96 protein-coding genes, 1 tRNA gene and 1 pseudogene (2 of these 98 cut by a window edge) are annotated in these 115,343 nt (G+C 35.6%); 55 read left to right on the top strand and 43 right to left on the bottom strand.

What is annotated here, in order from left to right; all coding sequences use genetic code 11:
• Both ACB104_RS00700 and ACB104_RS00695 read left to right on the top strand, forming a co-directional pair.
• Positions 1–2,302, top strand: partial view of a hypothetical protein gene (locus ACB104_RS00700; protein ID WP_370476307.1) — the 3' portion only. It extends 242 nt beyond the left edge of the window; the window shows 2,302 of its 2,544 coding nt (coding positions 243–2,544); its start codon lies off the left edge, out of view; its stop codon occupies positions 2,300–2,302.
• 104 nt (positions 2,303–2,406) lie between these two features.
• Complete coding sequence (locus ACB104_RS00695; RefSeq protein WP_370476306.1) at positions 2,407–5,259, top strand: polysaccharide lyase family protein; 2,853 nt, start codon at positions 2,407–2,409, stop codon at positions 5,257–5,259.
• A 97-nt stretch (positions 5,260–5,356) separates the two neighbouring features.
• Here the strand turns inward: ACB104_RS00695 and ACB104_RS00690 are convergent, their stop codons facing one another.
• The 6 genes from ACB104_RS00690 to ACB104_RS00665 form a co-directional block, all read right to left on the bottom strand.
• Positions 5,357–6,772 (bottom strand): purine-cytosine permease family protein, encoded by a 1,416-nt coding sequence (locus ACB104_RS00690; RefSeq protein ID WP_370476304.1) that lies wholly within the window; start codon positions 6,770–6,772, stop codon positions 5,357–5,359.
• A 41-nt stretch (positions 6,773–6,813) separates the two neighbouring features.
• Entirely contained in the window at positions 6,814–8,103 is a 1,290-nt protein-coding gene (locus tag ACB104_RS00685) for a class II aldolase/adducin family protein (protein WP_370476303.1), read from the bottom strand.
• A gap of 103 nt (positions 8,104–8,206) precedes the next feature.
• Entirely contained in the window at positions 8,207–9,577 is a 1,371-nt protein-coding gene (locus ACB104_RS00680; RefSeq protein WP_370476301.1) for an FGGY-family carbohydrate kinase, read from the bottom strand.
• Between the two features lie 7 nt (positions 9,578–9,584).
• Complete coding sequence (locus tag ACB104_RS00675; protein WP_370476299.1) at positions 9,585–10,865, bottom strand: sugar isomerase; 1,281 nt, start codon at positions 10,863–10,865, stop codon at positions 9,585–9,587.
• Positions 10,866–10,946: 81 nt separating this feature from the next.
• Positions 10,947–13,052: a bifunctional aldolase/short-chain dehydrogenase gene (locus ACB104_RS00670; RefSeq protein WP_370476297.1), complete on the bottom strand. Its 2,106-nt coding sequence runs from the start codon at positions 13,050–13,052 to the stop codon at positions 10,947–10,949.
• Positions 13,053–13,293: 241 nt separating this feature from the next.
• Positions 13,294–13,378: transfer RNA gene (locus tag ACB104_RS00665), tRNA-Ser, on the bottom strand.
• Positions 13,379–13,564: 186 nt separating this feature from the next.
• Here ACB104_RS00665 and ACB104_RS00660 point away from each other — a divergent pair.
• The 4 genes from ACB104_RS00660 (at position 13,565) to ACB104_RS00645 (ending at position 20,809) form a co-directional block, all read left to right on the top strand.
• Complete coding sequence (locus tag ACB104_RS00660; protein ID WP_370476296.1) at positions 13,565–14,194, top strand: NAD(P)H-dependent oxidoreductase; 630 nt, start codon at positions 13,565–13,567, stop codon at positions 14,192–14,194.
• Positions 14,195–14,321: 127 nt separating this feature from the next.
• Entirely contained in the window at positions 14,322–15,518 is a 1,197-nt protein-coding gene (locus tag ACB104_RS00655) for a DegT/DnrJ/EryC1/StrS family aminotransferase (protein WP_370476294.1), read from the top strand.
• 44 nt (positions 15,519–15,562) lie between these two features.
• A complete protein-coding gene (locus ACB104_RS00650; protein ID WP_370476292.1) occupies positions 15,563–19,441 on the top strand; it encodes a hybrid sensor histidine kinase/response regulator transcription factor in 3,879 nt (1,292 codons plus the stop codon).
• A gap of 408 nt (positions 19,442–19,849) precedes the next feature.
• Complete coding sequence (locus ACB104_RS00645) at positions 19,850–20,809, top strand: hypothetical protein (RefSeq protein WP_370476291.1); 960 nt, start codon at positions 19,850–19,852, stop codon at positions 20,807–20,809.
• Here the strand turns inward: ACB104_RS00645 and ribB are convergent.
• From ribB to tpx, 6 genes are all read right to left on the bottom strand, one after another.
• Positions 20,803–21,963 carry a 3,4-dihydroxy-2-butanone-4-phosphate synthase gene (gene ribB, locus ACB104_RS00640; protein WP_370476289.1) on the bottom strand — a complete coding sequence of 387 codons (1,161 nt, stop codon included), beginning with the start codon at positions 21,961–21,963 and terminating at the stop codon, positions 20,803–20,805. The genes ACB104_RS00645 and ribB overlap by 7 nt on opposite strands.
• 16 nt (positions 21,964–21,979) lie before the next feature.
• A complete protein-coding gene (locus tag ACB104_RS00635; protein ID WP_370476287.1) occupies positions 21,980–23,953 on the bottom strand; it encodes an LptF/LptG family permease in 1,974 nt (657 codons plus the stop codon).
• Positions 23,954–24,054: 101 nt separating this feature from the next.
• Positions 24,055–24,690, bottom strand: coding sequence for an outer membrane lipoprotein periplasmic chaperone LolA1 (lolA1, locus tag ACB104_RS00630; RefSeq protein ID WP_370476285.1), 636 nt, complete (start codon positions 24,688–24,690; stop codon positions 24,055–24,057).
• Positions 24,691–24,700: 10 nt separating this feature from the next.
• Positions 24,701–27,091, bottom strand: a complete 2,391-nt coding sequence (locus tag ACB104_RS00625; protein WP_370476283.1) for a DNA translocase FtsK — start codon at positions 27,089–27,091, stop codon at positions 24,701–24,703.
• Between the two features lie 107 nt (positions 27,092–27,198).
• Complete coding sequence (locus tag ACB104_RS00620) at positions 27,199–27,567, bottom strand: diacylglycerol kinase family protein (protein WP_370476282.1); 369 nt, start codon at positions 27,565–27,567, stop codon at positions 27,199–27,201.
• Positions 27,568–27,574: 7 nt separating this feature from the next.
• Positions 27,575–28,078 (bottom strand): thiol peroxidase, encoded by a 504-nt coding sequence (gene tpx, locus ACB104_RS00615; protein ID WP_370476280.1) that lies wholly within the window; start codon positions 28,076–28,078, stop codon positions 27,575–27,577.
• A gap of 248 nt (positions 28,079–28,326) precedes the next feature.
• Here tpx and katG point away from each other — a divergent pair, with 248 nt between their 5' ends.
• Positions 28,327–30,492 carry a catalase/peroxidase HPI gene (katG, locus tag ACB104_RS00610; RefSeq protein WP_370476278.1) on the top strand — a complete coding sequence of 722 codons (2,166 nt, stop codon included), beginning with the start codon at positions 28,327–28,329 and terminating at the stop codon, positions 30,490–30,492.
• Between the two features lie 75 nt (positions 30,493–30,567).
• Here katG and fumC read toward each other — a convergent pair whose 3' ends face one another.
• Entirely contained in the window at positions 30,568–31,965 is a 1,398-nt protein-coding gene (gene fumC, locus ACB104_RS00605) for a class II fumarate hydratase (protein WP_370476277.1), read from the bottom strand.
• A 161-nt stretch (positions 31,966–32,126) separates the two neighbouring features.
• Here fumC and ACB104_RS00600 point away from each other — a divergent pair, with 161 nt between their 5' ends.
• The gene (locus ACB104_RS00600; protein WP_370476275.1) at positions 32,127–32,762 is read left to right on the top strand and encodes a peroxiredoxin; all 636 of its coding nucleotides are present in this window, start codon (positions 32,127–32,129) and stop codon (positions 32,760–32,762) included.
• A gap of 97 nt (positions 32,763–32,859) precedes the next feature.
• Entirely contained in the window at positions 32,860–33,036 is a 177-nt protein-coding gene (locus ACB104_RS00595; protein ID WP_370476273.1) for a hypothetical protein, read from the top strand.
• A gap of 74 nt (positions 33,037–33,110) precedes the next feature.
• On the opposite strand, the gene ACB104_RS00590 is transcribed toward ACB104_RS00595, so the two are convergent.
• The 5 genes from ACB104_RS00590 to prfB form a co-directional block, all read right to left on the bottom strand.
• Positions 33,111–35,591: a TonB-dependent receptor gene (locus ACB104_RS00590; RefSeq protein WP_370476272.1), complete on the bottom strand. Its 2,481-nt coding sequence runs from the start codon at positions 35,589–35,591 to the stop codon at positions 33,111–33,113.
• A 109-nt stretch (positions 35,592–35,700) separates the two neighbouring features.
• Positions 35,701–36,042: an ArsC/Spx/MgsR family protein gene (locus tag ACB104_RS00585; protein WP_370476270.1), complete on the bottom strand. Its 342-nt coding sequence runs from the start codon at positions 36,040–36,042 to the stop codon at positions 35,701–35,703.
• Positions 36,043–36,106: 64 nt separating this feature from the next.
• Positions 36,107–36,448 carry an arsenate reductase (glutaredoxin) gene (arsC, locus tag ACB104_RS00580; RefSeq protein WP_370476268.1) on the bottom strand — a complete coding sequence of 114 codons (342 nt, stop codon included), beginning with the start codon at positions 36,446–36,448 and terminating at the stop codon, positions 36,107–36,109.
• The gene (locus ACB104_RS00575; RefSeq protein ID WP_370476267.1) at positions 36,448–37,065 is read right to left on the bottom strand and encodes an HAD family hydrolase; all 618 of its coding nucleotides are present in this window, start codon (positions 37,063–37,065) and stop codon (positions 36,448–36,450) included. Before ACB104_RS00575 ends, arsC begins: the two co-directional genes overlap by 1 nt.
• A protein-coding gene (prfB, locus tag ACB104_RS00570) for a peptide chain release factor 2 (protein WP_370476265.1) occupies positions 37,062–38,172 on the bottom strand; the annotation gives its coding sequence in 2 pieces (ribosomal slippage) (positions 37,062–38,108 and positions 38,110–38,172; 1,110 coding nt in all). The genes ACB104_RS00575 and prfB overlap by 4 nt, the downstream gene beginning before the upstream one ends.
• 93 nt (positions 38,173–38,265) lie before the next feature.
• On the opposite strand from prfB, the gene ACB104_RS00565 reads away from it, so the two are divergent.
• Positions 38,266–39,288, top strand: a complete 1,023-nt coding sequence (locus ACB104_RS00565) for a threonine aldolase family protein (protein WP_370476264.1) — start codon at positions 38,266–38,268, stop codon at positions 39,286–39,288.
• Between the two features lie 20 nt (positions 39,289–39,308).
• On the opposite strand, the gene ACB104_RS00560 is transcribed toward ACB104_RS00565, so the two are convergent.
• Positions 39,309–39,632 (bottom strand): YbaB/EbfC family nucleoid-associated protein, encoded by a 324-nt coding sequence (locus ACB104_RS00560; RefSeq protein WP_370476262.1) that lies wholly within the window; start codon positions 39,630–39,632, stop codon positions 39,309–39,311.
• A gap of 86 nt (positions 39,633–39,718) precedes the next feature.
• Here ACB104_RS00560 and ACB104_RS00555 point away from each other — a divergent pair, with 86 nt between their 5' ends.
• The 3 genes from ACB104_RS00555 to capB all read left to right on the top strand — a co-directional run bounded on the left by ACB104_RS00555 (position 39,719) and on the right by capB (position 44,406).
• Positions 39,719–41,779, top strand: a complete 2,061-nt coding sequence (locus ACB104_RS00555; protein ID WP_370476260.1) for a S9 family peptidase — start codon at positions 39,719–39,721, stop codon at positions 41,777–41,779.
• A 77-nt stretch (positions 41,780–41,856) separates the two neighbouring features.
• The gene (gene capA, locus ACB104_RS00550) at positions 41,857–42,897 is read left to right on the top strand and encodes a cysteate synthase (protein WP_370476259.1); all 1,041 of its coding nucleotides are present in this window, start codon (positions 41,857–41,859) and stop codon (positions 42,895–42,897) included.
• 249 nt (positions 42,898–43,146) lie between these two features.
• Positions 43,147–44,406 carry a cysteate-C-fatty acyltransferase gene (gene capB, locus ACB104_RS00545; RefSeq protein WP_370476257.1) on the top strand — a complete coding sequence of 420 codons (1,260 nt, stop codon included), beginning with the start codon at positions 43,147–43,149 and terminating at the stop codon, positions 44,404–44,406.
• A 59-nt stretch (positions 44,407–44,465) separates the two neighbouring features.
• Here capB and ACB104_RS00540 read toward each other — a convergent pair whose 3' ends face one another.
• Positions 44,466–45,587: a GTP cyclohydrolase gene (locus ACB104_RS00540; protein WP_370476256.1), complete on the bottom strand. Its 1,122-nt coding sequence runs from the start codon at positions 45,585–45,587 to the stop codon at positions 44,466–44,468.
• A 33-nt stretch (positions 45,588–45,620) separates the two neighbouring features.
• On the bottom strand, positions 45,621–46,631 hold the full coding sequence (locus ACB104_RS00535; RefSeq protein WP_370476255.1) for a transporter: 1,011 nt from the start codon (positions 46,629–46,631) through the stop codon (positions 45,621–45,623).
• Between the two features lie 142 nt (positions 46,632–46,773).
• Between ACB104_RS00535 and ACB104_RS00530 the strand changes: the two genes are divergently transcribed.
• From ACB104_RS00530 to ACB104_RS00515, 4 genes are read left to right on the top strand one after another with little or no spacing between them, the layout of a single operon-like run.
• Positions 46,774–47,037 (top strand): DUF4834 family protein, encoded by a 264-nt coding sequence (locus tag ACB104_RS00530; RefSeq protein WP_370476253.1) that lies wholly within the window; start codon positions 46,774–46,776, stop codon positions 47,035–47,037.
• Positions 47,038–47,068: 31 nt separating this feature from the next.
• Entirely contained in the window at positions 47,069–49,504 is a 2,436-nt protein-coding gene (locus ACB104_RS00525) for a YfhO family protein (protein ID WP_370476251.1), read from the top strand.
• Positions 49,494–50,771, top strand: coding sequence for a glycosyltransferase family 4 protein (locus ACB104_RS00520; RefSeq protein ID WP_370476249.1), 1,278 nt, complete (start codon positions 49,494–49,496; stop codon positions 50,769–50,771). Before ACB104_RS00525 ends, ACB104_RS00520 begins: the two co-directional genes overlap by 11 nt.
• The gene (locus tag ACB104_RS00515; RefSeq protein WP_370476248.1) at positions 50,771–52,228 is read left to right on the top strand and encodes a polysaccharide biosynthesis C-terminal domain-containing protein; all 1,458 of its coding nucleotides are present in this window, start codon (positions 50,771–50,773) and stop codon (positions 52,226–52,228) included. Before ACB104_RS00520 ends, ACB104_RS00515 begins: the two co-directional genes overlap by 1 nt.
• Positions 52,229–52,325: 97 nt before the next feature.
• On the opposite strand, the gene ACB104_RS00510 is transcribed toward ACB104_RS00515, so the two are convergent.
• Entirely contained in the window at positions 52,326–53,567 is a 1,242-nt protein-coding gene (locus ACB104_RS00510; protein WP_370476246.1) for a hypothetical protein, read from the bottom strand.
• A gap of 220 nt (positions 53,568–53,787) precedes the next feature.
• Positions 53,788–54,483: a hypothetical protein gene (locus ACB104_RS00505; RefSeq protein WP_370476245.1), complete on the bottom strand. Its 696-nt coding sequence runs from the start codon at positions 54,481–54,483 to the stop codon at positions 53,788–53,790.
• Positions 54,484–54,646: 163 nt separating this feature from the next.
• On the opposite strand from ACB104_RS00505, the gene ACB104_RS00500 reads away from it, so the two are divergent.
• Positions 54,647–55,747 carry a DUF3667 domain-containing protein gene (locus ACB104_RS00500; protein ID WP_370476243.1) on the top strand — a complete coding sequence of 367 codons (1,101 nt, stop codon included), beginning with the start codon at positions 54,647–54,649 and terminating at the stop codon, positions 55,745–55,747.
• Positions 55,748–56,040: 293 nt separating this feature from the next.
• Here ACB104_RS00500 and ACB104_RS00495 read toward each other — a convergent pair whose 3' ends face one another.
• Positions 56,041–59,283, bottom strand: coding sequence for a T9SS type A sorting domain-containing protein (locus ACB104_RS00495; protein WP_370476242.1), 3,243 nt, complete (start codon positions 59,281–59,283; stop codon positions 56,041–56,043).
• Between the two features lie 294 nt (positions 59,284–59,577).
• Positions 59,578–62,361 (bottom strand): excinuclease ABC subunit UvrA, encoded by a 2,784-nt coding sequence (gene uvrA / locus ACB104_RS00490; RefSeq protein ID WP_370476240.1) that lies wholly within the window; start codon positions 62,359–62,361, stop codon positions 59,578–59,580.
• A 238-nt stretch (positions 62,362–62,599) separates the two neighbouring features.
• Between uvrA and ACB104_RS00485 the strand changes: the two genes are divergently transcribed.
• Positions 62,600–63,184 carry an RNA polymerase sigma factor gene (locus tag ACB104_RS00485; protein ID WP_370476238.1) on the top strand — a complete coding sequence of 195 codons (585 nt, stop codon included), beginning with the start codon at positions 62,600–62,602 and terminating at the stop codon, positions 63,182–63,184.
• Positions 63,185–63,410: 226 nt separating this feature from the next.
• Here ACB104_RS00485 and ACB104_RS00480 read toward each other — a convergent pair whose 3' ends face one another.
• On the bottom strand, positions 63,411–64,070 hold the full coding sequence (locus ACB104_RS00480) for an endonuclease III domain-containing protein (protein ID WP_370476236.1): 660 nt from the start codon (positions 64,068–64,070) through the stop codon (positions 63,411–63,413).
• A 35-nt stretch (positions 64,071–64,105) separates the two neighbouring features.
• Here ACB104_RS00480 and bcp point away from each other — a divergent pair, with 35 nt between their 5' ends.
• Positions 64,106–64,561: a thioredoxin-dependent thiol peroxidase gene (gene bcp, locus ACB104_RS00475; protein WP_370476235.1), complete on the top strand. Its 456-nt coding sequence runs from the start codon at positions 64,106–64,108 to the stop codon at positions 64,559–64,561.
• A gap of 66 nt (positions 64,562–64,627) precedes the next feature.
• Here bcp and ACB104_RS00470 read toward each other — a convergent pair whose 3' ends face one another.
• Positions 64,628–66,097, bottom strand: coding sequence for a TonB-dependent receptor (locus ACB104_RS00470; RefSeq protein WP_370476233.1), 1,470 nt, complete (start codon positions 66,095–66,097; stop codon positions 64,628–64,630).
• Positions 66,098–66,191: 94 nt separating this feature from the next.
• Here ACB104_RS00470 and ACB104_RS00465 point away from each other — a divergent pair, with 94 nt between their 5' ends.
• A complete protein-coding gene (locus ACB104_RS00465) occupies positions 66,192–66,968 on the top strand; it encodes an MBL fold metallo-hydrolase (protein WP_370476231.1) in 777 nt (258 codons plus the stop codon).
• Positions 66,965–67,465, top strand: a complete 501-nt coding sequence (locus ACB104_RS00460; protein WP_370476230.1) for a hydrolase — start codon at positions 66,965–66,967, stop codon at positions 67,463–67,465. Before ACB104_RS00465 ends, ACB104_RS00460 begins: the two co-directional genes overlap by 4 nt.
• Positions 67,466–67,468: 3 nt before the next feature.
• On the opposite strand, the gene ACB104_RS00455 is transcribed toward ACB104_RS00460, so the two are convergent.
• Both ACB104_RS00455 and ACB104_RS00450 read right to left on the bottom strand, forming a co-directional pair.
• Entirely contained in the window at positions 67,469–67,837 is a 369-nt protein-coding gene (locus ACB104_RS00455) for a DNA topoisomerase IV (RefSeq protein WP_370476228.1), read from the bottom strand.
• 35 nt (positions 67,838–67,872) lie between these two features.
• Entirely contained in the window at positions 67,873–68,250 is a 378-nt protein-coding gene (locus ACB104_RS00450) for a helix-turn-helix domain-containing protein (RefSeq protein WP_370476226.1), read from the bottom strand.
• Between the two features lie 292 nt (positions 68,251–68,542).
• Between ACB104_RS00450 and ACB104_RS00445 the strand changes: the two genes are divergently transcribed.
• From ACB104_RS00445 to ACB104_RS00435, 3 genes are all read left to right on the top strand, one after another.
• Entirely contained in the window at positions 68,543–69,688 is a 1,146-nt protein-coding gene (locus ACB104_RS00445) for a M14 family zinc carboxypeptidase (RefSeq protein ID WP_370476225.1), read from the top strand.
• A gap of 70 nt (positions 69,689–69,758) precedes the next feature.
• Positions 69,759–70,238 carry an Lrp/AsnC family transcriptional regulator gene (locus ACB104_RS00440; protein ID WP_370476223.1) on the top strand — a complete coding sequence of 160 codons (480 nt, stop codon included), beginning with the start codon at positions 69,759–69,761 and terminating at the stop codon, positions 70,236–70,238.
• 182 nt (positions 70,239–70,420) lie between these two features.
• Positions 70,421–70,594, top strand: coding sequence for a hypothetical protein (locus ACB104_RS00435; protein WP_370476221.1), 174 nt, complete (start codon positions 70,421–70,423; stop codon positions 70,592–70,594).
• Between the two features lie 166 nt (positions 70,595–70,760).
• Here the strand turns inward: ACB104_RS00435 and ACB104_RS00430 are convergent, their stop codons facing one another.
• Both ACB104_RS00430 and ACB104_RS00425 read right to left on the bottom strand, forming a co-directional pair.
• Entirely contained in the window at positions 70,761–72,044 is a 1,284-nt protein-coding gene (locus ACB104_RS00430; protein WP_370476220.1) for a nucleotide sugar dehydrogenase, read from the bottom strand.
• 414 nt (positions 72,045–72,458) lie between these two features.
• A complete protein-coding gene (locus tag ACB104_RS00425) occupies positions 72,459–73,442 on the bottom strand; it encodes an SDR family oxidoreductase (RefSeq protein WP_370476218.1) in 984 nt (327 codons plus the stop codon).
• Between the two features lie 476 nt (positions 73,443–73,918).
• Between ACB104_RS00425 and ACB104_RS00420 the strand changes: the two genes are divergently transcribed.
• Positions 73,919–75,049 (top strand): DegT/DnrJ/EryC1/StrS family aminotransferase, encoded by a 1,131-nt coding sequence (locus ACB104_RS00420; protein ID WP_370476217.1) that lies wholly within the window; start codon positions 73,919–73,921, stop codon positions 75,047–75,049.
• A gap of 103 nt (positions 75,050–75,152) precedes the next feature.
• On the opposite strand, the gene aroB is transcribed toward ACB104_RS00420, so the two are convergent.
• Positions 75,153–76,220 carry a 3-dehydroquinate synthase gene (gene aroB / locus ACB104_RS00415; protein WP_370476215.1) on the bottom strand — a complete coding sequence of 356 codons (1,068 nt, stop codon included), beginning with the start codon at positions 76,218–76,220 and terminating at the stop codon, positions 75,153–75,155.
• Between the two features lie 92 nt (positions 76,221–76,312).
• On the opposite strand from aroB, the gene ACB104_RS00410 reads away from it, so the two are divergent.
• A complete protein-coding gene (locus ACB104_RS00410; RefSeq protein WP_370476213.1) occupies positions 76,313–77,488 on the top strand; it encodes a proline dehydrogenase family protein in 1,176 nt (391 codons plus the stop codon).
• A gap of 2 nt (positions 77,489–77,490) precedes the next feature.
• Here ACB104_RS00410 and ACB104_RS00405 read toward each other — a convergent pair whose 3' ends face one another.
• The 4 genes from ACB104_RS00405 to ACB104_RS00390 all read right to left on the bottom strand — a co-directional run bounded on the left by ACB104_RS00405 (position 77,491) and on the right by ACB104_RS00390 (position 80,861).
• Entirely contained in the window at positions 77,491–78,561 is a 1,071-nt protein-coding gene (locus tag ACB104_RS00405; protein WP_370476212.1) for a polysaccharide biosynthesis protein, read from the bottom strand.
• A gap of 91 nt (positions 78,562–78,652) precedes the next feature.
• Positions 78,653–79,249, bottom strand: a complete 597-nt coding sequence (locus ACB104_RS00400; RefSeq protein WP_370476210.1) for a sugar transferase — start codon at positions 79,247–79,249, stop codon at positions 78,653–78,655.
• The gene (locus ACB104_RS00395) at positions 79,239–79,622 is read right to left on the bottom strand and encodes a hypothetical protein (RefSeq protein WP_370476208.1); all 384 of its coding nucleotides are present in this window, start codon (positions 79,620–79,622) and stop codon (positions 79,239–79,241) included. Before ACB104_RS00395 ends, ACB104_RS00400 begins: the two co-directional genes overlap by 11 nt.
• Positions 79,623–79,661: 39 nt before the next feature.
• Entirely contained in the window at positions 79,662–80,861 is a 1,200-nt protein-coding gene (locus ACB104_RS00390) for an alanine dehydrogenase (protein ID WP_370476207.1), read from the bottom strand.
• Between the two features lie 188 nt (positions 80,862–81,049).
• Between ACB104_RS00390 and ACB104_RS00385 the strand changes: the two genes are divergently transcribed.
• On the top strand, positions 81,050–83,464 hold the full coding sequence (locus ACB104_RS00385) for an outer membrane beta-barrel family protein (protein WP_370476205.1): 2,415 nt from the start codon (positions 81,050–81,052) through the stop codon (positions 83,462–83,464).
• A 17-nt stretch (positions 83,465–83,481) separates the two neighbouring features.
• Here the strand turns inward: ACB104_RS00385 and ACB104_RS00380 are convergent, their stop codons facing one another.
• The 4 genes from ACB104_RS00380 to porX form a co-directional block, all read right to left on the bottom strand.
• Positions 83,482–84,033 carry a hypothetical protein gene (locus ACB104_RS00380; RefSeq protein WP_370476204.1) on the bottom strand — a complete coding sequence of 184 codons (552 nt, stop codon included), beginning with the start codon at positions 84,031–84,033 and terminating at the stop codon, positions 83,482–83,484.
• Complete coding sequence (locus tag ACB104_RS00375) at positions 83,981–84,118, bottom strand: hypothetical protein (RefSeq protein ID WP_370476202.1); 138 nt, start codon at positions 84,116–84,118, stop codon at positions 83,981–83,983. The genes ACB104_RS00380 and ACB104_RS00375 overlap by 53 nt, the downstream gene beginning before the upstream one ends.
• A 197-nt stretch (positions 84,119–84,315) precedes the next feature.
• Positions 84,316–84,720, bottom strand: coding sequence for a tRNA (adenosine(37)-N6)-threonylcarbamoyltransferase complex ATPase subunit type 1 TsaE (gene tsaE, locus ACB104_RS00370; RefSeq protein ID WP_370476200.1), 405 nt, complete (start codon positions 84,718–84,720; stop codon positions 84,316–84,318).
• Positions 84,721–84,810: 90 nt separating this feature from the next.
• A complete protein-coding gene (gene porX, locus ACB104_RS00365) occupies positions 84,811–86,361 on the bottom strand; it encodes a T9SS response regulator signal transducer PorX (protein ID WP_370477089.1) in 1,551 nt (516 codons plus the stop codon).
• A gap of 91 nt (positions 86,362–86,452) precedes the next feature.
• On the opposite strand from porX, the gene ACB104_RS00360 reads away from it, so the two are divergent.
• The 20 genes from ACB104_RS00360 (at position 86,453) to ACB104_RS00265 (ending at position 106,284) form a co-directional block, all read left to right on the top strand.
• Positions 86,453–87,673 (top strand): HD domain-containing protein, encoded by a 1,221-nt coding sequence (locus tag ACB104_RS00360; RefSeq protein ID WP_370476199.1) that lies wholly within the window; start codon positions 86,453–86,455, stop codon positions 87,671–87,673.
• Between the two features lie 53 nt (positions 87,674–87,726).
• Positions 87,727–88,749 (top strand): UDP-3-O-(3-hydroxymyristoyl)glucosamine N-acyltransferase, encoded by a 1,023-nt coding sequence (lpxD, locus tag ACB104_RS00355; RefSeq protein WP_370476197.1) that lies wholly within the window; start codon positions 87,727–87,729, stop codon positions 88,747–88,749.
• A complete protein-coding gene (locus ACB104_RS00350) occupies positions 88,740–90,146 on the top strand; it encodes a bifunctional UDP-3-O-[3-hydroxymyristoyl] N-acetylglucosamine deacetylase/3-hydroxyacyl-ACP dehydratase (RefSeq protein ID WP_370476196.1) in 1,407 nt (468 codons plus the stop codon). Before lpxD ends, ACB104_RS00350 begins: the two co-directional genes overlap by 10 nt.
• A 2-nt stretch (positions 90,147–90,148) precedes the next feature.
• On the top strand, positions 90,149–90,934 hold the full coding sequence (gene lpxA, locus ACB104_RS00345) for an acyl-ACP--UDP-N-acetylglucosamine O-acyltransferase (protein WP_370476194.1): 786 nt from the start codon (positions 90,149–90,151) through the stop codon (positions 90,932–90,934).
• Positions 90,935–90,938: 4 nt separating this feature from the next.
• Positions 90,939–91,505 carry an elongation factor P gene (gene efp / locus ACB104_RS00340; RefSeq protein WP_370476193.1) on the top strand — a complete coding sequence of 189 codons (567 nt, stop codon included), beginning with the start codon at positions 90,939–90,941 and terminating at the stop codon, positions 91,503–91,505.
• Positions 91,506–91,508: 3 nt separating this feature from the next.
• Positions 91,509–92,456, top strand: a complete 948-nt coding sequence (locus ACB104_RS00335) for a UDP-3-O-(3-hydroxymyristoyl)glucosamine N-acyltransferase (RefSeq protein WP_370476191.1) — start codon at positions 91,509–91,511, stop codon at positions 92,454–92,456.
• An 84-nt stretch (positions 92,457–92,540) separates the two neighbouring features.
• Complete coding sequence (gene sucD / locus ACB104_RS00330) at positions 92,541–93,413, top strand: succinate--CoA ligase subunit alpha (RefSeq protein WP_370476190.1); 873 nt, start codon at positions 92,541–92,543, stop codon at positions 93,411–93,413.
• Positions 93,414–93,540: 127 nt separating this feature from the next.
• On the top strand, positions 93,541–94,287 hold the full coding sequence (gene fabG, locus ACB104_RS00325; RefSeq protein WP_370476188.1) for a 3-oxoacyl-[acyl-carrier-protein] reductase: 747 nt from the start codon (positions 93,541–93,543) through the stop codon (positions 94,285–94,287).
• A gap of 81 nt (positions 94,288–94,368) precedes the next feature.
• Positions 94,369–96,402 (top strand): VWA domain-containing protein, encoded by a 2,034-nt coding sequence (locus tag ACB104_RS00320; protein ID WP_370476187.1) that lies wholly within the window; start codon positions 94,369–94,371, stop codon positions 96,400–96,402.
• Positions 96,403–96,414: 12 nt separating this feature from the next.
• Positions 96,415–97,230, top strand: coding sequence for a prohibitin family protein (locus ACB104_RS00315; protein WP_370476185.1), 816 nt, complete (start codon positions 96,415–96,417; stop codon positions 97,228–97,230).
• A gap of 311 nt (positions 97,231–97,541) precedes the next feature.
• A complete protein-coding gene (gene hisG / locus ACB104_RS00310) occupies positions 97,542–98,399 on the top strand; it encodes an ATP phosphoribosyltransferase (protein WP_370476183.1) in 858 nt (285 codons plus the stop codon).
• A 48-nt stretch (positions 98,400–98,447) separates the two neighbouring features.
• Positions 98,448–99,734: a histidinol dehydrogenase gene (gene hisD / locus ACB104_RS00305; RefSeq protein ID WP_370476181.1), complete on the top strand. Its 1,287-nt coding sequence runs from the start codon at positions 98,448–98,450 to the stop codon at positions 99,732–99,734.
• Positions 99,731–100,768 carry a histidinol-phosphate transaminase gene (gene hisC / locus ACB104_RS00300; RefSeq protein ID WP_370476179.1) on the top strand — a complete coding sequence of 346 codons (1,038 nt, stop codon included), beginning with the start codon at positions 99,731–99,733 and terminating at the stop codon, positions 100,766–100,768. The genes hisD and hisC overlap by 4 nt, the downstream gene beginning before the upstream one ends.
• Positions 100,768–101,901, top strand: coding sequence for a bifunctional histidinol-phosphatase/imidazoleglycerol-phosphate dehydratase HisB (gene hisB, locus ACB104_RS00295; protein ID WP_370476178.1), 1,134 nt, complete (start codon positions 100,768–100,770; stop codon positions 101,899–101,901). Before hisC ends, hisB begins: the two co-directional genes overlap by 1 nt.
• 73 nt (positions 101,902–101,974) lie before the next feature.
• A complete protein-coding gene (gene hisH / locus ACB104_RS00290; protein ID WP_370476176.1) occupies positions 101,975–102,556 on the top strand; it encodes an imidazole glycerol phosphate synthase subunit HisH in 582 nt (193 codons plus the stop codon).
• Between the two features lie 54 nt (positions 102,557–102,610).
• Positions 102,611–103,342, top strand: a complete 732-nt coding sequence (gene hisA / locus ACB104_RS00285) for a 1-(5-phosphoribosyl)-5-[(5-phosphoribosylamino)methylideneamino]imidazole-4-carboxamide isomerase (RefSeq protein ID WP_370476174.1) — start codon at positions 102,611–102,613, stop codon at positions 103,340–103,342.
• Complete coding sequence (gene hisF / locus ACB104_RS00280) at positions 103,342–104,097, top strand: imidazole glycerol phosphate synthase subunit HisF (RefSeq protein ID WP_370476173.1); 756 nt, start codon at positions 103,342–103,344, stop codon at positions 104,095–104,097. Before hisA ends, hisF begins: the two co-directional genes overlap by 1 nt.
• Before the next feature lie 66 nt (positions 104,098–104,163).
• Complete coding sequence (gene hisIE, locus ACB104_RS00275; RefSeq protein ID WP_370476171.1) at positions 104,164–104,757, top strand: bifunctional phosphoribosyl-AMP cyclohydrolase/phosphoribosyl-ATP diphosphatase HisIE; 594 nt, start codon at positions 104,164–104,166, stop codon at positions 104,755–104,757.
• A 7-nt stretch (positions 104,758–104,764) separates the two neighbouring features.
• Positions 104,765–105,541 carry a tRNA pseudouridine synthase A gene (locus ACB104_RS00270; RefSeq protein WP_370476169.1) on the top strand — a complete coding sequence of 259 codons (777 nt, stop codon included), beginning with the start codon at positions 104,765–104,767 and terminating at the stop codon, positions 105,539–105,541.
• A 62-nt stretch (positions 105,542–105,603) separates the two neighbouring features.
• A complete protein-coding gene (locus tag ACB104_RS00265) occupies positions 105,604–106,284 on the top strand; it encodes a DUF2461 domain-containing protein (RefSeq protein WP_370476168.1) in 681 nt (226 codons plus the stop codon).
• Here the strand turns inward: ACB104_RS00265 and ACB104_RS00260 are convergent.
• The gene (locus ACB104_RS00260) at positions 106,277–106,726 is read right to left on the bottom strand and encodes a hypothetical protein (RefSeq protein ID WP_370476166.1); all 450 of its coding nucleotides are present in this window, start codon (positions 106,724–106,726) and stop codon (positions 106,277–106,279) included. The genes ACB104_RS00265 and ACB104_RS00260 overlap by 8 nt on opposite strands.
• A 7-nt stretch (positions 106,727–106,733) precedes the next feature.
• Complete coding sequence (locus ACB104_RS00255) at positions 106,734–107,150, bottom strand: glyoxalase (RefSeq protein ID WP_370476165.1); 417 nt, start codon at positions 107,148–107,150, stop codon at positions 106,734–106,736.
• A 168-nt stretch (positions 107,151–107,318) separates the two neighbouring features.
• Between ACB104_RS00255 and ACB104_RS00250 the strand changes: the two genes are divergently transcribed.
• From ACB104_RS00250 to ACB104_RS00220, 7 genes and pseudogenes are all read left to right on the top strand, one after another.
• Positions 107,319–108,218: a DUF72 domain-containing protein gene (locus ACB104_RS00250; RefSeq protein WP_370476163.1), complete on the top strand. Its 900-nt coding sequence runs from the start codon at positions 107,319–107,321 to the stop codon at positions 108,216–108,218.
• A 17-nt stretch (positions 108,219–108,235) separates the two neighbouring features.
• A pseudogene (locus tag ACB104_RS00245) lies at positions 108,236–108,604 on the top strand (acyl-CoA thioesterase).
• A 231-nt stretch (positions 108,605–108,835) separates the two neighbouring features.
• A complete protein-coding gene (gene leuC, locus ACB104_RS00240; protein WP_370476161.1) occupies positions 108,836–110,230 on the top strand; it encodes a 3-isopropylmalate dehydratase large subunit in 1,395 nt (464 codons plus the stop codon).
• Positions 110,231–110,300: 70 nt separating this feature from the next.
• A complete protein-coding gene (gene leuD, locus ACB104_RS00235) occupies positions 110,301–110,897 on the top strand; it encodes a 3-isopropylmalate dehydratase small subunit (protein ID WP_370476160.1) in 597 nt (198 codons plus the stop codon).
• A 5-nt stretch (positions 110,898–110,902) separates the two neighbouring features.
• A complete protein-coding gene (locus tag ACB104_RS00230) occupies positions 110,903–112,426 on the top strand; it encodes a hydroxymethylglutaryl-CoA lyase-like TIM-barrel protein (RefSeq protein ID WP_370476158.1) in 1,524 nt (507 codons plus the stop codon).
• Between the two features lie 48 nt (positions 112,427–112,474).
• Entirely contained in the window at positions 112,475–113,533 is a 1,059-nt protein-coding gene (leuB, locus tag ACB104_RS00225; RefSeq protein WP_370476157.1) for a 3-isopropylmalate dehydrogenase, read from the top strand.
• 194 nt (positions 113,534–113,727) lie between these two features.
• Positions 113,728–115,251: an alkaline phosphatase PhoX gene (locus ACB104_RS00220; RefSeq protein WP_370476155.1), complete on the top strand. Its 1,524-nt coding sequence runs from the start codon at positions 113,728–113,730 to the stop codon at positions 115,249–115,251.
• Here ACB104_RS00220 and ACB104_RS00215 read toward each other — a convergent pair whose 3' ends face one another.
• Positions 115,252–115,343 carry the end of a mechanosensitive ion channel family protein gene (locus ACB104_RS00215; protein WP_370476154.1) on the bottom strand. The gene runs 1,150 nt beyond the window's last position, so only the last 92 of its 1,242 coding nucleotides appear in the window; its start codon lies off the right edge, out of view — the gene reads right to left on this strand; its stop codon occupies positions 115,252–115,254. It lies immediately after the preceding gene.

Here is a 115,343-nt window from a genome sequence, read left to right as displayed (position 1 = left end):
CCATTTAAACGGATCGGGTGGAACATTAACACTAGAAGGGCCTATGCTGGTTTATGCTGGTGGAGGTAACTATTTTGGTGGTAACTTAACACTTAATGATGGTGCCGATTTGAACATTAGAAATCAAGGACGTTTTGGTCTAGCCGGAAATCCTTCTGTTATTACCGTCAATGGGGGGCTTTTAAACACCAAAAACCAATTGATTATTGGAGAGAGTGGTGATTGTACGTTTAATATCAATGGAGGTGAAGTGACCTCTACAACAAATGGTGTTATTCTGGGAGGCTATGCCGGAAATGGTAAACTTAATCTTAATGGGGGAACATTAACAGTTGCTGGTGGTTTTGCCATTAATGAGGCAGGTGCAGGAACCGGCGAATTGTTTATCAATGGTGGTACCTTGATGATTGCTGGCAATCAAGAAACTTGGGCCAGCGATTATGTGGCCGCCGGAAAAATTACATGTAGACCTGGTAGGTTAATTGGTGCTGCCTATGATAGCGGAACAGACATGACCTTGGTGGTTTCTTACGACCCGGGTAATGACGTAACTTGGACAGGTGCTGTTGATTCAGATTATTTTAATCCTGCAAACTGGGATTTAGGTATTGTTCCTGATGATTCAGATAATGTTATTGTTGGTGAAGGAGCTCCTAATGCGCCAGTTCTAGCAGGTATGTCATTAAAAGAATTTGATCCCTACAATAACTTCTTAGAGGGTGCAATTAGCCATTTATATGGTTATTCTGGAATCCCGATTACCATCTCTGTGCCTTTAGCTATTTACGGTGGTGGAGGAAACTACATGGGTGGTGATTTAACGCTTGAGGCCGGTGCTGATGTTAACCTAAGAAACCAAGCACGTTTCGGACAAACAGATAATAACTCTGTAGTAAATATTAACGGAGGACTTTTCAATTCTAAAAACTACTTGATATTATCAGATAACGGAGATGCAGAGTTCAATGTTAATGGAGGTGATTTTACTTCAACAGCTCAAGGAGCTATAATAGGAGGTTATAATCGTTATGGTGCATTGAATATAAATTCAGGAACTGTTACTCTTAATGGAATGGCTTTAGATGAACGTGCTGATCGTTCAGGAGCGGGTCATGTTACAATAGGTGATGGTAGCCTTTTGCTTGTTGGAGACTCGAGAGGATTGGTAGATGCCTGGGTGGCAGACGGTAAACTTAAGGCTGCACCAGGGTACTCTATAAATGCACCTAGTTTTGACTTTACAAATACTACAATTACTGCTTCTGCACTTGCAGCTCCAAAAGAGGTTGCCTATTTAACAAAAGGTAAAACCATGGCTGCTGGAGCTTCAGCGGTTGATAATGATGCTATCATTAGAATGCTTCAAGCTGATGCTAACTTCAATGTAACTGTTATTGTGGACCCAGCAAGTGATATTGATCTTTCTGGATATGATTTAGCTATTTTCCAAGAAACGTTTGGTTCTGGTGATGCTATTTGGACTGGTTCTGGTGGTATCCAAAATATTGCGATACCAACCATTATCAACAAAACTTATGCTTGGGCTGCAGGAAAAGCTGGTATCACAGAAACAGATGCTGCTGTAACGGAGTCTACATCATTATCTATTCAAGTGCCTGATGCAACTAGAAAAGCAGATCCACTATTTAGCGGTATTGATTTCTCTGGTGGAGACGATATCCAGATATTTGCAGATTTAAGTACTGATGATATAGGTACTGCTGGTGGCGGTGCTAAAGGTTTCCAAATACTTAACAACATTGATATTGTAAATAATACTATCGGTGGTAGCAGAGCTTCAATGCATGCTGAAATTACTGCTGACGTAGTAACACCGTCTGCTGCTATTGTATTTAATGAATTGCGTGCAGGAGTTCAATTAGGTGAAAATGCTGCTGATGTGCTTCAAGCACCAGTAATTGCGTTTTCAATGAATTATGGAGCTATTGCATTGGGTGATGGTGAAAATATTTCATCTGCGGCATTGACTATTTGGAGAAATGCTGCTTACCACTTAACAGGTATGATGTCACCAAATACGCTTTATGTTAATCCTGATTACTTAAGCGTTGGAGACGAATTGTCTTCTTCAATCTCTACAGATGTTAAAGCTGTAGGTAACAGAATTTATGTTTCTAACGTCACTTCTGCTACTCAGGTTAATATTTACAGCCTAACAGGGTCTTTAGTTAAGTCTATTAAAACTAATGAAGATATAGACTTTTCATTTAGATCTGGACTTTGGATTGCTACTGTTAAAACAGCAGAGGGTTCAAAATCTGTTAAATTTATTACGAAATAAGTAGTAGTAAACTAAACGGAATAATTAACGGAGTAGGGGTGTGTATTTTTAATACACACCCCTACTTATATATAACGAAATGAACTTGCTATAAGATTTTTTACATGGAAACTTGGATTAAACAATTTTTCAGTTTGCTCTTTAGCGTTTCTTTTGGATTAATCATAAATGCTCAAACAATTGTTTGGGAAGGTAATGTTGATTCGGATTTTTACAACCCTGACAATTGGAACGATTCAACTATTGATTTTTCTAATGTACAAAGCGTTTCTTTAATAATTGTTCCTGGTAGTCCTTATGACCCTATTCAGATTGGAGGCAATGCAGGCAATGTTGATTATCGACCAGGCACATTAAACACCTATACAGATTCGAACTCAACTTTCAATGGTGTTTTAATACCATGGAGCAATAGTTACCTAAATGGAACTATAACGATTAACTCGCCGGGTGATTTAAATATTAGAAGTGCTGTTTATCTTGGTAATGGTTACGATGCAACGTTAAACGTAAATGGCGGAACCATACATAGTAAAAATAGATTTTATCTAGGATATAATAACGGAGGTCATGCCGTGGCCAACATTTTAGGAGGTACGCTCTCTATAGGGACTTCCTTGGAATTGGGTACAAGTCCATTAGGAACTAGCCCAACAGGTGTTTTGAATATTACTGGAGGTATAGTTAATGTATCTACTGACGTTAACATAGGTGTAAGCGGTATTATCAAAATTTCAGGTATTGGTGCCTTGATGGTGGCTGGAGACCATTCGCATAAATTAAGCGATTATATTTCAACTAATAAAATAATAAGCCCAGAAGGTAAAGTTTTAGAGGTTGTTTTTGATGGGGCAAAAACCATTGTTTCAACCGCGAAGAATCCTGACAGTTTAATAAAAGAATATGGCAATTATGTTGTTTTGGATAATGGTGTTTTGGTTGCTACCATTGATAAGGCAACGGCCAATATTACATCGTTAAAGGTTAATGGCATAGAAACTTTGGCTCAAACCAATTATAGCCATAACGACAGAGTAGGAGCTTATTTTAGTTTTAATGGTTCTTACGGATACACCAGGCTTACAAATTACCATTTTTCGGTTAAGGAAGAAACAGATGATTTTATTGATGTTTCCTTTAAGAGAAGTTATTCGGAAGATAACCTTCTGCCTGCAATTGATGTTGATGTTCATTATGTTCTAAAAAAAGGAGATACTGGACTATACTCTTATAATATTTTAAATCATCCAGCAGAATATCCTGATTTTGATTTAGGAATATGGCGTCAAGTGCTATGGATAGCCCATGACGAAGCAGAATATCTGGCAGAACGGATTTATGTTAATGAACAAAAAAGTTGGGAAATGCCATCAGTTTATGATTACCAAAATGCGTCGCCAACCAGCATTCAAGAAATTGTAAAATTAAACACAGGAGTAAGAGCTGGAAAATATGATGGCAAATATCAGTATTCAGAAAATATTTTGGATCTACCAGTATGGGGGCACGCTAGCAACTATAATAACATAGGGTCATGGGTGGTTTTTGGAAGCCATGAATATTTCCCCCAAGGACCAACAAGTCACGAATTAAATGCCGCTTCAGGTATTATACATGTTTTGTTCAACCAAGTACATTATAATTCTAAGGGCTTTACAATTCCTCAGGGTGAGGAATGGTCTAAAATCTATGGGCCTTATTTAATTTATACCTCCTTCGAGGATACAGGAAGTAAAAACTGGGAAAATGCAAAAGAAATAGCTGCTATCGAGCGTGCAAAATGGCCATATACATGGCTTACAGATATAGCAGAATACCCTCAAGCGAATAATCGAGGAAATATAGTTGGAAACTTTTCGATTACTGATTCTGAAAAACCAGATTTAGACGGAAGTAATGTTTGGATTGGGGTAACGCAATTAAATCCGGATTCTGGTGGAGATTGGCAGTTTGAAAGTAAGAGCTATCAGTATTGGGTTAAAACAAATGCTAATGGCGATTTTAATATAGAACATGTTCGACCTGGAAGTTACTCGCTATTTGCATTGAAAACAGGTGAGGTTGGTGAGTTCAAAATGGAAGATGTTGTTGTTTTATCAGATCAAACCACAGATTTAGGAGCATTGAACTGGAATGTTCCCAGAAATCATGGCGATTTGGTTTGGGAAATTGGCGTACCCAACAGAACAGCAGCCGAATATAAATTTGGAGATTTTGCTTACTGTGAAGGTTTTGTGGAAGACAAATTTGAAAGCACTTTTCCAAATCCTGTAGAATATGATGTATCGAGTAGTAATTGGGCTAATGTTTTACCATACGTTCACACAAAATATATAGCCTCTGATGGAGCGAGAGACCGATGGTACTGGAATTTCAATTTTACGTTAACAGACAATATTCCAGCCACAGGTAACGCCAAACTTACTGTGGCCTTCGCGAGTGTAGATCATGCACAATTTTGGTTTTCATTAAATGGACAAGACATATATCAATCCTACCCTGATGTTCCTTCAGGAGGAAATGCATGGTTAAGACAGTCCAACCGTGCTAAATATGGAGTTCAGGTTTTTGATATCCCATATGATAAGTTTAAGGCTGGTAATAACATTCTTTCCTTTCTCATGCCATCTAATCAATCCAACAGTCATATAATGTACGATTATATTAGTTTAGAAGGTAACTTAACAACAACATTGTCAACCCAAAAGGATGAGTTAACTAGAGCCATTAAAGTTTATCCAACTCCAATAAATGGAAAGTTTAACGTTATTTTGCCATCCAAAATGAATGAGGTTACCACAGAATTATTAAATATAAATGGCATATTGATTTCATCTCAAAAACACAGCAACATTCAAGAACTTGTACTCGATATTTCAAATAAACCAAGTGGCATTTACTTTTTAAAGGTGATTGGGAAAGAAGTGATTACTACGTTGAAGTTGGTTAAAAATTAAAGTATTCTTAGCTTACTGTAAATTATTTAATAAAGTAAAAATCGGAACATTCAAATAAGAACGTTCCGATTTTTTTATATCTTCTTTAAACAGTTTACTACTGATTTTGCTTTTGAAATTTCTTGCTGAATATTAAAAATAATATACCACATAATAACCAAGCAGGCAGTGTTACAAATGATAAAAAGATATTAAACTGAACTGATATTAAATAAAACAAACCAAAGCTAATTGCCCATGCCCAAAGAACGGACTTATTAAATTTGATATTTGCTTCATCAGCATAGTTTTTTATAATTCCGGCTTTTTCATGAAAGAAGTGTTCAAAAACGATTATGGCACCCACTGGGGCTAAAATAAAGCCATATAAGGCAACAAAATCTAAAAGTTTCATAGCAAAAGCCGGAAACAAGCCAGCTAATGTAGCAATAGTACCAGCTAGAATTGTAACCTTGGCCGTTGAAAGTTTTGGTAAAATAGCTTGAAAAGCCAATCCCGCTCTATAAATGGTCGGGTTTGCCGTAGTCCATCCAGCCAAAACCACAGCAATAATTCCAAAAATACCAATGGCATTATTTGCCAAGGGTCCCGGAGCAACTGGAGGAGCTTCACCGTTTGATAAAAAGACTTGCGCTTCGGGTGTTTTTAAGTAAACCGCATATAACAAGCAGGCTGCAATCCATGCCATATAATGCCCAACGTACATCCCCGCTGCTGTAGTCCAGCCTGAACTTGCTTTTTTAGCAAATCGAAAAACTGATAGGTCGGACATACCAATATGCATGGCACTGTTAGCAAACCAAGACCAAATCAATACATGCCAAAACGTGTATTTTAGTTGCCCAGGAAAAGGATCTCCGCCTTCACCCCAAATATCCCAAAACTCTGAAAAGCTGGTGACTCCAAGTTGGCCCAATGCTACGATTCCACAAGCAACAAAAGCCAACACAATAACAGGAGACATCCAGTTGGCGGCTTTTGAAACTGTGTCATAACCCTTTGCTGCGATAATGGATATAACGGCACCTAGCAAAAGCACAATGATTATCCAAGTTAAGCCATTTGGCAAAGTATCTGTTAATTTTGGCATAGGCATATCGAATGGAATTCCTACTGCAGTGGCAGAAACGGTAATCATAGACCCCGCAAGAAAACAAAACAGTATGCCGTTAGCCAAATTATAAGCCGTGACAAGGTTCTTTCCACTTATTTTTTCTAGTTGAAAATACAAGGTAAGTCTGTTTTTAACTGCAATTTCTGCCGTTAAAAAACGCCAAGAAAGAACAGCCAATAAGTTTCCAAGAAACAATCCTACAAGTAAATCGAACGCACTTACACCAGCAGTTAAGAAAAGTGGACCAATCATAAATTCAGTTCCGGCCGCGTGTTCCCCGGCATACATGCCCAAGAAACTTTTCCAACCTTTTAGATTTGATTTTGGTACAGGGGTTCTTTCAAATTCGCCTCCTGCAATGTCTTCAATAATTTCTTCTTCAATGTGGGATAGTGCCATATAATTTGTGTTTAGTTAGTATTAATTTTTTGTGGTGTTTTTTATGATAAAAATTTCTCTCTTAATTCTTCTACTTGGTCATCATTTATAGGAACCATTTCGCCTAATGATGCTCCTAAAACAATCGATTTAGCGCTAAATTCCGCAACTTCAAGGTAATCGAAGGTTTGAAGTAACTTATCGCCAGTTACAATCACTGAGTCGTTTTCGATAATCAATGCGGTCGTGCAATTTTCAACAATATCGGAATTGTTATTGAATTTAAAGTGTGTACCATATTTCACCATTGGGATATCCTGCAGAAATATCCAGCTTTCAGGAATGGTTCGAACATTCAAATAAGAATTAGTAACCCCAAATGCCATTAAATAGGGAGATTGCGTCATGATAATAGAATTTACATCAGGGTTGTTATTGTAAATTTCCTGATGAATCCAGGTGGCTCTACTCGGAGTTTTTCCTTTTTCCCTTTTTCCGTCTTTTATTTGAACTATATCTTCAAGGCTCATGTCCCAACGACTTACATTGGTTGGGGTAATTAGAAAGTCGTTATCCTTCCAACGCATTGATACCGTTCCATAAGAACTAGTCATTAAACCTTGCTCACAGGAACGCTGAACAATTTTACAAATTTGCAAACGTCTTTCAACTTCTTCAGGATAATGCTCCGTGAGTTCCATTTCTGGTAAAATATGGGCAGCCTGCTTGTGGAAATTGTCTATTTGTTCATCAGTTAAATAATTAGGTGTTCCTATTTGGGAACCATAGAGGATTGTTCGTGCGCAAAACTCCAACATTTCAAAGCGCTCAAAGGCATCGGTTAAATCACTGCCACCCAAAACCGTACCATGATTCTCCATGATTACAGCTTTAAAGCCTTTTTTGAATTCTTCTGCAATAACGTCTCCCAACTTGTTACTTCCGGGAAGCTCATATTTTGCATAACCTATTGGGCCACAGACATGTTTGGCCTGAGAGATAATATTTGTGTTCGGTATTTTACGAACAATACTAAAAGAAACTAGGGCAGGAGGGTGAGCATGTATCACCGATTTTATATCGGGTCTTGCTTCATAAATGGCCTTGTGGAATGGAAATTCTGAAGAAGGCTTGTGCTTTCCAACCACGGTTCCATCCTTCTTAACACAAATAATATCTGATGCTCGTAATGAGCCTTTATCAATAGCTGACGGTGTTACCCAAATATCTCCGTGTTCATCAATTATTGAAATGTTACCACCAGAGGTTGTAGTCATTCCGCGTTTATAAATTCGGCTAATAATCCTTGTAATCTGGTCTCTGGGATGCTCTAATTTAATATTCTTTGACATCTTTTTAACTTTTTAATTGAAAGCTTGTTGACTTTAACACCAGTTATTACGGTTGAATTTTTTAGCTTAAATTCAAGGGATTAATCATGTTTTATTAATTAATTTAGCTGATGATAAAAGGGACATGCTTTTTTAATGAATAATTTTTTTTCAGAAATTTTGAATTTAATTTTTTATCGGAAATTGAAATTGCGGCACCCAATGCCGAGCCTAACGACGAGTCGGTGGTTCTTAATTTCATATTTCTGAAATGATGTGATAATAGTTTAACGAAAAGGTCATTATCGCTAAAACCTCCATCTATATACAGTCTTTTTATTTCGTCTTCACCAACAACATCTTTTATGCTTTTAACCTGCAATAAAACAAGCTCTGTCATTAACTGGTGATAGGCGTGTTCAAATTTATCAAAGGTAATTTCGCTTATTGTGGGCATATTTTCACTTGCAATGCTTTCCCATTTAAACATGTGTATGAAATCTTTCATGATTTCAAAATATACATCTTGGTCAAACTTCACATGCCGATGGTAATCTTCGCTTACGCCAAAATGTTTTGCTAGTTTGGCGACTTGGATTTTATATTCATTACCTAAAAATAAACGGGTGGCTTTTACCGGTTTTCCGTTTATTCTCATGTAGTTTATAGAATCTTTGGCATCGGTATCGCTAACAATTGGGTTATCGGTAAACGGATTTAGGGTAATGCTCCAAGTACCTGTTGAAACCAGAACAAATTTTTTCTTGACGCTTCTCACGTAGGGAAGTAGTGCTGATGAACTATCGTGTATTCCAACACCTATTTTAATGCGTTTGCCGTTGTAGTTCATATTTATACTGGTTTCAGTAGAAACTATTGTGGGCAAAATTTTGTGTAATTCTTCTTTGTAAACCCACTCATGGTAATCTTTTTTGGCATAATCCCAAAGTGCGGTATGGCATCCTATGCTGGTATATTCACTTAAAGGGATGCCTGTAAAGATATAACTAAGATATTGTGGTAAATGTAACGAATATTTAATTTTTTTGAATACTTCTGGCTTGGTGTGTTTTATCCAATACAATTGCAAACCTGAGTTCAAAAGACTTAAATCAAAACAGCCTGTAGTTTTTAAAAATTCTTCTTTTGGGCCATATTTTTCTAAAAACGAATCAACAACACTTTTGTCAATCTGTTTGGTGTAGTTATAGAGGGGCGTTAAAACCTCTCCATTTTCGTCAATATGAACGAAGCTGGCACCGTAGGTTGAAAAATTGATGGCTTCAATATTGAATTTTGATTCTTTTAGTATATTTTCAAAAACCTTTTTTAGCCATTCTTGAAGAGCAGGCAAGTTTTCTGTAGGGTGACCATCTTCATCTTCAATTTCATCAAACTTAATGTATTCTTTATGAACCTCTTTGAAATCTTTATCGAAAAGGAAGAATTTTTTATTGGTTTTACCAATATCAAATACGGCTGTTACATTAACCATAAAATTATTATAAGCCTGTTGCTACAGTATGTTTACCTCTTTCTTTAATCAATCTGTTTCTAACATTTAAAGAGCGATATGCCTTTATTGGGCTCAATGCTCCGCCACTTTCCAGTCTTGCTTTTTCCAAAAGTGGTCTAACGTCCGTTCTAAAAGCATCTTGTAAAATTTCTTGGCATTTAACCACATCGTTGGCCAATTGTGCAGATTTTAATTCGTTTTGGTCAATCAAAAGGGCTTTTGCATAAGCTTCTTGAATAGCTTCCAAAGATTGGATTAAATCTTCCAAAGGATCTTTCACATTATGGCTGGCATCTATCATCCAAGCTAAATCTGGGTTTTGCGGATTGTTTTGCATACCATAAACCAATTCGTTGAAAATTAAGAATAGTGCGTAAGGTTTAATGCTTCCAACAGTTAAGTCGTCATCTCCATATTTACTATCGTTAAAATGGAAGCCTCCTAATTTTCCTTTAGACATTAAGATTGAAACAATCTGCTCGATATTGCTGTTTGGTAAATGATGCCCTAAATCTACAAGCGAATATGCCTTGTCTCCGCATGCATTTGCCAACATAAAGGACGTTCCCCAATCTTGAATTACGGTACTGTAAAAATTGGGTTCGTAAGGTTTGTATTCAATAAGCATACTCCAATCATTTGGTAAGCCTTTGTAGATATCTTTTAAACTATTCTCGGTATTTTGAAGCGCCGTTTGAAAATTGTTCTGCCCTGGGAAACAAGAGCCATCTGCCAACCAAACAGTTAAACTTTTAGAACCTAGTTTGTCTCCAATTTTAATAACATCCAAATTATGCTGAATAGCCTGTTGTCTCACAGCTTCACTTGTATTGCTCAATGAGCCGTATTTGTATGATTCTTTTGCACCTTTTTGGTCTTGAAACGTATTGGAGTTAACCGCATCAAACTTAATGTTTAAGCCACTAGCCAAATCTTTAATGGCATTATAATCTTCAGGAACATCCCAAGGAATGTGAAGGGAAACAGCACCGGCCGTTTGGGTTAGCGCATGCAAAATACCAATATCCTGAATTTTCTGCTCTAAATTTGATGGTTCTCCATAAAAAGAGAAGCGTCCAAACCTGGTGCCACCAGCACCCAACGCCCAACTAGGAATTGCTACTTGAAAATCTTTAAGTTTATTAACCACGTTTTTTACATCTGTTCCTTTCTTGGAAAGACTATTTACCAAAAAATCAAAATGGTCGTGGTGGGATTGGAGGTCTTTTTTATTGGTTTCTTGAATGTGATTTTGCTCTATTTTCATGGTGCTTACTTTTTAAAAAAAAACTCCCATATATATTTTAATATGCTATGGAAGTTTTTAAACTAAAACTAACTCTAATAACTATCTTACAAATGCGTTTGCCATACCACCATCAACATTTACAATGTTTCCAGTTGTTTTATCTAATATGGCAACTAATGAAAACACACCATTGGCAATGTCTTCAGGATATATAATCTCGTTTAATAAATTTCTTTTAGCATAATGTGCAGGAAGTTCCTCAACAGTAATGCCATATGCTTTGGCACGTCCTTCGGCCCAAGCACCTTCCCAAATTTTGCTACCGACTATTACCCCGTCCGGGTTAACAACATTAACACGTATTTTATCTTTGGCCAATTCGGCAGCCAATAAACGCGACATGTGTTGCTGCGCAGCTTTTGCCGTACCATAACCTACGTTGTTTGGCCCTGAAACCAATCCATTTTTACTGGCAATGCTAATAAAGTTACCGCCTAAGTTTTGCTTGCGCATCACTTCAACACCAGCTTTAGCCAATTCAAATTGACCTTTCACCAATACATTTTGTAAAATATCCCAGTCTTTTTCGGTGGTTTCCTCAATTGGTTTGGATATAGCCAATCCAGCGCTATGTACAATAATGTCAACACCACCAAACTCTAAACATGCTTTTTTATAAGAGTCAACAATGGAATTATAATTTGTAACATCGCATACCGCATAGCTTGAAACATCGCGTTTATAAGTTGCATTTGCTTCTTTTAAGCTATCTTCATTAATATCGGTTAAAACAATGTTGGCACCTTCAGCGGCCAACTTATCTGCAATGGCTTTACCAATTCCTCCGCCGGCACCAGTAACCAAGGCTATTTTTCTTGATAATGGCTTTTCTTTTGGCATACGTTGCAATTTCGCTTCTTCCAGCAACCAATATTCAATATCAAAAGCTTCTTGTCTTGGCAGAGAAGTATATTCTGTTATAGCTTCAGCACCACGCATTACATTAATTGCGTTGATGTAGAATTCACTCGCAACACGGGTAGTTTGTTTGTCTTTAGAGAAACTGAACATTCCAACACCTGGATAGATAATAATAACAGGGTTAGGGTCGCGCATTGCTGGACTATTATCTCTTTTGCAAGTATTGTAATAGTCTGCATATTCTTTTCTATATTGCTCAAAAGCAGGCTCTAATTTTTTAAGAACAGCATCAGCATCCGATAAATCTTCATTAGTTCCAAGGGTTAATACCAATGGTTGAATTTTCGTTCTTAAAAAGTGGTCTGGACAAGATGTTCCCATAGGAGCTAATCTTTCCAAATCGTTACTGTTAATGTATTCCATGACCACATCTCTATCATCAAAATGCCCAATCATTCCTTTTTCAGAAGAGCATAAGCCCCTCAACAAAGGCATTAACTGTGCTGCCTTTTCTAAACGTTCCTCTTTTGGTAAGCTTTTAACTTTTTGCCCGCCAAAAACAGAACCCTTTTCTTTAATTTTATTTTCAATGTATTCAGAAGCCGTTTCAATAACTTCTAAACTGTTCATATAACATTCATATGATGTATCTCCCCAAGTGAATAAACCGTGGCTTCCTAGTACGATACCTCTAATGCCTGGATTGTCATTTAGGCACTTTTCAAGCTGAAGACCTAAATCAAACCCAGGACGTTGCCAAGGCACCCATCCCATAGTGTCTCCCCAAATTTCTTTGGTTACTTTTTCACTGTCTTTAGCCGCTGCAACGGCAATAAGTGCATCTGGATGCAAGTGGTCTATATGTTTGAAAGGTAATAAACCATGTAAAGGCGTATCAATTGATGGTGCTTTACTATCTAAATCGTAAATACAGTGATTGAATAGTCCAACCATTCTATCTTCATCAGCTAAACCACCGTATACATTTTTTAAATCACGTAATCTGTTGGTATATAAACCGGCAATCCCCGAACGTGTTAAAGTGCCAATGTCTCCACCAGAACCTTTTACCCACATTACTTCAACTTCCTCATTGGTTAAAGGGTCTTTCTCAATGGTTTTACAGCTTGTGTTGCCTCCACCATAGTTGGTGATTCTTAGGTCTGCGCCCAATATGTTCGAACGGTATAAAAACAAAGCTACTTGGTCATCTCCAAGTGATGATGCTTTGTTTTCATCCCACAAATAATCTACGTGTTTAAAATTTTTGGTTAATGTGCTCATAAGATATATTAAAATATTTCATAGCGAAATTATGTTAATTGGATAAAGTTTCTATCCTGTACTGTACTGTATTAAAAAATTAATTTCAGTTGTATTTGAAGTGGGGAAGTCAAAATGGTTTTTAACCTATTGAAAGTTACGAAATTAAATAGGGAACTGCAAAAAATTTTGTCGGATGGGAGATTGATCTTCAGGAAATAAAAAAACCTACGGATAATTTCCATAGGTTTTTAAAATTTTGCGGAGAAAGAGGGATTCGAACCCCCGGAGGTGTGACCCTCAACAGTTTTCAAGACTGCCGCATTCGACCACTCTGCCATTTCTCCTAGAGTGCCTCATCAAGCTATTTGCTTGAATGCGGGTGCAAATATAGAACCCTTTTTTAATTCTTTCAAATAAAAAACAAACTTTTTAAATAAATTTTAGTAGTCCCATAAATCACATATTTTGTAAAAGATTATGTAAAAAACAAAATCACAAACCTTATTTTTGCACAAATAGATTATTTCAAAATGGATATTATAAAGCAGCTTGAATGGCGCTATGCGACTAAAAAGTTTGATGCAACCAAAATTCTTCCTGAAGAAAAATTAAATATTGTAAAGCAAGCATTTAACCTTACTGCAACTTCGTTTGGACTTCAAACCATTAAACTCATTGTTATTGAAGACAAAGAGTTAAGGGCACCTTTAGTAAAGCATGCATATAACCAGAAGCAAGTTTTGGATGCATCCCATTTACTGGTTATTTGCATACAAAAAGACATTTTGCATGACGATGTCACCAATTATTACAATAACATTAAAGGTATTCGCAACACTCCGGAAAGCATTTTACGCCCGTATAAGGAAGACCTAATAAAAATGATGGAAAAGATGACTGTGCAACAGCGCCAACGTTGGTCAACCAACCAAGCCTATATTGCCCTAGGTAATTTAATGACGGTTTGCGCTATGGAAGGGATTGATTCCTGTCCAATGGAAGGGTTTACCCCTTCAAAGTACGACGAAATCCTTAAATTGGAAGAAAAAGGATTAATGACCGTACTACTTCTGCCCATTGGGTACCGCGCAGCAGACGATATGTTCTCAGGATTCAAAAAAGTCAGAAAGCCTTTAGAAGAAGCGGTAATAGAAATGTGATAAATTAGGACGTTCCCAAGGGTCAGGCTTTCGGCAGTCGCTTCACGCCTTGGGCGTGAGAGCTTTAACAACTGCCTCAATCCCTAACGCAAGTACCACGATAAAAAATTAGAAACATCAACTCATTATGCCAGGATTCGAATTATTTGGAGATTTAGAAAGAAAAGAAGTCAATGACGTTTTAGACAATGGTGTGATCATGCGCTACGGATTTGAAGGCATGCGAAAAGGCCATTGGAAAGCAAAGGAACTAGAAGCAGAGCTTCAAAATACATTTCATTCCAAGCACGTACAGCTCGTTTCCAGTGGAACTGCTGCTGTATCAATAGCCTTAGCATCAGCCGGAGTTGGTGCAGGTGATGAAGTAATTATGCCAACATTCACATTTGTGGCCAGTTTTGAGGCTATTATGATGTTGGGCGCCGTCCCCATTTTGGTTGATATTGATGATACACTAGGGCTAGACCCCGAAGCTGTCAAGGCGGCAATTACTTCGAAAACCAAAGCCGTTATGGTAGTGCAAATGTGTGGTAGTATGGCCAACATGGATGAATTAAAGGCTGTTTGTGATGCCCATAACTTGCTTTTAATAGAAGATGCCTGCCAAGCTATCGGCGGTTCATATAAAGGAAAACCTCTTGGAAGTATTGGCGACCTCGGATGTTTTTCATTCGATTTTGTAAAAACAATCACTTGTGGTGAGGGAGGTGCTGTAGTATCAAACAATGAAACGTACTACCTAAATGCAGACCATTACAGCGACCATGGCCATGACCATATTGGTCATGATAGAGGAGCCGAAACCCATCCATTTTTGGGCTATAATTTTAGGATTTCAGAGTTGCATGCCGCAGTGGGTCTGGCCCAGGTTAAGCGCCTACCAGAATTTCTAGAAATTCAAAAAAGGAATTTTGATATTATCAAAGGAATATTAGCTCAAATTCCGCAAGTTACGTTTAGAACCGTTCCTGATGGCGGTATAGAAAGTTGTGCGTTTTTAAATTTCTTTCTACCTGACTTGGAAACAACTACCAAAGTTTCTGAGGCTTTTAAAAATAATGGTATAGATGCATGTTTTCATTATTACAACAATAATTGGCACTATATCCGAAAATGGGAGCATTTGAAAAACTTGAAATCTCTATATCCAATTTCTCAAGAAGTTAAAGAAGGTTTAAGATATCTTAATGAAAAATCATTCGAAAAATCAGACCATTATATTGCCCGCAATATCTCTTGTTTGATAAAATTATCATGGACAAAAGATGAAGTTGAAAAAAGAGCAAATAAAATGGTTGAGCTTATTACTTCAGTATTAAATTAAAGGTTAAGAACAATTTTGTAACTTTATTTGATAAATCCCTATGAATGAATTTTACAAAGTCAGTTCTAATAACTTTTCTATTATCATTTGCTGGGTTTGCACAAAATCATAATAAGCAAATAGCTTTCAGTCAGTTAACTGTAGAGCACGGACTTTCCCAAAACAGTGTCATAAGTATGGCCCAAGATTCCATTGGGTATATGTGGTTTGCAACACAAGACGGATTAAATAGATATAACGGCAGGGAGTTTAAGTACTACAATAAGCAATTTGAAGATATTACCCGAGCCACTTTCAGCAACCTTGGTAAAATATACATCGATAAGCAAAATAGACTTTGGATAATTACCCATTCCGGGAAATTGGAATTGTACAATACGGAAGAAGATTATTTTGAACACATTGAATTGCCTTTTAGGGCTGGCACATTGTTTCAAGACAAAAGCTTGAATTTCTTTATTGGAGCCTATGGCAATGGACTTTTCAAAATCGATTCAAAAACAAAAGATACCATTCAACTTTTCAAAAATGACGACAAAAATGTAACCGTTTATAATATTGATGAAATTGATTCAGATTTGTTGGTTGCGGCATCTGGTGGCGTTTATAATGTAAGCCCAAATGGTTCTTACGAAAAAACATCAGTCTTAAGTGGAAATGACGTAAACTTTAGTGTTCTTGAAAAGGACAGTCTTGGCGGTTTTTGGCTTGGTTCGTATGGAAGTGGGCTATTTTATAGGGCTAATAATGATAAAAAGTTCATTAAGTTCAAGCATTCCGAACTTCCAGAGGATTTGAATATTGAAGATTTACTCATAGATAGCAAAAATAGGCTTTGGATTGCAACTTATGGGAGTGGAGTTTTCTTATTGGATTTAGCTAATAATGCTGCTAAAAATTTCAAAGCTAACAAAAACAACCCTTTTGCCATTCACTATAACGACATGCTTTGCCTATACGAAGACATGACTGGAGTTATTTGGTTTGGCACCGACGGAACAGGGGCAAGTTATTATGACGAACACCTAATTAAGTTCAATATACTCACAAACAATCAAGTGCCAAAAAGCGTTAATGTCGATATGATCAGAAGTTTTACAATCGACGAAAAGCATAATTTTTGGATCGGCACTTCTGGAAAAGGCTTGGCTTATTTTGATGCAAAAGCAGGAACCTATAAAACACTAACCACTGAGAATTCTAAATTAAATAGCGATAGGATAATCAGTTTAAACTTTTACGAAAACGAACTTTGGGTGGGGCACCAAGGTTATGGGCTAAACATAATTGAGTCCAATGGAAACTATAAGACATATCCCGAGATAGGTAATTATACTATTTGGAGAATATTAGATGAATCAAGTCAAAGGAGATGGTTGGCTACAGAACGACACGGCATTATTCTATTCGACAAGTACAAAGGAATTGTAAAGGAATACAATGAAGAAAATTCAGGACTTGCGGCCAATAATATAAGAGCTTTGGTTAAAGCTAGTGACAGTATTTTGTGGGTTGGCACTGATAATAGTGGTGTTTTTAAGTTGAATATCGAAACAGATAAAGTTGACAAAATACAACCCTTGAATGATAAAATAAAATCATTGCTGCTAATGGAGAATATCCTTTGGGTAGGTACGTACGGAGCGGGACTAAAAAAATATGACATCGATAATGGTACCGTTAAAACTTACACGGAAGAAGACGGTTTGCCCAATGAAGTGGTTTATGGCGTTTTACCAGATAGCAATAATAACCTGTGGTTAAGTACAAATAATGGACTTTGCCGATTTAATACCATTAATGAAGATTTTGAGGGTTTTAGTGTATACGATGGTTTGCAAAATTTGGAGTTTAATACAGGGGCTTATTATAAAGATTCACAGGGTATTATATATTTTGGGGGGTTGGATGGCCTGAATTGGTTTAATCCTGAAAAACTCACTTACAATACTGTAAAGCCAAAAACTATCATTTCAAAATTTGAAGTGTTTTCAAAAGAGCGTCCATTGATTAAAAATACAGAGCTAAATTACAATCAGAACACCGTAACCTTCACGTTTTCCAGTTTGCATTTTTCACAACCTGAGCGAAACCAATATAAATACAAGCTCGTAAATTATGATGACAATTGGGTTACACCCAAAAGGGTAAACTTTGCGCATTACACGAATTTGCCACCAAATACTTATACATTTCTAGTAATATCCTCAAACTATGATGGGGTATGGAACGAAACACCTGCAACTTATACATTCACCATCTTAAAGCCATGGTATTTAACCACAACCATGAAAATAGGTTATTTACTTTTGGCGGTACTTATATCTTTGGGTATTTATAAGTATTTGAAGTTTAGATGGAATGTTAAGGCCCAGTTGCAAATGGAGCATGCCGAAACTGAGCGATTAAAAAAATTGGATGAATTTAAAACCAAACTTTATACCAATATTTCCCATGAATTTAGAACACCATTAACGCTTATTTCAGGTCCTATTGAACACCAATTGTCTAAAAAAGACCTAAACCCAGAAGATAGAAAAGAACTGAGTTTGGTAAAGCAAAATGCCAATAGGTTGCTGAATTTGGTAAATCAAATGGTGGATTTGTCTTTGATAGATTCAGGGCAAGCACAACTAAAAGTAGGCCATGGTAATTTAAAAGTACTTTTGATTCAAATTGTTACCGCATTTCAGTACAAAGCAGATGAAAAGAATATTTCTATTAATAGTTCTGTCGAAAATTTGGATGAGGCATGGTTTGATATTGACGTTATCGAAAAAATAACTTCAAACCTATTATCAAATGCTATTAAGTATGCACCAAAGGGAAGTGATATAATCTTCAATGCTAACCAGCAGAGCGGATTATTGATTTTGTCAATTATTAACACCAATAAGGATATTTCAAAAAAGGACTTAGGTAAATTGTTTCAACGTTTTTATCAAGATGATGAAGCTTCAGATGGTTTTGGCGTTGGTTTGGCTTTAGTTAAAGAACTGGTTTCCCTGTCAAAAGGAAGCATCATTGCAAATAGTGTCGATTCTGATAAAATACAGTTTACGGTCACTCTTCCAATTCAAAAGGAAGCCTACAAGCCGACGGAAATAATAACGAAACAAACAAAAGATGAGTGGCATGTTGAAGAAGGTTTGTCCTTGAATGGAAATGAAGACAAGGATAGTCTGTTGATTGTTGAAGATGATCCTGATATCAGGACGTTTATAGTTTCTATTTTTAAAACTAAATATAGACTGCTGGAGGCTAGCAATGGAAAAATAGGTATTGAAAAAGCTTTAAAACATATTCCTGATTTAATTATAAGCGATGTAATGATGCCTGTTGAAGATGGAATATCAATGTGCAACGCTCTAAAATATAACGAACTTACAAGTCATATACCGATAATTCTTTTAACGGCAAAGGTGGGTGACAATAATGAAATTGAAGGTTTAAGAACGGGCGCTGATGCCTACGTTACTAAGCCGTTCAACAGTGAAAAATTAAAATTGCGGGTAGAAAAACTTATTGAAAACAGGCAAAAACTACAGCAACGTTTTAGCAAGGATTTAAATTTTAGTCCTGATGTTACAGTTTCTTCTGCCGAATCCGACTTTTTAAAACGGTTAAAAAAAGTGCTGGATAAAAACCTTGTGGATACAGATTTTACAAGCGAAGCTTTTGCTGATGCCATGGCTATGAGTAGGACCCAATTGCATAGAAAACTGAAAGCTATTGCTGGGCTGAGCACTTCAGAATTTATTCGTTCTCAACGTTTAAGGTTGGCCATTGAGCTGCTCAAAAATTCTGATGTTACGGTTTCAGAAATTGCTTATCAAGTAGGGTTCAACACACCTTCATATTTTATAAAGTGCTTTAAAGAGGCTTATGATTGTACGCCAAACGAATACTTACAGCACAAATAGTGCATTCACCTGAGGTTTGAAAATGTTGAGGTGGACATTATTTCAATGTTTGTAACATATCTTGCATCATCTGAAACATCTCTTGTATCTCACAAAGTTCTATTTGCATAATTTAGCAGTGCAGGTAATTATTTAGAGTGTTTTTAAAATGGTCAATTCTACCAAGGATAATATAAACGAGAAAATATACATGAGTATTGACCACCTAAAAAAAGGCACATATACCCTGCACATTTTACTGAATAACGAGATTGTTAAATCAATCGAGATTATAAAAGAATAAAAGAGGCTATTAATCAATCCTGAATAGGGAAATAACCGAATCGTAGTTGTTTCCCTATTTCTCTTAAATGAAATTATATTAAATAAGTTAAAAATAAAATTAGTCAATAACCAAACCAATAAATTATGAAGTCAAATTATCTTATGTTTTTTTTCTTGTTTGCTTTTGTATTAGTATATAACTGCAAAAACGAAAAGAAGGAACAAATCAATATTGAACAATCTCAGGAGCAAGTCAAAGAGAAAAAAGATAACTATATTGAAATCGTTACAAACGTTATGGATTTTCAATCGATGGATACTATTCCTTCTGGATGGAATACTTTTAAGTATATAAACAAATCAACACAAGCCCATTTTTTTCTTTTGGATAAGTATCCTGAGGGCAAAAACATTCAAAATACTATTGCAGAAGTTGGTCCTCCATTTGATAATGGAATGGAATTTATAATGAAAGGAGATATGGACAAGGCTATGGCGGAATTTGGAAAATTACCAGAATGGTTTGGACAAATAGTATTTACCGGTGGCTCAGGATTAGTTTCTCCGGGACAAACCAGCATAACAACCGTAAAATTACTTCCGGGTCTTTACATTATGGAATGCTATGTAAAAATGGCTGACGGTAAATTCCATACGTCAATGGGCATGGCGAAGGAAATACATGTACTGGAAGAGGATAGTGGCAACGAACCGCCAAAAGCCGATATTGATATAACAATTTCAAGTACTGATGGAATTACCTATAGCAGCAGCATCAAAAAAGGAAATCAAGTTTTTGCTGTTCATTATAAGGATCAGATTGTTCATGAAAACTTTGTAGGCCATGATGTGAACTTAGTTAAATTAGATGCCAATGCCGATTTAGAGATGCTTGAGGCATGGATGAATTGGGCAACACCTACAGGGTTAATGGACCCATTGCCAGAAGGAATTACTTTTTTGGGAGGCACCAACGATGCGCCCGCTGGAAGCACACAATATTTTGAGGTAGATTTAACCCCTGGTAAATATGCTTTTATATCGGAAGTCCCAAATACGTCAAGTAAGAATATGCTAAAAACTTTTGAAGTATTGAATCAATAATTGACGTATTCAACAATTTCCAAACCGTAGCCAATCATACCAACACGTTTGGTTTGCACGCTATTAGACATCAAGCGAAGTTTGTGTATGTTGAGGTCATGAAGTATTTGGGCCCCAATACCAAAATCCCTATTGTCCATATTGATTTTTGGGGCTTTGGTTACCTCATTTGTTTTTTGGTTTTCTCTTAAAAAAGATAAACGATTGAGCATGTTCATGGACTGGGCATCCTGATTAATAAAGATGATTGCCCCTTTGCCAACATCATTAATCAACTTGAACATGTGGTCCAATTGTTTGTCTGCATCGTGGGTTAGCGTTCCTAAAATATCATTATTTACTAGCGTAGAATTTATTCTAGTAAGTACGGTTTCATCAGATTTCCAAGAGCCTTTTGTTAAAGATATATGCACTTGATTGTTAGTGGTTTGCTTGTATGCTCTTAACCTAAAACTTCCAAATCTTGTTTCAATGTCAAAGTCTTCTTTTTTCTCAATTAAAGAGTCGTGTTGCATTCTGTAAGCCACCAAATCTTCAATAGAGACAATTTTTAAATCCAATTTTTTGGCCAGCTCATACAACTGGGGTAAACGAGCCATAGACCCATCTTCGTTCATGATTTCCACAATAACACCACCGGGATTTAATCCGGCTAATCTTGCAAAATCTATTGCAGCTTCAGTATGTCCAGTTCTTCTTAAAACACCACCTTCTTTTGCTACTAAAGGAAATATATGGCCCGGTCTTGCCAACTCAAAAGGTTTTGTATCGCGGTCAATCAACGCTTTAACGGTTTTAGCCCTATCGCTTGCTGAGATACCTGTAGTAACTCCATTTCCCCTTAAATCCACCGAAACAGTAAAAGCTGTTTCCATATGGTCCGTGTTATTACGTACCATCATATCCAGTTCAAGTTCTTTACATCTAGTTTCGGTAAGTGGTACACAAATAAGTCCTCGGCCTTGGGTAGCCATAAAGTTTATAACTTGGGGCGTTACCTTATCGGCTGCTGCTAAAAAATCACCTTCGTTTTCACGGTTTTCGTCATCTACAACTATTATTACTTTGCCATTTCTAATATCATCAATAGCTTCTTGAATTGTGTTCAATTTGAACTCAGAGGTGCTTTTTTGTGTCATTTTTTCTGCAATCATTGTGCAAAGATATTGCTTATTTTAAAGAATCTAAACAATTTTGCTTTAAGTCTTCCTTTATTTTCTCCCTTAAAAACTGGTGAATAAGCACATAAAAGGGGAGCCCAAGTATTAAAAGAACAATCTTGGGTTTGTTGCGGTCTTTTTTAATGTGCTTATAAAATTGATACGTGTTTTTTATTGATTTTAAGTAATAAATGACAAATAACACCAACGAAACAACGCTAAGTTGAATTGTTGGCTCAGCCAAAGATTGTAGCTTGTTGTTTTTGAATATGAAGAAGAGCACCAATAAAATGATTCCAATATTATAAAGCGTTATGGCAAATCTTGCATGTTCTTTATAGTCTTTGTTTATTTGTTCGGATGTCAAGAAATCTTCATTTATAGAAATTCCATTTTCTTCAAGTTGATTTGTTATTATTCCTCTGGTTTTTAAAACTTTTAGAGATTCAAATTGAACAGCTTTTTCATGCCCTTTCGCTTCATAATTATTAATTACATCAGCTAATTCATCATTTTTTAAGCTGCCTAAAAATCTATAATCTACGCTATCTTTTTCCTTGATTTTGAACATTCGTTTTATTGGTTCAAGGATATTGTCGAACTCAAAAAGACCTTTATCGGCAGTGGCTCTTTTGGTTAAAAATATACCTAAGGGAAGCATGACTAATGTAGAAAACCAACTGGCTAGAATAGGGTTAAAGCCTCCATTTTTAGCACTGTTTGTGGCAAAAATGCCAATAAAGTGATAGGTTAAAAATAAAAGTATGGCAATAACCATTGGCAAACCAATGCCTCCTTTTCGTATTAAAGCACCAAGAGGAGCGCCAACAAAAAACAATATAATGCAGACCAAACCTAAAGCGAATTTTTCATGAAGGGATATAATGTGCTTATTTAGCCAAGACTTAGAATTTTTTAAGGTTAAGTCTTTAGAGATTATAAGTTGTTTCGAAGAATTTACAGTTCTGATTGAAGCTTCAACCAACTCCAATTTTTTTTTGGTATCGAAAACATCAAGAATGTTACCAAGGTACTCTGGTTTATCCGCCTTTCTCGCTATTTTGGGCTCATTGGTTATTATGATCCCAGACCGCACCTGTAAATTATTGGAAAAGGTTTCATGCTCATTTTCTCCTTTTTTAATCAGCGAGTCAATGGTTTTATTCAAATCAACTACGTCAAGCATGTTGTACTTGTCGGTCTGTGATTGCTCGTCAAAATCAACATTGTTCATGTCGGACAAGTCAATATTGATGATTTTCTTTTCAAAAGCACTTTTGGCAAATGGTTTTCGGTCTCGGGCATTTCTGTTGTTAGATTCAACATCTTGGTATAGATTCCCATCCAATAAAATAAGTTTTAAAACATTGGAGTCTTTTGCGCCTGTAAGTTCGCCTGTTTTAGATTTTATTACTGTACTATTGGTTCTACCATTCTGGCCTTTAACGTGTATGGTAACATCTTCTAAGTACTGGCCACGGTCACCGCTTTTTTTCTCAACTTTAATGTTATAGTCGGTTCCGGTAATTGGGTTGAACTGCCCTTCGGCAATAGCCATGGCCGGCTTTAGTTTGGCTATGTTTCTTCGTAAATTATAAGAATTGAGCTCAGCCCATGGAATGACGTTATTTGAAAAGAAAAAAGTGGTAATGCCTAAAATTACGATAAATACGCTCAGCCCGGACATGGCACGCTGTAACGAAATTCCGGTTGATTTCATGGCAGCGAACTCATAATTTTCGGCAAAACTACCAAACACCATTATTGAGGCTAAAAGAATAGTAAGGGGCAAAACCAAAGGGATGAGCTTCGGCATAAAATAGACCAGAAATTTAACGATTACTATTAAGTCTAAATCTTTGCCAGCAAGTTCCTTTATGTACAACCAAATGGTCTGTAAAATAAAAATCAGCATGAGTATAATAAACACGCTGAAAAAGGTCTTTAAATATGTAGTTAGTATGTAGCGATCTAATATTTTCACACGCAACGCGATGATCGAGATTAAATACTCCGAATTTCACTTCGAAATTTCAGATGTTATACTTGATGAATGATCAATGAATCTAACAGTAAATAAATTCATTAATCCAATTTATTGATGTAATAATCCTGGTATTTGTCAGCCTCAAAAGTAAATAAGGTTTTTGATAAAGGCGTGTTTGTTTTAAAAGAATTAACAGTTAAGGTTGTTTTAGTACCATTTTTGCCTATCTGTATTAAGTTATAAATGTGCTTTGTATTGGCATCAATGCCCAGTAGGATGTTCTTTATTTCAGAATTGGAATCTATTGGTGTTAATTTGATGTATTGAATTTTTCTTCCATTTATATTTTGCTGGATGTCAGTTTTATATGTATATCCATCTTCATAAAAAGATAACATTTTGCTCGGAGTTATAGCATCCGCCTCGTCTTCATTATTTGATGAAATCGTCACTTCTTCATCCTCTGTGCTAATGCTGTATAAGGTTTTGCCATCAAAAAGCCGAGTCACCCCTAGAATATTCAACCGGTATTTGTTTCCTGCCAATACAACATCGCCTTTAGTTTCCTGTTTTATGTTTTCCGAAAGGTTTTCTAAAGTATATTTAAAGTCAATGGAGATGTTATCATAGCTTTTCACCTTTTGCGAAACTTCATTGAGCAAGGCCTTGGCGTCATTTTGAGAAAAAGCATTGAATGAAAGTGTGATAAATAAAATTACAATTAATTTCTTCATTTTTTTAATGTTATAATTCATCTTCTAAAAGTTTGTCCAGAGCAGCTAAGTCGGTTACCAAAACCTGCCTTGCTTTACTGCCTTCAAAGGGTCCCACAATTCCTGCAGCCTCCAGTTGGTCAATCAATCTGCCAGCCCGGTTATAGCCAAGTTTTAATTTGCGTTGCAACAACGATGCAGAACCTTGTTGCGCTGTTACAATAACCACAGCGGCATCTTTGAATAGTGCATCTCTTTCCGAAATATCTATATCAATACCTGTGCCACTTTCTTCGCCAACATATTCAGGAAGCATATAAGCATCTGGATATGCTTTTTGTGAGCCAATGAAATCTGTAATTCGTTCTACTTCAGGGGTGTCGACAAAAGCACATTGAACGCGAATAACATCGTTTCCTTGGGTATATAGCATGTCTCCACGCCCAATTAGTTGGTCCGCACCAGAGCCATCCAAAATAGTTCTAGAATCGATTTTTGATGTTACCCTAAACGCAATGCGAGCAGGGAAGTTGGCTTTAATAATTCCCGTAATGACATTCACAGAAGGTCTTTGCGTTGCTATGATTAAATGAATACCTATGGCACGGGCAAGTTGTGCCAAACGGGCAATGGGAGTTTCTACTTCTTTGCCTGCAGTCATAATTAAATCGGCAAATTCATCAACCACTAAAACAATATAAGGTAAAAACTGATGCCCTTCATTTGGGTTTAATTTTCTGGATTTGAACTTGGCATTGTACTCTGCTATATTTCTGCACATGGCATTTTTAAGCAATTCATAACGGTTGTCCATTTCAATACACAATGAGTTTAATGTATTGATAACTTTGGTGTTGTCAGTTATGATGGCCTCTTCACTGTCCGGTAATTTTGCCAAATAATGACGTTCAATTTTATTGAATAAAGTAAGTTCAACCTTTTTGGGATCAACTAAAATAAACTTGACTTCAGCAGGGTGCTTTTTATAAAGTAGTGACGTTAAAACCGCATTTAGACCAACCGATTTACCTTGTCCAGTTGCTCCGGCCATAAGCAAATGGGGCATTTTTGCCAAGTCTACAACAAAGGTTTCGTTGCTGATTGTTTTTCCTAGTGCAATGGGTAACTGCATTTCTGAGTTTTGGAACTTTTTGGAAGCAATAACTGAGCGCATGGAAACTACGGTTGCGTTTTTATTAGGCACTTCAATGCCTATGGTTCCTTTGCCAGGTATTGGTGCAATAATTCGGATGCCCAATGCGGAAAGCGAAAGGGCAATATCATCTTCTAAATTCTTTATTTTAGAAATTCTAATTCCAGCATCCGGAACGATTTCATAAAGCGTTACTGTTGGGCCTATAGTTGCTTTAATACTTGCAATACCAATTTTATAATTACTAAGCGTTTCAACAATTTTATTCTTGTTCTCCTCAAGTTCTTCCTGATTTATTTTTATACCCTCAGTTTCGTATTTCTTGAGCAAGTCCAGTGTAGGGAATTGATATTTAGCCAATTCCAAAGTTGGGTCAAACTGTCCAAAATCTGCAACTAGTTTATCAGCGAGGTTGTTGGTTTCCGAAACTTCTTCCTTCATCTCCTCAACTTCAATTTCCAATTCTGGCTTTACTTCAATTTCTGTAGCTTTTACTTCTGATGTGACAGATTCCTTTGTTTTTTCAGCTGAAATTGACGTTGTCTCCGTTTCATCTTCATTATTGTTCAGAGACAATTCAAAGGCAGACTTAATGGCTTCAGCTTCATCTGAAAGATTGTTGTCTACTGGCACAAAAGTATCTTCATCAAACTCGGAAAATTCCTTTTTTATATCTTTTTTGGCAGTTTTGAAGACATTGGTAAAGCTTTCAAAAGTAACTTTAAATCTAATGGCCAAATAGGTGATCAACCCAAAAAGTAATAGGAGGGCAGTGCCAATTTTGCCAAGATAGTCTTGAAGAAAGCTATTCAGTTCAAAACCCACAGTTCCTCCAAGAATATCATTTTTGTTTCCAAAAAAACCTAACATGATGGATAGCCAGACAATGATTAAAACGCCCCAAAACCAATGTCTTCTGAGTTTTGCTTTGCTGATGTTCATTAAGATATAAATACCAGACAAGAATATTAATCCTGAAAAAATAAAAGATGACACCCCAAAACCACGTTGGATAAAAAGGTCGCCTAACCATGCACCAGATTTGCTCAGCCAATTTTGCGTTTTTACATCGCGTGATGTAAAGTCGGTTAGTGCACTTTGGTCGGCTTCACCCGTAAACAAAAACGAAACAAATGCAATAAATAAAAGTAGACCAGTTATTACCAAAAAACTGCCCAATACCAATTTCTGTTGGTTATTTAGTTTAAAACGGGGCATCTTTAACTTCGGTTTAGGCGTTTTTTTAGTTTTGGGTTTCCTTTTGGACATTTAAGGTGCGATATCAAATTGAGATTCTGAAATTGGTTATTGCAATTTAGCATATACAACGCAACAAAAATACAAATTACTAACGTTTATCCTAAGGGAATATTATTTTAAAAAATCTTAGGGATGTAGATAATTAGCCCTATAATAATAGCAAATACTGAAGCAATAAAAACCGCTCCGGCAGCAATGTCTTTTATGATACCAATCTTGGTATGAAACTCTGGGTGAATAAAATTAGCCATATCCTCGATGGCCGTGTTTACACCCTCAATACCCATTACAAATGCAATAGCCAGAATTTGCAAACACCATTCAGTGGATGAAATGTCAAAATAAAAACCAGCAGCTGTAACTAAAATGGCAATCACGAATTGAATTTTTATACTCGATTCGGTTTTTAATAGAAGAAAAGCCCCTTTGAAGGCAAAACCTACGCTTTTTATTCTGTTAACAAAAAATGATTCTTTTTTAGCCATAAAAATATTATAAGTTTAAAGCTCCCAAAGCAGCTTTATAATTGGGTTCTTGGCCAATTTCAGGAACTTGTTCCGTGTAAAGTGCTTTTTTATTGGTGTCAACAACAATAACACTTCTTGAAAGTAAACCGTCAAATTTTCCATTGGTCATCATTATGCCATAATCTTTTCCAAAATCTCCAGTTTTAAAATCAGAGAGCATTATTACGTTTTTTAAACCTTCAGCTGCGCAAAATTGATCTTGTGAAAAAGGCAAATCTCTTGATATACAAAGTATTTTGGTATTCTCCAACTCATTAGCTTCGGCATTAAATTGTCTTACAGAATTAGAGCAAACACGGGTATTTACACTAGGAAAAATATTGAGGATTAGATTATAGCCTTTAAAATCTTCCAATGTTTTTGTGGTAAGGTCAATAGCCACTAATTTAAAATTAGGAATATAAGACCCTATGTCTGGTAAACTTCCTATTGTTACCACGGCATTACCACTCAATGTAATAGTTGCCATTTCCGAGGTTTTAGATTTAGATTTAAAAATAACAATAAATTATATTTCAAATATTTTTTCAAATCATAAAATTGATTTAATAGTTTTTCCAAAGAATTTATAAAAACTATTTTGGTTTTGTCTCTATATAAATTTTATCGATTGAAATATAACTTATAAAAATGCACTTGAGCTATTTCTTTTGATATGCTATTTGTAAATTTAGAGAATCGATAAAAATTTAATTCAAAAATTAATAATCTAACATTATGAACAGCTCAAAACAAGGAAAATGCCCTTTTATGCATGGAGCAAACACGGCAACTGAAAAGTCCGTTATGGATTGGTGGCCCAATGCATTAAATCTGGACATTTTGCACCAACACGACACTAAAACTAACCCGCTGGGAAAAGATTTTAACTATCAAGAGGAACTAAAAAAATTGGATGTCGAGACTCTGAAAAAAGATATGCACGCTTTGATGACAGATAGCCAAGATTGGTGGCCTGCCGACTGGGGTCATTATGGCGGACTAATGATTAGAATGGCTTGGCATGCTGCTGGGTCCTACAGAATTTCGGATGGACGAGGTGGCGGAGGAACAGGAAACCAGCGTTTTGCACCGCTAAATTCTTGGCCAGATAATGTTAGTTTAGACAAGGCTAGACGTTTGCTTTGGCCAATTAAGAAAAAATATGGAAATAAAGTAAGCTGGGCAGATTTAATAATTTTAGCTGGAACCATTGCTTATGAAAATATGGGATTGAAGAGTTATGGTTTTGCTTTTGGACGTGAAGACATCTGGCACCCTGAAAAAGACACCTATTGGGGGGCGGAAAAGGAATGGTTGGCGCCAAGTGATGGACGCTATGGAGATGTGAACAAACCAGAAACCATGGAAAATCCCTTGGCAGCTGTGCAAATGGGATTGATTTATGTAAATCCAGAAGGTGTAAATGGAAATCCAGACCCATTAAAAACAGGAGCACAAGTACGTGAAACCTTTAAACGTATGGCCATGAACGACGAAGAAACGGTTGCTTTAACAGCGGGAGGACACACAGTTGGTAAAATGCACGGAAATGGTGACGCCAGTATTTTAGGGCCTGACCCGGAATCTGCTTCTATTGAAGAACAAGGATTTGGATGGTCAAACCCAACAAGAACAGGTAAAGGGCCTGATACTGTTACTAGTGGTATAGAAGGTGCTTGGACAACACATCCAACTAAATGGGATAATGGTTATTTTGAAATGCTATTTAACCACGAGTGGAAATCTGTTAAAAGTCCTGCTGGTGCTTGGCAATGGGAACCAGTAAGCATTAAGGAAGAGGACAGACCAGTAGATGTTGAAAATTTTTCCGTTCGCCATAACCCTGCCATGACTGACGCCGATATGGCCATGAGGGTAGATCCAATTTATAAAGAGATTTCCTTGAAATTTAAGAATGATTTTGATGCTTTTTCTGATGCTTTTGCTCGTGCTTGGTTTAAATTAACACATCGTGATATGGGACCAAAAGACCGTTGGTTTGGGCCGGATGTACCAAAAGAGGATTTAATTTGGCAAGACCCAATTCCTAAAGGCAGAAAAGACTATAATGTGGATGCTGTTAAAGCGAAAATCGCCAGTTCTGGTTTAAGTATTTCTGAAATGGTTTCCACTGCATGGGATAGTGCAAGAACATTTAGAGGTTCAGACTTCAGAGGAGGAGCAAATGGTGCCCGTATTCGTTTGGCTCCACAAAAAGATTGGGAAGGAAACGAACCGAAAAGGTTATCCAAAGTATTATCTGTTTTAGAGCCAATTGCTGCTGAATTCGGTATTAGTGTTGCTGATACTATTGTTTTGGCAGGAAATGTGGGTGTTGAAAAAGCCATTAAAAACGCGGGCATGAATGTTACAGTTCCTTTCGCTCCTGGACGAGGGGATGCCAAGGAAGAGATGACCGATGCAGAATCGTTTGCACCTCTAGACCCAGTAGCCGATGGTTACAGAAACTATTTGAAGAAGGATTATGTAGTTAGCCCTGAAGAATTGTTATTGGATAGAACGCAATTAATGGGGCTTACTGCTCCCGAAATGACCGCTTTGGTTGGTGGTATGCGTGTTATGGGAACCAATTATGCAGGCTCAAAACACGGTGTGTTTACTAATAATGAGGGCGCTTTAACCAATGATTTCTTTGTAAACCTTACTGATATGGCTTACAAATGGAAACCAACTGGCAATGGAGTTTATGAAGTTTGCGACCGAAAAACGGGAGCGGTTAAATGGACGGCAACAAGAATAGACCTTGTTTTTGGTTCCAATTCAATTTTACGTGCTTATGCCGAGGTTTATGCCCAAGATGACAACAAGCAAAAATTTGTTAAGGATTTTGTTAATGCTTGGGTTAAAGTAATGAATGCTGATCGTTTTGATTTAGATTAGATGATTGTTGATTTGTTTAAACAAAAAACCGCTTCATTCGAAGCGGTTTTTTTATGTGTAATTAAATGAGTTGAATTACTTCAAACTGCCTACCATATCTTCGGGTTTTACCCATTCATCGTAGTCTTCGGCGGTTACATAACCCAAGTTAACGGCTTCTTCTTTTAGGGTCGTACCGTTTTTATGCGCCGTATTGGCTATTTCAGCAGCCTTGTAGTAGCCTATTTTTGTGTTTAATGCCGTAACAAGCATTAATGAGTTATTGAGCAATTTTGTAATGACTTCTTGATTTGGCTCAATACCAACGGCACAATTTATATCAAAACTTACACAGGCATCACCCAGTAATTGAGCAGACTGTAACACATTTGCGGCCATTACTGGCTTAAATACGTTTAGCTCGTAGTGCCCTTGTAAGCCACCTACAGAAACGGCAACATCGTTACCCATTACTTGAGCACAAACCATGGTAAGCGCTTCACATTGTGTTGGGTTAACTTTACCGGGCATAATAGAACTTCCTGGCTCATTGGCTGGTATGATGATTTCTCCAATTCCAGAACGAGGACCTGATGCCATCAATCTAATATCGTTTGCTATTTTATTCAATGAAACAGCCAATTGCTTTAAGGCTCCATGGGTTTCGACCAATGCATCATGAGCCGCCAAAGCCTCAAATTTGTTTGGAGCTGTCACAAAAGGCAACCCTGTAAATTCTGCAATATACTCAGCAACACGCTTGCTGTAACCTTTTGGGGTGTTTAAACCTGTCCCAACGGCTGTTCCGCCTAAAGCTAATTCACTTAAATGCGGCAATGTATTTTCCAAAGCTTTTAAACCGTGGTCAAGTTGCGCAACATAACCTGAAAGCTCTTGGCCAAGGGTTAAGGGTGTAGCGTCCATTAAATGCGTTCGTCCAATTTTAACCACATTTTTAAAGGCTTCAGATTTTTTCTTCAACGTATTGCGCAATTGTTTAACCCCTGGTATGGTAGTCTCAACAATTTTTTTGTAAGCGGCAATGTGCATGCCAGTAGGGAAGGTGTCATTTGAAGACTGCGATTTATTTACATCATCATTCGGCTGAATGGTTTTTTCACCTTCGCCAACAACTTTTCCTGCCAATTGATGTGCCCTGTTTGCAACAACCTCATTCACGTTCATATTGCTTTGCGTTCCAGAACCTGTTTGCCAGATTACCAGAGGAAATTGGTCGTCATGTTTTCTTGCTAAAATCTCATCACAAACTTTGGCAATTAAATCGCGTTTTTCAATGGCTAAAACACCTAGTTCGCAATTGGTGTAAGCAGCAGCTTTTTTTAGGTACGCAAAGCCATATATAATTTCCAAAGGCATGGATGCCGAAGGACCAATTTTAAAGTTATTTCTAGAGCGTTCTGTTTGGGCACCCCAAAGTTTATCGGCAGGTACTTTTACCTCGCCCATGGTATCTTTTTCTATTCTGAAAGCCATTTTGATAATGATTAAATTAAAAAAGCAAAGTTAATTGTTTTGACTTTTCTTTGGGTATGATTTATGTTAGTTTTTATCATTTTTTAAGACTAATGTTATTTAATCATATTAAATTGATTAATTTAGTAGGAAATTAAATTTAACTAAAAATATATATAATTATGGCAACAATTAGATTGGGAGATGTATCTCCAAATTTTACAGCTCAATCCACCGAAGGAATTATTAATTTCCACGACTGGTTGGGTGATGGTTGGGGTATATTATTTTCTCATCCAGCAGATTACACGCCAGTTTGCACAACAGAATTGGGTACGGTGGCAAAGTATAAAGCGGAATTTGATAAACGTAATGTAAAAGTTGTGGCACTTAGTGTAGATGGTTTAGAGTCTCATAAAGGTTGGATTAATGATATTAATGAAACCCAAAATACGACGGTGAATTTTCCAATTATTGCGGATGAAGATAGAAAGGTTTCAGAACTTTATGATATGATACACCCGAATGCGGATGACAAACTTACAGTGAGGTCCGTTTTTGTTATTGGTCCTGATAAAAAAGTGAAATTGATTATTACGTACCCTGCTTCAACGGGAAGAAATTTTGATGAGCTTTTACGCGTTATAGATTCATTGCAATTAACGGCCTATCGTAAATTGGCAACTCCTGCCAACTGGAAAAGTGGAGAGGATTGTGTTATATCGCCTTCTGTTACCAATGCAGAAATCCCAGAATTATTTCCAAAAGGTTATAGAGAAATAAAACCTTATTTAAGAATGACGCCTCAGCCGGATTGAGCTAGTGGAAAAGTATGTTAATAAATTTAATATTGATATTGTATAAGAAATACCTTTGCAGTATCTTTGCATTAGATTTTAAAAGACACTTATAATTATGTTTGATTTTGACCAGTATTTAGGCTTTTTAGCATTCTTGACCATTTTGACTATAGGTTTTTGGTTAATGATTTTCTTATTGACATTTGTAATTCCTTACTGGATTGGAGGTTCTTTAATTGAAAGATTAAAGGAAATGAGAGAAGAAAAAAAAGCTAAACGAGAGGCTCATTAAACATTCATGATTTTTAAATAATTAAAAAAGGAAGCTAATTTAGCTTCCTTTTTTGTTTGATAATTTTTCTTTTTCTATCCTTCAAAATCCATATCATCATCACCTCCCATATTGTTTCTACGCTCGTTGCGTTTTTTTTGCTGGTTTAGCCTGTAAATAAATGATAAATTGATTTGACGTTGCCTCCATTGCGATTCACTGTATCTTTCAAAAAATTCGGTCGTGGTTAAAGATTTTCTTTTTCTGGAATTCAACAAATCCCTGACGTTTAAGGATATCGTAGCGTTGTCCTTAAATATTTCTTTACTGAAAGCTAAATCTAACGAGAAAATACCTTGATTTTCACCCTGTGCACTTTGTCTGGCCGCTCTATAAAATACGTTTGTTTGCCAATCAATTTTTGAAGGCAAGGTAACTTTGCTACTAAATCTTGCGAACCAACTTGTGTTTTTGGCCCCATAATCTTTGCCGTTAAATTCACCTTCTGTATTAAATTGAAAGAAGTTAAAACTTGAATTAAGACGAAGCCATTTATTAGGATTGTATAGCAAACCCAGTTCTGTACCTGTTCTTTTGTTGGTAGATAAGTTTACAGGTATTGTTCTTATAATATCTATCCCATCTGATGTTTGAGCACCTGTATTTTCTTCAATTCTTTCAAACGAATCTGTTTCATACTGATAATAAACCGATGTTGTTAACGTAAGTTTGTCCCAACGTTTCAAATACCCTAAATCAAAAGCGCTGGCAAAAACAGGACTCAAATTTGGGTTTCCTTGAAATACTCTTGTACGACTAGAGCGCGATGGAAAAGGATTGATAAACCAACCGCGTGGCCTGTTAATTCGTCTATTGTATCCGAGTGTGATGCTTTCTTCAGAGTCATCGGAATTTCCAGATAAATTGTAAATTAAGTTTACGGTAGGGAACAGCCCCAAATAATTGTTGTTAAAATCAGTTTTAATTGGAAAACCATAAAATGCTTCAAGTTCTGCCGATGTTAATCTAGAATCTATTTTTCCTTTTAATTGTGTGTTTTCTAAACGAAGGCCTAAAAGAAATGAAAATTCGCCAAATTTGGTTCCATATTGGGTGTAAAACGCATTGACGTTTTCAGAGTAATCAAATATATTTGAAAGCGCATCATTTACTTCTAAATTACCAGTATCAAGATTTTCTTGTTCCAATAGATAATTGGTAACTGAATTTTCAAAGTTGCCTCTATAGCCAGCTTCAAATCTTGAATTTTCACCTATGGGCTTAACATAATCCACTTGAAATAAATATTCCTTTTCATCCTCATTTTGGGTTATGTATTCAATTTGGAAAGGTTCAGGAGCTGTTTTATTGGTGAAAATATAATCTTCATTGTAGTCAGTAAATTGTTCTTCTGAGCCACTCTCTATCTGAATGTCGGCGGTTAACTCATGGCCTTCATTATCAAACTTGGTAATGTAGTTTAAAGCAAATTGATAATTATTGCCATCTTCGTTTTGTTTTTCAATTCTTCGAGTTTGTTCGTCAAAACTTCCACTGTTATACCTATCGCTAAAATTTATACCAGTATCTCTGTCTTCGCCATATCTATAGAAAAAAGTGCCTGTTAAAGAGGTTTTTTTAGATAAAAAATACTCCATGCCAAGACTGGCGTTGTAATTGCGATTTAGACGTTCTACATCTTCATCTTCAATAATTCTATCGAAATCTACATCGGCATTAAAGTATTCAGTATCGCTAAAGCTATTTCTTGGAGAACTAAAATACCTAAACCCTAAGTTTGAAAATAAATTGTACTTTTCGGTACGGTAATTAATATTCGCCGAAACCCCAGCATTATCAGGATTACCAAGGGTCAGGTTTAAAGAACCATTAAAACCTAAAGTTTCTTTTTGACGGAGAATTATGTTTAAAATACCTGCTGTTCCTTCGGCATCATATCTAGCTGAGGGCGAGGTAATTACTTCAACACGCTCAATAGCTTCAGCAGGAAGTTGACTTAAAACACTGGTATCCCCAAAACCGGCCATAGCTGAAGGTTTGCCGTTTATTAAAATCCTTACATTTTCGTTTCCTCTTAAACTTATGCCACCTTCAATGTCAACAGAAACAGAGGGTACGTTATTCAATGCATCACTAACCGTTCCGCCTGCGGTGGTAAGATCTTTGCCAATGTTGTATATTTTTTTATCCAGTTTTATTTCAACTGTTGTTCGTTCAGCAATGACTTCAACCTCGTCAAGGGCTTCTAAATTGATTTCAAGTGAAATGATTCCAAGGTTTTCGTCTTGATTTAAATTTTTATTGGAAAGCGTTATTTTTTTATAAGAAATATACTCAATAGTTACGTCGTAAAGTCCGGAAGTTATAGGGATGCTAAACTCTCCGTTTACATTGGTTATACCGCCTTCAATAATTTTATTTTTTTCTTTATTGAAGAAGGCTATGGTTGCATATTCTAAAGGTTCTTTTGTTTCCGCATCTACAACTTTGCCAGTAACCGTTATTTTTTTATCTGTAGGGAGTCCTAAATTTTTGGGCTGCGCCTTCGTAGACATTGAAAATATTAGAAATAAAAGAGGGATGATGGTTTTGGTCATGGTTACATTTTGCAAGTTTAGACCTATAAACTAAAACATGGTTTAAATGAAATAGGTTAAAAGTATGTTAAATAATTTCGAATATTTTTTCTGGAGTGCGCCCAATAACGGCTTTGTTTCCGTTGATAATAATGGGGCTTTTTATGAGGATTAGGAATTTTAAAATGACCTTAATGAGCTCATCATCGGTAAAATCCAGATTCTTTAAAAGTGTTTTCCAAACTATGCTGCCGGTCCTAACTAAATCAATTGGTTTGCAGTTTAATAGTTTTAATATTTCCCTGAATTTATCTTCGCTTAAATCTAAACCTTCATGTTTAACGTCGTAATCATTTTCAAAATTAGTTTCCAGTAATTTAACGCAGGTTTTTGCATTTTTGCACATGGGATGTTGGTAAATAATTATCATAATAGGCTAATTGACGGCCTTATTATGATAAGTAGGCAAAACCTAAATTGGCTTACAAAAAGCATTAAATAATTTCCAAAATAAGTTCAGTTGGTCTTCCAATAACGGCTTTGTTTCCATTTACAACGATAGGGCGCTCAATAAGTTTTGGGTTTTCTATCATCGCTTTTATTATTTCAGAATTACTCAAATCTTTGTCTTTGTATTGTTCTTTCCAAATTGCTTCATTTTTTCTCACCAATTGAATGGGCTCAATCCCAAGCAATTTTATAATGTTTTTAAGTTCCTTTTCTGTTGGAACATCTTCAAGGTATTTAACTATTTTGTATTCTTTTCCAGAGTCTTCTAGAAGTGCTAGTCCCTGTCTAGACTTGGTGCATCTGTTATTATGGTAAATAGTAATCATTATAATTCTATGTTATATTTTTTCAATTGTTGAATGAGCAATTCTGGAGTTTTAAAGTGAATTCCATTTATTCCTAGATTGTTTGCAGCTTCAATATTTCTTAAATTGTCATCAATAAAAATAGCTTGTTCTCCTCTAATGTTGAAACGTTTTAAAGTGATATGATAAATGTCATCAAAAGGTTTTCGGGTCTTTTCTTCACCTGAAACAACAATGCCCTCAAACCATTGTAGAAATTCAAACTGATTTAATGCAATAGGGAAAGTTTCAGCACTCCAGTTGGTTAAAGCGACTATTTTTTGACTTCCAGAATCCACCAATTTTTTTAGGATATTTACGGTACCTTCAATTGCTCCAACCAGCATATCTTGCCATTCACCATAAAATAATCTAATGTAGTTTTCGTGTTCAGGAAATTGCTTTACTAAATCTTCGGTGGCTTGGGCCAGGGGGTAACCAGCATCTTGGTTTTCGTTCCATTCGCTTGTGCAAATGTTGTCCAAAAACCAACGCATTTTTTCCCTGTCACCGTTAAAAGCCCTAAGGTATACATATTCGGGGTTCCAATCTATTAAAACACCTCCTAAGTCAAATATGATGGTGTCGATTTTTGTCATAATTGATTATCGTCCTCAACTTTTTGCCCCATCATCATTAAATAAGCCTTTAAAAACTCATCAATATGGCCATCCATTACGGTGTCAACATTTCCTGTTTCATGGCCTGTTCTAACGTCTTTGACCAATTTATAGGGATGCATCACATAATTTCTTATTTGGCTGCCCCATTCAATCTTCATTTTACTGGCCTCTATATCATCTCGTTGCGACATTTGCTTTTGAAGCTCTATTTCATACAATTGCGATTTCAACATCTGTAATGCTCTAGCTCGGTTATCGTGCTGCGAACGTGTTTCGGAACATGAAATTTGAATACCTGTTGGTTTGTGCGTTAGCTGCACCTTGGTTTCTACCTTGTTAACGTTTTGCCCTCCGGCACCACTTGAACGCGCCGTGGTTATTTCAATATCGGCTGGATTGATTTCAATTTCAATGGTGTCATCAACAAGCGGATAGACGTACACTGAAGCAAAACTGGTGTGGCGTTTGGCATTGCTATCAAAAGGGGAGATACGTACCAAACGGTGAACGCCATTTTCGCCTTTTAACCAACCAAAGGCAAATTCACCTTCAATTTCAAGAGTTACGGTTTTTATTCCCGCCACATCACCTTCCTGAAAGTTCAGTTCTTTTACTTTATAGCCATTTTTTTCGGCATACATCAGGTACATCCGCATGAGCATACTGGCCCAATCACAACTTTCGGTACCACCCGCTCCGGCTGTAATTTGCAAAACAGCACTTAGGCTGTCGCCTTCATCAGAAAGCATGTTTTTGAATTCCAGTTTTTCAATAAGGTTCAATGCTTCTTCGTAGCGCTTTTCAACATCTTCTGCATTTGCTTCGCCTTCTTTGAAAAACTCATAAATGACTTCTAAATCTTCAACTAAGGTTTTGGAGTTTTTGTAGTCCTGAACCCAACTTTTCTTTTCCCGTAGGGATTTCATTACCAATTCTGCCTTTTTTGAATCATTCCAGAAATTAGGATCAAAAGTTTGTTCTTCCTCGTTTTGTATTTCAATTAATTTGGCATCTATGTCAAAGATAGTGCCTTAGTTTGTCAAGGCGGGTGTTAAGATTTTTTATTTGATCAGATGTTATCATTTTGAATTATTTTTTAGCAAAAATAGCATTTAAAGAGTCAAAGGAAAACTAATCTTAATATAATTTTATAGCTTTACTTTTTTATGATTGATAATGAAAATAGATTTACGAAGCGACACGGTTACAAAGCCAACTAAAGGCATGCTAGAAGCTATGGTGCAGGCCAAAGTGGGGGACGATGTTTTTAATGAAGACCCAACCGTTAATGAGCTGGAAAGCAAAATCGCCCATATGTTTGGTAAAGAACAAGCCTTGTTTTTTCCAAGTGGCACCATGGCCAATCAAACTGCGATCAAACTGCATACCAATCCGGGTGAGCAAGTGATTTGCGATAAATACGCCCACATTTATAATTATGAGTCTGGCGGCGCATCGTTTAATAGCGGGGTGTCCTGCAAATTAATAGATGGGGTACAGGGAATGTTCAATGCGAAACAGGTATTTGACGCTATCAATCCCCAAGATTATTATTACAGCAAAACAACGCTGGTTGAACTAGAAAATACCACAAATAAAGGGGGAGGAGCGTGTTGGGATTTTAATGAGATACTGAAAATTAAGTCCGTTTGTCAAGAAAACAAACTTGGACTTCATCTAGATGGTGCACGATTATGGAATGCGCTTGTGGCTAAAAATGAAACCGCTAAGCAATATGGCGAGGTTTTCGATACCATTTCAGTTTGTTTGAGCAAGGGTTTGGGCTGTCCGGTAGGCTCGCTTTTGGTTGGTGATTCAAAATTAATGAAAGACGCCCTGAGAATTAGGAAAGTTTTTGGAGGAAATATGAGGCAAGTAGGGTATCTAGCGGCTGCTGGCCTGTATGCTTTAGAGCATCATATTGAAAGATTGGCTGATGACCATAAAAAAGCAAAAGAAATAGGTAAAGTATTAGCCAAACTACCAATAGTTAAAACCGTTGAACCTGTTGAAACCAACATTGTTATTTTTGAGTTGAATAATGACGTTGATGAAAAAAGTTTTATGCAAAAAATGACCAGTAAGGATATACACATCATCTCAATGGGTGGTGGAAAGTTGCGTATGGTTACCCATTTAGATTACACCGATACAATGCACGAAAAGGTTATTCAAACTTTAAAAAATCTAACACTTTAGAAGTCTAGCAGTTCAATATCTTACTTTAAAAAATCCATTCCAGGAATATTGGGTGTGCCTTCTTTGGCAACAGTGGCCAATTCTGTTTCGTTTACCTCGGTAGCTTTTTTAATTGCTCTGTTCAGTGTAAGGATTAAATAATCTTCAAGTTGTTCTTTGTCCACGAGTAAATCACTGTCAATTTCAATGGACTTTATGGTTCTGTTGGCTGTTACCGTAACTTTTAGTTTGCCGTCATTGCTGGATTCATCGACCAATACAGTATCTAAACGCTTTTTTGTTTCTTCAACTTTTTTCTGGGTTTCTTTCAATTTGCTCATCATGTTCATCATGTCTCCAAACATATCTATTAATTTTATTGTTACAGTGCAAAACTATTTAATTTTTCTATTTTTGAGGGCTTAAAAAATCAAGAATAAAACCTTTTCTTTTGAAAAAGAATATATCGCATCCTGTTGCCAAAAAAATTCCTCAACAACTAAGTATTCATAACGATACAAGAATTGATGATTACTATTGGTTGAACGACAGGGAAAACCCTGAAGTGATTGAATACCTTAATGCCGAGAATGTATATACAAAACAAATGCTGAAGCATAGCGAGAAGCTTCAAAAGCTTTTGTTTGAAGAAATGAAGGGCCGGATAAAAGAAGATGATGCATCTGTACCTTACAAATTAAATGGTTATTGGTATTTAACCCGGTACGAAAAAGGAAAGGATTATCCCATTTATGCCCGTAAAAAGGAAACTTTGGAGGCCCCTGAGGAAATATTGTTCGATTGTAATGTTATGGCAAAAAATTATGCGTATTTTAATCTTGGCGGCATTTCAATAAGCCCAGACAATACCATGGCCGCTTTTTCGGTTGATACAGTAAGCAGAAGGCAATATACCGTTCAAGTAAAAAATTTAATGACGGGTGAGGTTTATCCAGATAAGATTTTAAACACTACAGGTAGCGCAGTTTGGGCAAATGACAATAAGACTTTGTTTTATGCGATGAAAGACGAGGTAACGCTTCGTTCGCATAAAATTTTTAAGCACATGCTGCATTCGGGGACTAAAAATGATGATGAGGTTTATCATGAAAAAGATGAAACCTTCCATACGTTTGTTTATAAATCGAAGTCTAAAAAGTACGTCATCATAGGGTCGTCAAGCACACTGTCTTCAGAATATCAAATTTTAGATGCCAATGCGCCCGATGGAAAATTCCAAGTATTTCAAAAGCGAATGAATGATTTGGAATATTCCATTGCTCACTATAAAGATAGTTTTTACATCATTTCTAATGCCGATGGTGCAACCAATTTTAAACTCTCCAAAACAAACGAAAAAACCACTGCAAAGAAATTTTGGCAAGATGTTTTGCCCCATAGACAGGACGTGCTTGTTGAAGATATTGAGATTTTCAAGGATTATTTAGTAGTTAATGAGCGTGAAAACGGATTGAATAACCTGCGCATAATAAGTTGGGATGGAAAGGAAGACTATAAATTGCCCTTCAATTCTGAAACCTATACTGCTTTTGTTGGCAATAACCCTGATTTTGAAAGTCCTTTTTTGAGATATGGATTTAATTCATTAACATCGCCAAGCTCGGTAATTGATTATAATTTCAAGACCAAAAAAAGTGAGATAAAAAAGGAACAGCAGGTTTTAGGTGGAAAATTTAAGAAAGAAAACTACGAATCAAAACGTATTTGGGCTACGGCAAGAGATGGGGTAAAAGTGCCTATTTCGTTGGTTTATAAAAAAGGAATAAAGCTAGACGGCTCAAGTCCTTTGCTTCAATATGCTTATGGTTCCTATGGCTCAACCATAGACCCTTCGTTTTCAAGCATCCGTCTTAGTTTACTTGATAGAGGTTTTATCTATGCCATTGCCCATATTAGGGGAGGCGAGTATCTTGGAAGAAATTGGTACGAAACAGGTAAATTGCTCACCAAGAAAAACACGTTTACAGATTTTATAGATTGCTCAAAGCATTTAATTGCCGAAAAATACACCTCAAAAGAGCATTTGTATGCTTACGGAGGTTCTGCAGGTGGATTATTGATGGGTGCCGTAATTAATATGAATCCAGAACTTTATAATGGTATTTTGGCTGCAGTTCCGTTTGTGGATGTGGTTACAACTATGTTGGACGATACCATTCCGTTGACCACAGGTGAATATGACGAGTGGGGGAACCCTAATGAGGAACAATATTACAAGTATATGAAATCTTATTCACCATATGATAACGTCGAAGCCAAAGAATATCCAAACATGTTGGTGACAACGGGGTTGCACGATTCGCAAGTACAATACTGGGAGCCAGCCAAATGGGTGGCGAAATTAAGGGAACTTAAGACAGATTCAAATAAATTATTGCTTCATATTGACATGGATTCTGGGCATGGAGGGGCTTCAGGACGTTTTGAAAGTCTAAAGGAAGTTGCCATGGAATATGCCTTTTTGTTAGATTTAGAGGGAATTCATGGTTAATAAAAAAAAAAGTTTTATTTTTGTGCGGTTTTAAGCTGTATTTTGTGCACATCAAAATCGGTTTATAAATAGCTTTTATGAAACACAGAAATCAAGTATTTGATAATGTATTAGATTTAGTAGGCAATACACCGCTTGTTAAACTTAATAAAATAGCTTCCAAATTTAAAGGCGACTTTTATGCAAAAGTTGAATCCTTTAATCCAGGACACTCATCCAAAGACAGAATAGCACTTTACATCATTGAAGAGGCTGAAAAGAAAGGACTTCTTTCTCCAGGCGATACTATTATTGAAACCACCTCTGGTAATACAGGATTCAGTATTGCTATGGTAAGTATAATTAAGGGCTACGATTGTGTTTTGGCGGTAAGCTCAAAGTCTTCTCCCGACAAAATTGATATGCTAAAAACAATGGGAGCCAAAGTTTATGTTTGCCCAGCGCATGTTAGTGCAGATGACCCAAGGTCTTACTATCAGGTAGCAAAGAGATTGCATGAAGAAATTAAAGGTTCGGTTTATATCAATCAGTATTTCAATCAGTTAAATATTGATGCGCATTATAAATCTACTGGCCCTGAAATCTGGGAACAAACTCAAGGAAAAATAACCCATTTAGTAGCATGCAGCGGAACTGGTGGAACAATTTCTGGAACTGCAAAATACCTTAAAGAGCAAAACCCTGATATAAAGATTATAGGGGTTGATGCCTTTGGTTCAGTTTTGAAAAAATATCACGAAACTCGAGAGTTTGATGAAAAGGAAATTTACCCTTACAGAATTGAAGGTTTGGGCAAAAATTTAATTCCATCAGCAACAGATTTCGATGTTATTGATGAGTTTATCAAAGTTACAGATGAAGACAGTGCGCATACAGCTAGGTTGATTGCAAAAACCGAAGGAATGTTCGTTGGCTATACATCTGGCGCAGCTACCCAAGCCCTTTTGCATTTAGGTGATGAAGGAAGATTCAAAAAAGGAGATTGCGTTGTTGTTATTTACCCAGACCACGGAGCGAGATACATGAGTAAAGTGTATAGCGATAAATGGATGGAAGAGCAAGGCTTTTTTGACAGCATCAATGAGGCTTCAGCACAAAAAATACAATACATTAAATAATAAGAATAATAAGTCACACTAAGAGATGGCATTTTACATATCTAGTAAAATGCCATCTCTTTTTTTATTTTATCAATAATTGAGCATTAAAAATTATGTTCAAAGAAGATAAATATTTAATTTTGCATCAACTAACTAATAGCTAAAAGCTTTCTTTGAATTTGCTAAACACTTGGTGTTGTATTCCCTTAAAGCATTTATTAAGTTGTAGTTATGTCTTAACTTTAATAGCAATTAAGATTATAATAAATGAAAGATTTATTTGAGAAAATTTATAAAGACAAAGGGCCATTAGGAAAATGGGCGTCTCAGGCAGAAGGTTACTTTGTGTTTCCTAAATTGGAAGGTGAAATCTCCAACAGGATGAAGTTTCAGGGAAAAGATGTTATTACTTGGAGCATCAATGATTATTTGGGGCTTGCAAATCACCCAGAAGTGAGAAAAGTAGATGCTGAAGCCGCTGCCCAATATGGTTCGGCTTATCCAATGGGTGCAAGAATGATGTCTGGACATACAGATTTGCACGATAAACTTCAAGATGAATTGGCTGCCTTTGTGAAAAAAGAAGCGGCTTATCTTCTAAATTTTGGTTACCAGGGGATGGTTTCTACCATTGATGCCTTAGTAGCGAAAGATGATATTATCGTTTATGATGTTGATGCACATGCTTGTATTATAGATGGTGTGCGTCTTCATATGGGTAAACGCTTTACTTACAAGCACAATGATGTTGAGAGTTTAGAGAAGAACTTAGAGCGTGCAACTAAAATGGCCGAGCAAACAGGCGGTGGTATTTTGGTGATTTCTGAAGGGGTTTTTGGAATGCGTGGTGAACAAGGGCGTTTAAAGGAAATTGTGGCCCTTAAAAAGAAATTCAATTTTAGGTTGTTCGTTGATGATGCCCATGGTTTTGGTACACTAGGTGCTACTGGAGCTGGAGCAGGTGAGGAACAAGGTGTTCAAGACGATATTGATGTTTATTTTGCGACTTTTGCCAAATCTTTGGCAAGTACTGGTGCATTTATTGCCGGAGATAAAGAAATAATAGATTATTTAAAATATAATCTGCGTTCTCAAATGTTTGCCAAATCACTACAAATGCAATTGGTGGTTGGTGCACTAAAACGTTTGGATATGCTAAGAACGATGCCTGAGTTAAAAGCCAAACTTTGGGAGAACGTTAATGCCTTGCAGTCCGGTTTAAAAGAACGTGGATTTGATATTGGTACGACACAAAGCTGTGTTACCCCAGTTTACCTAAAAGGAAGTATTCCTGAAGCAATGGCACTGGTTAAGGATTTGCGTGAAAACCACGGAATATTCTGTTCGATAGTAGTTTATCCTGTTATACCTAAAGGATTGATTTTACTTAGATTGATTCCAACAGCAACCCATACTTTACAGGATGTAGCTGAAACTTTGGATGCTTTTGACAGTATTCGTGAGCGATTGGAAAATGGCACCTACAAACGTCTTTCTGCAGCAGTTATGGCAGCGATGGGTGAGTAGTTATATAACAAAATACTAAAATGATGAAAAAATCCGATTCAATTTTGCATCGGATTTTTTTATGAAATAAACTTTCTAAAGGTTTTTCTTTTTCTAAAAACTAAAGGATCAAAATGTTTCCAGATTTTGTGGATAGCCTCGTTGTCATCAAGCTCAGGGGTTCTGTAGCAGGTTTCTATGCCTTTTTCTTTAAATGTTTCGTAGTATTCATTAAAAATAACGGCATGTACACCTTTATTCTGGTAATCTGGATGTATTCCTATGAGATAAAAAATAACATCCTTACTGTGTTTTTTAGCCTGAAGTATATGCCTAAATCCAAAAGGGAATAATCTTCCTTTTATTTTTTGCAAAGCTTTAGCAAAACCAGGCATAACAATGGCAAAACCAATCATATTATCGTCCTTATCAACAATAAATTTAATGTACTCAGGATTAATAAAGCTAATAAACTTCTTTTTAAAATAGGCCTTTTGTATATCATTTATAGCCACAAAAGAAGATAATGACGCATAACTTTCATTAAACAAATCGAACATCTTGTCGGCATAAGGCATGACTTGTTCTGTTTTTGTGAATCTTAAAGCTTTTAGCTGATAACGCCTTTTTATAAGCTCTTGAGCCTTAAAAAAGGTTTCAGGGTCTACATTTGAGAAAGAGAATTTACTTTCAGAATATCCTTTTTCAATTTTGTAATTGGCAGCTTCATAATGTTTTGCATAGTAAGGGTGATTGTACCACGTTACCATGGGCGCTAGGGCATCAAATCCCTCAGTTACTACTCCAACTTTATCTAAATTTGAAAAGCCTACAGGACCCTCTGCATATTCAAGATTGTTTTCTTTGCCAATTTTTTCGACTTCGTTTAAAAGAGTTTGCGACACTTCCAAATCATCAATAAAATCAAACCATCCAAAACGCATTTTCTTTTGGTTCTGACCTTTTACCTCCAACCAATTGATGATAGCGGCAATTCTACCAACAATTTCTTTGTTTTTGTAGGCTAGGAACAATTTGGCTTCAGCATCATTAAAAACTGGGTTTTCGTGCTTATCAAAAGTTTTCATTTCCTGGCTAATGATAGGAGGAACCCAATATTCGGAACCTCTATAAAGTTTAAAAGGAAACTTCACGAATGCTTTTAAGTCTTTTTTTGAATTAACTTCTTTAAGTGTTACCATAAATGTTTTTGAAGAGGTTTCGATGAAAAATATTTAATCAAAATCTATATCGTCTTTTTTTCTTCTGTTGATGGGTTCAGCTGAATCCTTGTCTTTATTTTTTACTCTTTTCCCTTTTCTGTTTGTGCGGCGTTGCCTTTCATCCTTTGCCGAGGTTCCGTTGTCCATTTCTTTGTCTTTATGGAAATCGAGCCTGTACGAAGCGCCCAAGTTAACGCTAAGAACCGAAGGTGTATCCTTTGTGTTAAATGTTATTGCAGTGTCCAACTGAAAATCGTCACCTGCCAAATAAGCCCCTCCAAACCTAAAAAGGTTGTCGGCATAAAAATCACTTTTTATACCTTGTGTTTCACCAAATAAAACCCATTTTGGGCTAAAGGAATGGGTTAATGTCAAAATATATTGAAAATCAGATTGGTCGGTGCCAATCCTGTCTTTAATGAAATTCATAATGAACACCCAACCACCAGAAAAATTATTTTGAGTTGCAATCATGACTTTCGGACTAAAGCCTTCAATCCCCGGAGCGGTATAGGGGTTGCTTTCTGAATCATAATTGGCACCGGCATATATTGAAACCGCCGGAATTAAAGATTTCCATTTAAATTGACGATTTGCTTTCCAGCTATATAAGTTTGGCTTGTCTTCCTCGGCGTTTTTGTAAGGATCGTAGAGTAGATATTTGGCACCAACAGCAACAAATTTAAAGTTTGCCCGGTCTTGTTCGGCATTAAGATTTGAGGTAAAGGTTTTCGTGTCGTTTTGATAGGCGCCTTCAATGTTTAATTCCAGTTCTTCAAAAAACAGACCATATCGCGCCGCAAAATCAATGCCAAAACCAGAAACTTCGTATACCGGAATAGGTGTTCTTTCTTCCTTGATAATATAAGGGCCGACCTCAAATTGTGCAACATTTTTTCCTACGGAAAATGCACTTCTAGAAGCTCCAGGACGGTTTGAATTTATAACATCGGTATATTGCGAAAATCCTTTTAGGGATGCTAAACTCAGTGAAATAAATACGATAGATTTTAATGGGCTCATAACTACAGGTTTGCTGAAAGTGTTAAGGTTTTTAGTCAACATGTTTTTCAAATATAGATATTTTATGGTTTTTTTATCATTTTTCATCCAGATTTAAGTGTGCAGAATTGTATTTTTGTCATCATCATAACAAAATTTAAAAATGGGTTTATTAAGAACCATACTTATAATTGCACTTGTTTATTACGCTATAAAAATACTTTCCAGAATTTTTGCGCCTTATTTAGTGAAGTACGCTGCAAAAAAAGCCGAAGAACGTTTTGGTGGTCAATTTGGACAGTTTCATAGACAGCAAGAAAAGGAAGTTCCAAAAAAGGAAGGCGAGGTCACTATTGACAAAATGCCGCAAACGAAAACTTCAAATAAAGATGTTGGTGATTATGTTGATTTCGAAGAAATTGACTAATTTCCGAATTCATTTTTCTTAAAACCATTTCATGCAATTTTCATTTAAAAGTTTTATTCCTCATATCCTGATTTTATTGGGGTTCGTAGCAATCGCTTTGGCTTATTTTAATCCTGTACTGCAGGGGAAGACTATTTATCAAAACGATATTGTTCAGTTTATCGGGATGAGCAAGCAGCAAAAAGATTTTAAAGCTGAAACTGGAGAAGAAACTTATTGGACAAATAGTGCGTTTGGGGGTATGCCAACCTACCAATTGGGGGCAAAGTATCCGCATAATTATATTAAGCAACTGGATTTAGCATTACGATTTTTGCCAAGGCCTGCCGATTACTTATTTCTTTATTTTTTAGGGTTTTACATACTTTTACTTGTTCTAAAAGTTGACTTTAAATTGGCTGCATTAGGGGCATTGGCTTTTGGTTTTTCAACTTATTTAATTATTATTTTAGGTGTTGGGCATAATAGTAAAGCGCACGCCATTGCTTATATGCCGTTGGTTTTAAGCGGTATTGTTTTGGTTTTCAGGAAAAAATATATTTCGGGGTTTTTATTGACAGCCGTTGCTATGGGGCTTGAGTTGGTTGCCAACCATTTTCAAATGACCTATTATTTAATGTTTTTGGTTATTATTCTAGGTGTAGCATATTTAATTGATGCCGTAAAAAAGAATATGTTGCCACATTATTTCAAATCCATTGGGGTTTTGTTGGCTGCTGTGGTTTTGTCCATTATGCTTAATGCTACCAATATCTTGGCTACACAGGAGTACGTAAAGGAAAGTAAGCGCAGTAAAAGTGAATTGACCATAGATGCTTACGGCTCACCAAAAGAAGCGACATCAGGTTTAAGTAAAGATTATATCACGCAGTTTAGTTATGGTTTTGCCGAAACCTTCAACCTTTTTATTCCTAGATTCATGGGTGGCGGAAATGGGGAAGACATCGGAAAAGACTCGGCCACTTATGATGCGTTTCGTAAACTTGGTGCAACCACAACCCAAGCCACACAAGAAGTAAAACGAGCGCCTATGTATTGGGGTGACCAGCCTATTGTTGAAGCTCCAGCTTATATTGGTGCTGTAGTGCTTTTTCTGTTTGTTTTTGCCTTGTTTTTGGTGAAAGGAAGATTAAAATGGTGGCTTGTTGGAGGTGCAATTTTTTCACTGTTGTTGTCCTATGGAAAGAATTTAGGTTTTTTAACCAACTTTTTTATTGATTATGTGCCACTTTATAATAAGTTTCGTGCAGTTACCTCCATTCAAGTGCTGCTGGAGCTTTGTGTTCCAGTATTAGCAATATTTGGTTTGGTAAGGTTGTTCAATGACTTTGAAAAGAAAGATGAAAAAATCAACGCTTTGAAATACACAACAATTGTAACTGGAGGAATTGCTTTGGTTTTTCTGTTGTTTAAGTCCTCGCTTTTTGATTTTGCCGGTGCTAATGACGGTTTTTATCGCCAGAATTACGGACAGGTTTTTGTTGATGCCTTAAAGTCCGATAGAAAAACATTGTTTACGCAAGACACCATTAGAAGTTTGGTTTTGGTTTTGTTGTCGGCAGGAGCTATTTATTTATTTTTAAAGGACAAACTAAAGGAGAAATGGCTGCTGGTTGCGTTTTCTGTTTTAATACTTTTTGATTTAGTCGGGGTGGATAGACGCTATGTGAACAATGAGGATTTTGTGCCAAGTATTAGAATGAGCAGGCCTTTTGAAGCAACAGAAGTTGATAAGTATATTTTAAAAGATATCTCATATTATCGTGTTTTCGATTTGGTTTCTGGGCCTTCAAAACCTTCTTATTTCCATAATTCCTTAAATGGTTATAATGCTGCCGAATTAAGGCGTTACAGTGAGGTTTTTGATTGGTATATTTCCCAGAACAATCTTAATGTGCTAAATATGCTAAATACCAAGTATATTGTTGCTCAAGACGATAAAGGAAATACATTTCCATATATAAATGACCAAGCCAATGGGAATGCATGGTTTGTTAAACATTTGCAACGAGTAGATTCTGCTGACGAAGAAATTAAGATGCTTGATAGTTTGGACAATAAAAACAAAGCTATATACGCTCCTCATAAGGCCGTCAAGTCTATTGAAAACATTAAAGATAGTTTTGTTTTAGATTCACTTGTTTCAATTGATTTAGTTAAAGTTAAACCAAATTACTTGAAGTATCAGTCAAGTAATAAAAATGATGGGTTTGCCGTGTTTTCCGAAATATATTACCCTAAAGGCTGGAAAACTTATGTTGATGGAAAAGAGGCTGGCCATATTCGTGTTAATTACATTTTGCGCGGTATGCCTGTTCCTGAAGGGAAACATACCATAGAATTTAAATTTGAGCCAGATGTAGTGAAAAAAGGTAGTGCAATATCTCTGGCTGGTTCCATTTTGTTGGGGATTCTGTTGGTTGGGGGCCTGTTATACGAGATTAAGAAGCCTAAAAGTGACGAATAAAGTACTCATAATAGCTTACTATTGGCCACCGGCAGGAGGGCCTGGGGTTCAGCGATGGCTGAAGTTTGTCAAGTATCTGCCAGAGTTTAATATTACGCCTATTGTTTTCGTTCCTAAAAATCCTAATTATCCATTCTTGGATGAAAGTTTGACCTCAGGGGTTTCAAAGGATTTAACCGTTATAAAACACCCCATAAAGGAACCTTATAAATTAGCTGGACTATTTTCTAAAAAAGCTTCAAAAACAATTAGTAAAGGCATAATTTCTGAAGAAAAAAAACAGTCCTTGATTGAAAAATTAATGCTTTTTATCCGTGGTAATTTTTTTATTCCAGATGCCCGGGTGGGATGGGTAAAGCCCTCGATCGAATATCTTTTGAAATATATTCAAGAGGAAAACATAAAAGCCGTAATTACAACTGGACCTCCACACAGTTTGCATTTGATAGGGTTGAAGTTGAAAGAAGCGTCAGGCATAAAGTGGCTGGCTGATTTTCGGGATCCATGGACTACCATAGGCTATCACAAGCAGTTAAAGCTTACCAATTCTTCCAGAAAAAAGCATAAGTCTTTGGAAAGACAGGTTTTAAATGAGGCGGACCAGATTATGGTTACCAGTTTTGTGACAAAAAGTGAATTTCAAAATATAACATCCAAACCCATTGAAGTTATAACAAACGGTTACGATACTGAAAAGCCTGTGGAATTCAAAATGGATTCAAAATTCACGTTGGCACATATTGGGTCGTTATTATCAAAAAGAAATCCTGAAAACTTGTGGAAGGTCTTAAGCGAACTGGTTAGCGAAAACAGTGATTTTAATAACGACCTTCAGCTTAATTTTGTGGGGACAGTAAGTAAAAATGTACTTCAGTCTCTCAAAAACAATAATTTAAGTGATTATGTGAATAATATTGGATATGTGACACACATAGAGGCAATTAAATATCAAAAACAATCACAAGTGTTGTTGCTTTTTGAAATTGATTCTGAAGAAACCAAATGTATTGTTCCTGGTAAGTTATTTGAATATATGGTTTCTAATAGGCCTATAATTGCTATTGGACCAACTGGTTCTGATGTCGAAAAAATCATTAAGGAAACCAACACTGGAAACTACTTTGGCCACAACAATTACGACTCGTTAAAAAGAATTATATTAGAACATTACAAAGCGTATAAAGACAATACGTTGCAATCTCACCCCATCGGCTTGCAAAAGTATCACAGAAAAGCGCTTACACAATCTTTAGTTAAGTTATTATAATGGGCATAGTTGCGTTGCAATCCTTTAAAAATGTTGTCTCAACCTATTTGGGTTTTTTCATTGGCGCAATCAATACCCTGTTTCTTTACACAGAGTTTTTAACGGATGAGTATTATGGCATGGTAGGCTATATGCTTTCCCTTGCTTATGTAATCATGCCCTTAATGGCCTTTGGTATTCACAATACTTTGGTTAAGTTTTATTCCTCTTTTAAAACGCGCATTTCGTTAAATAGTTTTTTGACTTTAATGTTGGTCTTACCAATTTGCATCATAATCCCGTTGGTTATTATAACGCATTTTGGCTATGACATAATTGGGAATTTTCTTTCCCAGCGTAACAGTATTATTAAAGACTATTTGTGGCATACCATTATTGTTGCTATTTCTTTGGCTTATTTTGAAGTGTTTTTTGCTTGGGCGAAGGTTCAAATGCTAACGGTTTTTGGCAATTTTATGAAAGAAGTTTTTCATAGAGTGGGAGCCATGGTTTTGCTCTTTGCCTTGCATTTTGAAATTATTGGCTTAAATCAATTCATGACTGGTTTGATTACAGTTTATGTGATTAGAATGTTGATTATGAACATTTATGCGTTTAGTATAAAACTGCCTGTAATAACTTTTAAGAGGGTGAACAATCTAAGTAAGATTTTAAAGTATTCGTTTTTGATTATTATAGCTGGATCTATTGCCACCGTTTTGATGGACATTGATAAGGTAATGCTTGGGCAATACATTGATATAAAAGAGATTGCTTACTACAATGTGGCTATTTTTATTTCTGCCGTTATCGCTGTTCCACAACGGGCGATGCATCAAATTTTATTGCCATTGTCTGCTAAATATTTAAATGAAAGAGACATTGAGGCTTTAGGTGATTTATACAAAAAAAGCTCAGTGAATTTGTTTGTGGTTGGAGGATTCATTTTTCTATTGATTATCCTGAACATCAATCAGCTTTATGAGATTATACCAAAGGAGTTTAGTGGCGGGCTATTTGTGGTTTTTGTTATTAGTATTTCAAAACTTTACGATGCACTTTTGGGAAGCAATAATGCTATTTTGTTCAATAGTGATTATTATAGAATGGTATTGGTTTTGGGAGTTGTATTGGTGGTTTTAATGGTGCTGCTCAATATTGCCTTTATACCTCTTTATGGCATAAATGGGGCAGCTATAGCAACATTTTTAGCGGTTTTTGTTTATAATTCGATAAAATTATTTTTTGTCTACAGGAAATTTAAAATTTTCCCTTTCACAAAATCTACCTTAAAAATTGGGATATTGATTGTGTCGAGCTCACTTTTGTTCTATTTCTGGGATTTTCCGTTTCATCCCATTGTAAACATTTTAATGAAATCTATCTTGATTGCCATCGTTTATGTTTTTATAGTTTTGAAATTTGATTTTTCTGAAGATATTTCAACGTTGATAAAAAGATATTTGAAATTGAATTAGTGCACGATTAAGCTAATTTTCTAAAGACAGAAAACCCCACGATGTTGCTTTGAGGCAAACATATCGCAGGGCTTTCCAAACTAACCAACCAAAATTATTACGATCTTCTTCTCATTGTCGATGATCTTGTATCATTTCTAGAGCTATTTTGTGTTGCTCTTATATTTCTGTTTTGTGTAGACCTGGTAACGGAGTTTTGCTGATTTGTTCTTGGCTGGCTCACGGTACGCTGGGCTACTTGTCTATTATTGCTATTACTATATGTACGAGTATTTTCTCGATTTGGTTTTTTTACAGAAGTACTAGTTTTAGTTCGAGAAATAGTTCCTGAACTTACATTGTTGTTTCTCTGTACTGTTCTATTAACGGTTTCTCTTGTTCTTTTCGTATTATTTATTTGAGAATTATTTCCATTGGGCGTTCTTGTAATTGTACTTTCACGTCTTTTAACTTCTCTGTTCACGCTAGGTACATTGTTACGTGTACTTTGGTTTGTGCTATTGTTTCTTGAAATTGCTTCTCTGTTTACGGTTCTTGTATTCGAATTTCTATTTACAGTATTATCATATCGTCTTGTACCACTGTTTTTTGCCACATATTGTCTAGAATCAGCAGTTCTATTAACTGTAGTAACATTTCGTCGGCTTCTATTTACAGTTGCATAACTACTGTTTCTAGCGATGGTGCTACCGCGTCTAGTCGCTACAGATGTTCTTGGTCTGTAGTTATTATAAAAAGGTCTGGTATAAACATAGCGCACAGGGTTGTAATATTGTCTGTAAGGCCTGTTGTAAACTACGCAATAATCGTAAGCTGGAACTACATAATAACGGTGCCATGGTCTGTATACATAAGCCCTGTTAAATACATTAATGTAACCTGTACAGTGAGAAAACACATTATACCTATTATAGTGTACGTATAAGCCACCTACACGATTTATATAGCCAAAATTGTTATAGTAAATGTTAACGTTTCCAATTTGATTTACACGACCATAATAATCATAATAAATAGGGGTGTTTTCTATTTGAATTACAGCACCAAATTCATCGTATTGTACATACGTATTATAATCGTATCCAGAATTAAAACTGATATTTACATTAGGTGAACCAATTGAAACATTGAAACGTGAATTTCCACGAAGTATGTTAAAATCAAATTGTCCATCACGGAATACCGAAAATTCTATACCATCTTCAATAAATATGAAAGAGCTACCATAACCTCTGTTGTAAATACTTGTTTCAAAATGTTCTGTATTTGTGGTCGGGGCTGCATTAACAGTGAATCCACTTAGGATTAAACCTGCTAATATTAAAATAAACTTTTTCATGATTTGATGTTTTAAATATGATACCCTTACATAATTACAAACAGCGTGCCAAAAAAACACATGCAGAGTTAAACACGTGTAAATCAATATTTTATTTTTTTTAAAGAAGACTAAATGATTTTATATAAAATCATTTCAATCTTAAATTGCAAACAATAAAAACTCGGAGTAATTTAAACTCCGAGTTTTTCGTTTTTAACTAATAACTAATTTCAAGAAATTATCTTTTGTTCTTCTTTTGCTTTTTTACTTTGCCATTTTGTTTGTAGTAATAATAACCTTCGTCGTAAGCATCATGCTCATCATGGTGATAGCCACTATTTCCATGTTCATGACTAACTATACAAGAATGGTCACCACAAAAATTACAATAGCTGTCATATCTGTTCACTTTCCCGTAGGTACTTACAATTTCACCCCAACGGTTGTAATTAACATGTAATCCACCCACCTGTGTTAGAGTTGCATTTCTTCCTCTACCATAGTTAATGAATACTGAACCAACACGAGTTATTTTGCCATATCTATCATAATTTAAATACACATGACCAATACGTCTAATTTTTCCGTTCCTATCTCTTGATATGGAAACGCCTCTAGTGTCAAAATCAGAACTATATTGAACGTTTACTTTTGGGCCGTGATAAGATGCATTGATGCCACCTCTCCTTGAATTGCTGTTCCTGAAATAGGTGTCATCATAATACCCATTATTGATATGTGTGTTAAAATCAAAACTTCCATCTGGAAAAATGAGGAATTCAATGCCCCGTTCCAAAAACATAATAGGCTCTGCATAACGGTAATTTTTATTGATATCTATTTTTGTTTTTGGTTTTTCGGTGGTTGTCTCTGTTGCTGATGCAGACGTTAGTCCTATTAACAAACCTGCACATACTAGTAATACTCTTTTCATAATCATAGGATTTTAATTAGCCTACTCTTTAGCTTTTCGGCTTCCGCTATTGTTTTATGGTTTTCAATTTGCGTGCCAAATTTATAATCACTTTATTTCCAGAGCTTTAAAATTTATGCTTGTTAAAATTCTTTTTATATTTTTATGTAAACCAATCATTTTAATGAAAAACCAATTGCAAACTTGTAAAAATTGTGAAGAACAATTTCAGGTCGGTTTTAAGTTTTGTCCGTATTGTGGGCAACAGGCAAAGGATGAACTAACGGTAAAAGTTTTGTTTTATAATACCATAAGTAACTATTTTTCGTTTGATGCCCGTTTTTTCAAAAGTTTTTTGCCCTTACTTTTAAAGCCTGGATTCTTGGCAAGAAAATTTATAGCTGGTAAACGCTTACTTTATTTGCATCCTGCCCAAATGTATTTGTTTATAACCGTTGTGTTTTTCTTTCTTTTTTCGTTTGTTCAGCGTCAACAAATAGAAAGTATAGATGATAGTTTGGCCAAAACATTAAAACATGAAAAAAACAAAGATGGTTTAACGCTACAACATGTCTTGGATTCTCCCGCGAGTGTTGATGGAACAAAGGAAAATTTAACGGATTCAGTTGATAGGGCTGTTATGGGAGATGTTTTGAAAAAGAACAAAGCTTTAACGGGCATGTCTGAAAAGCAAATAGATTCCTTGGTAAAAACCGGACATTTAAGTGCGAGTGATACCTTAAACTTTGATTTAGGCACCAAAGCAATTGATTCCCTAATAGCCATAGGGGCGCCAGATGAAGAAATTTATAAGCAGATGGGGTTGGAAGAAGGTGATGGAGCATTTAAAAGAAGGTTATATGCCCAAGGCTTGAAGTTTTATAAATCTAGAAAGGGTGGAAGCATTTTGCAAGCATTTTATGATACCATTCCGATTGCCATGTTTTTTTTGTTACCCATTTTCGCCTTCATTTTAAAACTGTTCTACAGAAAACATGGTTTGTACGCGCATCACTTGGTATTCAGTTTCTATTATTTTGCCTTTCTTTTTACGGTATTTAGTGTTATCCTGATTGTTAACTTTATTTATGATTTTCCAGGCTGGCTGGATTTTGTAGTGATGCTGTCAACCTTCTTTTATTTGTTGTTGGGGTTGAAGCATTTTTATGAACAAGGCTGGTTTAAAACAATTGTTAAAACCAGTTTAACTACATTTTTGTTTTTGTCCGTGGTCGCACCCATAACGGTTATAATTCTTGGGGTTTTCGCTTTTTTGTTTTATTAATTTAGTCAAGAGATTTTATCATTTTACAACCGGAATAAAGTCCTTTAATTTAGGTGCTGATGCTGGAGCTAAATATGATATTACTGATAACATCGTCATTTCTTCCAGATATAATTTAGGTTTATCAAATTTATTGGAAAATGCACCAAGCGGAACCTCCGTTAAGTTAAATAACATACAGGTCGCGCTGGGTTATAAGTTTTAAATAAGTATTTATCATATACTGATAATAAAAAAGGGATGCTATTAGCATCCCTTTTTTGGTCATAAAATTTCGAATTGTTTTTCAATAATTATTTAACCAATAATTTAACAGCTTTTGCACCTTCAAAAGTTTTAACTGTAGCAATCCAAAGACCTGTGTTAAAGTTAAAATCTACATCTGTGTTAGTTTTAAATGATTTAACTAATGCTCCAGAGATGCTGTAAATGTTAATTTCTGTTGAAGATTTTACATCTGAAACATAAATTCTGTTTCCAATGGCTCTAACGTTAGAAGAAACGTTGGAAACTTCACCAGCTTTATCAATACTTAAAGTGAAATCTGGGTTAGCTACTAATGTGTCCGGAATTTCTGGAATTCCCCAAGTAAGCATATAAGCGGCATTTCTCCAAATAGTTAAAGCTTCAGGACTAATATTCGCACCGTCTCCCATAATCATAGCACCATAGCTGAACGATAAAGCAACAGCGTTAACTTGTAGTACATCATTGGTATCTTCACCTAATTGAATTCCAGAAGGAAGGTAATTAATCACAAAAGCTTTTGCTGTATCTGTAACTTCCGGAACCGTTGCTACAGTAGCTGCAGCTGGACTGGAAATCTCAAGATTATTTAATATATCAATAGCTTTGTTCCCTCCAGTGCTTCCGTCATCATTAGCCGTAGCTTCTGCGAAAATTCTAATATCATCACCTCCGGAAAAATCAATTCCTTTGAATAGTGGGTGGGCAGTATTGGTTGCGGTAACGGATACATTTTGCGTTGGAAAAACAGTGGCATCAGCATCGGTAACTGCTCTACCGTCTCTAAACGCCCACGTTTTATTGTAGATAATTGGCACAGTAACATCTCTTACTCCAAGTATTCCTCCTGGCTTAAACATTGCAGCACCAGAACTAATGTTTTCTTGGGCAATGATTAAATCAAATCCAGAAAGCGCAGGAAGAGTACTGCCATCTTGCGGAGTCTCAACATAAGTGACAGCAAATTTATCATCAGCCATTAACATTCTAATAACTGGATCATCACCAGGAGCAGAAGCACCTGCACCTTGACCAACACCAGTTTGGTTTACATAAAGCACGTTTTTTGGAAGGTAATAATCAGGGTTTTCAACTAAAGTAGTTGGTACAGTAAGTCCAGAAAGCATATAAACGGCATTTCTCCAAATAGTTAAGGCTTCTGGGCTAATATTGGCACCGTCTCCTCTTACCTGAGCACCATAGCCAAATGCGAACGCAACAATATCTACAGACGCTTGATCAGCTGCATTTTCGCCTAATTGCGTGTTTGCAGGAATATGGTTTATTACTATCGAAGAAGCTGGGTCCGTAACCTCAGGAGTAGTAGCTAAAGTTCCTCCTGCAGCATTTGAAATATCTAGGTTATTAAGAACTTTAAGCCCTGTTGTTCCAGCAGTTCCGTTATCTGCAGCACCGCTCTTAAATAATCTGACATCATTTCCACCAGAAAAATCTATCCCGCTAAATAAAGGGTTACTTTGGTTTGCAGGGTCTACCGTTACTGATATACTAGTTTTGGTGCCTGCAATACCGGCATCTGCATCTGTAATTGCCCTTCCGTTTCTAAAAGCTTCCGATTTACAGTAAATTACTGGTACGGTAATGCTTTTTAGTGCAAGAGGTCCTATGTCAGGTTTCATAGCGTTGCTGCCTGAGGACACACTTTCCTGAATAATGATAAGATTGAATGGACTAAGGTCTGAAGGAGAAATCGCTCCAACACCATCTATGGTTCCTGCGGTAACCTCAAAATTTTCATCGGCATTAAGCATTCTTGTAATGGCATCATTGCCAGGTACTGAAGCTTCACCACCTTCGTCAGTAGTATTCGCGTTATTTAAGTAAAGAATCTTTACAGGTTTCTTACGTAAAATTTGGTAAGTTACTTCCATATATGGCAAGTAGATATCGGAACCTAGATTGACATCAGATGCCAAAAATTCTAAATTTTGTGAATTACCAACTGTGGAAAAGAACTCTATAGTAACGAATTCATTCAAATCTTGTCCAGAAGTAGCGGTGGCATCAAGAATTTCTGCATAAGTACCGCCAGTTTGAGTGTTTCCGTTCACTTTTATCCAAGACTTATTGTTATTATTTGGCATCTTGAAATCAAAGTCTAAACTTGAATATTCAGATAAAGGAACTTTAACAACAGCAGTGCCCAATGGTTTTAATAGTACTCTTGAACCATTTTTCATGTCAAGACCATATTGTGCACTATGGAAGTTGTCATTTGGAGCATGTCTGTAATCCAATCTGCCATCAGCACTTTTTAATCTATCGGTTTGAGGAGCAGCAAGTGCTTCAGGTGAACCCTGGATAACATAACCATTAGAAGGATTTGGAATTATTGACCCATCTCTAAAATCGTAAACCGTTGTTTCTTCTATAATTTCATAATTATCATAATCTGGATTTACATACAATGTAGTTGGAACAGTTTGTCCAGTTAGCATGTAAGCAGCATTTCTCCAAACGGTTAACAATTCTGAAGTTACATTACCGCCATCCATTTTTCTAATTGTACCAAAATTAAAAGGGAACGCTATAGCGTCTTGCGCAAAAATACCATCAGGAGTAGTTCCTACTTGGGTTCCTGAAGGGAAGTAGTTAATCCCAACAGATGTTGCATTATCTGTAAGATGTGGTACAGAAGCCAACAGCGTTGTAGCAGATGATATTTCAAGATTTTCAACAACATCAAAAGCATAAGGGCCTACATTACCTTTATCATCTGAAGTAGTTCTTAAGAATTCAACACTACCACCAGATACATCAATACCACTAAATATCGGGCTTGCACCATCTACAACGGTCATAGATAGCTCTTGAGTTCTTATAACAGCAGATGAAGAAGTAACCAATGCTCCCGAACTACCCCTAAAGGCATAGGACTTACCATAGATAACAGGAGCTGTTATTGCATCAGGGTGTAATGGGTTGCCTAATTTAAAAACAGCATTGGAAGAGGCCAAACTTTCTGAAGCTATTATCAAATCGAAACCAGTTAAACTAACTGGGCTGGATACAGCATTGCTTCCAGCCGCTTGAGTTCCCATTTCGGTAACCGTAAAATCAGCGTTGGCTATTTTAACCCAAGAAACAGTAAAATTGGCATCAGCTTCCAACATTCTGGTTATTGGATCATTACCTGGTAACGAACTGCCATTGCCTTCGTCATTAGTACCGTCTTGCATAATATACAAGACATTTTGTTGTGCCATCACATGACTTGAAGTCAATGCAAATAGGAACGTAAACAATAATAATGTAATTTGTTTTTTCATAATTTAGTTTATGTTATAGTTAATGATTTTGGCATAAACAGCACTCCTGTTTATGCCTAAGCAATGCTAATATTTAAAATTTAATAATAATTCAGTGGTATTTTTGAACGCTGAACGATTTTATAAGTGGTTTTTTGTGAAATCGATTACGCAAAATTAATTGAAAAAAAATAAATGTAGGAAAAAAACTAACGACTAAATGTTTTGAAATGTAGTTAAAAAGGCATTAGATTAGCTAAAATTAAATTAAATGAAGATTTTTCGTTCAAAAAAAAAAAGACGCTTAAAGGGAAATTAAATTTTATTTTTCAAAAATTTTCCTGTCTCAGAATCTTTAAAGGTTACAATTTCTTCAGGAGTGCCAAAAGCAACTAAATTTCCGCCGTTTTCACCACCTGTTGGACCTAAATCAATAACGTGGTCAGCACATTTAATTAAATCGATGTTGTGCTCTACAACTATTATGGAATGACCATTTTTTATAAGTGCATCAAATGATTTTAGAAGTTTTTTAATATCATGGAAATGAAGCCCCGTAGTTGGCTCATCAAAAATGAAGAGTGCTTTTTCTTTGCTTGAACCTTTGCCCAAAAAAGAAGCCAACTTAATTCTTTGGGCTTCACCACCAGAAAGGGTAGAGGAGCTTTGACCCAAAGTAACATAACCTAAACCAACATCTTGTAAAGGTTGTAATTTGTTCTTTATTTTAGACTGCTTATTTTCTCCAAAAAAGGCTATAGCATCATCAATGGTTAAGTTTAAAATATCATCAATGTTTTTGCCTGCAAATTCAACCTCAAGAACTTCTTTTTTAAAGCGTTTGCCTTTACAGGTTTCACACTCTAAATGTACATCGGCCATAAACTGCATTTCAATGGTTACTTCGCCTTCACCTTTACAAGTTTCGCAGCGTCCACCATCCACATTAAATGAAAAATGCTTTGCCTGATAATTTCTTATTAAACTCAACTTTTGTTTGGAAAACAGGTTTCGGATATCATCGTATGCCTTTATGTAAGTAACAGGGTTGGAGCGTGAAGACCTTCCAATAGGATTTTGATCAACAAATTCAATATGCTTAATGTTACTGAAATCTCCCTCTAAAGAAGAAAACTGCCCAGGCTTGTCGCTAAAATCGGTTAGTTTTTTTTGTAGCGCAGGGTAAAGAATTTTTTTAACCAAGGTGCTTTTTCCACTACCTGAAACTCCCGTAACAACGGTTAGCATTCCTAAAGGAAAAATAACATTAATATTTTTAAGGTTATTTTCTCTGGCTCCAATGATGTCAATATGGTATTTTGAGGTTCTTCTAGTTTTTGGCACTTCAATTTTTAAATCTTCATTTAAATATTGTGCCGTTAAAGATTTTGATTTTAGAATCTCCTGAAAAGTACCCTTCGCCACCACTTGTCCGCCTAGGGTTCCAGCTTCGGGACCAATATCTATTATGATATCGGCGGCTCTCATAATGTCTTCATCGTGTTCTACCACAATTACTGTGTTTCCTAAATCGCGCAAAGATTTTAATACTGAAATCAAGCGTTCGGTATCTTTTGGGTGAAGGCCAATACTAGGTTCGTCCAATATATACATAGACCCAACCAGACTGCTCCCCAATGAGGTTGCCAAATTAATACGCTGGCTTTCACCTCCCGATAGGGTGTTCGATTTTCGGTTTAAGGTTAAATAATCTAACCCTACATTGGCTAAAAATGAAAGCCTGTTATTGATTTCTTTTAGTAATCTGCTTGCAATTTGGGTGTCGTAATCATTTATCTCAAGTTGATTAAAAAAATTGACCAATTTGTTCAGAGGCATTTCAACTAAATCTGTAATTGTTGCTCCACCAATTTTCACATAGTTTGCTTCAACCCTTAGTCTTTTTCCGTTACAGGTTTTACATTTAGTTTTTCCACGATAACGCGAAAGCATCACGCGGTTTTGGATTTTATAGGCTTTTGATTCCAATTCGGCAAAAAAGGAATTCAACCCCTCAAAATATTTGTTGCCTTCCCAAATCAATTGTTTTTGTGCCTCGCTCAACTCAAAATAGGGTTTATGGATAGGAAAATCGAATTTATGTGAATTATTCACCAATTGGTCTTTATACCAACTCATACTTTCGCCTCGCCAAGGAAAAATGGCGCTTTCATAAATAGAAAGTCCTGTGTTTGGAATCACTAAATCCTCATCAATGCCAATAATATCGCCATAACCTTCACATTTTGGACAAGCACCGTAGGGATTGTTAAAACTGAACAAATGAACGTTTGGCTCTAGAAAATTGATGCCATCCAACTCAAACTTATTGCTAAAATGACGTTGCTTGTCATCTGATAATTGTTCAATAATGCATTCGCCTTTACCTTCAAAGAAGGCTGTTTGAATGGCGTCTGCCAATCGGTTATAAAAATCTTCATCGTGCTGCACAATTACCCTATCAACAACCAATTTAATTTCATCTTTGTTGGAAACGGATTCGGCTTCGTCAATCCTTAAAACCTCATTATTGATTTTTATTCTGGCATAGCCTTGCTGTTGCAGCGTTTTAAGTTTGTCTTCCATGGTCCGCCCTTCTTCCAAATGAATGGGAGAAAGGAGTAGAAGCTTTTCTCTCTCTGGAAAAGACTTTAGGTAATTTAAAACATCGGTGACGGTGTCCTTCTTCACCTCATTTCCAGAGATGGGAGAATATGTTTTGCCAATTCTAGCGAATAGCAGTTTTAAATAATCATATATTTCTGTAGTAGTGCCGACTGTTGAACGCGGGTTAGTGGAATTTACTTTTTGTTCAATGGCAATAGCTGGCGCTATACCTTTAATATAGTCTACTTTTGGTTTGTTTAACCGACCAAGAAACTGGCGTGCATAACTTGAAAGGCTCTCAACATAGCGTCTTTGTCCTTCTGCATAAAGCGTATCGAAAGCTAAACTTGATTTTCCCGAACCCGATAAACCAGTGATAACCACTAGTTTATTTCGTGGTATAACAACATCAATATTTTTTAAATTGTGCAAGTTGGCACCCTTTATAATGATGTTTTCTTTTGGATTTACTTCAGAAATACTGGGATTCATAGACGTTTTCGGGAATAATTTTGCAAAGATATAATAACTAATTGAGCCTGAAAAATGCATTATTCCTTAAAGGTATGTTAAAAAAAACTGTTAATTTTTGCTTTTTAGGAACGATTCTTGTTATCTTTGATTTTGTAATAGCAATTAAATCAACGCACGCCTATAGCATATTTTTACTTTTAAACATTTAACCCCAAGCAAAGGAGCCCTTATCTTCTATGCGCTAAAAGTAAAATTTATGCAACACGAACTTATTACAGATGCTGCTCTAGTTAGTCATTACATTAAAGGTAATGAATCAGCCCTTGAGACACTTATTGTTAGGCACAAACAGAAAATTTACAGTTTTATTTATTCCAAGGTATACGATAAAGATGTTGCCGAAGATATTTTTCAGGATACGTTTATAAAAGTTATCCGTACCCTTAAACGAGGCAACTACAACGAAGAAGGCAAGTTTTTGCCATGGGTTATGCGCATATCACACAATTTGGTCATTGATTATTTTAGAAAGAACAATAGGATGCCAAAATTTGACAATACAGGAGAGTTCAGTATTTTTTCCGTTTTAAGCGATTCTAGTTTGAATGCCGAAAAATCAATCATCAAAGAACAGGTTGAAAACGATGTGAGAAGACTGGTTGATGAGCTTCCTGAAGACCAAAAAGAAGTGTTGTTAATGCGCATTTACAACGATATGAGCTTTAAGGAAATATCAGATAAAACAGGGGTTAGTATCAATACAGCCTTGGGAAGAATGCGTTATGCCCTGATTAATTTGCGAAAGATTATTGATAAACATAATATTGTTTTAACCAATTGATACAATAAAATAAATTTTGTTGCGTTATTGATTTGAATTAACCCTTAAATTGATAAAATGGCAAAAATTTACTCTGAGAAAAATTCTAAATTAGAAAAACTCGAACCGAAGGAAGAAACGGTTAAATTTCTTCTAAATTATTCAAAGGCTTTAAGTGTTATAAGTTGTAATAAATTGAAGTTTGAAGCACTTCTAAATTAAGTTGAGGAAAGTCCTGGTTCACGAATCAGGACTTTTTTGTTTTGTAATATTCTTCAATTACCGATTTTCGTCCAATTTTTTTTGTAATCACATCTTTTTCCAAATTCCAACCACGTGCGGGCGAGTATTCTCTGCCATACCATATGATTTGAAGGTGTAAATCGTTCCATAATTCTTTTGGGAATAGCCTTTTGGCGTCTTTTTCTGTTTGAACTACGTTTTTGCCGTTGCTTAAATTCCATCGGTACATCAATCTGTGAATATGCGTATCTACTGGAAATGCAGGAACATCAAATGCTTGGGACATAACTACGCTGGCCGTTTTATGCCCAACTGCTGGTAAAGCCTCCAAAGCCTCAAAACTTTTTGGAACTTCTCCGTTATGTTTTTCAATGAGTATTTTGGACAGTCCATAAATACCTTTGCTTTTCATTGGGGATAAACCCACAGGTTTTATGATATCTCTAATTTCTTCCACGGAAAGTTTTACCATATCATAAGGGTTGTCTGCCTTTTCAAATAGAAGCGGTGTAATTTGGTTTACACGTACATCTGTGCTTTGTGCTGACATGAGTACAGCAATCAAAAGGGTATAAGGGTCTTTGTGGTCTAAAGGAATTGGGATTTCAGGGTAAAGATTATTTAAGGTATTTATAACAAATTCAACCCGCTCTGTTTTGGTCATAAATTGTATTTTTGTTAAAAATCAAAGTTAAGACTATGAACACATTAAAACAAGGTGATAAGGCACCTAATTTTGAAGCCTTTGACGAGCAAGGAAACACTGTTAAATTATCAGACTTTATAGGGCAAAAATTAGTGGTGTTTTTTTATCCAAAGGCCAATACCCCCACGTGTACAGTTGAAGCATGTAATTTAAGCGATAATTATAAATCTTTAACCGATGCTGGTTATGCTATTTTGGGTGTAAGCGCAGATAATCAAAAAAAGCAAAGTAATTTCAAAAAGAAATTCAATTTTCCTTATCCTTTATTAGCTGATGTTGATAGGGAAGTCATTGAGGCTTTTGGCGTCTGGGGTGAGAAAAAATTTATGGGTAGAACTTATGATGGTATCCACAGGATTACTTTTGTAATTGACGAAAATGGCATTATTTCAAAGGTTATTGATAATGTAAAGGCTAAAGAGCACGCAGACCAAATTCTTACTGATTAAATCAATATCAATTTATGAATAAACAAAAAAGAGACTGCTTTCAGTCTCTTTTTTGTTTATTGCCAATTAACGTACTTTCCTCTTTCTGCTTAGGGTTAACGGTTTTCTGGTATAGCCGAATAATCTGTAATCCTTTATGAGCTCTGCTGTTCCATCGGGAACCATATCTTCCCAGCCTGTTTCACCTTCGGAAATCATGCGCAAGATTTCACGTGAAAAAATATTCATGATTTTTTCATCGTAGTCTTTAATATCAACAACCTTACCGTTGTATTTAAAGAATTTGTATAATTCCTTCATTCTCGGGTAAACTTTCAGGTTTTCACTGGTAATCAATTCTCCAGTTTTTTCATCAAGCATTGGGTAGAGGTAAACCTTTAAATCTTTGAAGAAAAGCTTTCCAAAGGCTTCCAAAATACCACCGCTTATGTGGCGATAGTATTTTTCATCAAAAATTTCAATTAAATTACTCACGCCCATGGCCAATCCCATTCTGGCTTTAGTGTAATTTGAAAAATATTCAACCACTTTAAAATATTCCTGGAAATTGGAAATCATTACCGAATGCCCGAGTGAGCATAATAAATCTGCTCTATCAATAAAATCCTGTTCATCAATTTCACCTTCGGCCCTTAAGTTTGACAAAGTGATTTCAAAAACCACAACAGTTTTGTCCTTGTCAACTTTATTTTCTTTAATAAACATGTTATATGATTTCTCATACATGGCCATATTTACTTTGGTAACAGGCCGGAAACTACCTCGAAGCGCCAATATGTTTTTCTTGTAAAATACTTTTGCGGGTAAAACATTTGTTCCGTCCGGACCAAACATTACCGCATCGGTCATACCATTTTTAACCAACTGTAAGCTCATTAGTCGGTTATCCACGTTTTTAAAAACGGGTCCATCAAAATTTATCGTGTCTATTTCCAGTTGGTCTTTATCCAAATGGTCATACAAATAGCGTAGTAGTTTTTTTGGCTGGTTGTATTTATAAAAGGCCCCGTAAATTAAATTGGTGCCCAATATTCCCAATGTTTCCTGTTGCAATCTAGCATCGGTTTCTTTAAAACGCAGATGCAAAATAATCTCGTTATAATCGGCACCAGCTTCAACTTGGTACCTAATGCCAACCCATCCATGCCCTTTAAACTGTTTTGCAAAATCAATAGTGGCTACCGTATTGGCATAAGTAAAAAATATTTTATTAGGGTTTTTTTCACGGGTTAACCTGTTTTCGATTAGATTCATTTCGTGAGCCAACATTTTTTTTAAACGGGGTTGGGTCACATAACGCCCATCGTCCTCAACACCATAAATAGCATCACTAAAATCTTTATCGTAAGCTGACATTGCCTTTGCAATGGTTCCAGAAGCGCCACCAGCTCTAAAAAAATGCCTACATGTTTCTTGCCCCGCGCCAATTTCAGCAAATGTTCCGTAAATATTTTCGTTTAAGTTTATGCGAAGTGCTTTCGATTTTAATGAAGGAATATCATCAAATTCTTTATCTCCTTTAATAGTAATCTCCATACTTGTCAGGTTAAATTCTATATATGAGTAAAGATATTAAATTACTATCTGAAACGGAAAAATAACCTTATTTTTGACTAAAAATTACGATATTTTGAAAATTACCTTTCTTGGAACGGGTACTTCGCAAGGAATCCCTATTATTGGGAGCAATCATCCAGTTTGCCTAAGTAAAAATCCAAAGGATAAGCGCCTAAGGGTTTCTATTTTGGTGGAATGGAGTGATAATACTTTTGTAATTGATTGTGGTCCAGATTTCAGGTATCAAATGCTGCGGGCCAATTGCAAAAGAATTGATGGTATTTTGTTTACGCACGAACATTCTGATCATGTTTTAGGATTGGATGATATTAGGCCGTTTTATTTTAGGCAGGGAGATGTGCCAATCTATGCCCATAAGCGTGTTTTAAAAGAAATTAAAAAGCGCTTCAGTTATTTTTTTGTTACAGAAAACAAGTATCCGGGGGCGCCAGCGGTAATGGAGAATAGAATTAAAAACAAGCCGTTTTTGTTAAATGGGTTGACTGTTGTGCCTATAAAAGGTAAACATGCAGAATTAAGTGTTTTTGGTTTCCGTTTTAAGGATTTTGCCTATTTAACCGATATGAAAATCGTTAAAGACAAAGAAGTTGAAAAGCTAAAAGGTGTTAAGGTTCTTGTGGTTAATGCACTGAGGATTACTCCACATAGGTCTCATTTTAATTTAGAGGAAGCGCTTCAGTTTATTGAAAGAGTTAACCCGGAAAAGGCCTATTTAACGCACATTAGCCATTTACTGGGCTTTCATGATGAAGTTCAGGAACTATTGCCTGATAATGTGTTTTTGGCCTATGACGAATTGCAAATTACCGTTTTAAATAAAAGATTATGAAACAGAAAATTTTCATGTATTTGTTTGTGTTTTCTATACTGCTCGTGTTGTTTCAGTATATGAATACAAAGCGGGTTTTTGAAGATGTAAATTCCAAACTAGAAAAATATAAAGCCCTTTCCCAGAAGTATAAAGATTCCATTGCTGTTTTGGAAAATGATATCTTGGAGCTTTCTCATTTTAATCTTTATCGAAACGAAGATGCCATAAGTTATTTTGAAAGAGATGGTTATAATGTTGATGAACTCATACCGTTCATTAAAGACGAGCTTTACAAATTAAACGAGGTAAAAGGCGATCACCCAATAGTGCCGTATGCTGCGAGTGAGGGCAGAAAGATGATGATAAACACGGTAAAGATGTTAAATCACAAATGGATTATTGCTGATTTTTCAGATGGGCAATATTGGGGCGAAATCTTTTTAACTTACCAAATAACGCAAAACAGAGAGTTGAAATTCAATTTGGTTGAGGCTTTCCTTTATCCTTTCGATTAACTGTTATTTTGCCTTATAGGCTACACCCTTTTGTTTTTTGGTTTCGCCAATATACGAATACTCAAAAGTGTATGAGGAATCGGTTGTGGTTAATATTTTAAGATGGATGTCCTTTTGTTCAGCCATGTTTTTTGGGTTGATTGTTTTGAAAATAACTTCGCAATCGTTTATCCATCTTAGTTGTGACGAGTCTATTTTGCCATTGTAACTTTCAACTTGAAGAGTTTCGCTTCTTTCGAATTCCGATTTGTATAGAATGTCATCAATAATGACTTCGCTGTAAAATGTTCCCGTTTTAAAGTCTTTGCAATTCCTTTGAGATTCGTAGCAATTAAACAGTAAAAGGAATAGAGCTAGGTATAGAAAGCGCATAAAATTAGTTTCAGCAAAAATACAAAACAGAACAGTTAATTCTGGAAATTTTTGAAACTTCCGTCCGAATAAAAAATGACAATACGCTCAATCGTTTTATCAGCCAAATTTTCGATTTTAAATTGATTACTTGTTGTTTTTTCCTCGACGGGCGTTTTTACTTCTTCTACAATTTTATTTTTTTCTTCAGAGGGGAAATTTCCTTTTCCATTAAACAACCAATACAAATCAATTTCCGGAAAGGAGGAAAGTACTTTTAAAATAAAATCCAAACTCGGTTTATTTCTTCCAGACAATATGTGTGAAATGCTGGAGCGTTGCACGCCAATTTTTTCGGCAAACGATGAAGCAGACTCTCCGTAATAGTCCATCACTTTTCGCATCCTTTTAATGAAATCCTCAGTGTTTATCATTGTAAATATATGTTTGGGGCGTTTTGTTTTACAAATGTAATAAAACAACTTAAATAGAATGAAATAAATAGTCTTTTATTTAGTTTTATTTAAAATTAAAAGTTTACATAAATAAATATAATATATTGAATTATAATATATTAAAACATATTTAAAATATAATAATAAATTTCACCTTTATAAATTTACATCAATAGTCAAAGAATGACACAATTGTAAACAAAACTTCAAAAATAAGTGTTTACAATTGTAAATTATTAAATGTTTACATTTGTCAATTAAAGGAAATCGCATGGAAGTTGATTATATAAAAAACCTTTTTTACAAACACAAAGAGAGCAGTTTACAGCATCGTTACATAACCAATAATCATATAGAACCCTTATTAGAAAAATTGGGTCAAAAGGTTGTTTTGGAAACGATTGGTAAATCAGTTTTAGGCAAATCAATATATGGTTTAAAATTAGGTTATGGAAAGAAAAGGGTTTTGATGTGGTCTCAAATGCACGGTAATGAATCTACAACAACCAAGTCTTTGTTTGATTTGTTAAATGCGTTATTGAATGATTTATCTGGTTTAAATGACATACTGGAAAATTGCACGTTATACATCATTCCAATTTTGAATCCAGATGGCGCTGCCGCTTATACTCGGGTAAATGCCAATGAGGTCGATTTGAACCGGGATGCACAAAATTTAACACAACCTGAAAGTAAAGTATTGAGGTCTGTATTTAATAGTTTTAAACCGCATTATTGCTACAACTTACATGGTCAACGCACTATTTTTAGTGCGGGGAACAAAAATAAGTCCGCGATTGTTTCATTTCTCTCCCCAGCACAAGATGAAGCCTGTGACGTCACAACGAACAGAAAAGTGGCCATGGAAATAATCGCTGTTATGGATAAAGCTTTGCAGGAAGTAATTCCCAACCATGTTGGCGTTTATGATGATGCATTTAATATAAATTGTGTTGGTGATACATTCCAGAGTGAAAATGTGCCCACAATTCTTTTTGAGGCAGGGCATTTCCCAGGAGATTACGGCAGGGAAAAAACGCGCGAACTCATTTACTTATCATATATAACATCACTTGGTTATATTGCAAAGAATGAGGTAGTCGGCAATTTTTATGAACCTTATTTTAATATCCCAGAAAATGAAAAATGGTTTTTTGATGTTATTATAAGAAATACTTTAGTGGGAGAGGAGGTTGTTGATGTTGGTTTTCAATTTCAAGAACGATTAGTTGGAAAAAAAATAGAATTTATCCCTAAGGTGCTGAAAATTGAGAAGTTAGAAAATTATTTTGGACACAGGGAGATTAATGCTGAAGGAAATAAATTACTTGGAGTGGATAATGAAGCTATAGAAATAGATTACGAAAACGTTTGCGTAATATTGAATAATGAAAAAATCTCATTAATTTCGAAATAAAGTACATGAATTATGTGTAATTATTAACAAAAATGTATTAATTTTGCTTTTTATTTAAGAAAAGTTAATTATGGGGAGAATAAAATTAGACGAAATCGATCATCAAATTCTTGATATGTTAATTGATAATACAAGAATTCCGTTTACTGACATTGCAAAAAAATTACTAATCTCTGCTGGTACTGTCCACGTCCGTGTAAAAAAAATGGAAGAATCGGGTATTATTAAAGGCTCTTCCTTAATGTTGGATTACAAAAAATTGGGTTATTCATTTATAGCCTATGTTGGTGTTTACTTAAATAATACATCACAAACCAAATTTGTTTTAGAGCGTATAAATGAAATCGCCTATGTAACGGTAGCCCATATAACAACTGGTAAGTTCAATATTTTCTGTAAAATACGTGCAAGAAGTACGGAACACGCCAAAGAAGTTATCTTCTTATTGGATGATATAGAAGGCGTTTACAGAACCGAGACGATGATTTCTTTGGAAGAAAGCATTAACGATAAGAAACGATTGATGCATTCTATTTTTAACGATATGTAAAATTTAATTTTTATGCATATACAGATAAAGCCTCTAAACCAGAGGCTTTTTTTTATATCATAGATTTTTTGTTTCTGATATTTTCACAAGTTCAATCAAACATTGTTTAGATTATTGAAGTATTTTGGTAATTTGATGAATATTTTTGTACAAAATATTCTAATAAAAACCTCAAAAAGGTTTTGGATGTAGCGAAAGTTAAAGTTAAATATCATGATGGTTTTTTTGAACGGGGAGCTTCCTTGCTTGCTCATATTAAAATTGTTGGTAGGTTTCAAGGTTCAATGGAAATAGGTCCTGGGCGTTCGGTAATAGGAGTATACTCGCAACCCAACGTTTATGGATATGAAAGATAAATTGATACAGAGGTGAAGCAAAGTGAAGCCTATAGGCCTTTTGCCCCTTTAGCTTTGGTTGAATCTTATAAAGAATGTTTTAATCTAGATATTTGCAATTGTTTATTGAGTTAATTATATGTTACATGTTGTAAAACCAATCTAAATATATAATATTTTAAATTATTTAAAGCCTATAGCTTAAACTAGAGCAAGGAATAATTCCTTTCACATCATATATTAAACCCTTATTTTTTAATAATAAATTTAAGTTCAACTTTAAATATTCTTTATGGGCAACCGTTAAAACTATGGCATCAAATTTTTCATTTGGTAAAATTTGGGTAGTTTCCAAGTTGTATTCATGATTTACTTCGGTTGGGTTTGCCCAAGGATCAAATATGGTAACATCTGTGCCAAAACTTTTTAGCTGATTAATTACATCAACTGCCTTAGTGTTTCTAACGTCAGGGCAATTTTCCTTAAATGTAATTCCTAGTACTAAAACCTTGGCATCTTTTATTCTAATATCTTTCCCTATCATTATCTTAATGATTTCGGAAGCGACATATTGTCCCATGCTATCATTGACCCTTCGTCCGGCCAAAATAATTTCAGGATGATAACCCACTTCCTGGGCTTTTTGGGCAAGATAATAGGGGTCGACACCGATACAATGACCACCTACAAGGCCGGGTTTAAATGGTAAAAAGTTCCATTTTGTGGCAGCTGCCTCTAAAACCGAATGGGTATCTATATGCATTAAGTTAAATATTTTAGCAAGCTCATTAACGAAAGCAATATTAATGTCTCGTTGCGAATTCTCGATGACTTTTGCAGCTTCAGCAACCTTAATGGAAGGAGCTAGATGGGTTCCTGCGGTAATAACACTGGCATATAATTTATCTACTTTTTTTCCAACTTCTGGTGTAGACCCTGCAGTTACCTTTAAAATCTTATCTACGGTATGCTCTTTGTCTCCGGGGTTAATGCGTTCTGGCGAATATCCTGCAAAAAAGTCTTCATTAAATTTTAACCCACTTGTTTTTTCTAGAACGGGAATGCACTCGTCTTCGGTAACCCCAGGATATACAGTAGATTCATAAATAACGATGTCTCCTTTTTTTAAAACTTTACCAACAGTTTCACTGGATTTATATAAAGGGGTTAAGTCTGGCCTGTTGTTTTTGTCTATTGGTGTAGGGACTGTAACTACATAGTAATTGCAATTTTTTATATCATTGAGGTTTGATGAGCAAAAAAGGCCAATGTCTTCATCTTGATGTGATTTTAATACTGATTTTAAAACGTTCGATTCAACTTCAAGAGTAGTATCATTCCCTTTTGATAGTTCATGAACTCTTTTGTGGTCAATATCGAAACCAACAACGTTATATTTTGTTGCAAACAATCTAGCAAGAGGCAGTCCAACGTATCCCAACCCAATGACAGCAATTTTGTATCCATTCATAATTTTAAATTATTGGCGCATTGAATAATATTCAAATTCAATGGCATCAATTTTTTCTTTATTAATAATATCCTTCAAAATAAATATAAGCAGTTTTTTTAGCAATTGATACGTTTTCTAGTGATGTGTTTAAGTGCTTTCCATTTTGCCATTAAGGTCCATAATATAACCTTTGATTTTATAAGATATATTTCAAATTGAACGATATAATATTTTACTTGTATTTTCTTGCGTTTAACTGAAATGCATTTCAGTTAATTGATAATTTTATCTGTATTAGTCTTTGTCTTTTTTTGGTACATTTTTTCAATTTTTTGTTTTTACAATTGCAATTTTCTTGTTTTGGATTATTACCATTTTTGACCCGCCAACACAACCTGCTTCAATACAACACATTTTTGTTATTTTTATTTGTTATAGGTGCTTCCAATACCAATCTAAGGCTTTCTTAATGCCATCATTGATATTATATTTTGGATTATAGCCTAAAAGAAGCTTAGCCTTGTCGATAGATGCCAAAGAGTGGGGAATATCTCCAACCCTGTTTTCACGGTGTTTTATTTCAACATTGTTTATTGATTTGTCAAACTCAGAAAGATGTTTTTTTAAGAGGGTTGCCAGTTCCAACAAAGTCGTTCTTTCACCATAAGCCACATTATATACAGTATTTAATGCATCTTTGTTAGTTGTCGTTAAAGATAAAATGTTCATTTGGATTACATTGTCTATGTATGTGAAATCCCGAGAATAACTTCCATCTCCATTAATTATGGGAGACTCGTGTTTGATTAGTTGTTTTACAAAAAGCGGGATTACTGCGGCATACGCTCCATTAGGGTCTTGACGTTTTCCAAAAACATTAAAATACCTGAGACCAATTGTATCTAATCCATATGTTTTTTGGAAAATATCTGCATATAATTCATTGACATATTTCGTTACAGCATAAGGAGAAAGAGGTTTGCCGATAACTTCTTCAACTTTTGGAAGTGCTTCATGGTCCCCATAAGTGGAAGAACTTGCTGCATAAACAAAGCGTTTTACTTTTGCGTCACGGGCAGCAACAAGCATATTTAAAAATCCTGAAACATTAACATCGTTGGTAGTTACAGGGTCTTTTATTGATCTAGGCACAGACCCAAGTGCAGCTTGGTGCAAAACAAAATCTACCTCGGTACATGCAACATGGCAATCTTTAAGGCTTCTTATGTCGCCTTCAATAAGCTTAAAGTTCTTATTCTTAAGAAAGGGGGTTATGTTTTCTCGTTTACCCGTTGCAAAATTATCTAAACAAACTGTATTAATATCATTTAAAAGGAGTGTTTCACATAAATTTGAACCTATAAATCCAGCACCACCAGTAACCAACACTGTCTTGCCTTTTAATGTTTCAATCATTTCGATTTGGGTTTAAATTTGTTATTATTACAAATATGTGAAAAATTATTAGAAACTTTTATCGTTTATAACATTTAAAGAAGATTAAAATAATTGAGAATCGGTAACCAACAAACTTTATCTGTCGTAAGCATGGTAATGTAGTTAACCGATTTTAATCACGCTTTTGGCCGTTGCATTAAATCAATTATTAAATTTATAACATATTTAACAAGATTGAATTGATTAATAGCATATTAATCTAATTAAGTAAAATAAATTCAAATATACAAGCTCTCGGAAAACATCGATTACTTATTAATTTTTTAGATAATATGTTTTAAATTATCATTATTAATTATACAGTTATTAGTTGATTGATAATTTTGTTTAATGATTCAGAGAGAACTATCCAATGGTTTTTTTAAAATCATTAGCCGTTATATTTTGGACAATTATGGCGCGAAGCTTGTTATGTGGGATTTAAAACATTTTAAATGCTAACTAAAAGTAAAATATATTTGTCTTCACCTCACATGGGAGGTTCTGAGCAGAAATTTGTGAATGAAGCGTTTACAACCAACTGGATTGCCCCATTAGGCCCAAATGTTAATGGTTTTGAAAATGACATTGAACATTATATCGGTGGTGATAAACATGTTGCTGCTTTAGCTTCAGGTACGGCTGCTATCCATTTGGCTTTGCAGCTCCTTAATGTATCACAGGGGGATGAGGTTTTATGCCAAAGTTTTACTTTTTCGGCATCCGCCAATCCCATTGTGTATCAAGGAGCATCTCCTATATTTATAGATAGTGAGCCTGATACATGGAATATGTCCCCCGAACTACTGGAAATAGCCATTCAAGATAGAATTCAAAAATATAAAAAACCTAAGGCTATAGTTGCTACTCATTTATACGGCATGCCATATAAAGCAAAAGAAATCAATGCCGTTGCCAAAAAATATGACATTCCAGTTGTTGAGGATAGTGCAGAAGCTTTGGGTAGTAGATATCATAATAATTACTGTGGGACACTTTCTGATATTGGTGTTTTTTCATTCAATGGAAACAAAATAATTACCACTTCAGGTGGAGGAGCCATAGTCGTTAATTCCAAGGAACAAAAAGATAAGGCCATATTTTTATCAACACAAGCTAGAGATAATGCACCGCATTATGAACATTCCACAATTGGACATAATTATAGAATGAGCAATGTTTTGGCAGGAATAGGAAGAGGGCAAATGGAAGTTCTTGAAGAGCACGTTGCAGCAAGAAGAAGGAATTTTGAATTTTACAAAAAGCATTTATCTAAATTTAATAGCATTTCATTTTTAGAAGAACCTGAAAATTTCTTTTCCAATAGATGGATTACGTGCATAACAACGGATTCATATGAGTTAAGAGAGGGAATGCGACTTGCATTGCAAGAAGATGATATTGAATCAAGACCTTTATGGAAACCCATGCACATGCAACCGGTTTTTAAAGACTCTATTTATTTTGCGAACGGTATATCAGAAGATTTGTTTAACAGAGGCCTGTGTTTGCCCAGTGGGTCTAATTTAACAGAGGATGATTTACATAGAGTACTCAATATATTAATAGAATTCCTCAACTTATAATTAAGTTGCTTGTTTATCACAAAAATAAGCATCAAAATGGCTGGTTTTTGTTATTGAATTAGCCATGATACCTTTGGCATTTTGCTTTTAAAGCTGAAATAAATTATTTTGAATAAAATTCGAAAGCATCAACTATTAGCTTTTCGTCAACTATGCAATCTAGTTTTGGCTCCCCAATATCCTTTAAAAGCACGAAGTTTATGTTGCCGTAATCATTTTTCTTATCGTACTTAAGTAAATCTATGATAGGGGTGTAATCATCTTTATTTATTTCTACTTTACCGTAATAAGCGATAAATAAATCTTTTATTTCAGAAACGGTTTCCTTTGGGAAGCCTAACATTTTAGAGGAAATGTAACATTCTAAAATCATGCCTACTATTATGGCCTCACCATGCAACAAAGTTGGTTTGTCATTATGGCTCAAAAAATACGACTCGACAGCATGCCCTAAAGTATGCCCAAAATTGAGCGTTTTACGCAAACCTGTTTCAAATTGGTCTTCTTCAACCACATTCTTTTTAATGATTACAGATTCATGAATTAATTCATCTAAATCATTTAGGGACAGTTTTGATAAGTCTAAAAAATTGTTCCAGTAGTCTTCACCTGTTATAAGTCCGTGTTTTAACATTTCCGCTAAACCAGAACGCATTTGGTTTTTGGGTAATGTGTTTAAAAATTCAGTGTCAATCAACACTAAGTCTGGATTACTGATTACACCAATCTGATTTTTTAAATACCCCAAATCAACACCCGTTTTCCCACCAACAGAAGCATCAACCATGGATAATAGAGTAGTAGGCACATTTACGTAGGCTATACCGCGTTTAAATGTGCAAGCAACAAAACCTCCTAAATCAGTAATTACACCACCACCAATATTAATAAGTAAGCTTTTTCTATCAGCATTCAGTTCGGAAAGGGTATTCCAAACGCCAACACATGTATCAATAGTTTTGTTGATTTCACCAGATTCTATTTCAATGATTTCCACTACAGCATTCGTTTCAAGATTGTTCAAAAACTTTGGTAAACAAAATTGATGCGTATTTTCATCAACAAGAATAAAAATTTTCGAAAAATTTCGTTGTTTAAGATGTTGATTTAATGAAGTATAGCTTACATCATTAAAATGAATGATACTGTCATTAGCGGTAATAGAATCCATAAAATATTTTGGTATTTTTTTACGCTGCGAAATTAAGGAGATTTTATAAAAAATGATAACTTCGTTACAACTAATATTATTTAAAATTTTTAATGAACACAGATTTAATTTTTGACAATACGGAAATAGCATTTTCGCTGAAAAATGATTCGGAATTAGAGCGTGCTTATTTTTTATTTAAAATGATATCTATTGAACCCCTTGTTAAAATTGGCACTGCAGCAACAAATTTTGCCATTAAGGCCCGTTTGCCCATTGAAGGCTTAATAAGATCAACGGTTTTTGACCATTTTTGTGGAGGGATAAATGAAGCTGACTGCCTTAATGTGATTGAAAAAATGTACTCTAAAGGTGTGAGTTCGGTTTTAGATTATTCGGTTGAAGGGAAGGAATCCGAAAAGGAGTTCGATGCTGCTAAAGATAAAATATTGGGCATTATTGATTTTGCAAAAGAAATTGAGGCTATTCCTATTGCAGTTTTTAAACCCAGCGGTTTTGGACGCTTCTCTTTATATGAAAAAGTAAGTAGGGGAGATATTTTGACGGAGTCTGAAAATATTGAGTGGAATCGGGTTGTTGGTCGGTACAATGAAGTGTGCAAAAAAGCTAAAGAAAATGATATTGCCATACTGATTGATGCGGAGGAGAGCTGGATGCAACGTGCTGCTGATGGCTTAGTGACCAAAATGATGCAAAAATATAATACTGAAAAGCCAATAGTTTATAACACACTACAAATGTATAGGCATGATAGAATTGCCTTTTTACTTGATGAACATAAAAAAGCTAAGGAAGGTAAATATTTTTTAGGTTATAAGTTAGTAAGAGGTGCCTACATGGAAAAGGAAAATGATAGGGCAGAAGACAAAGGTTATGTGTCACCAATTTGCGTGAGTAAATTTGCAACAGACGAAAATTTTAACAAGGCTGTGCGCTATATGACAGATAATTTGGAGGATATGTCATTATTTGCAGGAACCCATAACGAGGACAGTTGTTATTTGCTGATGAATTTGATGGAGGAAAAAGGACTTTTGAACAACGACCCAAGAGTTTGGTTTGGCCAATTATACGGCATGAGCGACCATATTAGTTTTAATTTGTCCAATAAAGGATACAACGTGGCAAAATATGTCCCTTTTGGCCCTGTAAAAGATGTTATGCCTTATTTAATAAGAAGGGCAGAAGAAAACACCTCAGTTGCTGGGCAAACAGGTAGAGAACTCGCACTATTAACCAAGGAAAAAAAGCGCAGAAAAACGCTATAGCTTTATATGTAGCCTTTTAAAATAGACTTTATTTCGTTATTTGACATATATGGCGTTACTCGGTAGAGTTCAGACAAATTTATTGGTTTTAATTCTGAGTCAATTTTTTCTTTAACAGCGAGAATATCCGTAATTTCTGTAGGAATTAAAGTTTCATTTTCAGAAATAATATCCTCTTCAAGCTTTTCACCAGGACGCAATCCTGTCTGCCTTATTTCAACATCTTGAGTTTGCTTGTTGAACAAGTGGATTATCCTTTCTACAATATCAACCATCCTGATTGGTTCACCCATATTGAATGTAAATGTGCCATGAGCTTTTTCGTTAAACAAGGCAATTTTTAAAATGAGATTACAGGCCTTGCGCTTGCAAATAAAATACCTAGACATCCTTCTGTCTGTCAATGTAATGGGCATGCCATTTTCTATTTGCTTTTTAAACAAAGGTATAACCGAACCATTTGAGCCTAAAATGTTTCCAAAACGTGCATTGAAAAAAGCTGTTTCATGTTTGGAATTTAGACTACTCAAGTATTTTTCACCTATTAGCTTTGTAGTTCCCATAACACTCACCGGATTTACCGCTTTGTCCGTTGAAATAAAAATAAATTTTTTTACGCTGTGTTCTATCGACAAATCGGCTAATAACTTAGTAGTAAATAAATTATTTTTTACGGCTTCGTATGGGTTTTCTTCCATTAAGGGCACATGTTTGTATGCTGCCGCATGAAAAATAAGCGAAGGTTTATATCTTGAAAAGACATGTCGTAATGATTCTTCTTCTATAATATTTAGTAAAAGAAACTCTATTCTGTCAATATTTTCAAATTCCAGTTCTTTAATGAGGTCATAAAGCGGAGATTCGGCCATATCAACCAAAATAAGTTTTTTAAATTGACAGGTTAAGAATTGCTTGCACAACCCACTACCGATTGAACCTGCAGCTCCAGTTATGAGAATAGTTTCTTCTGTGAAGTTGAAATTGGAACTGTATTCAGTAGGTTTTTGTTTTGTTGAAAATAGTCCGCTATCAATTAATAGTTGGTCTATATGATTGGCTGAAAATTTATTCATTTGGGATTAACTTCGCTAACATGTACTTGTTATGGGGTGAAATACAATTGCAAAGTATGAATAATAATATTTTAAGCCAAAGGCATGTGAATTATTTAGTTATTGCTTTTAAAACGGTTAGGCCTATAAGCTTCAAATCAAAAAAGAAGTTTCTTTTTTTTATGTATTCTTTGTTTAATTTTAGTTTGTTAGGAATAACGGTTTTTATAAAAAACTCTTCAGAGTTTTCCGCGGACTTCAAAAGCTCAACCTCATTTCTATATTTCAATGAAGCCAACCCGGTAATACCAGGCTTCACCAGAAAAATTTTCATATCGTCTTCGCCATAAAAATTCACATAATATCGTAATTCCGGACGTGGTCCGACAAAACTCATATCTCCCTTTAAAATATTGATCAACTGTGGAAATTCATCAATTTTATAACGGCGCAAAAAATAGCCGATTTTTGTGATTCGTGAGTCATTATTTCCCAGTGTTAGCAGTCCTTTTTTTTCAGACTGAACGCGCATGGTCCTAAATTTATAAATGTTAAAGTCCTTGTTGTTTTTGCCTACACGCCCTTGAATGAAAAGAACAGGCCCCTTTGAGTCCAGTTTTATAAGAATGGCCAACAAGAGTAAGATAGGGAATAAGAGAATCAATCCTATTAAGGACAAAACAACATCAAAGATTCGTTTAATAATCATTTTGTTTTGCTGTCAAATTAATAATCGTAGCTGTGCTATCACAATTTTCGACTGTTAGAAAAAGCTCCTTATTTTTTATGTTCCCTTCAACTGAATAAATTGCACAAGGTGTTTTTCTTGGGTCACTTTCTGAAAAATTAATATCTCCCTTTTTTAATATATAATCGATTTCAATGGAATCTACAACTTTATCATCTAAAGATTTTTGAACAGACTGACTGTAAATTAATTTCTTGGAATTTATGTTCTTTAAGACCCGTGCATCAAGCCCATAGCTGCAGGATGTTTTTTTTCCGGCGAGGAAAAAGGCCAATATAATCACGCCAATAGCAAAGCCACCTAAATAGTAGCCAATGCGCTGTATTAGTTTCATATTAAAATATGGTAAAGGAGAATAAACAAAGACTTTGGGTTAAAAAATGAGCAGATTAACATCATTATAATCCAAATTAAACCATTCGGCCACAGATTTGTTTGTTAAAATGCCGTGGTAAAAGTACAACCCATTTTTTAAACCTCTATCAAATCTAATGGAATTTTCCAATCCGCCATCTTCGGCAATTTTTAGCAAGTAAGGCGTGAATATGTTACTGATGGAAACCGATGAAGTTCGGGGGTATCTGGCAGGAATATTTGGAACGCAGTAATGCACTACATCATGCTTTATGAATGTAGGTTGGTTATGTGTTGTTACCTCACTAGTCTCGAAACAACCACCCATGTCTATACTTACATCTATTATGATGGCACCCTTTTTCATGGTTTGTACGAGGCTTTCTGTAACAACTATCGGCGATCTGTTCACACCACGCACGGCTCCAATCACGACATCGCAACGCCTTAAGGCTTTTTTTAAATTTTTGGGCTGTAGAGTGGATGTGAAAATAGGTCGTCCAAGGTGTGATTGCAAACGTCTAAGTTTGGTGATTGAATTATCAAAAACCTTAACTCCGGCACCTAGACCTATGGCTCCTCTGGCAGCAAACTCGCCAACCGTACCGGCTCCCAAAATTACCACCTCTACGGGAGGAACGCCACTAATATTTCCAAACATAAGTCCGTTGCCACTTTCCGTGTTCGATAATAATTCAGAGGCAATTAAAATAGATGCTGTACCGGCTATTTCGCTCAACGACTTTACCGCAGGATAGTTGCCATCTGCATCTCTTATGAACTCAAATGCAAGTGCAGTAATGCGTTTTGATGCAAGCGTTTCAAAGTATTTTTTTGATTGTGTTTTTAATTGTAAAGCAGAAATCAGGATGGTTTGAGGATTGATGAGTTTAACCTGTTCAAGGCTAGGAGGTTCAACTTTCAAAATCATGGGACATGAAAAGACTTTTGCTGTATCCTTCGTTATTTCAGCTCCAGCTTCACTATAATCTCTATCGCTAAAATTGGCACCTTCACCAGCTCCAGACTCCATTAAAACTCTATGCCCATTACTAACAAGCGCATATACGGCATCTGGTGTTAAACACACTCGCTTTTCTTGAAAAGCTGTTTCTTTTGGTATGCCAATGAATAATTCGCCTTTCTTTTTAAATACTTCTAACGTTTCTTCTTGTGGCAAAAGTTGTTGTTTTGTGAAAGGTGAAATAGATTTAGCCATGTTCAGTTTTTAAGAAAAATCAAATTACAAATTATTTTCTAAAGGTAACAGAAACTGAAAAATAATTTATGTTTTTATAAGCCAATAATCGAGAATTAATAATGGTAGGAAAAAGGCACAATTTAGCTGTGGGTTTGCCACACATTCATTTGATTAAAAAATTATAAATTTGTGTTATAAGTTGCTTTATGACCAGATACCTGCTATTGCTTTGTGGTTTATTGATTCCCTTTGTAAGTTTCTCTCAAGAATTCAAAATTTCGGGCTACGTAAAAGACACCAATAACCAGCCTATTGCTTATGCCAATGTGGTATTGATTGTTACTAACGAGAATCCTGAATTTGGAGATATTACCGATGATTCTGGAAAGTTTTTAATTGATGGCGTGTCCTCTGGAAATTATAAACTTAAAGTTAGTTTTTTGGGTTATAAGGAGTTTTTGAAAGATATTAATCTTGAGAGCGATGTTGATTTAGGGACTATGGTTTTAGAGGAAAGCTTGCAGGAGCTTGATCGGGTTACGATTATTACCAAAAAACCGACTGTTAAAAGAATGGTAGACAGGTTGGTATTTAATGTCGAAAATTCTACGATATCAAACGATAATGTACTTGAAGTTTTAAAGTATACACCAGGTGTTTTAATTGTAGACGACAAGATTAAAATAAAAAAATCAACACCTACGGTTTACATCAATGATAAAAAAGTGCATTTATCTTCTAAAGAGGTCATTCAATTACTTGAGGGAACTAATGCTAGTGGTATAAAATCCATTGAAGTTATTACAAACCCACCTGCAAAATATGAGGCTGAAGGCGATGCCGTATTAAACATTGTAACAAGTAAAAACATTATTTCCGGTTACCATGGGAGCGCTTTTGGAAATTATAAGCAGGGCCATGAATTTCCGAAATATAGTTTTGGGAACAGCCATTTCTTCAAGACCAATAAACTAAATACATATTTAAACTATAGTATAAGTCCCAAAAAAGATTTCAGTCAAATTCTTCAAAAAACAAATTTTATTGAAAACGGCAACACCATGAGTATATGGGAAAGTGATTTTGAAAAAGTTGAGAAATCTGCAAACCAAAATATAAATGCCAATATTGATTATGAAATAAATGCCAATAATATGCTTAACATTTCTGCTTTAACAATTTTGGCTCCACGAAACAATTCAAAAACCACTTCAGATGCTGTTGCCGAAATATACAACTCTAATCAGTTATTGGATTCCACTCAAAGCACGTTAAACAAAAAGGTAAACGAAACGATTAATACATCAATAGACCTAAATTATGTGCATAAATTTAAGGATGATGGCGAAAAAATTTCGGTTAGCTTGCATTATACGGATTTTGACGATTCAAGTTACCAAGATGTAAGCACAACATATTTATATCCTGGAGGAACAACCAATTCTAGAACCAACAAGTTTCAAACATTTACAAGTCAGGAAATAAAGCTTTATACTGGGCAGGTAGATTATGAATTGCAAACTGGAGAATCTGGAATGTTTGAATCTGGATTAAAGTTTTCAAGCATTGATTCAGATAACATTTTAACTCAATATGATTTTGACAACGGGTTAAAGGTTGAAGACCTTAATAATTCAGATCAATTTTTATATGATGAAAAAAATTATGCTTCTTATGTAAGCTATTCACAAGATTGGGATGATTGGAGTTTGAAGACCGGGTTTAGGTTTGAATATACAGAAACAATGGGTAATTCAATATCAACGGGTCAAACAAACAAATCAAATTACGCGAAGCTTTTTCCATCGCTTAGTATTTCAAAAACACTAAACGACAAAAATGAACTTTACCTGAATTATAGTAGGCGGATTTATAGGCCTCGTTACAGTTTGCTCAATCCATTTAAGTACTTTTTTACCGATAATTCATATATTGTTGGAGACCCCAAGTTAGTTCCACAAATAGATGACACGTTTACATTAGGGTATACGTTTGACAACAATTATACTTTTGAATTTTATTACCGTAATGAAAACAACCCAATTCTTGAATACATTTATCAAGATAATGATGATAACTTATTGATTTATAAAAGAACAAATTTAGATCAATCTATTTCATATGGACTTGATTTCATTACCTACAAGCAAATATTAAATTGGTGGACTATTTATTCGGTTAGTTCTATTTTTTATTATGAGAACAATTTTTTCACTCCAGATAGCAGCTCCATTTTTACAACAGATATCTGGTCTTTTTATACAGAAATAAACAACTATTTATCCTTATTAAAGAATAAAAGCTTAACTGCGGATGTATCCTTTGTTTATTCCTCTCCAACAAGCTATGGCCCTGAGAGAACAAGTTCATCATCCAGCCTAAATATTAATTTTAAAAAGACATTTTGGGATAATAGAGCCGCATTAAATATTGGGGTTACTGATGTTTTTAACAACCAAAATTATTCAAGCACAATTAAGTATTTAAATCAAGATAATTATTCAGATTTAAGAAGGGAAACCAGATTATTTGTTTTAGGCTTTAATTATAAATTCGGAAATGTTTTCTTGAAAAACAGCGAAAGACACCCGGAATTGGAAGAACGCACTAGATTGGATTAGCGGTTTTCAATCAAAAATTAAAAATATTGCTTAATTCTTTCCCAAAAATTCTTTGGCTTTAATTTGAACTCATCCTCAAGCTCCTGCATGCTCTTGGTGGTCGTGTTAATCTTATTAAACATTTGGGCTCTTATCAAATATATGGTTGGAATAACAATGGCCATAACTGGTATTAAATATATGAGTTGAAACTCATCTATAAATTTAGAATCCGCATTTAAAACTACAATTGTTTGAAAAACATACATGGCAATAGGAACCAAAAGAACGTGGTACCACCAATGGCGACAAGTAAAAAACCATATAAATAAGAGATATAGGGGTATAAGTTTACCCGTAATAACCCAAACAAAGTAATTGGCATCTTCCCACCATTGGCTATCGTAAGTAAATAAAAAAGTGCTCCAAACACGTTGTTGTGGAACACTTTCATATAAGGAAAATAAATAAGGAGTTATAGCAATAAATACAGCAATTAAGCTTCCTGTAAAAAGCTGTTTCCCCTGATTTCCGCTTTTAAGCGGCGATTGGTCTGGCTGTTTTTGATACTTTTGCTGTTTGTTGTGCATCTGCGTTATACTGATTAGCAGCTTGAGCTAAAAATAACATACCACCGAAAATTGCGATTGCAATTAAATACTTTTTTGTTCTCATAATGTAAGGGATTTAATTAATTAATTACTCAAATGTAAATAAACACTACAGCTGAGAGGCGTTGTAAATGTTAAAAAAATGTTAAAATGAGTTGTTTTTAAAATTTCCGCTGTGGGTTTCCCGTAATGAACAAAAAAATTAGGTTAAATCATGTTATTGTAGGCTCATTGGCTATTTAATTAAAGGGTTATTTTGGTTTAAACTAGACTTAAAATCCTCCTGTTTTTAATGGCAGATTTTAATTTTATTTCGTCAAAATCATTGCCTAAAATGGGTTCTATTTTTTCAGGCCATTCAATCAATTTCCAACAATCGGAATCTAAGTAATCTTCGATTCCAAAATTGTAGGCTTCTTCTAAGTCTTTAATTCTATATAAATCAAAATGATAAATTTTACCATCATTTAACTTATACTCATTCACAATTGAAAAGGTAGGGCTGCTGGCTTCATCATTACTTCCCAAAACTTTAACTATGGCCTTAATTAATGTGGTTTTGCCCACACCCATGTCCCCATAAAATAATAAAGTTCTGGTTCTAGAGTTTTTAATAAGCTGTTTAGCAACAAGCTCAACCTCATCCAGGTCATAGGATATTTTCAATGTTCATAAAATTTATGGCAATAATAGTGATTATATTCCTAAAATCCTAGGAATTTAAGCATTTCATCGGGTTTATTTGCTTTTTGTGGATTATTTTGGACTCAAAACTACAAATGGAATAATCATTTCTTCAAGAGAAACACCGCCGTGTTGGTATGTATTTCTGTAATAACTAACATAATGATTATAATTGTTCGGATATGCAAAAAACAAATCGCTTTTAGCAAAAATGTAAGAACTACTCATGTTTATGCTGGGCAAATGAAGTTCTTTGGGGTCTTTAGCCACTAAAACATCTTTATTGTCGTATGTAAGGCTTCTTCCAGTTTTATATCTTAAATTAAGGCTTGTGTCGCGATCGCCAATAACTTTAGAAGGGTTTTTAACGTTTATAGTGCCATGGTCTGTGGTTAAAATCAACTTGAAGCCCAACCGTTGTGCTTGCTGTATCATTTCAAGCAAAGGCGAGTTTTTAAACCAGCTAAGGGTTAATGACCTGTACGCTTTATCGTTTGACGCTAATTCTTTCACCACTTCCATTTCTGTCTTGGCATGCGAAAGCATATCAACAAAATTATAAACTATTACGCTTAAATCGTTCTTTTTCAATGAATTGAAATTCTCTACAAGCTTTTTTCCGGTTTTTAAATTTGTGATTTTATGGTATTCATATTCCAAATGCGTTAAGCCGAGTCGTTTTATTTGGGTTTCTAGAAATTCGGCTTCATGCAGATTTTTACCACCTTCATCGGTATCATTTTTCCAATATTGAGGAAACAATTTTTCCATTTCACTGGGCATTAAGCCAGAAAAAATGGCATTTCTTGCATATTGTGTTGCCGTTGGTAGAATACTGAAAAACGCTTCTTCTTTATTTTTTTTAAAGTAATTGTTCACAATAGGTTCAAAAACTTTCCATTGGTCGTAGCGAAGATTATCAATAACGACCAAGACCGTAGGTTGATCTTTACTTATTTCGGGAACAATTTTTTCTTTAAAAAGGGTATGCGACATAATGGGGGCAGCATTTCTGCTAAACCAATCCGCGTAGTTTTTTTCAATAAATTTTCCAAATTGAATATTGGCCTCAACCTTTTGCGATTCAAGGATTTCAAACATACTGGCATCTTCAATATCTTCCAATTGAATTTCCCAATAAATCAGTTTTTGATATAAGTTAACCCATTCTTCGTAACTATTTACCATGGCCAAATCCATAGCAATTTTTCTAAATTCTTGTTGGTAGTTCGAGGTTGTTTTTTCTGAAACCAATCTGGAATTGTCCAAATTCTTTTTTAGGCTCAATAAAATTTGGTTCGGGTTGACAGGTTTAATCAAATAATCAGCAATTTTATTACCAATGGCTTCTTCCATGATATATTCTTCCTCACTTTTGGTAATCATCACCACAGGAAGATTGTCTTTCCTTTCTTTTATTTCATTCAGTGTTTCAAGCCCTGTAAGACCGGGCATGTTTTCATCCAAAAAAACAATATCAAAGTTTTCATCATCCAAAACATCAATAGCCTCAGAGCCACTTTGACATGTGGTAACGGCGTAGTTTTTTTTCTCAAGGAATAAAATATGTGGTTTTAATAAATCAATTTCATCATCAACCCAAAGTATTTTTATCATATCAATAGTCTTTTTTATGTGGAAAACAGTTCTTTTAAATGCCCCTATATGGCACATATGGTTATATTTGCAAGTACTTAATATAAAAAGTTAAAACTTGAACAAACTTAAAATATTAAACGACCCAATTTACGGATTTATTACTATTCCAAATTCGATAATTTTCGATTTAATCCAGCATAAATATTTTCAGCGTCTACGTAGAATTACCCAAATGGGCATGTCTTATTTGGTTTACCCTGGTGCACATCATACCAGATTTCATCATGCCATTGGTTGCGTGCATTTAATGCAGCAGGCCGTTAATGTACTTCGTTTTAAAGGGGTTACGATTTCTAAGGATGAAGAAACGGCGCTTTATGTTGCCATTTTATTGCATGATATCGGCCATGGTCCGTTTTCTCATGCCATGGAGCACAGCATAGTAGATAATGTTTCTCATGAAGAAATTTCACTACTTTTTATGGAGCGTTTAAACGAAGAATTTAACGGAAGTTTAACGCTTGCCATTCAAATTTTTAAAGGTGAATACTCGAAAAAATTCATGTGTCAGCTTATTTCTGGACAACTCGATATGGACAGGGCAGACTATTTAAAGCGAGATAGTTTTTATACCGGTGTTGCCGAAGGGAATATTAACAGCGAACGTTTGATTACCATGTTGAACGTGGTTAACGATGAATTGGTCATTGAGGAAAAAGGCATTTACAGTGTCGAAAAATTTATTGTAGCAAGGCGTTTAATGTATTGGCAGGTTTACTTGCATAAAACGGGTTTGGTCGCCGAACAACTACTTATTAGGGTTTTAAAAAGAGCCAAAGAATTGCATGAATCCGGTAAAAAATTACAGGGTAGTAATGCGCTAATGCATTTTCTAGACCATAAAGTGTCTTTTGAGAATTTTGACCATGAAACTTTAGATGTTTTTTCGCGTTTAGATGATTATGATATTATTTCTGCAATGAAGCATTGGCGGTTCAATGACGATTTTGTGTTAAGTAATTTATGTGAAATGATAATCAACAGGAATTTGCTTAAGATTAAGATGAAGAAAAAGAAAATTAAAAGCGAAAGTCTTCAAAAGCATTTTGACTCATTTGTTCATGAATATAAAATTACCCCAGATGAAGCAAGTTATTTTGTCTTCACGGGCAGTATTTCAAACCAAGCTTATCAATTAAAACATAAGGGAATAAACATTTTGCATAAATCTGGTAAAATTGAGGATATTGTTAAGGCATCCGATCAATTAAATCTTAAGGCCTTATCAAAACGAGTGACGAAATATTATATATGTTACCCTAAATGTAAACTTTAGCACATTTTTCCTATTTTTGCGTATTCAAACAAAAATTATCTAACTTTTTAAGTGTGAAATTTACGGCCCAACAAATAGCGGGAATTTTAGAAGGTGATGTAGTTGGAAATCCCGATGTTGAAGTTTCTAAACTTGCTAAAATAGAGGAGGGCTTTGAAGGCGCTTTAACGTTTTTGGCCAATCCTAAATATACGCCGTATATATATAAAACAAGGGCATCTATTACTATTGTAAATAGAACATTTAATCCTGAAAATAGTTTAAAAACTACCTTGATAAAGGTTGATGACGCTTATTTAGCGTTTTCAAAAATCCTGGAATATTATAACTCAGTAAAGCTCAATAAAGTGGGCATTGAACAGCCTTCATTTATACCTGACTCATCTAAATATGGCGAAAATATTTACATAGGAGCATTCAGCTACATAGGCGAAAATGTGATAATGGGCGATAACGTCAAGATATTTCCGAACACATTTATTGGAGATAATTCAGTAATTGATGACAACACTATAATTTTTTCTGGTGTGAAAATTTATTCTGAAACTATTATTGGGAAAAATTGCGTCATCAACTCTGGGGCAATTATAGGTGCTGACGGGTTTGGTTTTGCTCCAAATGAAGATGGCAGCTATAGTAAAATACCACAAACAGGAAATGTAATTATAGAGGATTTTGTTGACATAGGCGCCACTACAACCATTGACAGGGCTACTTTGGGCTCTACGATAATTCGGTCAGGTGTAAAACTGGACAACCAAATTCAAATAGCGCACAATGTTGAAATTGGAAACAATACGGTCATTGCGGCTCAAACAGGTATAGCTGGATCTACCAAAATAGGCCAGAATTGCCAAATCGGGGGGCAGGTTGGTATAGCCGGGCACATGACCATAGGAAATAATGTACGGATTCAAGCACAGTCTGGTATAACAAGGAATATCAAAGATAACGAAGTGCTTCAAGGGTCACCCGCAATAAAATTAAGTGACTATAACAAAGCTTACGTTCATTTTAAAAACTTGCCAACGATTGTAAAAAACATAAATGAATTAGAAAAAAATAAATGGGAATAGTTAATACTGAAATCAAGCAAAAAACCATTAAAAAGGAAATTTCTTTAACAGGAGTTGGATTGCATACGGGTAAAAATGTAACCCTAACCTTTAAACCTGCCGAAGCAAACTCCGGGATGGCATTTAAACGAGTTGATTTAGAGGGCGAGCCATTAATTGAGGCAGATGCAAATTATGTAACCAACACACAGCGTGGTACATGTTTGGAAAAAAATGGCGTGACCATACAAACTTCAGAGCATGTTTTGGCGGCATTGGTAGGAATGGATATAGATAATGCCATCATTGAGCTCAACGCGTCAGAACCGCCAATTATGGATGGGTCTTCCAAATTTTTTGTTGAAGCTATTGAAAAGGCGGGTGTTGAAGAATTGGATGCTTACAGAGAAGAATTTGAGATTACGGATATTGTATCGTATGTAGATGAAGAATCAGGAAGTGAAATTTTAGTTATGCCAGCCAAAGAATACCAAATTACAACAATGGTTGATTTTGGCACAAAGGTTTTGGGTACCCAAAATGCAACTTTAAATCAAATTTCTGATTTTAAAAAAGATATAGCTGACTCTAGAACATTTAGTTTTTTACATGAAATTGAAATGCTATTGGAGAATGGCTTGATTAAAGGAGGTGATTTGAACAATGCCATCGTTTATGTTGATAAAGAATTGTCGCCTAAAACCATGGAAAAGTTGCGGGTTGCATTCAAAAAAGACAAAATTGCAGTAAAACCAAATGGTATTTTAGATAATTTAACGCTACATTACCCTAATGAGGCAGCCAGACATAAATTGCTTGATGTTTTAGGAGATTTGGCATTGGTTGGCACTAGAATTCGCGGAAAAATTATTGCGAATAAACCTGGTCACTTTGTTAACACACAATTTGCCAAAAAGCTGTCTAAAATAATTAAGAATGAGCGTCGTAATAACGTTCCTAGCATAGATTTAAATCAGCCTCCGTTAATGGATGTTACCCAAATCATGGCTATGTTACCGCATAGACAACCATTTTTGTTGATTGATAAGGTTTTTGAACTTTCAGACAAGCATGTTATCGCCACCAAAAATGTTACGATGAACGAAGAGTTCTTCAAAGGTCATTTTCCTGGCGCTCCTGTTATGCCCGGGGTGTTAATTGTAGAAGCCATGGCGCAAACCGGTGGTATTTTAGTGTTGAACACCGTTCCTGATCCAGAAAACTACTTGACGTTTTTCATGAAAATGGACAATGTTAAGTTTAAGCAAAAAGTGATGCCTGGTGACACGCTAATTTTCAACTGCACCTTAATAACACCTATCCGTCGTGGTATTTGCCATATGCAAGGTTATGCATATTCCAACGGAAAACTTTGTGCAGAAGCTGAACTAATGGCACAAATTTCAAAAGTTAAATAATTATGAACCAACCCTTAGCATATGTACACCCCGGTGCAAAAATTGCAAAAAATGTGGTTATAGAACCATTTGCGACTATACATAACAATGTTAAAATAGGTGAAGGCACTTGGATAGGAAGCAATGTTACTATAATGGAGGGCGCGCGTATTGGTAAAAACTGCAATATTTTCCCCGGCTCTGTTATTTCAGCGGTTCCTCAAGATTTGAAATACAATGATGAGGAAACTACGGTTGAAATTGGAGATAATGTAACTATTCGCGAATGCGTTACGATTAATAGGGGCACAGCAGATAGAATGAAAACGGTGGTTGGGAATAATTGCCTTATCATGGCATATTGCCATATTGCACACGATTGCATTGTTGGCGATAATTGTATTTTTTCAAATAACAGCACTTTGGCCGGACACATCACCATAGGAGATTATGTAGTTTTAGCGGGAATGACCGCCGTCCATCAGTTTGTGTCTGTTGGAAACCATGCCTTTGTTACGGGTGGGTCTTTGGTTAGGAAAGATGTTCCTCCATTCGTAAAGGCAGCTAGGGAGCCATTGTCTTATGTTGGAATCAATTCAGTTGGTTTAAGAAGAAGAGGGTTTACAACCGAAAAAATCAGGGAAATCCAAAACATTTACAGAATTCTCTACCAAAAAAATTACAATAACACTCAGGCTTCAGAAATTATAGAAGCTGAAATGGAAGCCACTCCAGAGCGCGATGAAATTCTTCAATTCATAAAAAATTCGCACCGTGGTATCATGAAAGGATATTTTAAATCAAACTAAATAAATGGCAACAACATCAGATATTAGAAACGGATTGTGCATCAGGTACAACAACGATATCTACAAAATCATAGAGTTTTTACATGTAAAACCTGGTAAAGGACCAGCATTTGTAAGAACAAAATTAAAAAGCGTTACCAACGGAAAGGTTATAGACAATACATTTTCAGCAGGGCATAAATTAGAGGATGTACGCGTGGAAACCCACAAGTTTCAGTATTTATACAATGATGGAGAATTCTATCATTTTATGAATGAGGCGGACTATACGCAAATAAGGTTAACTGAAGCCGCTTTGGATAGACCTGATTTAATGAAGGAAGGAGAAGTCGTTACTGTTTTGATTAACACGGAAGACAACCTACCATTGTCGGTTGAAATGCCTGCTAGCGTAATTTTAGAAGTGACTCACACTGAACCGGGAGTAAAAGGTAATACCGCTACAAATGCTACAAAACCGGCAACAGTTGAAACAGGAGCAGAGGTTAATGTTCCGCTTTTTATCAACGAAGGTGATAAAATTAAAATTGAAACTGAAAAAGGCACTTACAAAGAGCGCGTTAAGGAATAGTTTTTGAAATTTCCAGTTCCACATACATTAAAACAGATTGCAAACTTAATAGATTGTAAGTTTGTTGGCGGCGATGATTTTCCTGTTTTAGGTATGAATGAAATTCATGTGGTTGAACCGGGAGATATTGTTTTTGTTGACCATCCTAAATATTACGGAAAGGCTTTGGAATCTGCGGCTACTATTGTTTTAATTAACAAAGAGGTTGATTGTCCAGAAGGAAAAGCGCTTTTAATTAGTGATGACCCGTTCAGGGATTTCAACAAGCTCACCAATCATTTTAAGCCTTTTAGTGCTTCTAACTCGGCTATTTCGCAGACTGCTAAAATTGGAAAAAACACAGTTATTCAGCCAAATTGTTTCATTGGTAACAATGTAGTTATCGGTGATAATTGTATCATTCATTCCAACGTAAGTCTTTATGATGATACTATTTTAGGAGATAATGTTACCATTCATTCGGGTTCGGTTTTGGGGGCAAATGCATTTTATTACAAAAATAGACCAGAAGGATATGATAGATTACAATCTTGTGGGCGTGTAGTTGTTGAAAACCATGTTGATATTGGTGCATCTTGCACTATTGACAGGGGTGTTACTGCAGATACTAGAATCTGCGAAGGTTCAAAAATAGACAACCAAGTTCAAGTGGGTCATGATACTGTTATTGGGAAAAAATGTTTGATTGCCTCTCAAGTTGGTATTGCAGGATGTGTGGTTATTGAAGACGAAGTAACTATATGGGGCCAAGTGGGTATTACCAGTGGGATAACTATTGGAAAAAAAGCCGTGATTTCTGCAAAAGCTGGGGTTAGTAAATCATTGGAAGGAGGAAAAAGTTATTTTGGTATTCCTGCGGATGACTTCCGTTCAAAATACAAGGAAATCGCGTCAATTAAAAAAATACCAGAAATTCTTGAAAAATTAAAAAACCAAGATAATAACGTTTAAATAAAAGTCATTTTTGCTTTAAAGTTTATATGCAAAAAATTACTTTTGCTTAAAATCAAAAATTAATCATCAAAATAATCACTTATGAGTGTTTTAGTAAATAAAGATTCCAAAATAATTGTTCAAGGTTTTACAGGTAGTGAAGGTACTTTTCACGCTAGCCAAATGATAGAATACGGAACAAATGTTGTTGGTGGGGTTACCCCGGGAAAAGGAGGGCAAACACATTTAGATAAACCTGTTTTTAATACAGTTTTGGAAGCCGTTGAGCAAGTTGGTGCAGATACGACAATTATTTTTGTGCCACCTGCATTTGCTGCCGATGCTATTATGGAAGCTGCCGATGCTGGAATCAAAGTAATTATTACAATTACTGAAGGTATTCCTGTGGCAGATATGATTGCGGCATCAAATTATATTAAAAACAAAGATTGCAGGTTAATCGGACCTAATTGTCCTGGTGTAATTACCCCGGAAGAAGCTAAAGTGGGTATCATGCCTGGTTTTGTTTTCAAGAAGGGAAAAGTAGGTATTGTGTCTAAATCAGGTACATTAACTTATGAAGCGGCAGACCAAGTAGTGAAGCAAGGTTTGGGAATTACAACGGCAATAGGAATAGGTGGTGACCCAATTATAGGGACTACCACAAAACAAGCAGTGGAATTGTTAATTAATGACCCGGAAACAGAAGCAGTTGTAATGATTGGTGAAATTGGTGGGCAGCTTGAGGCAGATGCTGCAAATTGGTATTTAGCGAGCGGAAGTAAAAAGCCTATTGTAGGCTTTATTGCCGGTGAAACTGCACCCGCAGGACGAACCATGGGCCATGCCGGAGCCATTGTTGGCGGAAGCGATGATACCGCGCAAGCTAAAAAGAAAATCATGAGGTCTTGTGGCATACATGTTGTGGATTCTCCTGCTGAAATAGGTAAGAAAGTAGCTGAAGTTTTGGCATAAAATAACCTCTAAAGACTTATAGCCTCACAATATTTAGTGAGGTTTTTTTATTTGATGCCAGTGGTATTTGCTATATTTGAATAAATAGAAAATTTCTTTATAAACAGAAATAAACTAACTATCGAAGATGAAATTATTAGAAGGAAAAACAGCCATTGTTACGGGCGCAAGTCGTGGAATTGGTAAAGGAATAGCCCAAATATTTGCGCAACAAGGTGCTGATGTGGCTTTTACCTATAGCTCTTCAGTTGAAGCGGCAAAAGAATTGGAAAACGAACTTAACGCTTTAGGGGTTAAGGCTAAAGGGTATAAAAGTAATGCAGCCAGTTTTGAAGAAGCTCAAAAATTAGCTGATGATGTTGTGGCAGAATTTGGAAGCATTGATGTTTTGGTAAACAATGCCGGTATTACAAAAGACAACTTATTAATGCGTATTACTGAAGAAGATTTTGATACTGTTATTGAGGTTAATTTAAAATCTGTTTTTAATATGACCAAAGCCGTGCAAAAAACTATGCTAAAACAACGTAAAGGCTCAATCATCAATATGAGTTCGGTTGTTGGGGTAAAAGGTAATGCAGGCCAGACTAATTATGCAGCATCAAAAGCTGGTATTATTGGTTTTTCCAAATCTGTAGCGTTAGAGCTGGGCTCAAGAAACATTAGAAGTAATGTGGTTGCTCCTGGATTTATAGAAACGGAAATGACCGCTAAATTAGATGAAGAAGTGGTAAAAGGTTGGCGTGCAGGAATTCCTTTAAAACGCGGAGGAACACCTGAAGACGTGGCAAATGTTTGCGTGTTTTTGGCTTCAGACATGAGTGCCTATGTTACTGGGCAAACGTTAAATGTTGATGGTGGCATGCTAACTTAATTTATGAAACAGATTTCAGAATTACGACTTTTTTCAATCCTTAATTTGTCTGCCTTAAACTCGTAATTCGTAAATCAAAAAATGCAAACAGAAACTTTATTATATATCATACTTGCTGGAATCATTGCATTGTTGCTGTCATTTTTCCACTACTTCAATAAAAAGAAAAGCATGTCTCGATTAAACATGCTTTTTGCTTTTTTGAGGTTTATTACTGTTTTTTCTGTTTTACTTTTGATTGTCAATCCCAGTTTTAATAAAGTTACTTTGTTTACTGAAAAGCCAAATTTAATCTTGGCCGTTGATAACTCAAGTTCAATCAAACATTTAAACCAAAAGGACAAAGCCCTTGATTTTATAGAAAGTATTTCGCAAAACAAAGATTTAAAAAGTAAATTTAATTTAGAGCTGTATACTTTTGGGGAATCACTTTCAACTTCAGACTATATTGATTTTTCTGAAAACCAAACCAATATTTATAAAGCCTTCACACAATTAAACAAAATTTACAAGCAGACAACTTCACCCACTTTGTTGCTTACCGATGGAAATCAAACCTATGGTAATGATTATCAATTTGTAGATAACAGGTATAGTCAACCCATTTTCCCAATCATTTTGGGGGATACGACCAAGTATGTCGACTTAAAAATCCAACAGCTCAATGTCAATAAATATGCCTATTTAAAGAATAAATTTCCTGTTGAAGCCATATTGGTTTACAGCGGTGATGATAGTGTCAATTCAAACCTCATAGTAACTAAAGGAAATTTGCCTGTTTATTCTGAAAACCTAAACTTTTCCAAAACTAATAGCTCAAAGATTTTGAATTTTAATTTGCCTGCTAATTCGGTTGGTATTGGTCAATATAAAATAACGCTTAATCCTTTGGAACAGGAGAAAAACAAAATAAACAATGTACAGAATTTTGCAGTTGAAGTGATAAATCAAAAAACTAAAATAGCCTTTGTTAGTGATATTTTACATCCAGATTTGGGAGTACTGAAAAAGAGTATTGAAAGCAACGAACAGCGTGCGGTATCATTTGTTGGTTTAAATGATATTATTGATAAAATAAATGATTTTCAATTAATTATACTCTATCAGCCAAATAATAAGTTTAAGTTATTAGTGGAAGCATTAAATGCACAAAAGAAAAATCAATTTATCATTATTGGTCCAAAAACCGATTTAGATTTTTTAAACGAAGCTTATCCATTTTTCAATCACCAAATAACAAATCAAACAGAAGATTATCAAGCTGAATTGAATAGAAACTATGGGCCATTTTTAATTCAAGATTTAGATTTTGAGTCATTTCCACCGTTATTATCCAATTACGGAGCTGTTCAGTTTTCTATACCGTTTGAAACCATTTTAAATAAAACATTTAAAGGTGTTTCTGTTGGGGAGCCTCTGCTGGCCACTTTTGAAATTAATAGTTGGAGGCAAGCGGTTTTATTTGGCGAGAATATTTGGCAATGGCGGGCACAAAGTTTTATAAATGAGAAGTCATTCAAACCGTTTGATGATTTCATTGGGAAGCTCATTCAATATCTAGCCACAAATCAACAAAAAAGTCGACTTAACATTGAATATGACTCCTTTTACAAAGACAACAATAATGTAATTGTGAAAGCAGAATTTTTCGACAAAAATTATGTTTTTGATGCCCGTGAAAGCCTTGAGATTATAGTGGTTGAAAATAAATCCAATGAAACCAAAACATTTCCATTAATTTTAAAAAATAACTATTATCAAGTTGATTTAAGTAGTTTGCCTCCCGCAACATACAACTTTGTGGTTAGGGCAAAAAATGATAATTTGTCAAAGTCTGGCAGTTTTCAAATACTGGAATATAATGTGGAACAACAATTTTTAAATGCTGATGTAACAAAACTGCAAAAGATTGCTACTAACAGTCAAGGCAAAAGTTATTTTATAGACAATTGGCAAAATCTTATTGAAGATTTATTGGATGACAAACGTTTTGTTCCAATTCAAAAAAGCGTAAAAAAAACCATACCTTTGCTTGATTGGAAATATTTATTGGCTATCATAGCCTTGAGCCTAGGATTAGAATGGTTTATTAGAAAATATAACGGATTAATTTAATTAGACAAACACATGGACAAATTACCAAAAGTGGCACTTCCATTTATTATTGGAGTGATTGTATTAGTAATAATTTTAACTAAATCTGCAGTTACCATCGGTTCTGGTGAAGCTGGGGTGCTTTATAAAACCTTTGGAGGAGGGGTTGTAACAGACGAACCCCCATTAGGAGAGGGCTTTCATATTGTGGCACCATGGAACAAGGTTTATGTTTATGAGGTTCGTCAACAAGAACGTTTAGAGAAGATGAATGTTTTATCGTCTAACGGGTTAGACATTAAACTTGAAGCTTCCGTTTGGTTTCAACCTATGTATAACGAATTAGGAAAATTGCACCAAGAAAAAAGTGAACAATATATAGATAGGGTTCTATTGCCTGCCATACGCTCTGCAGCAAGAAGTGTGGTTGGTCGTTACACCCCAGAGCAGTTATATTCAAGCAAGCGTGATGCTATTCAACAAGAAATTTTTGAAGAAACCCAGAAGATTGTAGATGACCAATACATTCAGCTAAACGAAGTTTTGGTGCGGGATGTAACACTTCCTCCTACGATTAAAGATGCCATTGAACGTAAACTAAAGCAAGAACAAGAATCACTGGAATATGAATTTAGATTGGTAACTGCTGCAAAGGAAGCAGATAAAGTAAGGATTGAGGCACAAGGGAAGGCGGATGCCAACAGAATATTGAGTGCTTCATTGACGGATAAGATTTTGCAGGATAAAGGTATAGATGCTACAATTAAATTATCAGAATCCCCGAATAGCAAGGTTATTGTTATAGGGTCAGGAGACAGTGGTATGCCGATTATTTTGGGAAATCAGTAAGATTAAAATAATTTAGATATCTGCGTAATCCTTTAAATATTATTGATTTTTTTGTTGCCGAATGTTGTTAATTTTCAAATGTTTTAATAATTGCGGTTAATATTTGGAATTATTGACATAAATTATAGATATTTGCAAAAGACAAAAAAGACATGAATTTTATTCAAAAACATCATCATTTTCACATTTGCCCTCAAGCGAAGTGAGAATGTATTGAGTAAAGTCAACATATATTTAAACCCGTTTGAGACCATCAAACGGGTTTTTTAATAAAACCAACTAGATTGTTTCAAACTCATAAAAATTAGATAATGAGTAAATTAAGAATTGCAGTGCAAAAATCGGGTCGATTGAACGAAGACTCGATGCAGATTTTAAAAGACATTGGCATTAACATCGACAATGGTAAGGACCAGCTAAAGGCTTCGGCAAAAGGTTTTCCTGTTGAAGTGTTTTACTTAAGAAATGGCGATATTCCACAGTATTTAAAAGACGGTGTGGTGGATGCTGCCATTATTGGCGAAAATGTTTTGATTGAAAAAGGGGAAGGCATTAATGTTGTTGAAAAACTTGGGTTTTCAAGCTGCCGTGTTTGTATTGCTGTGCCAAAATCGGTTAAATACAATGGTATAAAGGATTTGGAAGGTAAGCGTATTGCAACATCTTATCCCCATACCGTTCAAACCTATTTGGATAAAAATGGAGTAAATGCAAACCTACATATAATTAATGGTTCGGTTGAAATAGCCCCTAATATCGGTTTGGCAGATGCTATTTGTGATATTGTTTCCAGCGGGAGCACCTTGTTTAAAAACAATTTAAAGGAGGTTGAAACCATTTTGAAATCTGAAGCTGTGCTAGCTGTTTCTCCTGTTTTAAATGAGGACAAACTTGATATTCTAAATAAGATTCAATTTAGGATTAAATCGGTTTTAAAAGGCAGAAATTCAAAATACGTTTTACTAAATGCACCAAACGATAAAGTTCAAGACATCATCAGTGTACTCCCAGGCATGAAAAGTCCAACGGTTTTACCTTTGGCTGAAGAAGGTTGGAGTTCTGTACATTCCGTAATCAATAAAAATGAATTTTGGGAAGTTATTGACGATTTAAAGGCTAAAGGCGCCCAAGGAATATTGGTTTGCCCTATTGAGAAAATGGTACTTTGACCTTTGTGATTCTTAACTTACTTCAGAATCACATTAACTAATTTGATAATGCAAATAATTAACAATCCAAATAAAAATACTTGGTCAGAAATTTTAAAAAGACCTACACAAACTGTCGATGATATTGAGGGTATAGTAAATCAGGTTTTTGATGATGTACGTCAAAATGGTGATGAAGCAATTGCGAAATACACCGAACGCTTCGATGGGGTTTCTTTAAAATCGAATGTGGTATCTTCTGAAGAACTTCAGGAAGCTGTTTCAAAGGTTTCGGAAAAACTTCAAAATGCCATAAAAATGGCAAAGCAAAACATAGAAGCCTTTCACAAGGCACAAAAAACAGGAAAAGTTGAAGTAGAAACTGCCAATGGCGTGCTGTGCTGGCAGGAAAAACGTCCAATTCAAAAAGTAGGATTGTATATTCCCGGAGGAACTGCTCCTTTATTTTCAACGGTTTTAATGTTGGCAGTTCCTGCCCAAATAGCTGGTTGCAAGGAGATTGTTTTATGTTCCCCACCTAACAAAGAAGGCAAATTGGCTCCGGAAATTTTGTTTGCCGCCCAACTTTGTGGGGTAACAAAGGTCATTAAAGTTGGTGGAATTCAGGCCATTGCAGGATTGGCATTTGGAACAACCATAATTCCTCAAGTCCATAAGATATTTGGTCCAGGAAATCAATTTGTCACTGTTGCAAAGCAATTGGCCACTAAATTTGGTGTAGCAATAGATATGCCCGCAGGTCCGAGTGAATTATTGGTCATTGCTGACGAAAGTGCCAATGCTTCTTACGTGGCATCAGATTTATTGAGTCAAGCTGAACATGGTTCGGATAGCCAGGTTATTTTGGTTTCAACATCCAAAGAATTAATAAATTCTGTTTCCGAAGAAGTTGAAAAACAGTTAAATGTGCTTCCGCGTAAAGCCATTGCCGAAAAGTCTATTGCAAATTCAAAGTTGATTTATGTGGAAAATGATGCTGTTGCGCTTGAATTAATTGATGAATATGGCCCTGAGCATTTTATTGTTTGCTCAAAGAATGAAGATTTATATGTAAACGGGATTAGTAATGCCGGTTCGGTATTTATTGGAAATTACACACCTGAAAGTGCTGGGGATTATGCTTCTGGAACAAACCATACATTGCCAACAAATGGTTTTAGTAAAGCCTATTCGGGAGTAAATTTAGATAGTTTTCAAAAGAGTATGACCTTTCAAAAAATATCAAAGGATGGCATTTTAAATATTGGTGAAACCATAGAGATCATGGCAGAAGCAGAAGGTTTGCGAGCGCACAAGAACGCTGTTTCCATTCGTTTAAAGGATTTGAAAAAATGAACGTTAAAGACTTAATAAGGAAAAACATAAAAGCATTAAAGCCCTATTCGTCAGCAAGAGATGAATTTAAGGGTGATGGTGATGATATGGTGTTTTTGGATGCCAATGAAAATCCATTTGAAAATGGCGTGAACCGTTACCCAGACCCGTTGCAGCGCAATTTAAAATCAATGTTATCTGCTATAAAAGGCGTTTCTGAAGAACGTATCCTTTTGGGCAATGGGAGTGACGAAGTTTTAGACCTTATTTTTAGGGCGTTTTGTGAGCCGAATCAAGACAACATCATAACCTTGCCGCCTACATACGGTATGTATGAAGTTTTGGCCAATGTTAACGCCATTGATATTAAAAGTGTTCAGCTGGATGACAACTTTCAGCCTAAAGTGAATGAGATTTTGGAAATTGCTGATGCAAATTCAAAATTGTTGTTTTTGTGTTCCCCAAACAATCCCACAGGGAATAGTTTTGAAGCCAAGTCAATTGAAAAGTTGATAAAAAAATTTAAAGGAATTGTTGTTATAGATGAAGCATATATTGATTTTTCAACCCAAGAGAGTTGGGTAAATAGTTTGAGCGAGTTTCCCAACTTGATTGTTACGCAAACCCTTTCCAAGGCTTACGGGATGGCTGGTATTCGCTTAGGTATATGCTATGCTTCCTCGGAAATAATTTCAGTTTTAAACAGAATAAAACCCCCTTACAATGTCAATGAATTGACCCAACAACGAGCCATGATGCGTTTAAAGGTACAAGAAAGGATAAGTAAGGAGGTTAAAAATATTTTAAAGGAAAGAGAAGTTTTAATATCTGAGTTGAAATCTGTTAATTTTGTTTCAAAAATCTATCCTTCTGATGCTAATTTTATTTTAGCCAAAGTGGATGATGCTACAGGGAGATATAATCAATTGTTGGAAAAGGGAATTGTCATTAGAAATAGAACAACCCAACCTGGATGTGAAAATTGTCTGCGCTTTACAATTGGAACGCCTGAAGAGAATGAGAAATTGATAAAAACATTAAAATCCATTTGTTAATGAAAAAAGTACTATTTATTGATAGGGATGGAACCATCATCAGGGAACCTGCTGATGAGCAGATAGATTCATTTGAGAAATTGGAATTTTACCCTAAAGTGTTTCAGTATTTGGGCAGAATTGCCAAAGAGTTGGATTATGAACTTGTTATGGTAACCAATCAAGATGGTTTGGGAACCGAGTCATTTCCGGAAGACAGGTTTTGGCCAACGCACAATTTCATTATTAAATGTTTTGAGGATGAAGGCATTGTGTTCAAAGAGCAGATTATTGATAGAACCTTTGCCAAAGACAATGCACCAACCAGAAAACCCAATACTGGGCTTTTAACACAATATTTTTCTGAGGATTATGATTTGGAAAATTCCTTTGTCATCGGCGACCGCTTAACAGATATTGAACTGGCTAAAAACCTGGGGGCAAAAGGCATTTTTATTAATGATGAAACCCATTTGGGAACAGATGAAATTACAGTTAAACGTGAAGAGCTGGAAAACTATATAGCTTTAGAAAGTAACGATTGGGCTAAAATCTATGCCTTTTTAAAAGCCGACAAACGTTCAGGAGGCATTATTAGAAATACGAATGAAACAAAAATCGCCATTCAAATAAATCTTGATGGTACTGGAAAAAGCAAAATTGAAACAGGCATTGCTTTTTTTGACCATATGCTCGACCAAATTGCAAGACATGGTCAACTTGATTTAAACATAAAAGTTGATGGTGATTTGGAAGTGGATGAGCACCATACAATTGAAGATACAGGCATTGCCCTTGGTGAGTTGTTTCATAATGCATTAGGGAATAAATTAGGGATTGAACGCTATGGGTTCTGTTTGCCAATGGATGATTGCTACGCCCAAGCGGCAATAGATTTTGGAGGGCGAAATTGGTTAGTTTGGGAAGCGGACTTTAAACGTGAAATGATTGGAAAGATGCCAACAGAAATGTTTTACCACTTTTTTAAATCGTTTACTGACGGAGCAAAGTGCAACTTGAACATCAAAGCAGAAGGAACTAATGAACACCACAAAATTGAGGCTATTTTTAAAGCTTTTGCCAAAGCCATAAAAATGGCGGTAAAACGGGATGTTGAAAAAATGATTTTGCCTTCAACAAAAGGCATGCTTTAGAAGAATTTAGGAATGTAGATTTACGTCTGACGAGTAAAATTGACGTAAATCAAAAATCGCAAATTGTAATCAATTGAAATTAGTAATAATAAATTATGGAGCTGGGAATATAAAAAGCATTCAATTTGCTTTCAAGCGTTTGGGTTATGATGCTGTTTTATCAAATAATTCTGAAGAAATAGCATCTGCAGATAAAATTATTTTTCCAGGTGTAGGTGAGGCTAGTAGTGCCATGGGCATGCTTAAGGAAACGGGGTTGGATAAATTGATTCCAAACTTAAAGCAGCCTGTTTTGGGCATATGTTTGGGAATGCAGCTGCTTTGTAGATACACTGAAGAAGGAAACACAAAGGGTTTGGGGGTTTTTGATACTGATGTTAAAAGGTTTTCCAATGCGGTAAAAGTTCCTCAAATGGGTTGGAATGTCATCAAAGACTTAAAATCTGACTTGTTTAAAGGCGTTAAAGAAAATGAATATATGTACTTGGTACACAGTTATTATGCCGAGCACTGTGAGCAGACCATTGCTAAAACAGATTATGGTATTAATTATGCGTCAGCTTTGCAGCATAACAATTTTTACGGTGTTCAATTTCACCCAGAAAAAAGTAGTACAGCTGGAGCAAAAATATTGCAGAACTTTTTAAACTTATAGATTAATTTTGACAGTGAGTTTCAAACAATGGCTAAAAGCAAATAGCGTAAAAAAATGAGAATAATTCCAGCTATCGATATTATTGACGGAAAATGTGTCCGATTGACAAAAGGCGATTATGATACAAAAAAGGTTTACAACGAAAATCCTTTGGAAGTTGCCAAAATGTTTGAGGGTTCAGGAATCCAGTATTTACATTTGGTGGATTTGGATGGAGCTAAGGCACAACACATTATTAATTATAAAGTTCTTGAGCAAATTGCCTCAAAAACCAAATTAAAAATTGATTTTGGAGGCGGTTTAAAAGCCAATGAAGATTTGCATATCGCTTTTAATTCTGGCGCAAGACAGATTACAGGAGGGAGTATTGCTGTTAAAAACCCTAAAATATTTGAAGGTTGGATTGGCAAGTATGGAAGTGAAAAGATTATTCTTGGTGCAGATAGCAATGATGGTAAGGTTGCTATAAGTGGCTGGCAAGAAGAAAGCACAAATGAAGTGATTCCGTTTATAAAAGACTATCAAAAAAAAGGAATAAAATATGTTATTTGCACCGATATTTCTAAAGATGGCATGCTTGAAGGCCCTTCGGTTGAACTGTACAAACAAATCCTTTCGCAATGCAGCAATAGTAGCATGCAATCCATAAAGCTTATTGCTTCCGGTGGTATTTCAACAATTGAGGAGCTTCCAGTATTAAAGGAACTTGGTTGCGAAGGTGTTATTATTGGTAAGGCCATTTATGAAAACAGAATCAGTTTGCATCAATTAGAAAAATTTGTATAATGCTTACAAAACGAATCATACCCTGTTTGGACATAAAAAATGGACGCACAGTAAAAGGTGTTAATTTTGTTGATTTACGGGATGCAGGAGATCCTGTCGAACTAGCGAAACAATATGCTGAACTAGGTGCTGACGAACTGGTGTTTTTGGATATTTCGGCAACTCTTGAAGGTCGTGCAACCGTTTTGGATATGGTCTTGCATGTGGCAGAACAGGTTAATATTCCATTCACCGTTGGTGGTGGCATTTCGAGTGTAGAGCATGTTGACGATTTATTGCAATGTGGGGCTGACAAAGTATCGGTCAACTCTTCGGCTGTTAAAAGACCTGATTTGGTAAATGAATTGGCCGACAAGTTTGGGAGTCAATGTGTTGTTGTTGCCATAGATGCTAAAGAAGTGGATGGCCAATGGAAAGTCCATTTGGCAGGTGGAAGTATTCCAACTGACATCGATTTGTTTGAATGGGCAAAAGAAGTTGAAAAACGAGGCGCAGGTGAAATTTTGTTCACGTCAATGAATCATGACGGTACTAAAAATGGATTTGCAAATAAAGCTTTGGCTCGATTATCGAAAGAATTGAATATTCCAATTATTGCCTCTGGAGGTGCTGGAACCATTCAGCATTTTATCGATACCTTTAAGGAAGGAAAATCTGATGCGGCCTTGGCGGCTAGTGTGTTCCATTTTGGTGAAATCCCCATTATGGAATTGAAAAAAGAATTAAAAAAGAACAATATAGAAGTACGACTTTAGTCGTTATGCTGATTGCCATACTGAGCTCAGTCGATGTATTATTTTAACATTCCATAAACCGAAATTATGAAAATTAAATACGATGCCCACGGATTAGTTCCTGCCATAATTCAAGATGCAACAACAAAAAACGTTTTGATGTTGGGATATATGAGCGAAGAGGCTTATCAAAAAACATTGGAAACGAAAAAGGTTACTTTTTATAGCCGAAGCAAACAACGTTTGTGGACAAAAGGCGAGGAGAGTGGTAATTTCTTAAATCTTGTTGATATTAAAAACGATTGTGATAACGATACCCTTTTAATACAAGTTAACCCTGTTGGGCCAACCTGTCATAAAGGAACTGGAAATTGTTGGGGCGAGGACAATACAGCTAATTACGGATTCTTTTCTACACTTGAAAATGTTATAGCCGAACGAGTGGCAAATAAGGACACCGTTAAATCTTATGTGGCTAGTTTGTTTTCAAAAGGGATTAATAAAGTAGCCCAAAAAGTAGGAGAGGAGGCTGTTGAAACGGTTATTGAGGCCATGGATAATAACGATGAATTATTTTTATACGAATCAGCCGACCTATTTTTTCATTATTTAATGTTGCTTCAAGCTAAAGGGTTTACTTTAAAAGACATCGAAAAGGAGTTGCAGGGAAGGCATAAGTAGTTTAGTTTTGAAAAAGTTCTTTTATGTTATAAATATTCAATATTTGGGCTATCGGTTTCATGGTTGGCAAAAACAGCCAGATGTAAAAACCCTTCATTTGATGGTAGATAGAACCTTGAAATTTATTCTGGAAGGTAAACGATTTAAAACCTTGAGCTCAGGCAGGACCGATGCAATGGTTTCAGCAGAATGTGCAGCCTTCGAGCTGTTTTTGAACGAACCAATTGAAAATGAATCAGAATTTCTGAATCTTTTCAATTACAATCTTCCCCAGGATATTCGGGCTCTTAGCATCAAAGAGGTTGATTCTAAATTCAACATCATCAACCATTCAAAAGTAAAGGAATACCTTTATTTATTTACTTGTGGTGAAAAATGCCATCCTTTTTGTGCACCGATTATGACCACTATTTTAAATGACTTAGACATTGAACTCATGAAACTTGGAGCTAAATTATTTGAAGGTAAAAATTATTTAAGGTCTTATTGTTACAAACCCACAGACAATGGTGTTTATACGAGAGAAATCTTCACCTGTGAACTTATTGAAAACACACTTTATACCGCAAGTTATTTTCCTGAAAAAACCTATTTACTGCGAGTAAAAGGAAAAGGTTTTATGCGCAACCAGATTAGACTGATTATGGGAGCGCTTATTGATTTAGGGAAAGGAAAATTATCTTTGGAAGATATTCGTGCTAGCTTATTGCCCAACAGCAATATGAAGATGGAGTATATAGCCCCGGCCTCAGGGTTGATTTTAAAAAACATAGAGTTTGAATAATTAAGGTTTCGTTATGTGAAACGCCATTAATTTTCTTAATTTCATCAACCAAAAATTCTGCAATGAGTATTACAATTCCAAAATCAGTCTTCGAGTTTTTTAAAAAACTTGAAAAAAACAATAACCGAGATTGGTTTAACGAAAACAAGTCTGAATTTAAGGCCATTGAAAAAGAAGTCAAAGCATTTTATCAAAAAGTTTTTGAAAACCTAAATAAACATGACGAAGTGGACAAGCTAAAAATATTCAGGATTTATAGAGATGTCCGATTTTCAAAAAACAAATTACCCTATAAAACCCATTTTGGCGGCTCGTTCCATAGAGTAAAACCAAGGTTAAGAGGTGGTTATTACCTTCACATTCAGCCCAACAACGAAAGCTTTATTGCCACAGGGTTTTGGGAACCTGCCCCAGCAGATTTATTACGGATTAGAAAGGAATTTGAAATGGATGATAATGAAATTCGCGAAATCTTAGCAAATAAGAACTTTAACCGTATTTGGGGTGACACCTTTATTGGCGATGAAGTTAAAACCGCTCCAAAAGGTTTTGATAAAGAGCATCAGGCTATAGATTTAATCAAAAAAAAGCAATACATTTTCACTAAGAAGTTTACCGATCAAGAAGTTCTTACTTCAGATTTTATAAATCAAGTTGATACAGCTTTTAAATCCGTAAGACCATTTTTTGATTACATGAGTGATGTGTTAACCACCGATCTAAATGGTGTTTCGATTATTTAATTTCTTTAATGATATATTTGGATTGGTTGAATTCAAACTGGTCGTTAACCTTTTTGTTTCTTAATAATTGTCCGATAGGTGAGCTGAATGAAATGGCATAATAGCTTTCTTCATCCCCCAAATCAATTTTACCAAGGCTTACAGCAATGTAAAAATGGATTAAATTGGTTTTTACAATACTTCCTAAAACCGCTTCATTATTAACAATATTTGGTTTTATAAGTTGTAATTGGGCTTTATTTTTTTGTGCATCTGCTAAATAACCTAGATTTTTTTCTAAGTCACCTAGCAGATTGCTATTCCCAATATCATCTTCTTCAAGGTTTCCTTTATCGTTGCTCTCTATAGCGTCCTTTATTAAGCTGATTTCTTCTTTATAGCCATTAATGCGCTTATCCACAAGATCGTTGCAAATCTGTAGAAGTTTTAGTTTAGTGGTCATCAAATATTTAAACTGCTGTTAGTAGTTCAGGTTTTTCAAACAATTGAATTTGGCTTAGTAAACGTTCTTTTACAAGGTTCATCATGCGCTTGTTCAATGCTGAAGAGTTTTCAATGTAAATAAGGTATTCTTCAACGCTAAAAACACCTATCACCATACCTTTCATGGAGTTACGGAACTTCATGTCTTTATGAATGGCATTTTCAATGTAAAGAATACGCTTCTCCAAAGATAAATCATAAAACACAGATTTGTGCTTGGTAATGTAATTTCTAAAAACTTCAATTAATAAATCATTTTGAAACTTAATAACAGGGCGCAAAACTAAATTTTGAAAACGCTCGTCGCTGCTCATGTTGTCATTAATTGTAGTGCTTAAAATTTCTGGGCGAATGCCGTTAATTTGGGATTTTCGGGTGCTCATGTTGAAAGATTTGCATTAAAATTAAATATTATCAAAACTGATAGAAGTATTCATATTTATTATTATTAACGAGGTTATTAACATTTCTGTTTTTTCTATCTTTATTGTTATTTAAAATTGAGTTTTTAATTCGGCCTTTGGCCAAAACCTTAAAGAAATTAAAAGAATATGAAATTTGGAAGTACAGATAATCCGGGAGGTGTTGATTTTACTTTGCCAAAAGACCATCCTGATACAAAGGGTGTTTTGAATAAGGTGAAAGATGATAACGTGCCCGAAATTTATGTAGGCTGTGCTAAATGGAACAAGGATGATTTAAAAGGATTTTACCCAAAAGGCATAAAAGACGAATTGGCTTACTACTCCAAACAGTTTAATTCCATCGAGTTAAATGCTACATTTTATCGTATTTTTCCCGCGGAACAGTTTTCAACATGGTATGATAAAACACCCGAAGGATTCAAGTTTTTTCCAAAATTGAATCAAGAAATAAGCCATTGGAAACGTTTGAATAACACCAATGAAGTGGTTGAAAATTACCTATACAACGCTTCAAATTTGAAAGAAAAATTGGGCACTGTATTTTTGCAAATGCACAATAATTTTGCTCCAAAGGATTTTAATAGGGTAATTGATTTTGTTGAAAATTGGCCTAGGGAAATTCCTTTAGCAATCGAGTTTAGGCATACCGATTGGTATAATGATATAGCTGTTTTTGAAGATTTATATCAGCTTTTGGAGAATCATAATATTTCAAACGTCATTGTTGATACCGCAGGCCGTCGTGATTTATTGCATATGAGATTAACCAATCCCACAGCTTTTGTTAGATATGTTGGTGCAAACCACCCAAGCGATTACAGCAGGTTAAATGATTGGGTAGAGCGTTTAAAAATGTGGAAAGAACAAGGTATTAAGGAAATTGATTTTTTCATTCATCAGAATATAGAAAAAGAATCACCATTACTTTCAGCCTATTTTATTAGGAAAATAAATAAGGTATTAGGGTATAATTTGAAAATACCGAACGATGATTCGGAAGATGACTCACAACCACAACTATTTTAAAAACAATTATAATAAAGATGAGATTTCACACCAGAAAATGGGTAAAACCCGAAGATTTAAATGCTAACGGAACTTTATTTGGAGGAAGATTGCTATAATGGATAGACGAAGAGGCAGCGCTTTACACCATCATTCAATTAGAAAACCAAAAAGTAGTGACCAAGTACATGAGTGAAATCGATTTCAAAGCGTCTGCCAAACAAGGCCACATTGTTGAAATTGGCATTGAGGTTGTAAAATTTGGTAAAGCATCTTTGGTTTTAAGTAGCGAAGTAAGAAATAAAATGACCATATCAAATATTGTTATGGTTAATTTAGGACCAGATGGCAAGTCAAAACCACATGATAAAACGGAGGTGGAATATGTGGCTGATAGGCTAGATTAGACAGTAAATAAATTTGCTTTAAAATTTATAATCATAATTGCTGTTCTATTAAAATATTATTGATTATTTGAAATTCCATTAACAATTTTATAAAAATAAATGGACTAGCGGGTTAAATTTTATTATATGCTGAAAAAACAAGGACTTTTTCCTAAATTTGCAAGCCTTTTGGCAGTTCAAGTCTTTTGCCAAAGTACATTCTTTTAAGATTTAAAATAAAATTAAACATATATGAGTAAGACATTGTTTGACAAAGTGTGGGATTCGCATGTTGTAAGAAAAATTGAAGGTGGCCCGGATGTATTTTTCATCGACCGTCATTTTATACATGAAGTAACAAGCCCTGTTGCATTTTTAGGACTAAAAAACAGAGGTTTAGAGGTATTGTATCCTGAGCGCACATTCGCAACAGCAGACCATAATACGCCAACAATTAATCAACATTTGCCTGTTGAGGATCCACTTTCTGCAAATCAGTTAAAAGCTTTAGAAGATAACTCGAAGGAATATGGTATTAGCCACTGGGGGCTTGGGCATAAAAAGAATGGTATTGTGCACGTTGTTGGTCCAGAAAATGGTATAACTTTCCCAGGTGCCACCATTGTTTGTGGAGATTCCCATACATCAACCCATGGTGCGTTTGGTGCCATTGCATTTGGTATTGGTACTTCGGAAGTTGAAATGGTACTATCTACTCAGTGTATCATGCAGCCCAAGCCAAAGAAAATGCGAATTAATGTTAACGGCCAATTGGGCAAAGGAGTTACACCGAAAGATGTGGCCCTTTATATCATTTCAAAATTAACCACTTCTGGGGCAACCGGTTATTTTGTGGAATACGCTGGCGATGTTTTTGAAAACATGACCATGGAAGGTCGTATGACAGTTTGTAACTTGTCAATTGAAATGGGTGCTCGTGGAGGTATGATTGCTCCTGACGAAACCACTTTTGCATACTTAAAAGACAAACCACTTTCTCTAAAAGGTGGAGAATGGGATAAGGCTGTTGCACATTGGAAAACCTTAAAAACAGATGCTAATGCTACATTTGACAAGGAAATAACCTTTGATGCTGCGGATATTGAGCCAATGATTACTTATGGAACAAATCCGGGCATGGGTATTGGTATTACCAACAATATTCCGGATGCAGAAGATGTTGAAGGTGGTGTGGCGACCTATAAAAAATCATTGGAGTACATGGGGTATGGTGAAAACGACCAAATGATTGGGAAAAAAGTGGATTATGTGTTCTTGGGTAGTTGTACAAATGGAAGAATTGAAGATTTTAGAGCTTTTGCTTCCATTGTAAAAGGCAGAAAAAAGGCAGACCATATTACGGCTTGGTTGGTTCCTGGATCTCATGAGGTAGAAGACAAAATCAAGGAAGAAGGTATTTTAGATATAATCACAGAAGCTGGCTTTACATTAAGACAGCCTGGCTGTTCGGCTTGTTTGGCAATGAATGATGATAAAATTCCAGCTGGGAAATATGCCGTTAGCACATCAAACAGAAACTTTGAAGGACGTCAAGGACCTGGTTCAAGAACGATGCTTGCAAGTCCATTGGTGGCAGCTGCAGCGGCGGTAACAGGTGTGGTAACAGACCCTAGAACGCTTTTATAAATCCTAAAAAGGAAAATTAATATAAAAAAAATGAATTCCAATTGAAAATTGGCAACTGAATATTAAAAACATGGCTTACGATAAATTCAACATATTAACAAGTTCCGCGGTTCCATTACCATTAGAAAATGTAGACACTGATCAAATTATACCTGCACGTTTCTTAAAAGCTACAGAGCGTAAAGGTTTTGGCGACAACTTATTTCGCGATTGGAGATACAATTCTGATAATTCACCAAAAGAAAGTTTTGTTTTAAACAACCCGATTTACAGTGGAAAAATATTAGTGGGTGGAAAAAACTTTGGCTCTGGTTCTTCTCGAGAGCATGCCGCTTGGGCGGTTTACGATTACGGTTTCCGTTGCGTGGTGTCTAGCTTTTTTGCTGACATATTTAAAAACAACTGTTTGAACGTTGGTGTGCTTCCAGTACAGGTTAGTCCTGAGTTTTCTGAGAAAATCTTTGAGGAAATCTACAAAGACCCAAATACAGAGATTGAAGTAAACCTTCCAAACCAAACTATTACCATTCTTTCAACGGGTGATCAGGAATCTTTCGAGATCAACTCTTACAAGAAACAAAACATGTTGAATGGCTTTGATGATATTGATTACCTTCAAAATATGAAAGGTGACATTGAATCTTTTGCTAATGATTTGATGCTATAACCTAAATGGCAAAAAAACGAATAGAAATAATGGACACGACATTGCGTGATGGTGAACAGACCTCAGGCGTGTCGTTTTCAGCTTCTGAAAAATTAACTATTGCCAAACTTTTACTTGAAGAATTAAAGGTTGATCGAATTGAAATAGCTTCAGCAAGAGTATCGGCTGGGGAGTTTCAAGCGGTAAAGGATGTTACCCAATGGGCTTCTGAAAATGGTTATATCGAGAAGGTTGAAGTGCTCACTTTCGTTGATAAAGGTGTTTCTATCGATTGGATGATTGAAGCAGGCGCAAAAGTTCAAAATCTGCTTACTAAGGGTTCATTAAATCATTTAACCCATCAGCTTAAAAAGACTCCTAGTCAACATTTTAAAGAAATTTCAGAAGTCATTTCTTTGGCTTTAGATAAAGGCATTGAAACCAATGTTTATCTTGAGGATTGGAGTAATGGTATGCGAAACTCAAAAGACTATGTTTATGAGTTTTTGGCGTTTTTAGCAACACAGCCTGTTAAGCGCATTATGCTTCCAGACACTTTAGGCGTCTTAACTCCGAGTGAATCTTATAACTTCATTAAGGAAATAAAGGATAAATATCCCAATATCCATTTCGATTTTCACGCGCACAACGATTACGATTTGGGGGTTGCCAATGCCATTGAAGGCTTAAAAGCTGGGGCAGATGGCTTGCATCTTACCATTAATGGTATGGGTGAACGTGCCGGAAATGCGCCAATGGCAAGCACCATAGCCGTAATCAATGATTATTTGCCAAGTGTGGAAATAGGTGTAAATGAAAAGGTTTTATATACGGTAAGCAAATTGGTTGAGAATTTTTCGGGGGTTATGATTCCTGCAAATAAACCAATTATTGGGGCTAACGTATTTACACAAACAGCTGGAATCCATGCTGATGGGGACAACAAAAAGAATCTCTATTTCAGCGATTTGATGCCAGAACGTTTCGGAAGAACCAGAAAATATGCCTTAGGAAAAGCTTCTGGCAAAGCCAATATTCAAAAGAATTTGCAGGAATTGGGGCTGCAACTCAATGATGAGGATTTAAAGAAAGTCACCCAACGCATCATCGAACTTGGTGATAAAAAACAGGTAGTTACTAAAGAGGATTTACCTTACATCATTTCAGACGTTTTGGATTATAATTACGTGGAAAAGGTCAAGATTAATTCGTATGTATTAACACACTCAAAGGGATTAAGGCCTTCTACAACGGTTTCTATCACCATTGAAAACAGTACGTTTGAAGAAAACTCACAAGGTGACGGTCAGTTTGATGCCTTCATGACGGCGATTAGAAACGTATTTAAAAAACAAAAATTGGGAGTTTTGCCAGATTTGGTTGATTATGCCGTTAGAATCCCTCCTGGAAGCCGTTCGGATGCATTGTGCGAAACCATCATCACATGGAAAACCCCCGAAAAGGAATTTAAAACACGTGGTTTGGATTCCGACCAAACCGTTTCAGCCATAAAAGCAACAGAAAAAATGTTGAACATTGTGATAAGCTAGAAGCTTGAGAAAAATATTGAGAAATAAACTAAAAAAAATAAATCAACAATGAAATTTAATATAGCCCTTTTAGCCGGAGACGGTATAGGACCAGAAGTAATAGATCAAGCAGTAAAGGTTAGTGATGCCGTTGCCAAGAAATTCGGCCACGAAATAACTTGGAAACCTGCCTTAACAGGTGCGGCAGCAATTGATGCCGTTGGGGAGCCTTATCCAGATGAAACGCATGCGGTTTGCGTTGCTGCTGATGCCGTTTTGTTTGGCGCTATTGGTCACCCAAAATTTGACAACGACCCTTCTGCACCGGTTAGACCAGAGCAAGGCTTATTAAAAATGCGTAAAAAATTAGGGTTATTCGCTAATGTGCGTCCTACGTTTACATTTCCTTCGTTGTTAGATAAATCACCTTTAAAGAAAGAACGTATTAAGGGGACCGATTTGGTGTTTTTACGCGAATTGACCGGCGGTATTTACTTTGGTGAAAAGGGTAGAAGAGATGGAGGCGAAACAGCTTATGACAATTGTGTTTACACTCGCGAGGAAGTAAAGCGTTTAGCCAAGAAAGGTTTTGAATTGGCTATGACGCGTCGTAAAAAATTATGCTGCGTTGATAAAGCCAATGTATTGGAAACGTCACGTTTATGGCGTGAAACGGTTCAAGCTATGGAAAAAGATTATCCAGAAGTTGAAGTGAGTTATGAATTTGTTGATGCCGTGGCCATGCGTTTGGTACAATGGCCGAATAGCTATGATGTTTTAATTACCGAGAACCTTTTTGGAGATATTTTAACGGATGAAGCTTCAGTAATTTCAGGATCTATGGGCTTGATGCCATCAGCTTCTATGGGTGCTAATATTGCCTTATTTGAGCCTATTCATGGTTCTTACCCACAAGCGACAGGTTTGAACATTGCAAACCCAATGGCGACAATATTATCGGCTGCTATGATGTTTGAAACTGCTTTTAACTTGCCGGAAGAAGGCAAAGCCATCAGGGATGCCGTAAATAAAGCTTTGGCCGAAGGCGTTGTAACCGAAGATTTAGCCAATGGCGGAAAAGCTTACGGAACTAAAGAAGTTGGCGATTGGTTGGCTGCCAATATTTAGCCAAAAGAATACAAATCAATATATCGAGCCCTGTGGAGTTTTAACTCCACAGGGCTTTTTATTAACAATTATTGCTAAACATCTTTCTTTTTATTAACTTACTGGTAACCTTCAACTTAAAGATTATGACAACACTTCTACGCTTCACTTTTGTCATCTTATTTCTGGGATTTCAAAGTATTTACTCTCAAAATATGGCTGATTTTAAATCAGTGACACCAACCACCCAAACAGGACAATTCATTATTCCTTCAAGCCATTCCTTTCAACGTATTATAAAAGTTGGTGACCCTTTGACCGGAGGAGGAAGCATGTTACCAAAGCCTGATTTTACAGGGTATGTGCCTATTGCTTCAAGTAGTACTAATGGGTATTTAAGTATTAACTCGGAAGACGCACCCGTAGCTTTTGGTGGGACTGGTGGAGGAGGGGTTACTGTTCTTGATATTAACTTAAACGGAGGCTCAAATTTATGGGAAACAACGGCTTCCCAAACGCTAAATTTCGCTGCGGTAGGGAACACAGCAGCAAACTGTTCTGGTACGGTTACACCTTGGGGAACCGTTGTATCTTGTGAAGAATTTGCCTATAATGCGTTTATAGGCCTCATTGATTTTAATTTTGATGGCTACAATGATGTGGGTTGGAATGTTGAAATCAACCCAGCTACCAAAACGGTAATTGGTAAACATTGGGCCATGGGGAATATGTCTCATGAAAATGTAACTATTCACAGCAATGAACGCACAGTCTACCAAGGGGCAGATTCCAACCCTGGCTATTTGTACAAGTTTGTGGCAACAAATGCACAAAATTTAAGTGCTGGTAATTTATACGTGTTCTCAGGGTCTAAGAATGGAACGGGAAGCTGGGTGCAAATTGCTAACAGTTCCATTAATGAACGAAATACCACTATCGATTTAAGTGCCTCTGCTGGAGGAACTGTTTTTGCCGGTATTGAGGATGTTGAAATCGGTCCGGATGGTATGGTATATTTTGCGGTAAAAAATGAAGGACAGGTTTATCGTTTTTCAGATTCCAACCCTTTGGAAACATCTGCTTCCACAGTATCTATGGAAACCTATGTAGGTAATATGAGTTACGATATTAATGACGGTAGTTCAACTACTTCGGTGCCTTGGGGTAACGGTAACGACAACTTGGCTTTTGATGGTCAGGGTAACCTTTGGGTATTTCAGGATGGTGGTAATAATTATATTTGGGTTGTTAAAAATGGACACACACAGGCTAGTCCTGATGTTGAAATTTTCGGCATTGTACCAAACGGTTCGGAGCCTACGGGTATTACGTTCACGCCAGATTACAAATACCTATTCATGTCTATTTTGTTTTTAACCGATCCTGTTTCAAACAATGCCAACCAAACTGATGCCGCGGGAGCAACAGTCAATTTTAATACCGGAACCAGTCTAGTGATAGCCTTATCTGAAAATTTAGGCACACCGCTTTCGGTTCAAAATAATAAACAAAGTCATGAGTTTAGGTTGTACCCCAATCCGCTAAAATCATCTCGTAAACTAACAGTATCAGGCGGCGCGCTTAATAATGTGAAAATATATTCCATCCTTGGCAAAAAACTTTTTGACGGTAATTATGCGGGAATAAAAACGGCAGAATTAAACTTAAAAGACCTTAAATCCGGTATTTACCTGATTCAAATTAACGACAAACAGACCTCTCGGCTTATTTTAGAATAATCAGGGATTTTTAAAAACAGTATTACTCGGCAATTCAAAAATTTCCAAATCGAAGTAGGGGAGCGCCGCTATTAAATGGTCGAATACGTCAG

The organism is Tamlana flava (assembly GCF_041287255.1).
GTDB classification, from domain to species: Bacteria; Bacteroidota; Bacteroidia; order Flavobacteriales; family Flavobacteriaceae; genus Tamlana; species Tamlana flava.
Note: the sequence above shows the minus strand (reverse complement) of the source record. Positions and strands in the feature narration are given on the sequence as shown.

Excerpts from the sequence above, each read along its gene's own strand:
- ACB104_RS00695 (WP_370476306.1), top strand. The coding sequence starts at position 2,407 with ATGGAAACTTGGATTAAACAATTTTTCAGTTTGCTCTTTAGCGTTTCT.
- ACB104_RS00690 (WP_370476304.1), bottom strand. The coding sequence starts at position 6,772 with ATGGCACTATCCCACATTGAAGAAGAAATTATTGAAGACATTGCAGGA.
- ACB104_RS00685 (WP_370476303.1), bottom strand. The coding sequence starts at position 8,103 with ATGTCAAAGAATATTAAATTAGAGCATCCCAGAGACCAGATTACAAGG.
- ACB104_RS00680 (WP_370476301.1), bottom strand. The coding sequence starts at position 9,577 with ATGGTTAATGTAACAGCCGTATTTGATATTGGTAAAACCAATAAAAAA.
- ACB104_RS00675 (WP_370476299.1), bottom strand. The coding sequence starts at position 10,865 with ATGAAAATAGAGCAAAATCACATTCAAGAAACCAATAAAAAAGACCTC.
- ACB104_RS00670 (WP_370476297.1), bottom strand. The coding sequence starts at position 13,052 with ATGAGCACATTAACCAAAAATTTTAAACACGTAGATTATTTGTGGGAT.
- ACB104_RS00660 (WP_370476296.1), top strand. The coding sequence starts at position 13,565 with ATGGATATTATAAAGCAGCTTGAATGGCGCTATGCGACTAAAAAGTTT.
- ACB104_RS00655 (WP_370476294.1), top strand. The coding sequence starts at position 14,322 with ATGCCAGGATTCGAATTATTTGGAGATTTAGAAAGAAAAGAAGTCAAT.
- ACB104_RS00650 (WP_370476292.1), top strand. The coding sequence starts at position 15,563 with ATGAATTTTACAAAGTCAGTTCTAATAACTTTTCTATTATCATTTGCT.
- ACB104_RS00645 (WP_370476291.1), top strand. The coding sequence starts at position 19,850 with ATGAAGTCAAATTATCTTATGTTTTTTTTCTTGTTTGCTTTTGTATTA.
- ribB (WP_370476289.1), bottom strand. The coding sequence starts at position 21,963 with ATGATTGCAGAAAAAATGACACAAAAAAGCACCTCTGAGTTCAAATTG.
- lolA1 (WP_370476285.1), bottom strand. The coding sequence starts at position 24,690 with ATGAAGAAATTAATTGTAATTTTATTTATCACACTTTCATTCAATGCT.
- ACB104_RS00625 (WP_370476283.1), bottom strand. The coding sequence starts at position 27,091 with ATGTCCAAAAGGAAACCCAAAACTAAAAAAACGCCTAAACCGAAGTTA.
- ACB104_RS00620 (WP_370476282.1), bottom strand. The coding sequence starts at position 27,567 with ATGGCTAAAAAAGAATCATTTTTTGTTAACAGAATAAAAAGCGTAGGT.
- tpx (WP_370476280.1), bottom strand. The coding sequence starts at position 28,078 with ATGGCAACTATTACATTGAGTGGTAATGCCGTGGTAACAATAGGAAGT.
- katG (WP_370476278.1), top strand. The coding sequence starts at position 28,327 with ATGAACAGCTCAAAACAAGGAAAATGCCCTTTTATGCATGGAGCAAAC.
- fumC (WP_370476277.1), bottom strand. The coding sequence starts at position 31,965 with ATGGCTTTCAGAATAGAAAAAGATACCATGGGCGAGGTAAAAGTACCT.
- ACB104_RS00600 (WP_370476275.1), top strand. The coding sequence starts at position 32,127 with ATGGCAACAATTAGATTGGGAGATGTATCTCCAAATTTTACAGCTCAA.
- ACB104_RS00595 (WP_370476273.1), top strand. The coding sequence starts at position 32,860 with ATGTTTGATTTTGACCAGTATTTAGGCTTTTTAGCATTCTTGACCATT.
- ACB104_RS00590 (WP_370476272.1), bottom strand. The coding sequence starts at position 35,591 with ATGTCTACGAAGGCGCAGCCCAAAAATTTAGGACTCCCTACAGATAAA.
- ACB104_RS00585 (WP_370476270.1), bottom strand. The coding sequence starts at position 36,042 with ATGATAATTATTTACCAACATCCCATGTGCAAAAATGCAAAAACCTGC.
- arsC (WP_370476268.1), bottom strand. The coding sequence starts at position 36,448 with ATGATTACTATTTACCATAATAACAGATGCACCAAGTCTAGACAGGGA.
- ACB104_RS00575 (WP_370476267.1), bottom strand. The coding sequence starts at position 37,065 with ATGACAAAAATCGACACCATCATATTTGACTTAGGAGGTGTTTTAATA.
- ACB104_RS00565 (WP_370476264.1), top strand. The coding sequence starts at position 38,266 with ATGAAAATAGATTTACGAAGCGACACGGTTACAAAGCCAACTAAAGGC.
- ACB104_RS00560 (WP_370476262.1), bottom strand. The coding sequence starts at position 39,632 with ATGTTTGGAGACATGATGAACATGATGAGCAAATTGAAAGAAACCCAG.
- capA (WP_370476259.1), top strand. The coding sequence starts at position 41,857 with ATGAAACACAGAAATCAAGTATTTGATAATGTATTAGATTTAGTAGGC.
- capB (WP_370476257.1), top strand. The coding sequence starts at position 43,147 with ATGAAAGATTTATTTGAGAAAATTTATAAAGACAAAGGGCCATTAGGA.
- ACB104_RS00540 (WP_370476256.1), bottom strand. The coding sequence starts at position 45,587 with ATGGTAACACTTAAAGAAGTTAATTCAAAAAAAGACTTAAAAGCATTC.
- ACB104_RS00535 (WP_370476255.1), bottom strand. The coding sequence starts at position 46,631 with ATGAGCCCATTAAAATCTATCGTATTTATTTCACTGAGTTTAGCATCC.
- ACB104_RS00530 (WP_370476253.1), top strand. The coding sequence starts at position 46,774 with ATGGGTTTATTAAGAACCATACTTATAATTGCACTTGTTTATTACGCT.
- ACB104_RS00525 (WP_370476251.1), top strand. The coding sequence starts at position 47,069 with ATGCAATTTTCATTTAAAAGTTTTATTCCTCATATCCTGATTTTATTG.
- ACB104_RS00515 (WP_370476248.1), top strand. The coding sequence starts at position 50,771 with ATGGGCATAGTTGCGTTGCAATCCTTTAAAAATGTTGTCTCAACCTAT.
- ACB104_RS00510 (WP_370476246.1), bottom strand. The coding sequence starts at position 53,567 with ATGAAAAAGTTTATTTTAATATTAGCAGGTTTAATCCTAAGTGGATTC.
- ACB104_RS00505 (WP_370476245.1), bottom strand. The coding sequence starts at position 54,483 with ATGAAAAGAGTATTACTAGTATGTGCAGGTTTGTTAATAGGACTAACG.
- ACB104_RS00500 (WP_370476243.1), top strand. The coding sequence starts at position 54,647 with ATGAAAAACCAATTGCAAACTTGTAAAAATTGTGAAGAACAATTTCAG.
- ACB104_RS00495 (WP_370476242.1), bottom strand. The coding sequence starts at position 59,283 with ATGAAAAAACAAATTACATTATTATTGTTTACGTTCCTATTTGCATTG.
- uvrA (WP_370476240.1), bottom strand. The coding sequence starts at position 62,361 with ATGAATCCCAGTATTTCTGAAGTAAATCCAAAAGAAAACATCATTATA.
- ACB104_RS00485 (WP_370476238.1), top strand. The coding sequence starts at position 62,600 with ATGCAACACGAACTTATTACAGATGCTGCTCTAGTTAGTCATTACATT.
- ACB104_RS00480 (WP_370476236.1), bottom strand. The coding sequence starts at position 64,070 with ATGACCAAAACAGAGCGGGTTGAATTTGTTATAAATACCTTAAATAAT.
- bcp (WP_370476235.1), top strand. The coding sequence starts at position 64,106 with ATGAACACATTAAAACAAGGTGATAAGGCACCTAATTTTGAAGCCTTT.
- ACB104_RS00470 (WP_370476233.1), bottom strand. The coding sequence starts at position 66,097 with ATGGAGATTACTATTAAAGGAGATAAAGAATTTGATGATATTCCTTCA.
- ACB104_RS00460 (WP_370476230.1), top strand. The coding sequence starts at position 66,965 with ATGAAACAGAAAATTTTCATGTATTTGTTTGTGTTTTCTATACTGCTC.
- ACB104_RS00455 (WP_370476228.1), bottom strand. The coding sequence starts at position 67,837 with ATGCGCTTTCTATACCTAGCTCTATTCCTTTTACTGTTTAATTGCTAC.
- ACB104_RS00450 (WP_370476226.1), bottom strand. The coding sequence starts at position 68,250 with ATGATAAACACTGAGGATTTCATTAAAAGGATGCGAAAAGTGATGGAC.
- ACB104_RS00445 (WP_370476225.1), top strand. The coding sequence starts at position 68,543 with ATGGAAGTTGATTATATAAAAAACCTTTTTTACAAACACAAAGAGAGC.
- ACB104_RS00440 (WP_370476223.1), top strand. The coding sequence starts at position 69,759 with ATGGGGAGAATAAAATTAGACGAAATCGATCATCAAATTCTTGATATG.
- ACB104_RS00430 (WP_370476220.1), bottom strand. The coding sequence starts at position 72,044 with ATGAATGGATACAAAATTGCTGTCATTGGGTTGGGATACGTTGGACTG.
- ACB104_RS00425 (WP_370476218.1), bottom strand. The coding sequence starts at position 73,442 with ATGATTGAAACATTAAAAGGCAAGACAGTGTTGGTTACTGGTGGTGCT.
- ACB104_RS00420 (WP_370476217.1), top strand. The coding sequence starts at position 73,919 with ATGCTAACTAAAAGTAAAATATATTTGTCTTCACCTCACATGGGAGGT.
- aroB (WP_370476215.1), bottom strand. The coding sequence starts at position 76,220 with ATGGATTCTATTACCGCTAATGACAGTATCATTCATTTTAATGATGTA.
- ACB104_RS00410 (WP_370476213.1), top strand. The coding sequence starts at position 76,313 with ATGAACACAGATTTAATTTTTGACAATACGGAAATAGCATTTTCGCTG.
- ACB104_RS00405 (WP_370476212.1), bottom strand. The coding sequence starts at position 78,561 with ATGAATAAATTTTCAGCCAATCATATAGACCAACTATTAATTGATAGC.
- ACB104_RS00400 (WP_370476210.1), bottom strand. The coding sequence starts at position 79,249 with ATGATTATTAAACGAATCTTTGATGTTGTTTTGTCCTTAATAGGATTG.
- ACB104_RS00395 (WP_370476208.1), bottom strand. The coding sequence starts at position 79,622 with ATGAAACTAATACAGCGCATTGGCTACTATTTAGGTGGCTTTGCTATT.
- ACB104_RS00390 (WP_370476207.1), bottom strand. The coding sequence starts at position 80,861 with ATGGCTAAATCTATTTCACCTTTCACAAAACAACAACTTTTGCCACAA.
- ACB104_RS00385 (WP_370476205.1), top strand. The coding sequence starts at position 81,050 with ATGACCAGATACCTGCTATTGCTTTGTGGTTTATTGATTCCCTTTGTA.
- ACB104_RS00380 (WP_370476204.1), bottom strand. The coding sequence starts at position 84,033 with ATGCACAACAAACAGCAAAAGTATCAAAAACAGCCAGACCAATCGCCG.
- ACB104_RS00375 (WP_370476202.1), bottom strand. The coding sequence starts at position 84,118 with ATGAGAACAAAAAAGTATTTAATTGCAATCGCAATTTTCGGTGGTATG.
- ACB104_RS00350 (WP_370476196.1), top strand. The coding sequence starts at position 88,740 with ATGGGAATAGTTAATACTGAAATCAAGCAAAAAACCATTAAAAAGGAA.
- lpxA (WP_370476194.1), top strand. The coding sequence starts at position 90,149 with ATGAACCAACCCTTAGCATATGTACACCCCGGTGCAAAAATTGCAAAA.
- efp (WP_370476193.1), top strand. The coding sequence starts at position 90,939 with ATGGCAACAACATCAGATATTAGAAACGGATTGTGCATCAGGTACAAC.
- sucD (WP_370476190.1), top strand. The coding sequence starts at position 92,541 with ATGAGTGTTTTAGTAAATAAAGATTCCAAAATAATTGTTCAAGGTTTT.
- fabG (WP_370476188.1), top strand. The coding sequence starts at position 93,541 with ATGAAATTATTAGAAGGAAAAACAGCCATTGTTACGGGCGCAAGTCGT.
- ACB104_RS00320 (WP_370476187.1), top strand. The coding sequence starts at position 94,369 with ATGCAAACAGAAACTTTATTATATATCATACTTGCTGGAATCATTGCA.
- ACB104_RS00315 (WP_370476185.1), top strand. The coding sequence starts at position 96,415 with ATGGACAAATTACCAAAAGTGGCACTTCCATTTATTATTGGAGTGATT.
- hisG (WP_370476183.1), top strand. The coding sequence starts at position 97,542 with ATGAGTAAATTAAGAATTGCAGTGCAAAAATCGGGTCGATTGAACGAA.
- hisD (WP_370476181.1), top strand. The coding sequence starts at position 98,448 with ATGCAAATAATTAACAATCCAAATAAAAATACTTGGTCAGAAATTTTA.
- hisC (WP_370476179.1), top strand. The coding sequence starts at position 99,731 with ATGAACGTTAAAGACTTAATAAGGAAAAACATAAAAGCATTAAAGCCC.
- hisB (WP_370476178.1), top strand. The coding sequence starts at position 100,768 with ATGAAAAAAGTACTATTTATTGATAGGGATGGAACCATCATCAGGGAA.
- hisA (WP_370476174.1), top strand. The coding sequence starts at position 102,611 with ATGAGAATAATTCCAGCTATCGATATTATTGACGGAAAATGTGTCCGA.
- hisF (WP_370476173.1), top strand. The coding sequence starts at position 103,342 with ATGCTTACAAAACGAATCATACCCTGTTTGGACATAAAAAATGGACGC.
- hisIE (WP_370476171.1), top strand. The coding sequence starts at position 104,164 with ATGAAAATTAAATACGATGCCCACGGATTAGTTCCTGCCATAATTCAA.
- ACB104_RS00265 (WP_370476168.1), top strand. The coding sequence starts at position 105,604 with ATGAGTATTACAATTCCAAAATCAGTCTTCGAGTTTTTTAAAAAACTT.
- ACB104_RS00260 (WP_370476166.1), bottom strand. The coding sequence starts at position 106,726 with ATGACCACTAAACTAAAACTTCTACAGATTTGCAACGATCTTGTGGAT.
- ACB104_RS00255 (WP_370476165.1), bottom strand. The coding sequence starts at position 107,150 with ATGAGCACCCGAAAATCCCAAATTAACGGCATTCGCCCAGAAATTTTA.
- ACB104_RS00250 (WP_370476163.1), top strand. The coding sequence starts at position 107,319 with ATGAAATTTGGAAGTACAGATAATCCGGGAGGTGTTGATTTTACTTTG.
- leuC (WP_370476161.1), top strand. The coding sequence starts at position 108,836 with ATGAGTAAGACATTGTTTGACAAAGTGTGGGATTCGCATGTTGTAAGA.
- leuD (WP_370476160.1), top strand. The coding sequence starts at position 110,301 with ATGGCTTACGATAAATTCAACATATTAACAAGTTCCGCGGTTCCATTA.
- ACB104_RS00230 (WP_370476158.1), top strand. The coding sequence starts at position 110,903 with ATGGCAAAAAAACGAATAGAAATAATGGACACGACATTGCGTGATGGT.
- leuB (WP_370476157.1), top strand. The coding sequence starts at position 112,475 with ATGAAATTTAATATAGCCCTTTTAGCCGGAGACGGTATAGGACCAGAA.
- ACB104_RS00220 (WP_370476155.1), top strand. The coding sequence starts at position 113,728 with ATGGCTGATTTTAAATCAGTGACACCAACCACCCAAACAGGACAATTC.